The sequence below is a fragment of the Photobacterium frigidiphilum genome, from assembly GCF_003025615.1.
GTDB classification, from domain to species: domain Bacteria; phylum Pseudomonadota; class Gammaproteobacteria; order Enterobacterales; family Vibrionaceae; genus Photobacterium; species Photobacterium frigidiphilum.
In genome coordinates this window covers 57672-173014 of record NZ_PYMJ01000005.1, presented here as the reverse complement: position 1 = coordinate 173014, position 115343 = coordinate 57672, and the positions used below count along the sequence as shown (strand labels likewise).

The 115343-nt window shown below is 43.1% G+C and carries 116 protein-coding genes and 1 pseudogene (2 of these 117 cut by a window edge); 52 read left to right on the top strand and 65 right to left on the bottom strand.

Going from position 1 to position 115343, the window contains the following annotated elements:
- Window positions 1-476, top strand: the 3' portion of a protein-coding gene (locus tag C9J12_RS07050; RefSeq protein WP_041393835.1) for a 1,4-dihydroxy-2-naphthoate polyprenyltransferase. It extends 430 nt beyond the left edge of the window; the window shows 476 of its 906 coding nt (coding positions 431-906); the start codon falls outside the window, past its left edge; its stop codon occupies window positions 474-476.
- A gap of 145 nt (window positions 477-621) precedes the next feature.
- Complete coding sequence (rraA, locus tag C9J12_RS07045; protein WP_107242071.1) at window positions 622-1107, top strand: ribonuclease E activity regulator RraA; 486 nt, start codon at window positions 622-624, stop codon at window positions 1105-1107.
- Between the two features lie 61 nt (window positions 1108-1168).
- Here the strand turns inward: rraA and zapB are convergent, their stop codons facing one another.
- Complete coding sequence (zapB, locus tag C9J12_RS07040) at window positions 1169-1411, bottom strand: cell division protein ZapB (protein WP_041393834.1); 243 nt, start codon at window positions 1409-1411, stop codon at window positions 1169-1171.
- A 912-nt stretch (window positions 1412-2323) separates the two neighbouring features.
- On the opposite strand from zapB, the gene C9J12_RS07035 reads away from it, so the two are divergent.
- The 6 genes from C9J12_RS07035 (at window position 2324) to C9J12_RS07010 (ending at window position 8124) form a co-directional block, all read left to right on the top strand.
- Window positions 2324-3175, top strand: a complete 852-nt coding sequence (locus C9J12_RS07035; RefSeq protein WP_041394618.1) for an MIP/aquaporin family protein — start codon at window positions 2324-2326, stop codon at window positions 3173-3175.
- A gap of 41 nt (window positions 3176-3216) precedes the next feature.
- The gene (glpK, locus tag C9J12_RS07030; RefSeq protein WP_107242070.1) at window positions 3217-4743 is read left to right on the top strand and encodes a glycerol kinase GlpK; all 1527 of its coding nucleotides are present in this window, start codon (window positions 3217-3219) and stop codon (window positions 4741-4743) included.
- Window positions 4744-4992: 249 nt separating this feature from the next.
- Window positions 4993-6000: a class II fructose-bisphosphatase gene (gene glpX, locus C9J12_RS07025; RefSeq protein ID WP_107242069.1), complete on the top strand. Its 1008-nt coding sequence runs from the start codon at window positions 4993-4995 to the stop codon at window positions 5998-6000.
- Window positions 6001-6214: 214 nt separating this feature from the next.
- Entirely contained in the window at window positions 6215-6835 is a 621-nt protein-coding gene (locus C9J12_RS07020) for a helix-turn-helix transcriptional regulator (RefSeq protein ID WP_107242068.1), read from the top strand.
- Between the two features lie 17 nt (window positions 6836-6852).
- Entirely contained in the window at window positions 6853-7611 is a 759-nt protein-coding gene (locus C9J12_RS07015; protein ID WP_107242067.1) for a ferredoxin--NADP reductase, read from the top strand.
- A 186-nt stretch (window positions 7612-7797) separates the two neighbouring features.
- Window positions 7798-8124 carry a DUF3135 domain-containing protein gene (locus C9J12_RS07010; RefSeq protein ID WP_107242066.1) on the top strand — a complete coding sequence of 109 codons (327 nt, stop codon included), beginning with the start codon at window positions 7798-7800 and terminating at the stop codon, window positions 8122-8124.
- On the opposite strand, the gene C9J12_RS07005 is transcribed toward C9J12_RS07010, so the two are convergent.
- Window positions 8121-8468 carry a 5-carboxymethyl-2-hydroxymuconate Delta-isomerase gene (locus C9J12_RS07005; RefSeq protein WP_107242065.1) on the bottom strand — a complete coding sequence of 116 codons (348 nt, stop codon included), beginning with the start codon at window positions 8466-8468 and terminating at the stop codon, window positions 8121-8123. The two genes, C9J12_RS07010 and C9J12_RS07005, sit on opposite strands and share 4 nt — an antisense overlap.
- Before the next feature lie 349 nt (window positions 8469-8817).
- Between C9J12_RS07005 and tpiA the strand changes: the two genes are divergently transcribed.
- Window positions 8818-9588 (top strand): triose-phosphate isomerase, encoded by a 771-nt coding sequence (gene tpiA / locus C9J12_RS07000; protein ID WP_107242064.1) that lies wholly within the window; start codon window positions 8818-8820, stop codon window positions 9586-9588.
- A gap of 201 nt (window positions 9589-9789) precedes the next feature.
- Here the strand turns inward: tpiA and pfkA are convergent, their stop codons facing one another.
- Together pfkA and C9J12_RS06990 are read right to left on the bottom strand one after the other, a co-directional pair.
- A complete protein-coding gene (gene pfkA, locus C9J12_RS06995; protein ID WP_107242063.1) occupies window positions 9790-10752 on the bottom strand; it encodes a 6-phosphofructokinase in 963 nt (320 codons plus the stop codon).
- A gap of 384 nt (window positions 10753-11136) precedes the next feature.
- The gene (locus C9J12_RS06990) at window positions 11137-11619 is read right to left on the bottom strand and encodes a CpxP family protein (protein ID WP_107242062.1); all 483 of its coding nucleotides are present in this window, start codon (window positions 11617-11619) and stop codon (window positions 11137-11139) included.
- 202 nt (window positions 11620-11821) lie between these two features.
- Here C9J12_RS06990 and C9J12_RS06985 point away from each other — a divergent pair, with 202 nt between their 5' ends.
- The 3 genes from C9J12_RS06985 (at window position 11822) to C9J12_RS06975 (ending at window position 14435) form a co-directional block, all read left to right on the top strand.
- Window positions 11822-12517, top strand: a complete 696-nt coding sequence (locus C9J12_RS06985) for a response regulator (RefSeq protein WP_107242061.1) — start codon at window positions 11822-11824, stop codon at window positions 12515-12517.
- Complete coding sequence (cpxA, locus tag C9J12_RS06980) at window positions 12517-13884, top strand: envelope stress sensor histidine kinase CpxA (protein ID WP_107242060.1); 1368 nt, start codon at window positions 12517-12519, stop codon at window positions 13882-13884. Before C9J12_RS06985 ends, cpxA begins: the two co-directional genes overlap by 1 nt.
- Before the next feature lie 86 nt (window positions 13885-13970).
- The gene (locus C9J12_RS06975; protein WP_107242059.1) at window positions 13971-14435 is read left to right on the top strand and encodes a tRNA (cytidine(34)-2'-O)-methyltransferase; all 465 of its coding nucleotides are present in this window, start codon (window positions 13971-13973) and stop codon (window positions 14433-14435) included.
- A 98-nt stretch (window positions 14436-14533) separates the two neighbouring features.
- Here the strand turns inward: C9J12_RS06975 and cysE are convergent, their stop codons facing one another.
- The 4 genes from cysE to C9J12_RS06955 form a co-directional block, all read right to left on the bottom strand.
- Window positions 14534-15355, bottom strand: a complete 822-nt coding sequence (gene cysE / locus C9J12_RS06970; RefSeq protein WP_107242058.1) for a serine O-acetyltransferase — start codon at window positions 15353-15355, stop codon at window positions 14534-14536.
- A gap of 213 nt (window positions 15356-15568) precedes the next feature.
- Window positions 15569-16585: an NAD(P)H-dependent glycerol-3-phosphate dehydrogenase gene (gene gpsA / locus C9J12_RS06965; protein WP_107242057.1), complete on the bottom strand. Its 1017-nt coding sequence runs from the start codon at window positions 16583-16585 to the stop codon at window positions 15569-15571.
- Window positions 16586-16601: 16 nt separating this feature from the next.
- Window positions 16602-17075 carry a protein-export chaperone SecB gene (gene secB, locus C9J12_RS06960; protein ID WP_006233187.1) on the bottom strand — a complete coding sequence of 158 codons (474 nt, stop codon included), beginning with the start codon at window positions 17073-17075 and terminating at the stop codon, window positions 16602-16604.
- Window positions 17076-17191: 116 nt separating this feature from the next.
- Window positions 17192-17632 (bottom strand): rhodanese-like domain-containing protein, encoded by a 441-nt coding sequence (locus tag C9J12_RS06955; RefSeq protein WP_011217040.1) that lies wholly within the window; start codon window positions 17630-17632, stop codon window positions 17192-17194.
- A 425-nt stretch (window positions 17633-18057) separates the two neighbouring features.
- Between C9J12_RS06955 and gpmM the strand changes: the two genes are divergently transcribed.
- From gpmM to C9J12_RS06940, 3 genes are all read left to right on the top strand, one after another.
- Window positions 18058-19599 (top strand): 2,3-bisphosphoglycerate-independent phosphoglycerate mutase, encoded by a 1542-nt coding sequence (gene gpmM / locus C9J12_RS06950; RefSeq protein ID WP_107242056.1) that lies wholly within the window; start codon window positions 18058-18060, stop codon window positions 19597-19599.
- Between the two features lie 17 nt (window positions 19600-19616).
- Complete coding sequence (locus tag C9J12_RS06945) at window positions 19617-20780, top strand: peptidoglycan DD-metalloendopeptidase family protein (RefSeq protein ID WP_170111731.1); 1164 nt, start codon at window positions 19617-19619, stop codon at window positions 20778-20780.
- Window positions 20781-20875: 95 nt separating this feature from the next.
- Entirely contained in the window at window positions 20876-21601 is a 726-nt protein-coding gene (locus C9J12_RS06940) for a divergent polysaccharide deacetylase family protein (protein WP_107242054.1), read from the top strand.
- 78 nt (window positions 21602-21679) lie between these two features.
- On the opposite strand, the gene C9J12_RS06935 is transcribed toward C9J12_RS06940, so the two are convergent.
- The gene (locus tag C9J12_RS06935) at window positions 21680-22327 is read right to left on the bottom strand and encodes a TetR/AcrR family transcriptional regulator (RefSeq protein ID WP_011217036.1); all 648 of its coding nucleotides are present in this window, start codon (window positions 22325-22327) and stop codon (window positions 21680-21682) included.
- A gap of 117 nt (window positions 22328-22444) precedes the next feature.
- Between C9J12_RS06935 and rfaD the strand changes: the two genes are divergently transcribed.
- The 6 genes from rfaD to C9J12_RS06905 are packed head-to-tail and all read left to right on the top strand — an operon-like array spanning window position 22445 to window position 28152.
- Window positions 22445-23389, top strand: coding sequence for an ADP-glyceromanno-heptose 6-epimerase (gene rfaD / locus C9J12_RS06930; protein WP_107242053.1), 945 nt, complete (start codon window positions 22445-22447; stop codon window positions 23387-23389).
- A gap of 16 nt (window positions 23390-23405) precedes the next feature.
- Window positions 23406-24359, top strand: a complete 954-nt coding sequence (lpxM, locus tag C9J12_RS06925) for a lauroyl-Kdo(2)-lipid IV(A) myristoyltransferase (protein ID WP_107242052.1) — start codon at window positions 23406-23408, stop codon at window positions 24357-24359.
- Window position 24360: 1 nt separating this feature from the next.
- Entirely contained in the window at window positions 24361-25542 is a 1182-nt protein-coding gene (locus C9J12_RS06920; RefSeq protein WP_107242051.1) for an O-antigen ligase family protein, read from the top strand.
- Between the two features lies 1 nt (window position 25543).
- A complete protein-coding gene (locus tag C9J12_RS06915) occupies window positions 25544-26293 on the top strand; it encodes a glycosyltransferase family 25 protein (RefSeq protein ID WP_107242050.1) in 750 nt (249 codons plus the stop codon).
- Between the two features lie 4 nt (window positions 26294-26297).
- A complete protein-coding gene (locus C9J12_RS06910) occupies window positions 26298-27380 on the top strand; it encodes a glycosyltransferase family 4 protein (protein WP_107242049.1) in 1083 nt (360 codons plus the stop codon).
- A gap of 28 nt (window positions 27381-27408) precedes the next feature.
- Window positions 27409-28152 (top strand): glycosyltransferase family 25 protein, encoded by a 744-nt coding sequence (locus C9J12_RS06905; protein WP_107242048.1) that lies wholly within the window; start codon window positions 27409-27411, stop codon window positions 28150-28152.
- Window positions 28153-28185: 33 nt separating this feature from the next.
- On the opposite strand, the gene C9J12_RS06900 is transcribed toward C9J12_RS06905, so the two are convergent.
- The 3 genes from C9J12_RS06900 to C9J12_RS06890 all read right to left on the bottom strand — a co-directional run bounded on the left by C9J12_RS06900 (window position 28186) and on the right by C9J12_RS06890 (window position 31136).
- Window positions 28186-28953: a glycosyltransferase family 2 protein gene (locus C9J12_RS06900; protein WP_107242047.1), complete on the bottom strand. Its 768-nt coding sequence runs from the start codon at window positions 28951-28953 to the stop codon at window positions 28186-28188.
- A gap of 21 nt (window positions 28954-28974) precedes the next feature.
- Window positions 28975-29910 (bottom strand): capsular polysaccharide synthesis protein, encoded by a 936-nt coding sequence (locus tag C9J12_RS06895; RefSeq protein WP_107242046.1) that lies wholly within the window; start codon window positions 29908-29910, stop codon window positions 28975-28977.
- Window positions 29911-30080: 170 nt separating this feature from the next.
- Window positions 30081-31136 (bottom strand): CDP-glycerol glycerophosphotransferase family protein, encoded by a 1056-nt coding sequence (locus C9J12_RS06890; RefSeq protein WP_107242045.1) that lies wholly within the window; start codon window positions 31134-31136, stop codon window positions 30081-30083.
- A 174-nt stretch (window positions 31137-31310) separates the two neighbouring features.
- Between C9J12_RS06890 and waaA the strand changes: the two genes are divergently transcribed.
- On the top strand, window positions 31311-32600 hold the full coding sequence (gene waaA, locus C9J12_RS06885; RefSeq protein ID WP_107242044.1) for a lipid IV(A) 3-deoxy-D-manno-octulosonic acid transferase: 1290 nt from the start codon (window positions 31311-31313) through the stop codon (window positions 32598-32600).
- Here waaA and C9J12_RS06880 read toward each other — a convergent pair.
- On the bottom strand, window positions 32579-33289 hold the full coding sequence (locus tag C9J12_RS06880) for a 3-deoxy-D-manno-octulosonic acid kinase (protein ID WP_107242043.1): 711 nt from the start codon (window positions 33287-33289) through the stop codon (window positions 32579-32581). The genes waaA and C9J12_RS06880 overlap by 22 nt on opposite strands.
- A gap of 92 nt (window positions 33290-33381) precedes the next feature.
- On the opposite strand from C9J12_RS06880, the gene C9J12_RS06875 reads away from it, so the two are divergent.
- Window positions 33382-34434, top strand: a complete 1053-nt coding sequence (locus C9J12_RS06875) for a glycosyltransferase family 9 protein (RefSeq protein WP_107242042.1) — start codon at window positions 33382-33384, stop codon at window positions 34432-34434.
- Window positions 34435-34460: 26 nt separating this feature from the next.
- On the top strand, window positions 34461-34946 hold the full coding sequence (coaD, locus tag C9J12_RS06870; protein ID WP_107242041.1) for a pantetheine-phosphate adenylyltransferase: 486 nt from the start codon (window positions 34461-34463) through the stop codon (window positions 34944-34946).
- 69 nt (window positions 34947-35015) lie between these two features.
- Here coaD and C9J12_RS06865 read toward each other — a convergent pair whose 3' ends face one another.
- The 6 genes from C9J12_RS06865 to radC form a co-directional block, all read right to left on the bottom strand.
- Window positions 35016-36020, bottom strand: a complete 1005-nt coding sequence (locus C9J12_RS06865; RefSeq protein WP_107242040.1) for an NAD-dependent epimerase — start codon at window positions 36018-36020, stop codon at window positions 35016-35018.
- 144 nt (window positions 36021-36164) lie between these two features.
- Entirely contained in the window at window positions 36165-36974 is an 810-nt protein-coding gene (gene mutM, locus C9J12_RS06860) for a bifunctional DNA-formamidopyrimidine glycosylase/DNA-(apurinic or apyrimidinic site) lyase (RefSeq protein WP_107242039.1), read from the bottom strand.
- Window positions 36975-37049: 75 nt separating this feature from the next.
- Complete coding sequence (locus C9J12_RS06855; protein ID WP_107242038.1) at window positions 37050-37541, bottom strand: hypothetical protein; 492 nt, start codon at window positions 37539-37541, stop codon at window positions 37050-37052.
- Window positions 37542-37739: 198 nt separating this feature from the next.
- Window positions 37740-37907 carry a 50S ribosomal protein L33 gene (gene rpmG / locus C9J12_RS06850; protein WP_002535344.1) on the bottom strand — a complete coding sequence of 56 codons (168 nt, stop codon included), beginning with the start codon at window positions 37905-37907 and terminating at the stop codon, window positions 37740-37742.
- Between the two features lie 14 nt (window positions 37908-37921).
- Window positions 37922-38158: a 50S ribosomal protein L28 gene (rpmB, locus tag C9J12_RS06845; protein ID WP_045031821.1), complete on the bottom strand. Its 237-nt coding sequence runs from the start codon at window positions 38156-38158 to the stop codon at window positions 37922-37924.
- A 172-nt stretch (window positions 38159-38330) separates the two neighbouring features.
- On the bottom strand, window positions 38331-39005 hold the full coding sequence (radC, locus tag C9J12_RS06840) for a RadC family protein (RefSeq protein WP_107242037.1): 675 nt from the start codon (window positions 39003-39005) through the stop codon (window positions 38331-38333).
- Between the two features lie 264 nt (window positions 39006-39269).
- On the opposite strand from radC, the gene coaBC reads away from it, so the two are divergent.
- Together coaBC and slmA are read left to right on the top strand one after the other, a co-directional pair.
- Window positions 39270-40493 (top strand): bifunctional phosphopantothenoylcysteine decarboxylase/phosphopantothenate--cysteine ligase CoaBC, encoded by a 1224-nt coding sequence (gene coaBC / locus C9J12_RS06835; protein ID WP_107242151.1) that lies wholly within the window; start codon window positions 39270-39272, stop codon window positions 40491-40493.
- 262 nt (window positions 40494-40755) lie between these two features.
- The gene (slmA, locus tag C9J12_RS06830) at window positions 40756-41346 is read left to right on the top strand and encodes a nucleoid occlusion factor SlmA (RefSeq protein WP_107242036.1); all 591 of its coding nucleotides are present in this window, start codon (window positions 40756-40758) and stop codon (window positions 41344-41346) included.
- Window positions 41347-41497: 151 nt separating this feature from the next.
- Here slmA and pyrE read toward each other — a convergent pair whose 3' ends face one another.
- On the bottom strand, window positions 41498-42139 hold the full coding sequence (pyrE, locus tag C9J12_RS06825) for an orotate phosphoribosyltransferase (protein WP_107242035.1): 642 nt from the start codon (window positions 42137-42139) through the stop codon (window positions 41498-41500).
- Between the two features lie 390 nt (window positions 42140-42529).
- A complete protein-coding gene (rph, locus tag C9J12_RS06820; protein WP_107242034.1) occupies window positions 42530-43246 on the bottom strand; it encodes a ribonuclease PH in 717 nt (238 codons plus the stop codon).
- A gap of 256 nt (window positions 43247-43502) precedes the next feature.
- On the opposite strand from rph, the gene C9J12_RS06815 reads away from it, so the two are divergent.
- Window positions 43503-44366 (top strand): YicC/YloC family endoribonuclease, encoded by an 864-nt coding sequence (locus tag C9J12_RS06815; protein ID WP_107242033.1) that lies wholly within the window; start codon window positions 43503-43505, stop codon window positions 44364-44366.
- A 348-nt stretch (window positions 44367-44714) separates the two neighbouring features.
- Here C9J12_RS06815 and C9J12_RS30630 read toward each other — a convergent pair whose 3' ends face one another.
- Window positions 44715-44861, bottom strand: a complete 147-nt coding sequence (locus C9J12_RS30630) for a hypothetical protein (protein WP_170111730.1) — start codon at window positions 44859-44861, stop codon at window positions 44715-44717.
- Between C9J12_RS30630 and C9J12_RS31065 the strand changes: the two are divergent.
- Both C9J12_RS31065 and C9J12_RS31060 read left to right on the top strand, forming a co-directional pair.
- Window positions 44802-45474 (top strand): annotated as a pseudogene (locus tag C9J12_RS31065) (DDE-type integrase/transposase/recombinase); the annotation flags it as partial. The gene C9J12_RS30630 and the pseudogene C9J12_RS31065 sit on opposite strands and share 60 nt — an antisense overlap.
- A complete protein-coding gene (locus C9J12_RS31060; RefSeq protein ID WP_227876295.1) occupies window positions 45440-45688 on the top strand; it encodes a hypothetical protein in 249 nt (82 codons plus the stop codon). The pseudogene C9J12_RS31065 and the gene C9J12_RS31060, both read left to right, overlap by 35 nt.
- A 392-nt stretch (window positions 45689-46080) precedes the next feature.
- On the opposite strand, the gene C9J12_RS06800 is transcribed toward C9J12_RS31060, so the two are convergent.
- The 7 genes from C9J12_RS06800 to C9J12_RS06770 all read right to left on the bottom strand — a co-directional run bounded on the left by C9J12_RS06800 (window position 46081) and on the right by C9J12_RS06770 (window position 53459).
- On the bottom strand, window positions 46081-47256 hold the full coding sequence (locus C9J12_RS06800; protein WP_107242032.1) for a PP_RS20740 family protein: 1176 nt from the start codon (window positions 47254-47256) through the stop codon (window positions 46081-46083).
- Window positions 47257-47259: 3 nt separating this feature from the next.
- Complete coding sequence (locus tag C9J12_RS06795) at window positions 47260-49245, bottom strand: ATP-binding protein (RefSeq protein WP_227876294.1); 1986 nt, start codon at window positions 49243-49245, stop codon at window positions 47260-47262.
- A 15-nt stretch (window positions 49246-49260) separates the two neighbouring features.
- Entirely contained in the window at window positions 49261-50508 is a 1248-nt protein-coding gene (locus tag C9J12_RS06790) for a DNA cytosine methyltransferase (protein ID WP_107242030.1), read from the bottom strand.
- A 134-nt stretch (window positions 50509-50642) separates the two neighbouring features.
- Entirely contained in the window at window positions 50643-50798 is a 156-nt protein-coding gene (locus tag C9J12_RS31055) for a hypothetical protein (RefSeq protein ID WP_227876293.1), read from the bottom strand.
- Window positions 50799-50805: 7 nt separating this feature from the next.
- Window positions 50806-51813, bottom strand: a complete 1008-nt coding sequence (locus C9J12_RS06780; RefSeq protein ID WP_107242029.1) for a YecA family protein — start codon at window positions 51811-51813, stop codon at window positions 50806-50808.
- Window positions 51814-51853: 40 nt separating this feature from the next.
- Window positions 51854-53179 carry a type II toxin-antitoxin system HipA family toxin gene (locus tag C9J12_RS06775; RefSeq protein ID WP_107242028.1) on the bottom strand — a complete coding sequence of 442 codons (1326 nt, stop codon included), beginning with the start codon at window positions 53177-53179 and terminating at the stop codon, window positions 51854-51856.
- Complete coding sequence (locus C9J12_RS06770) at window positions 53169-53459, bottom strand: helix-turn-helix domain-containing protein (RefSeq protein WP_011217009.1); 291 nt, start codon at window positions 53457-53459, stop codon at window positions 53169-53171. Before C9J12_RS06770 ends, C9J12_RS06775 begins: the two co-directional genes overlap by 11 nt.
- A gap of 388 nt (window positions 53460-53847) precedes the next feature.
- Between C9J12_RS06770 and gmk the strand changes: the two genes are divergently transcribed.
- From gmk to C9J12_RS06740, 6 genes are all read left to right on the top strand, one after another.
- On the top strand, window positions 53848-54474 hold the full coding sequence (gmk, locus tag C9J12_RS06765) for a guanylate kinase (RefSeq protein ID WP_006233311.1): 627 nt from the start codon (window positions 53848-53850) through the stop codon (window positions 54472-54474).
- A 49-nt stretch (window positions 54475-54523) separates the two neighbouring features.
- Window positions 54524-54808 carry a DNA-directed RNA polymerase subunit omega gene (gene rpoZ / locus C9J12_RS06760; protein ID WP_011217007.1) on the top strand — a complete coding sequence of 95 codons (285 nt, stop codon included), beginning with the start codon at window positions 54524-54526 and terminating at the stop codon, window positions 54806-54808.
- Between the two features lie 18 nt (window positions 54809-54826).
- A complete protein-coding gene (gene spoT, locus C9J12_RS06755; protein ID WP_107242027.1) occupies window positions 54827-56938 on the top strand; it encodes a bifunctional GTP diphosphokinase/guanosine-3',5'-bis pyrophosphate 3'-pyrophosphohydrolase in 2112 nt (703 codons plus the stop codon).
- A 111-nt stretch (window positions 56939-57049) separates the two neighbouring features.
- Entirely contained in the window at window positions 57050-57754 is a 705-nt protein-coding gene (gene trmH, locus C9J12_RS06750; protein ID WP_107242026.1) for a tRNA (guanosine(18)-2'-O)-methyltransferase TrmH, read from the top strand.
- 24 nt (window positions 57755-57778) lie between these two features.
- Entirely contained in the window at window positions 57779-59872 is a 2094-nt protein-coding gene (gene recG, locus C9J12_RS06745) for an ATP-dependent DNA helicase RecG (RefSeq protein WP_107242025.1), read from the top strand.
- 434 nt (window positions 59873-60306) lie between these two features.
- On the top strand, window positions 60307-61686 hold the full coding sequence (locus tag C9J12_RS06740) for a uracil-xanthine permease family protein (RefSeq protein WP_107242024.1): 1380 nt from the start codon (window positions 60307-60309) through the stop codon (window positions 61684-61686).
- Between the two features lie 75 nt (window positions 61687-61761).
- Here the strand turns inward: C9J12_RS06740 and envZ are convergent, their stop codons facing one another.
- Both envZ and ompR read right to left on the bottom strand, forming a co-directional pair.
- Entirely contained in the window at window positions 61762-63093 is a 1332-nt protein-coding gene (gene envZ, locus C9J12_RS06735) for a two-component system sensor histidine kinase EnvZ (protein WP_107242023.1), read from the bottom strand.
- Window positions 63094-63096: 3 nt separating this feature from the next.
- Window positions 63097-63816, bottom strand: coding sequence for an osmolarity response regulator transcription factor OmpR (gene ompR, locus C9J12_RS06730; RefSeq protein ID WP_006233304.1), 720 nt, complete (start codon window positions 63814-63816; stop codon window positions 63097-63099).
- 296 nt (window positions 63817-64112) lie between these two features.
- On the opposite strand from ompR, the gene greB reads away from it, so the two are divergent.
- Window positions 64113-64583, top strand: coding sequence for a transcription elongation factor GreB (greB, locus tag C9J12_RS06725; RefSeq protein WP_107242022.1), 471 nt, complete (start codon window positions 64113-64115; stop codon window positions 64581-64583).
- Between the two features lie 139 nt (window positions 64584-64722).
- On the opposite strand, the gene C9J12_RS06720 is transcribed toward greB, so the two are convergent.
- Window positions 64723-65625, bottom strand: coding sequence for a LysR family transcriptional regulator (locus C9J12_RS06720; RefSeq protein WP_107242021.1), 903 nt, complete (start codon window positions 65623-65625; stop codon window positions 64723-64725).
- Between the two features lie 167 nt (window positions 65626-65792).
- Between C9J12_RS06720 and C9J12_RS06715 the strand changes: the two genes are divergently transcribed.
- The 7 genes from C9J12_RS06715 to C9J12_RS06685 all read left to right on the top strand — a co-directional run bounded on the left by C9J12_RS06715 (window position 65793) and on the right by C9J12_RS06685 (window position 75465).
- Window positions 65793-66185 (top strand): RidA family protein, encoded by a 393-nt coding sequence (locus C9J12_RS06715; RefSeq protein WP_107242020.1) that lies wholly within the window; start codon window positions 65793-65795, stop codon window positions 66183-66185.
- Between the two features lie 95 nt (window positions 66186-66280).
- On the top strand, window positions 66281-67729 hold the full coding sequence (locus C9J12_RS06710; protein ID WP_107242019.1) for an aldehyde dehydrogenase family protein: 1449 nt from the start codon (window positions 66281-66283) through the stop codon (window positions 67727-67729).
- Window positions 67730-67739: 10 nt separating this feature from the next.
- Window positions 67740-68729 (top strand): membrane dipeptidase, encoded by a 990-nt coding sequence (locus C9J12_RS06705; RefSeq protein ID WP_107242018.1) that lies wholly within the window; start codon window positions 67740-67742, stop codon window positions 68727-68729.
- A gap of 95 nt (window positions 68730-68824) precedes the next feature.
- Entirely contained in the window at window positions 68825-70387 is a 1563-nt protein-coding gene (locus tag C9J12_RS06700; RefSeq protein ID WP_107242017.1) for a BCCT family transporter, read from the top strand.
- 95 nt (window positions 70388-70482) lie between these two features.
- Window positions 70483-72183, top strand: coding sequence for a hypothetical protein (locus C9J12_RS06695; protein ID WP_107242016.1), 1701 nt, complete (start codon window positions 70483-70485; stop codon window positions 72181-72183).
- On the top strand, window positions 72180-72917 hold the full coding sequence (locus C9J12_RS06690; RefSeq protein ID WP_107242015.1) for a DUF3726 domain-containing protein: 738 nt from the start codon (window positions 72180-72182) through the stop codon (window positions 72915-72917). Before C9J12_RS06695 ends, C9J12_RS06690 begins: the two co-directional genes overlap by 4 nt.
- Window positions 72918-73110: 193 nt before the next feature.
- Window positions 73111-75465 carry a Tex family protein gene (locus C9J12_RS06685; protein ID WP_107242014.1) on the top strand — a complete coding sequence of 785 codons (2355 nt, stop codon included), beginning with the start codon at window positions 73111-73113 and terminating at the stop codon, window positions 75463-75465.
- A gap of 112 nt (window positions 75466-75577) precedes the next feature.
- Here C9J12_RS06685 and C9J12_RS06680 read toward each other — a convergent pair whose 3' ends face one another.
- From C9J12_RS06680 to bioH, 3 genes are all read right to left on the bottom strand, one after another.
- A complete protein-coding gene (locus C9J12_RS06680; protein WP_107242013.1) occupies window positions 75578-76042 on the bottom strand; it encodes an ATP-dependent Lon protease in 465 nt (154 codons plus the stop codon).
- A gap of 76 nt (window positions 76043-76118) precedes the next feature.
- Window positions 76119-76499, bottom strand: a complete 381-nt coding sequence (locus C9J12_RS06675; protein WP_107242012.1) for a hypothetical protein — start codon at window positions 76497-76499, stop codon at window positions 76119-76121.
- Window positions 76500-76605: 106 nt separating this feature from the next.
- On the bottom strand, window positions 76606-77370 hold the full coding sequence (bioH, locus tag C9J12_RS06670) for a pimeloyl-ACP methyl ester esterase BioH (RefSeq protein WP_107242011.1): 765 nt from the start codon (window positions 77368-77370) through the stop codon (window positions 76606-76608).
- A gap of 59 nt (window positions 77371-77429) precedes the next feature.
- Here bioH and C9J12_RS06665 point away from each other — a divergent pair, with 59 nt between their 5' ends.
- Both C9J12_RS06665 and nfuA read left to right on the top strand, forming a co-directional pair.
- Window positions 77430-78143, top strand: a complete 714-nt coding sequence (locus tag C9J12_RS06665; RefSeq protein ID WP_107242010.1) for a ComF family protein — start codon at window positions 77430-77432, stop codon at window positions 78141-78143.
- 117 nt (window positions 78144-78260) lie between these two features.
- Window positions 78261-78845, top strand: coding sequence for a Fe-S biogenesis protein NfuA (gene nfuA, locus C9J12_RS06660; RefSeq protein WP_193944647.1), 585 nt, complete (start codon window positions 78261-78263; stop codon window positions 78843-78845).
- Window positions 78846-78989: 144 nt separating this feature from the next.
- Here nfuA and C9J12_RS06655 read toward each other — a convergent pair whose 3' ends face one another.
- The 6 genes from C9J12_RS06655 to C9J12_RS06630 all read right to left on the bottom strand — a co-directional run bounded on the left by C9J12_RS06655 (window position 78990) and on the right by C9J12_RS06630 (window position 84276).
- A complete protein-coding gene (locus C9J12_RS06655; protein WP_407675673.1) occupies window positions 78990-79337 on the bottom strand; it encodes a 3D domain-containing protein in 348 nt (115 codons plus the stop codon).
- A gap of 140 nt (window positions 79338-79477) precedes the next feature.
- Window positions 79478-80827, bottom strand: coding sequence for an MATE family efflux transporter DinF (gene dinF / locus C9J12_RS06650; protein WP_107242007.1), 1350 nt, complete (start codon window positions 80825-80827; stop codon window positions 79478-79480).
- A gap of 97 nt (window positions 80828-80924) precedes the next feature.
- Entirely contained in the window at window positions 80925-81875 is a 951-nt protein-coding gene (gene cyoE, locus C9J12_RS06645) for a heme o synthase (RefSeq protein WP_107242006.1), read from the bottom strand.
- On the bottom strand, window positions 81868-82929 hold the full coding sequence (locus tag C9J12_RS06640) for a COX15/CtaA family protein (RefSeq protein ID WP_107242005.1): 1062 nt from the start codon (window positions 82927-82929) through the stop codon (window positions 81868-81870). Before C9J12_RS06640 ends, cyoE begins: the two co-directional genes overlap by 8 nt.
- A 57-nt stretch (window positions 82930-82986) precedes the next feature.
- A complete protein-coding gene (locus C9J12_RS06635) occupies window positions 82987-83550 on the bottom strand; it encodes a cytochrome oxidase (protein WP_107242004.1) in 564 nt (187 codons plus the stop codon).
- A gap of 33 nt (window positions 83551-83583) precedes the next feature.
- The gene (locus C9J12_RS06630; RefSeq protein WP_107242003.1) at window positions 83584-84276 is read right to left on the bottom strand and encodes an SURF1 family protein; all 693 of its coding nucleotides are present in this window, start codon (window positions 84274-84276) and stop codon (window positions 83584-83586) included.
- A 26-nt stretch (window positions 84277-84302) separates the two neighbouring features.
- Here C9J12_RS06630 and C9J12_RS06625 point away from each other — a divergent pair, with 26 nt between their 5' ends.
- Window positions 84303-84524 (top strand): DUF2909 domain-containing protein, encoded by a 222-nt coding sequence (locus tag C9J12_RS06625; protein WP_107242002.1) that lies wholly within the window; start codon window positions 84303-84305, stop codon window positions 84522-84524.
- 66 nt (window positions 84525-84590) lie between these two features.
- Here C9J12_RS06625 and C9J12_RS06620 read toward each other — a convergent pair whose 3' ends face one another.
- The 6 genes from C9J12_RS06620 to lexA all read right to left on the bottom strand — a co-directional run bounded on the left by C9J12_RS06620 (window position 84591) and on the right by lexA (window position 90779).
- Entirely contained in the window at window positions 84591-85508 is a 918-nt protein-coding gene (locus C9J12_RS06620; RefSeq protein ID WP_107242001.1) for a cytochrome c oxidase subunit 3, read from the bottom strand.
- Window positions 85509-85527: 19 nt separating this feature from the next.
- Entirely contained in the window at window positions 85528-86118 is a 591-nt protein-coding gene (locus C9J12_RS06615; RefSeq protein WP_107242000.1) for a cytochrome c oxidase assembly protein, read from the bottom strand.
- Window positions 86119-86173: 55 nt separating this feature from the next.
- Window positions 86174-87838: a cytochrome c oxidase subunit I gene (gene ctaD / locus C9J12_RS06610; RefSeq protein WP_107241999.1), complete on the bottom strand. Its 1665-nt coding sequence runs from the start codon at window positions 87836-87838 to the stop codon at window positions 86174-86176.
- 14 nt (window positions 87839-87852) lie between these two features.
- A complete protein-coding gene (coxB, locus tag C9J12_RS06605) occupies window positions 87853-89001 on the bottom strand; it encodes a cytochrome c oxidase subunit II (protein WP_107241998.1) in 1149 nt (382 codons plus the stop codon).
- Window positions 89002-89252: 251 nt separating this feature from the next.
- Window positions 89253-90050: a class I SAM-dependent methyltransferase gene (locus C9J12_RS06600; protein WP_107241997.1), complete on the bottom strand. Its 798-nt coding sequence runs from the start codon at window positions 90048-90050 to the stop codon at window positions 89253-89255.
- A 111-nt stretch (window positions 90051-90161) separates the two neighbouring features.
- Complete coding sequence (lexA, locus tag C9J12_RS06595; protein WP_107241996.1) at window positions 90162-90779, bottom strand: transcriptional repressor LexA; 618 nt, start codon at window positions 90777-90779, stop codon at window positions 90162-90164.
- 335 nt (window positions 90780-91114) lie between these two features.
- Between lexA and plsB the strand changes: the two genes are divergently transcribed.
- Window positions 91115-93544, top strand: a complete 2430-nt coding sequence (gene plsB / locus C9J12_RS06590) for a glycerol-3-phosphate 1-O-acyltransferase PlsB (RefSeq protein ID WP_107241995.1) — start codon at window positions 91115-91117, stop codon at window positions 93542-93544.
- 524 nt (window positions 93545-94068) lie between these two features.
- On the opposite strand, the gene ubiA is transcribed toward plsB, so the two are convergent.
- Both ubiA and C9J12_RS06580 read right to left on the bottom strand, forming a co-directional pair.
- On the bottom strand, window positions 94069-94932 hold the full coding sequence (gene ubiA / locus C9J12_RS06585; RefSeq protein ID WP_107241994.1) for a 4-hydroxybenzoate octaprenyltransferase: 864 nt from the start codon (window positions 94930-94932) through the stop codon (window positions 94069-94071).
- A complete protein-coding gene (locus C9J12_RS06580; RefSeq protein WP_107241993.1) occupies window positions 94926-95468 on the bottom strand; it encodes a chorismate--pyruvate lyase family protein in 543 nt (180 codons plus the stop codon). Before C9J12_RS06580 ends, ubiA begins: the two co-directional genes overlap by 7 nt.
- Before the next feature lie 168 nt (window positions 95469-95636).
- Between C9J12_RS06580 and C9J12_RS06575 the strand changes: the two genes are divergently transcribed.
- Entirely contained in the window at window positions 95637-96053 is a 417-nt protein-coding gene (locus tag C9J12_RS06575; protein WP_011216978.1) for a flagellar basal body-associated protein FliL, read from the top strand.
- Window positions 96054-96184: 131 nt separating this feature from the next.
- On the opposite strand, the gene glpD is transcribed toward C9J12_RS06575, so the two are convergent.
- From glpD to ftsY, 9 genes are all read right to left on the bottom strand, one after another.
- Window positions 96185-97723 (bottom strand): glycerol-3-phosphate dehydrogenase, encoded by a 1539-nt coding sequence (gene glpD / locus C9J12_RS06570; RefSeq protein ID WP_107241991.1) that lies wholly within the window; start codon window positions 97721-97723, stop codon window positions 96185-96187.
- A 266-nt stretch (window positions 97724-97989) separates the two neighbouring features.
- A complete protein-coding gene (locus C9J12_RS06565) occupies window positions 97990-98769 on the bottom strand; it encodes a DeoR/GlpR family transcriptional regulator (RefSeq protein ID WP_107241990.1) in 780 nt (259 codons plus the stop codon).
- Between the two features lie 97 nt (window positions 98770-98866).
- Window positions 98867-100237: a glycerol-3-phosphate transporter gene (gene glpT / locus C9J12_RS06560; RefSeq protein WP_107241989.1), complete on the bottom strand. Its 1371-nt coding sequence runs from the start codon at window positions 100235-100237 to the stop codon at window positions 98867-98869.
- A 342-nt stretch (window positions 100238-100579) separates the two neighbouring features.
- Entirely contained in the window at window positions 100580-101422 is an 843-nt protein-coding gene (gene glpG / locus C9J12_RS06555) for a rhomboid family intramembrane serine protease GlpG (protein ID WP_107241988.1), read from the bottom strand.
- A gap of 41 nt (window positions 101423-101463) precedes the next feature.
- Window positions 101464-101796 carry a thiosulfate sulfurtransferase GlpE gene (gene glpE, locus C9J12_RS06550; RefSeq protein WP_107241987.1) on the bottom strand — a complete coding sequence of 111 codons (333 nt, stop codon included), beginning with the start codon at window positions 101794-101796 and terminating at the stop codon, window positions 101464-101466.
- A gap of 620 nt (window positions 101797-102416) precedes the next feature.
- Complete coding sequence (rpoH, locus tag C9J12_RS06540; RefSeq protein WP_107241985.1) at window positions 102417-103277, bottom strand: RNA polymerase sigma factor RpoH; 861 nt, start codon at window positions 103275-103277, stop codon at window positions 102417-102419.
- 143 nt (window positions 103278-103420) lie between these two features.
- A complete protein-coding gene (gene ftsX / locus C9J12_RS06535; protein WP_107241984.1) occupies window positions 103421-104347 on the bottom strand; it encodes a permease-like cell division protein FtsX in 927 nt (308 codons plus the stop codon).
- Complete coding sequence (gene ftsE / locus C9J12_RS06530) at window positions 104337-105005, bottom strand: cell division ATP-binding protein FtsE (RefSeq protein WP_006233266.1); 669 nt, start codon at window positions 105003-105005, stop codon at window positions 104337-104339. Before ftsE ends, ftsX begins: the two co-directional genes overlap by 11 nt.
- 3 nt (window positions 105006-105008) lie before the next feature.
- Window positions 105009-106325, bottom strand: a complete 1317-nt coding sequence (gene ftsY / locus C9J12_RS06525; RefSeq protein WP_107241983.1) for a signal recognition particle-docking protein FtsY — start codon at window positions 106323-106325, stop codon at window positions 105009-105011.
- Between the two features lie 84 nt (window positions 106326-106409).
- Here ftsY and rsmD point away from each other — a divergent pair, with 84 nt between their 5' ends.
- Both rsmD and C9J12_RS06515 read left to right on the top strand, forming a co-directional pair.
- Complete coding sequence (gene rsmD, locus C9J12_RS06520; RefSeq protein WP_107241982.1) at window positions 106410-107015, top strand: 16S rRNA (guanine(966)-N(2))-methyltransferase RsmD; 606 nt, start codon at window positions 106410-106412, stop codon at window positions 107013-107015.
- Window positions 107012-107278, top strand: a complete 267-nt coding sequence (locus C9J12_RS06515) for a DUF1145 domain-containing protein (RefSeq protein ID WP_107241981.1) — start codon at window positions 107012-107014, stop codon at window positions 107276-107278. Before rsmD ends, C9J12_RS06515 begins: the two co-directional genes overlap by 4 nt.
- A gap of 105 nt (window positions 107279-107383) precedes the next feature.
- Here C9J12_RS06515 and C9J12_RS06510 read toward each other — a convergent pair whose 3' ends face one another.
- The 5 genes from C9J12_RS06510 to C9J12_RS06485 form a co-directional block, all read right to left on the bottom strand.
- A complete protein-coding gene (locus tag C9J12_RS06510) occupies window positions 107384-107977 on the bottom strand; it encodes a YhgN family NAAT transporter (RefSeq protein ID WP_107241980.1) in 594 nt (197 codons plus the stop codon).
- Between the two features lie 165 nt (window positions 107978-108142).
- Entirely contained in the window at window positions 108143-108385 is a 243-nt protein-coding gene (locus tag C9J12_RS06505; protein ID WP_011216966.1) for a YecH family metal-binding protein, read from the bottom strand.
- A 121-nt stretch (window positions 108386-108506) separates the two neighbouring features.
- Window positions 108507-108818, bottom strand: a complete 312-nt coding sequence (locus tag C9J12_RS06500; protein ID WP_107241979.1) for a putative signal transducing protein — start codon at window positions 108816-108818, stop codon at window positions 108507-108509.
- Between the two features lie 111 nt (window positions 108819-108929).
- On the bottom strand, window positions 108930-109553 hold the full coding sequence (locus tag C9J12_RS06495) for a lysoplasmalogenase (RefSeq protein ID WP_107241978.1): 624 nt from the start codon (window positions 109551-109553) through the stop codon (window positions 108930-108932).
- A 1279-nt stretch (window positions 109554-110832) separates the two neighbouring features.
- The gene (locus C9J12_RS06485) at window positions 110833-111198 is read right to left on the bottom strand and encodes a DUF4145 domain-containing protein (protein ID WP_107241977.1); all 366 of its coding nucleotides are present in this window, start codon (window positions 111196-111198) and stop codon (window positions 110833-110835) included.
- A 355-nt stretch (window positions 111199-111553) separates the two neighbouring features.
- Between C9J12_RS06485 and C9J12_RS06480 the strand changes: the two genes are divergently transcribed.
- The gene (locus C9J12_RS06480) at window positions 111554-111886 is read left to right on the top strand and encodes a DUF2500 domain-containing protein (RefSeq protein ID WP_107241976.1); all 333 of its coding nucleotides are present in this window, start codon (window positions 111554-111556) and stop codon (window positions 111884-111886) included.
- 82 nt (window positions 111887-111968) lie between these two features.
- Here C9J12_RS06480 and C9J12_RS06475 read toward each other — a convergent pair whose 3' ends face one another.
- On the bottom strand, window positions 111969-112973 hold the full coding sequence (locus C9J12_RS06475; RefSeq protein WP_107241975.1) for an acyltransferase: 1005 nt from the start codon (window positions 112971-112973) through the stop codon (window positions 111969-111971).
- Window positions 112974-113128: 155 nt separating this feature from the next.
- The gene (locus C9J12_RS06470; protein ID WP_107241974.1) at window positions 113129-113851 is read right to left on the bottom strand and encodes an SDR family oxidoreductase; all 723 of its coding nucleotides are present in this window, start codon (window positions 113849-113851) and stop codon (window positions 113129-113131) included.
- Between the two features lie 525 nt (window positions 113852-114376).
- On the opposite strand from C9J12_RS06470, the gene C9J12_RS06465 reads away from it, so the two are divergent.
- On the top strand, window positions 114377-115343 hold the 5' portion of the coding sequence (locus C9J12_RS06465; RefSeq protein WP_107241973.1) for an AbgT family transporter. Its footprint extends 632 nt past the window's final position; the window shows 967 of its 1599 coding nt (coding positions 1-967); it begins with the start codon at window positions 114377-114379; its stop codon lies off the right edge, out of view.

Genomic DNA, 115343 nt, shown 5'->3' with positions numbered 1-115343 from the left:
CCTATGGCTACCGTGGTTTGGGCGATATATCAGTACTTACATTCTTTGGTTGGCTTGGCGTAGCAGGAACCTATTATCTGCAAGCTGGGCAAATTGACTCTATCATCATGTTGCCTGCAACGGCCTGTGGTTTACTTGCTGTTGGGGTGTTAAATATTAACAACCTACGTGACATTGATAATGACCGTGCCTGTGGCAAGCTTACGCTAGCAGTACGCATGGGGCCTGATTGGGGGCGTAAATATCACCTATTTTTACTGACTGGCAGTATTGTTTGCCTTGCGCTCTTTGCAGGGTTAGAACTTCGCTCACCGTTTGGTTGGTTATTTATTTTAAGTGCGCCTTTGTTATTTCAACATGGGAAACAGGTTTTTCAATCAACAGATGGAGCCGCGCTTCGTCCTATGATGGCAACCATGGTGAAGTGCGCACTTCTGACTAATTTGTTATTTGCCGCAGGCGTTATACTGGCTTAAAACGTTTAACCTCAGTTGCATCGGTTAACGAGCTGGTTATAATTTCAACAAGCGAATTACTTTCGAGCATAGGGCTTATCGATAAGCACCTGAAAGTATTGAAATGACAGCACCCGTTTCTTTTACTACGAGAAGAAGTTAGCGTATGGAATATAACACGTCCGAACTATGTGACATTTATCTGGATCAGGTTGATGTGATTGAGCCAATGTTCAATTCTTATGGTGGTCGCAGTTCCTTCGGTGGACAAATTACTACGGTAAAATGTTTCGAAGATAATGCGTTACTTCGAACGGTATTACAGCAGCCCGGTGTCGGTCGCGTATTGCTTGTTGATGGTGGCGGCTCACTACGTCGAGCGCTCATTGATGCTGACATTGCTCTGATGGCAACAGAGAATGAGTGGGAAGGTTTAATCGTCTACGGTAGTGTGCGCAATGTCGATGACTTAGATGAACTCGAGATTGGTATTCAAGCGATAGCGTCAATACCTGTAGGAGCGGATCAGCAAGGTGTAGGCGATGTTGATATTGCCGTAAACTTTGGTGGCGTGACGTTTTTACCAGAAGATCATATTTACGCTGACAACACAGGGGTTATTCTGTCGCCAGAACCACTCGATATCGAATAATCGAACTGGTGTAATAACCCACAGTGCTAATAAAGAAACAGAGCCATCGGCTCTGTTTTTTTTATTCTACGTGATCCATCTTGCCTAACAAAGTGCGAACACGTTCTTGCCACGCTTGATGATCATTTTGTAATTTATCATTATCTTGTGCAAGCGTTTCACGGTTTGAGCGTAACTCATTTGCTTCAGCCGTTAAACTTTCGTTTGTTTCTTTTAATTCTTCAATTTCCATCTGAAGCAACGAAATTGTATCAACAGCCATTTGTACTTTGGCTTCTAGCTTTTCCAGCATTTCTAATGACATATTGTTCACCTGATATAAGCCCGTATCTCTCTTAAACCGTTAAGGGAGTAATACGAGCATGGTTAAATTCGTTTATAAATCTATTCTAACGAGGCAGCCGCTCTCTGGCATCCACTATTCCACCAGTTAGCGGTAAATGGATAAATTTCACACAGTATTGTTGAAAATTTTGCAAATAAAAAGAGCTGAGCTCTTATTTTAAAAGGTTTCGCGCCACTTTAGCCTTTGCGACCAGTACATCTTACAAGACAACTATTTTGCCCGCTACGCAATATAACTCGGTTATGAACGTAATGCCTATTTACGATTACCCAATAAACTTGGATTAATGCCTAATAAGCACACTTAGCCACAGTATTGTTTGACAGCGTCATCGGTAATCTAACTATTAAATCAACACGCTAGAACAGAAGTGACATATTTTCAGGATTTTGAACTCATCGGACCAAAACGAAAGTTGATTGCCATGCAAATCAACTAACCTCTTGGTCTTAAAAGAAAACAACGTTAAATTAATGTAAATGCTTAAAAGTGCGATCTAACTCTATTTTCATGCAGCATTCACATGCTAATTTTCATCTTGATCGTATCTCTCTTGGAGTTATCCAAGAATTCGCCACCTTGGCGCACCCGACCTCTCTTACGGTCGGGTTTTTCCTTTATATCAGCATGTTAACTGAAAATTATCATTTCACAGAATGAAACTGGAGTCATATATCTCTAATGTGTGCGTTCAATCATAAAAAAGCAAACGCTTGCCTTTATGAGCGAAATTATACAAATTATATGCTCGAACGCACATTATCAACTCAAAGATATGTTAATAATATTCGAGTGATGTAAATTGACGCTCGAATAAAAAATATAAAAATACCCCTACGACATATCCATTATCAACAAGAGGACTGAATGATGACTAACTCGAAACAACACACGTTACTTGGCGAGTGTATTGCTGAGTTTATAGGTACCGGATTACTGATTTTTTTTGGTGTGGGCTGTGTAGCTGCACTCGTACTGACTGGCGCTGAATTTGGTCAGTGGGAAATAAGTATCATGTGGGGCTTAGGTGTGGCGATTGCAATTTATTGTACCGCTGGTGTCTCTGGTGCACACATAAACCCTGCAGTAACGATTGCCTTAGCCTTATTCCACGGCTTTGATAAACGCAAAGTTGCCCCTTATATTGTCGCTCAAATGCTCGGTGCATTTTGTTCAGCGGCATTAATTTACGCTTTATACGCCAACCTATTTACTGACTATGAAGCAGCTCAACAAATTGTACGAGGCTCTGAAGCTAGCCTTGCCACTGCAGGTATCTTCTCTACCTACCCTCACCCTGCACTTTCTTTTGGTGGTGCCTTTGCAGTTGAATTTGTTATTACAGCAGTACTAATGTTTGCAATTCTAGCGATTGGCGACGAAAAAAATGGTGCTCCACGTGGTGCTATGGGTCCTCTTTTAATCGGTATTTTAATTGCCGTTATTGGTGGTTCTTTAGGTCCACTAACGGGTTTCGCAATGAATCCAGCACGTGATTTCGGTCCTAAATTCTTCGCTTTCTTAGCTGGATGGGGCGATATGGCTCTGACTGGTGGTAAAGATATTCCTTACATGATTGTGCCACTTTTAGCGCCTATCTGCGGTGCTGCATTTGGCGGATGGCTATACCCTAAAGCTATCGCACTTTACCTACCAGGCAACAAATGTACAATTCCAAACCAGTGCGAAGGTACTGACGAGCAAGATACGGCAAAAGCTTAATTACTTCTCTACCCTATAATTAGAACTAAAGGACATTCATCATGACTACTGAGCAAAAATATATTGTTGCACTTGATCAAGGTACAACCAGTTCTCGTGCCGTCATACTGGATCACGATGCGAATATCATTTGTTCGTCACAACGCGAGTTTACTCAAATTTACCCGAAAGCGGGTTGGGTAGAGCATGATCCACTAGAGATTTACGCGACTCAAAGTTCAACATTAGTAGAAGTATTGGCTAAAGCAGGCATCCGATCTGACGAAATTGCGGGTATTGGTATTACCAACCAACGTGAAACTACCATTGTTTGGAATAAGAACACTGGTAAGCCCGTTTATAATGCGATTGTTTGGCAATGTCGTCGTACCGCTAGCATTTGTGAAGAATTAAAAGCGCAAGGCTTAGAAGAATACATCCGTGAAAACACCGGCCTTGTGGTTGACCCGTACTTCTCTGGTACCAAGGTTAAGTGGATTCTCGACAATGTTGAAGGTGCTCGTGAAGAAGCTGAAGCTGGCAACCTATTATTCGGTACTGTTGATACCTGGCTAATCTGGAAGATGACTCAGGGACGTACATTCGTTACTGATTACACTAACGCATCACGTACCATGCTATTTAATATTAATACACTGCAGTGGGACGAGAAATTACTTAAAGCGCTGGATATTCCACTATCTATGATGGCAGAAGTAAAAGCGTCATCAGAAGTTTACGGTAAAACCAACATTGGTGGTAAAGGCGGCACACGTATCCCTATTTGTGGTATTGCTGGTGATCAGCAGGCTGCACTCTTCGGTCAGATGTGTGTGGAAGCTGGTCAAGCGAAGAACACCTATGGTACAGGCTGTTTCTTACTGATGAACACAGGTAAAGAAAAAGTCACGTCTCAAAATGGCCTTTTAACAACACTTGCTTGTGGTCCTAAAGGTGAAGTTGCTTATGCACTGGAAGGGGCGGTCTTCATGGGTGGTGCATCTATTCAGTGGCTTCGTGATGAAGTGAAATTACTGGGTGATGCAAAAGATTCAGAATACTTTGCAGAGAAAGTGGGCAGTTCAAATGGCGTCTACGTTGTGCCTGCCTTTACTGGCCTTGGTGCCCCATATTGGGACCCGTATGCGCGTGGTGCCATCGTTGGTTTAACCCGTGGTGTTAATTCTAACCACATCATCCGTGCAACACTTGAAAGTGTGGCTTACCAAACCCGTGATGTTCTTGATGCAATGCAAGCAGATTCTGGGATCAAGCTTGCGACATTGCGCGTTGATGGTGGTGCAGTAGCCAATAACTTCTTAATGCAATTCCAATCAGATGTATTGGATACGCAAGTATTCCGTCCTGTCGTAACAGAAGTAACAGCATTGGGTGCTGCTTACCTTGCTGGTTTAGCTATCGGGTTCTGGGACAGCATTGATGAACTTCAAGATAAAGCAAAGCTTGATCGTCAATTCATCCCTTGCGCGAATGATAAGAAGCGTGACCGTCGCTACCGCGGCTGGCAGCGTGCAGTAGAATGCGCGAAAGGTTGGGCTATCGATGAAGAAGACGAAGACGACGAATAATCACGCTGATTAATCTTTAAAAGTCTCGTTAATAAAGGTCTGCAAATTGCAGACCTTTTTATTGCCTAATTTTTAACATCCCCATTTTATTCTTTACATCAATATTCTTTATTCTTGCCTTTTGGGCTAAAAATACGATGATTTTGCTGTTTTTGAATAAACGCAAACGTTTCACTGCGAGCTATGATAAAATCCGCGCCAGTTGAACACCCATACATTAACTCACTGATTTCTATTTCTGGAGTAACCATGAAACGCGATTTAGCAATGGCATTTTCTCGTGTAACTGAAGGCGCAGCACTTGCTGGCTACAAATGGCTTGGCCGTGGTGACAAAATTGCAGCCGATAATGCAGCTGTAGAGGTGATGCGTACCCTTCTTAATCAAACTGAAATTGAAGGTGAAATTGTTATTGGTGAAGGCGAGATCGATGAAGCACCTATGCTTTTCATCGGTGAAAAAGTCGGTCTAGGTGGCGATGCCGTTGATATTGCCGTTGACCCAATCGAAGGAACGCGCATGACAGCAATGGGACAAAACAATGCCCTTGCTGTTCTGGCTGCTGGTGAAAAAGGCTCGTTCCTGAAAGCCCCAGATATGTACATGGAAAAATTGGTTGTTGGCCCGGAAGCGAAAGGTTGCATCAACCTAGATCTACCACTCGCAACAAACCTCGAAAACATTGCAAAAGCACTTGGTAAAACACTGGATAGCCTAGTCGTTACAACATTGGCAAAACCGCGCCATGATGGTGTTATTGCAGAAATGCAAACTATGGGCGTACGTGTCTTTGCATTCCCTGACGGCGATGTAGCGGCATCTATCTTAACCTGTATGCCAGACAGCGAAGTAGACGTAATGTACTGCATCGGTGGCGCACCAGAAGGTGTGGTATCAGCCGCTGCAATTCGTGCTCTTGGCGGTGATATGCACGCTCGTCTTCTACCTCGCCATGAAGTAAAAGAAGATAACGAAAATAACCGTCGCCTAGGTCAAACCGAAATTGACCGCTGTAAAGAAATGGGTATCGAAACTAACGTGTTATTACGCATGGAAGACATGGCGAAAAGCGACAATGTTATTTTTGCCGGTACCGGTATCACGAAAGGTGATCTACTTGAAGGCATTACCCGTAAAGGTAATATCGCGACCACTGAAACACTATTGATTCGTGGTAAGTGCCGTACCATTCGCCGTATTAAGTCAACGCACTACCTTGACCGTAAAGACGAATCAATCAAAAACCATATCGTTTAAATTGAACTCGCTTTAATAGATTCCAATAAAAAGACGTACTTCTGTACGTCTTTTTTTATCCTACTAAACACGCCTACCCCTTTAATATTTCCATACAATATTTCTATCTATCAGCAATTAATGCTGAACTGCTCTATTCTTATTATGTAAAGTCGTTGCTTTATATACTTGGCTAGTTACATAATAGTCATAACTAAGGAAGAAGCAGGCCGTTATGAAAACCATCGATAAAATTCTTTACCACATGAAGCGTAAAGGCCCTGTGACAGCAAAAATATTGTCACAAGAATTTAGCCTCACCACCATGGGGGTACGTCAACACCTGCAAGGGCTTGAAGATGAAGGGTTAGTGGATTTTCATGATGTGAAAGTCAAAGTAGGCAGACCAACGCGACATTGGAGTTTAACGCCTCAAGCACATAGTCGCTTTGCCGATCGTCATGGCGATCTCATTATTCAAATGCTTGATTCTGTCGAAGACATTTTTGGCAGCGTTGGTTTAAATCAAATCATCGAACGACGAGAGAATCAAACCTTTGAACAATACCAATACGCGATGGCAAATAGCTCAACTTTAAAAGAAAAATTGGAAATACTGACTACACTGAGGGAACAAGAAGGCTATATGGCTGAGTTGCAGCAAAATGGTGATGAATTCATATTATTAGAAAATCACTGTCCAATTTGTCATGCTGCAAAACGCTGCCCTTCATTATGTAAGTCTGAGCTTTCTGTATTCAGACGCCTTTTAGGGAACAATTGCTCCATAGAAAGACACGAACACATTATTGCCGGAGAGAGGCGTTGCGCTTATCGAATACATAATTCTGAATAAAGAATTGGGAGAAAATTATGGCTGACTGGATTCCTGCGGAAGTTGTTACTAATCGTCACTGGAACAATGACCTTTTTAGTTTAACTTTACGCGCTAATATTGAACCATTTAAAGCAGGACAATTTACCAAACTCGGTTTAGAAATTGACGGTAAAATGATCCAGCGAGCCTACTCCTTCGTTAATCCTCCCAGTGAAGCCCTTGTTGAAATATATGCCACCCGTGTGGCTGATGGCTTGCTTTCGCCTCGCCTTCACGCCCTACAAGCAGGCGATACGGTATATGTATCTGCTCGTGCAAATGGCTATTTCACTCTAAATGAAGTACCCGAGAGTGAGCATTTGTGGATGCTTGCCACAGGTACGGCAATTGGTCCTTATCTTTCTATCTTATTAAATTCAGATACCAGCGCGAATAGCGTTTGGAAACGCTACCGTAAAGTCGTGCTTATCCATGCCGTGCGCTTTGCGTCTGATCTTAGCTATCAAGCTGAAATAAACACACTAAAAGAAAGGCATCCCGATCAGTTCATCGTGCAACCTTTTGTCAGTCGAGAACCCGCAATGCTCAGTTTGCCGGGGCGCATACCTCAAGCCATTGCTGATGGGATGTTAGAGCGCCATGTCGGCCTACCTCTGAACCCGACTACAAGCCAAATCATGTTGTGTGGCAATCCTGAAATGGTCAAAGATACGAAAGCGGCCCTTGAAGCCAAAGGGTTTGAGAAAAACCTACGCCGTAAACCAGGACAAATTACCATGGAGCATTATTGGTAGTAGTACCTGTCACTTATTGATGATAAATCGTTTTTTATCTCGCCACTGTCTCACCTAATGTCTCAAAAACAAGTCAGTCTAGGGTTTACTAGACTGACTACGCTTATCTAAATCACTTCACTCTTTTTATTACCCTGCTGATTAAAGCGAGGTCATAAAAAGATGGCACAGATAGAGGGCGTTGCAATGCAAACATTACCATCTTTTGACGAATTAAAAGCCATGGCAGAGAACGCACCGCATGAACTTGAAGCCTTGCGACAAAGCATGAGTGAAGAGATTATCGAACAATCTAGCCAATCAATGCAGCCTCGCTTACGTGCGCAAATGAACCACATTAACCACGTTATCGCACGTGGTAAAAACCCGAACCACATCAATATTCTTTTAATGGCAGAGTTACAACAACAACTAAAGCGCTTTGCCCTAGCGTTAAATGACCCACAAGCTTTAACTGAACATACTGCAGAAGTAAAAGCGTTTACACGCCCAGCCCATCAATCTGAGAGTTAGAAACTAACCTTTAGAAAACTATCGACATCCATATCGCGCACATCGACTGTTAAACTATTAATTTCGCAAGCATGTGACTCTAATACACTTAATAGGCTTCGCGATAATTCACGTTTTTTCTCAGGTGTTCGCCCTGACAGTAAACTCAGATTGAGATGAATAAACGTTTTACGATCACCATCTTCGCCAACGAACCAATTATGGCAAGGGTAAGAACGGGATTTAACCGATTCAGGTTCAAACAAACCACTCTCTAATAAAGCTTGATGGAGATCTTCCAGTAAGTCTCTAATATTCACACGCTCTGCTACTGGGTCAGAATACTCCATGACCAAATTAGGCATAACGACTCCTCCATGATATGACCTTTAATTTCAGCTCATAATTTACCCGATCTCATCGCAAGAGGCTAAACTATTGGCTGAAAATTCAACCAAAGATCACTCTCTTTTTAAGTCGTAATCGATTAGGCACATACAAATGCTAATTTCATCAATTCACTAACAATTACGAACCGATCACAAATCGATTTGGATTTATTCAGAAATAATTCCGTTTTAGAGTTCACTTTTCCCCCTGAAAAAGGTACAACGAGCTCATTAATGATTTTAGACAGTAAAAATATCACCTTACACTGTTATATTTTTACTCAATTACTTTAGTTAATTTACATCAATGATTTGGAGAAAAACTATGCGTCATCCTGTAGTTATGGGTAACTGGAAACTAAACGGCAGCAAAGAAATGGTTGTTAATCTACTAAACGGTCTTAACGCTGAACTTGAAGGCGTAACAGGCGTTGACGTAGCAGTTGCTCCACCAGCACTTTTCATCGATCTTGCAGAGCATACGCTTACTGAAGCTGGCAGCGCGATCATCCTAGGTGCTCAAAACTCTGACCTAAACAACAGCGGTGCATTCACTGGCGACATGTCTCCAGCAATGCTTAAAGAGTTCGGCGCATCTCACATCATCATCGGTCACTCTGAGCGTCGTGAATACCACAACGAATCAGACGAGTTTGTTGCTAAGAAATTCGCATTCCTAAAAGAAAACGGCCTAACACCTGTTCTTTGTATCGGTGAATCTGACGCGCAAAACGAAGCTGGCGAAACAATGACAGTTTGTGCTCGTCAACTTGACGCTGTTATCAATACTCAAGGTGTTGAAGCTCTTGAAGGCGCTATCATCGCTTACGAACCAATCTGGGCTATCGGTACTGGTAAAGCAGCTACAGCAGAAGATGCACAACGCATCCACGCTCAAATCCGTGCTCACATTGCTGAGAAATCTGAAGAAGTTGCTAAGAATGTTGTTATTCAATACGGCGGTTCTGTTAAGCCAGAAAACGCAGCAGCATACTTCGCACAACCAGACATCGATGGTGCTCTAGTTGGCGGCGCAGCACTTGACGCGAAAAGCTTTGCCGCTATCGCTAAAGCAGCAGCTGAAGCAAAAGCGTAATTTCTATTTTTAGAATAACGTGAGAAAAGGTCAACTTCGGTTGGCCTTTTTTGTTTCTATGTCGATATTAACGTTCAATTCTCCAGCCATTCCACTCAGTGCTTTCGTTATCCCCGCTAAATAACAGATATAAAAAAACCGACACGATGGTCGGCTTTTATTACAACAACATAGTTACTGTTTAAAACAATACATGTCGATTTAGAACAATTTGTCTGCTAGATCGTAAAGATCTTTACGAACAGGGCGCTTCATGTTCTCAATGGCGTCAATGATATCGTGGTGAACCATCTTCTCATTCTGAACACCAACACAACGACCGCCTTCACCTTGTACAAGCAACTCAACCGCGTAAGCGCCCATACGTGATGCAAGAATACGGTCAAATGCCGTCGGCTGACCACCTCGTTGAATATGACCCAGCACAGTCGCACGTGTTTCACGGCCGGTTTCATCTTCGATGTATTTTGCTAGTTCATTCGCATCTGTCATCAGCTCTGTAAGCGCCACAATCGCGTGCTTTTTGCCTTTGTAGATACCTTCTTTAATTTTTGCGATCAGCTCTTCTTTATGAAGACCAGTTTCTGGCGTAATGATGTACTCACAACCACCTGCAATTGCTGACATTAAAGTAAGATCACCACAATGGCGGCCCATCACTTCAACGATAGAAATACGCTGGTGAGAAGAAGACGTATCACGAAGACGGTCAATCGCATCAATAACCGTATTTAAAGCAGTAAGGTAACCAATCGTGTAATCAGTACCAGCTACATCATTATCAATCGTGCCTGGAATACCGATACATGGGTAGCCCATCTCAGTTAGCTTCTTAGCACCCATGTATGAACCGTCACCACCGATAACAACAAGTGCATCGATACCGTGCATCTTCAAGTTTTGAATCGCCTGAGCACGAACCTTTTCGTCTTTGAACTCAGGAAAACGTGCAGAACCAAGGAACGTACCGCCCCTGTTAATCACGTCTGATACACTTGTGCGACTTAGTTTTTCGATACGGTTCTGATGAAGGCCTTGGTAGCCGTCATATATACCGTAAACTTCTAGACCGTCTGATAACGCGGCACGTACAACACCGCGAACCGCTGCATTCATACCAGGTGCGTCACCACCACTGGTCAAAACACCAATCTTCTTAATCATGGTTACCCTCTGACTTTGGGAATTGAAAATTCAAATCCGGAACGAGTTACCGAGGTTCCCCCTCTCGGTACCATAAGTGGAGCTGTCCAACTTATGCTCGTATAAACTGTAACTTTCCTACATATGTAGGAGTATTACAATTTTGATAAAATTTTTTGTTGATTCATATCACGATCACTTCTGACTCATGCGTTCAGGTGTCGTTAATTCAACATCTAATACCCCGCAGTATAGCTGTTTTGTGACGAAAATTAATAACAAAAAAGACGGTTCATGACAATTTACTCTAACAAAACTGCATAATTAGCCAGAATAAAACCCAAATATCAGATAACAAAAAGCCGCAAACTAAGTTACGGCTTCGATGAATAACAGGGGGAACATTTATTTTTGACGATCAGCCATACGTGCTTGGCATTTCTCAGCACGCTCAGCCTGAAGAGTTTGGTATTGCGTCTTCTGCTCTGGCGTTAAGATATTAAGCATTTCATGACGCTTTTCAAGCATTACCACACGTCTTTCAACTTGAGCCGTTGACATCTGCTGGGCTAAATCACGCACTGCATTTTCATCAAAATCGCTAGCAAGCACTAATTCTTGCATCTTATCGTGGTTTGCTCTCATTTCTGTGTACTTTTCAAGGCGCTTACTTTTCATTTCATCACGATTCATTTCACGCATTGATTTCATTTGTTCTTTTTGCGCATCAGTCAGATCTAATTGACTAAACACTTTACGACCATCTTGCATACCACAACCACCCTTTCCACCGTGATGATTGCCACCGCCGAATGCAAGTGCCGACGCCGAGCCAAGAGCCATAGGAAGTGCAATTGCGATTACTAATGCTTTCTTAAATGAGGTCATGTTGTTTCTCCAAGTATCCGTTGTTGGTGTATGGAGTAATCTTACTCTGCGCAAGGTAAAGCGCTGTCTATTGAACGTAAAACTGCGTAAAGCATGCACATATAAACTTGGCTCTATGAAGTAGATTAGAGATACTTATCTATATCGAACTTATGATGCACATATCGCCGTCATATAACGGCATCTATTTAAGGCTTTAATTATGGCAAAGATTCTTTTAGTTGATGACGACATCGAACTGACCTCTTTATTAACCGATATCTTAGAGATGGAAGGCTTTGATATTGTCGAGGCAAACAATGGCATTGAAGGCTTAGAAAAAATAGATGCCAGTATCGACTTGATTTTACTTGATGTCATGATGCCAAAAATGAACGGCACTCAGATGTTACGAAAACTAAGAGAGAGCTTTGCCACGCCAGTATTGATGCTAACGGCAAAAGGTGAGGAAATTGACAGAGTAATTGGTTTAGAGCTGGGTGCCGATGACTACTTACCCAAACCATTCAGTGATCGGGAACTGCTCGCTCGCATACGCGCCATTTTACGCCGAACTCAACTAACAGAAAATAACCTGCGCACTAACGAGCCGGAATGCCTGTCTTATCAAGACATCGATATTTACCCAGGCCGCCAAGAAGTCTTTTGCCTTGGTGAGTCTATCGAGATGACAGGCACTGAGCTCGCGTTATTAAGTTACCTGATTCAGCATCCCGGTAAAATTATTGCGAAAAATGAACTCAGTATGGAAGTGTTAGGTAAACGTCTGGCTCAATTTGATCGCGCTATTGATATGCACGTATCTAATTTACGAAAGAAATTACCAGAACGCGTAGACGGTAAACCACGCATCAAAACCCTACGCGGCAAAGGCTACTTATTGGTTGAGGAACTATAATGCGATTCCCACGGTTTTCTAGTTTATATGGCAGAATTTTTGCGATTTTTTGGCTAACGCTGCTCGTAGTGGTAGTCACTCTCGTACTGCTTCCTAACCTTGATCCGCGGGCGCAACATACGATTCCAGTACAACATTTAAAACGCCTGCAAGATTCTGCTCAAGATATTTCAGAACGTATCAGTAACGAGCGAGGATCGTTAAAACAAAAACTTAAACGCTATACCGATCGGGATAATCATAAAGGTATCCAGCTGTACTTTACCACTGAAGACGGTGAAATTATTTCCCCTCACGGACGAAATAAGGCGTTACGCAATTTTATTACGGTTGCCGATGATCCACAAAATCCAAGGCAGAAACTTTATGGTCGCTGGATGATGGCTGGGCCATTAAAAGTCACCGATCAACAGCAAACTACGTTGATGTATATCGGGCGAATATGGCGTGAAACGCCCCCTTTCTTCATTAAAATACTCGATAAGCCCTTCCAACTATTTCTTGTTACTATGTTAGTCAGTACCCCTTTTCTTTTATGGTTAGCTTGGGTCGTTAGCTTACCGGCTCGTCGACTACAACGAGCAGCAGAGCGAGTCGCGACAGGGCATTTTGAAGCCGACCCTAAACTTGAAACCGGCCCTCGTGAATTTAAACAAGCCGGTGCCAGCTTCAATCAAATGGTGTTGGCAATCAATCAAATGATTAGCGGCCAGCAACGCTTATTATCAGACATATCACATGAGTTACGTTCCCCTCTAACCCGTTTACGCATGGCAAATGCACTAGCAAAACGTAAGCAAGGTGAGAGTAAAGAACTAACACGAATTGATACCGAAGCTGAGCGATTAGAAAAAATGATTAGCGAGCTGTTGGAATTATCACGCATGCAAGTCAATAGTCACGAGCAACTAGAAAACTCTGATGCACACAGTCTTTGGTATGAAATGCTAGAAGATGCCCGTTTTGAAGCCGAGCAAAATAATAAGTCATTAACCTATAATGAGCTAAAAGAATGGTCAATTAACGGTAATCCTAATTTACTCATCAGCGCATTAGAAAACGTGATCCGCAATGCTATCAAATATGGTAACAATACAATAACACTGCATTTTTCAGTTAAAGAAAAGCAGCTCACTATTGTGATTGATGATAACGGTGAAGGCGTTCCTGATGATGAACTCGACGATATCTTTCGTCCATTTTACCGAGTATCAACCGCAAGAGATCGCAGCAGTGGTGGTACAGGTTTAGGGCTTGCGATTACAGAAAGTGCGATTCGCCAACATAGTGGGGAAATTCATGCGAGCAAGAGCCCCATTGGTGGTCTTAGGATCACTATTCAAATACCGTTAAGTCAGTCTTATTAAGTAAAAGGAATGGTATAAGCATTTGCTTGTTGAAGGTGTGCTTGTCACAATAACCGCCACCTTTCTGTAATGTATTTTCTAAACCTATGTTTGATATTGCCCTTTACGAACCTGAAATCGCCCCTAACACGGGCAATATAATCCGTTTATGTGCCAACTGCGGCGCCAATCTGCACCTTATAGAACCACTAGGGTTTGATTTAGAAGAGAAGAAACTGCGTCGAGCAGGGTTGGATTATCACGATTTGGCTCACGTATACCGCCATAAAGACTTCGCGGCCTTTAAAGAGGCAATGGCTGGACGTCGCTTATTTGCCTGTACGACCAAGACAACGAACTACCATACTAATGCGCAATTTGCGGAAGGTGATGTACTCATTTTTGGTCCTGAAACTCGAGGATTACCAGCTGACTTTATTGAAAGTTTGCCATTAGAACAACGCTTACGTATACCGATGCACCCAGACAGCCGCAGCCTGAACTTATCGAATGCTGCAGCCATTATTGGTTATGAAGCATGGCGTCAACTCGGCTTTAAAGGATCAATCTAGCCTCATTATCTCACCAGACAATAAGGTTAAGCATATAAAACGAGAAGCAAATAATCGCTTCTCGTTTTTGTATACACTACGGCAGAGTAGTGTTGGTGTTAAATGCCATCACCAGCAATAAAGGTTTGCGTACTCCCGTTAAATTGCTGATCCATATCCATAGCAGGCATATCGCTACTAGGACGACCCACCACTTTAGCGGGCACACCAGCCACTGTGGTATGAGGGGGAACGGGATTTAATACCACCGAGCAAGAGCCAATTTTCGCCCCCACACCGACTTCAATATTACCCAGAACTTTCGCACCCGCTCCTATCATCACACCCTCTCGAATTTTAGGGTGACGATCGCCGCCAACTTTACCAGTACCACCTAAGGTAACATCTTGTAAAATAGAGACATCATTTTCAATCACGGCCGTTTCACCGATAACTATACCTGTTGCATGGTCAAACATAATACCTTGCCCAATAACCGCAGCAGGATGGACATCAACTTGGCATGTTACTGAAATTTGATTCTGCAGGTATACCGCTAATGCAACGCGTTTTTGCTTCCATAGCCAGTTCGCAACGCGATAGCCTTGTAAAGCATGATAACCTTTTAGATACAACAGAGGGATAGAGTACATTTCTACCGCAGGATCGCGCTCAACAACCGCTTTAATATCACAAGCAGCAGACTCAGTGATCATACAATCGGCCGCAAAGGCTTCTTCAACCACTTCACGTACAGCCATTGCAGGCATCGATGGTGTCGCCAATTTATTAGCCAAAATATAACTCAGCGCGGCGGCTAAGTTGTCATGCTTGATAATCGTCGCATGATAAAAACTGGCTAACATAGGCTCTTGTTCTGACTGCGCTCTCGCTTCTAGCTTGATTGCTTGCCAGACCTCGTTCTGTTGGCATTCCCTCACATCACCCTCGGTTTATCTATGTTAGTAATGGCTATACCCAAGTTACCTCAAGATGCTCGTTTCAGCGAGAATTGGGTATATTGTCTTATAACTTTAACTTGCTCAGAAAAAAAAACAACGTGCGCTTTTCAGCTTACGTTGTTTTTAATAGAACTATTTCGACTATGTTAGTCGCCACCCTCATGAAAATGAGGCTAACAACACCATAATCGACTACTCATATTTTTTATCACGCGCTAATAAGTCTTTCGCGGCTTCTCTTGCATCTTTACCCTGATATAACACCTGATAAATTTGCTCTGAAATAGGCATTTCAACACCATAGCGCTGAGCAAGCGCCCAGACTTCTTTGGTATTACGGTAACCTTCGACAACCTGACCGATATCTATCTGCGCCTGATCAACCGATTTACCCTGCCCTAACGCTAAACCAAAACGACGGTTACGTGATTGGTTATCTGTACATGTTAGTACTAGATCACCTAAACCTGCCATGCCCATGAATGTTTCTTTTTGAGCACCTAATGCAGCACCAAGACGACACATTTCAGCAAGACCACGTGTAATCAATGCAGTTCGTGCATTGGCACCAAAACCGATACCATCAGACATACCAGCACCAATCGCAATCACGTTTTTCACTGCGCCACCCAATTGCATACCAATAAAATCACTATTGCTGTATACACGGAATGTTTTACTGCAATGAATTTTCTCTTGAAGGTCTTCAACAAACGCCTCATCAGGAGAAGAAACAGCAATGGCTGTAGGCATACCCGCCGCTAGCTCTTTCGCAAATGTTGGACCAGATAATACAGCTAAAGGCACCTCGGTGCCCACAGCTTCAACGGCCACTTCTTTTAATAAGCGGCCCGTTTCAGGTTCCAAACCTTTCGTAGCCCAACAGATACGTGAGTCTTCACGTAAAAATGGCTTCACATCGCTTAATACCAAACCAAAGACATGACTCGGTACTACCACCAATAAATCACGGCTTGCCTGTACGGCCATTTCTAAATCCGCAGAAAGAATCAGCGACTCAGGAAAAGTAACGCCAGGCAAAAAGGCTTCATTGGCACGGTCAATTTCAAGCTGAGCAATATGTTCTGCATCATGTCCCCAAAGGATGACATTTGCACCATTACGCGCTAACGAAATTGCCAGCGAGGTACCATAAGAGCCGGCACCTAACACTGTCATTGTGATCGCATTATTTACGTTTTGATTCATAGTGACTTATCGCTTATTACGCTTCTTCAGTGCTTTCAGTGTTTGCTTCAGCTTGGTTCTGTAGGTAATTCATGAACAAAGCATCAAAGTTAACAGGAGCAAGGTTAAGCTGTGGGAAGGTACCTTTAACCACTAGGCTTGAAATAGTTTCACGCGCATATGGGAATAGGATATTCGGGCTGAATGCACCCAGGCAATGTGCAAGCTGTGGTGCTTCCATGCCAGAAACCGTGAAGATACCACCTTGCTGAACTTCACAAAGGAAAGCTGTTTCTTCTGCATTTTTCACAGTCACTGTTAGGCGTAAGATAACTTCGTAAACACCTTCACCCAGCTCACGGCTTTGAGTATCAAGATCCAACTTCACATCTGGGTTCCATTCTTTCTGGAACATATCAGGTGAGTTAGGCGCTTCAAAAGAAACATCCTTAAGGAATACACGCTGGATCTGGAAATTTTGTTGTGCTTCGTTATTTGCTACTTCAGCCATCTTTTTAGTCCTTTTATTCTTTCTATCCCATCACATGAGATAATTCATACATTCGCAAGTGTGATGATAATCATCACACTTTACATAAATTCTCGCTGCTCATGAAATGGCGACAATTACTTCTTACTTTTACTGCGTACAAGAGGTAATTTTGCTTCATTCCAAGAAATCAGACCATCTTTCAAGACATTGACGTTTTCAAAACCCGCTTTTTTCAATAAATTTGCGCTGTCTTGTGCTGTCTGACCTGTCTTACATACCACAATGATTGGGGTAGTTTTATACTTTTCAAGTTCAGTGATGTTTTGTTCTTTAATTTGGCTTGGTAAAGTGTGAAGTGCGTTAGAAATATGTCCCTGACGGTATTCATCACGAGTACGAATATCAAGAAACACACCGTTTTCACGATTCACTAATATTGTCGCTTCATTGGGATTCACTGTTGTGTAACCCGCTGTTTTTTGCTTTACAATCGACGCAATAATTGCGACAACCAAACCAACCCAAACAAGGGCTAAAATAGGATTACCCGTAACAAACTCTATATATTGCTGCATGACTTCCGCTCTATTTACCTAATTGGCACAATGTACCTAATATTAAGACTAATCACGCCTTAAAAAGGAATCTGAGTATACCTCCGTCAACTGCCTTGTACAGTAACAGTCAACAATTCCGCGCACTGGCTCACTCGTTGTTAAATGAACGCAGCATGCACAGTATAAGAGGTAAACAAGCTCTCACCAATCAATGAAATAGAAAAAAACTGTGACCAAGGGCTTACACTCAGAGCAATAAATACATATATTTTGTTAGTAACATAACAATCCATTGACCGTATACTTTGATCTCAACCTACCGTTTATCGGGTAAACTGTAGTAAAATTACAATCAATCTATACCTATTGCCTTAAACATCTATCTTTATTTCAGATGCTTAAGGCAATGTTTATAAGAATTCATCAATTATGAGGGACAGTTAATGTCTGCTAAAAAGCCACTTGCTTTAGTGATCCTAGATGGTTGGGGTTACCGCGAAGATAATTCAGATAACGCAATCGCTAACGCGAATACACCCGTTATGGACAGCTTGATTGCTAATGAAGCAAACACACTAATTTCTGCATCAGGCCTTGATGTGGGCTTACCTGATGGTCAAATGGGTAACTCTGAAGTTGGCCATACCAACATTGGTGCGGGTCGTGTTGTTTATCAAGACCTGACTCGTATTACTAAATCTATCGCAGACGGCGACTTCTTCGAAAATGAAGCACTGACAACTGCAATGGATAAAGCAATCAACGCAGGTAAAGCCGTTCACATCATGGGCTTGATGTCTCCAGGTGGCGTTCACAGCCATGAAGATCACATCGCAGCCGCTATTGAAATGGCAGCTAAACGCGGTGCAGAGAAAATTTACCTACACTGCTTCCTTGATGGCCGTGATACTCCGCCACGTAGTGCACAAAACTCTTTAGAGCGTTTCGATGCATTATTTGCACAATTAGGCAAAGGTCGTACAGCATCTTTGGTTGGTCGTTACTACGCAATGGATCGTGATAACAACTGGGATCGCGTAGAAGTAGCCTATAACCTACTTTCTGCCGCTAAAGCGGAATTCACTGTTGATTCTGCAGTTGCAGGCCTAACTGATGCATATTCTCGTGAAGAAAATGATGAGTTCGTAAAAGCCACTGAGATCCGCGCTGAAGGTCAAGAGTCTGCTGCAATGGTTGACGGCGATACCGTTATCTTCATGAACTACCGTGCTGACCGAGCTCGTGAAATTACGCGTGCATTTGAAGCTGACTTCACCAGTTTTGCTCGTACACAAACGCCAGTTTTAGCTGAATTTGTGATGCTTACACGATACGCAGCAAACATTAAGTTACCTGCAGCCTACCCACCAGCAACCCTAGAAAACACACTTGGCGAATGGTTGTCGAAGAAAGGTAAAAAGCAGTTACGTATTTCTGAAACCGAAAAATACGCGCACGTAACCTTCTTCTTTAACGGTGGCGTAGAAGACGAATTTGACGGCGAAACACGTTCATTAGTGGCATCGCCAAAAGTTGCTACGTATGACTTACAACCTGAAATGAGCGCACCAGAACTAACAGAAAAGTTAGTCGCAGCAATTAAAAGCGGTGAATTCGATACGATCATCTGTAACTACCCTAACGGCGATATGGTTGGTCACACTGGTGTTTACGGTGCCGCGGTACAAGCATGTGAAGCGTTAGATGGTTGCATTGGTCAAGTTGTTGAAGCAATCAAATCTGTCGATGGTCAACTATTGATCACAGCAGACCACGGTAATGCTGAAATGATGATCAACCCAGAAACAGGTGGCGTACATACTGCACACACAAACTTACCTGTTCCTCTTATTTATGTTGGTGATAAATCGCTAACTCTAAAAGATAACGGTAAGCTTTCTGACCTAGCACCAACCATGCTTTCATTATCAGATATCGAAATCCCTGCAGAGATGACTGGTCAGGTACTGTTTGATCTGAAATAATCAGTCCCATGCGGGATATGATCAAACACCTCAACCAAACTATCCACGCCAGTGCATTATGCACTGGCGTTTTCTTATGCCTGTCATTTTCAGCATCGAGCGTAGCCTCAGGGCAAAATCAACTCGATGGGGTAAAACAGGAAATTTCACGTCAGCAAAATCAATTAGACAACCGTCAACAGACATTCAATTCGCTACAGAAAGAACTTAAGCAACAAGAGCTTGGTATTTCACAGACAGCCAAAAAAATTCATCTGGCGGATAATAAGCTCTCTACGTTGAAAACCTCCATTACCCAGCTTGAACGCGAACAACAGAAGCTTGAACAATTACAGCTGGGGCAGCAAGAAATGCTGAAAGAATTACTCAATGCGCAATATCGACAAGGTAAAAATAGTCAGCTGTCGAACTTATTAAGCGGCGAACAAAGTAATGAACTAGATCGTATGACGATCTATGCCGAACGCTTAAGTCAAGCGCGCAGCCAAGCACTCAGTCAATTAGCAGCGACCGATACAGAATTACAGCTTAAATACCATCAACTAAAACAACAGCGCGAACAACAGCAAATTGTATTGGCGCAGTTAAAAACAGAAAAAAGTGCGCTTGAATCAAAGCAAACCACACGTAAGAAAACCCTGAAAAACATTAAAGGGCAGATCAGCTCAAGCAACCAATATATCAATGAATTGCAGAGCAATGAAAAACGTCTGGTTACCGAGATAGCAAAAGCCAAGGCCGTAGCAGAAGCAGCAGCTAAAGCCGCGGCAAACAAAGCACCGATGGATGGTTTGGCGAGACACAAAAGAAAATTACCTTGGCCCGTCAAAGGCTCTGTCTTGCATTCATACGGTACGAATCAGCAAGGTGAACTGCGCTGGAAAGGGATGGTTATCGCACAATCATCAGGCAGCCAAGTGAAGTCCATTTATTCTGGTAAAGTGGTTTTTGCCGATTGGCTGCGTGGTTACGGGCTTATGATGGTAATCGATCACGGTAAAGGTGACATGAGCTTCTATGGTTACAATCAAACACTGCTGAAAAAAGTCGGCGATAATGTGCGCGCTAGTGAGCCGATTGCACTGGTTGGTGACAGTGGTGGTCAAGAACGCTCCGCCTTGTACTTTGAGATCCGCCGTAAAGGGGCGCCGACCAATCCTAAGTCGTGGCTAAAAAAATAAAATAAAACGGGCTACTTATCGGGCTAGACTCAAACAGTCAGCCCGACATGATTTCGATATTCACTTCAAGGAAGAAGGCTATCAGACAATCTACTATGCGAAGGAACGTAATCAAAACAGCATCACTGATTCTACTTCTGTTTACATCAATCAGTATTCACGCCGCTCAATTAGCGATTATTATCGATGATTTAGGCTATCAGGCAATGCCTGAATTACTGTCAAAACTTCCCCCAGAAGTTACCATATCCATTTTACCAAATACGCCGTACGATTTGACTGTCGCAGCACAAGCAAAAAAACAACAAAGAGAAACATTGCTCCATATGCCCATGGAACCGGAGCATTTAGCCCCACTCGAAGTTAACACCCTAACCTCTACGATGTCACAACAGACCTTACAACACACCTTACGCCAAGCACTAACCCGAGTCCCAGATGCGATTGCTATCAATAATCACATGGGGAGCGCCCTCAGCCAAAATATACAAGCGATGGGCTGGATAATGGCAGAACTCAAACAACATAATCTTTATTATCTCGACAGCCGTACTACAGCTAAATCCATCGCACAACAACAAGCCACTAGTCATAGCGTATTGTCATTGCGCCGCCATATTTTTCTCGACCATTATCAAACTAAAGAATTTGTCACAAAGCAGTTAACGAGTGCAATAAAACGGGCGAAGAAATACGGCTATGCAATAGCAATTGGGCACCCTCATCCAATTACACTGTCCACTCTGAATGAATTACTTCCAGGCTTAACGAAAGAAGATATTACCTTGGTGCGGCTGTCGACGCTTTTTGCGGAGATTTGAACTGTCATAACGAAAAAAATCAAGATGGGACCACAACCATGCATCCCATATTCATTACTCTTGTCGCCAGAATAAGTGCTAGGTTAAATCGTGTTGTACTTGCTCACTGTAATGTAATTCAAGTTGCTTAACCCTTTCTCTGCCTTTCACTGTCGTTAGCGGTCGAACAATACTCAAAACCTGAAGCACGCCTTGATAAATCACAGTTTTGGTGATTTTAGCACCGGGCACTTGAGTGGTTTGGTAGAAAATCCAACTGGAAGCAACCAATTTCAGGGTATTCGCGAGACTGAGTAACTCACCGTCATCAAGATCAAGTAGCTCACTCGATTTAAAGCTATTCATCAACAATACTATGTTGGTATGCAGCTGTTCTTGTGCTTGCAAATACTTACATTGAAGCGCTTGATCTCGGCTTAAAATATCGGGTAAATTGGCATAAAAGAAACGGTAACGCCACATCAACATAAACACAGCATCAAGATAAACCAATAAGCTTTCAGCCGTTGCATCAAATTCAGCTTTTGGCTGAAAACGAGTACTTATATCTCGGGCGTACTCATCAAAAATACAATGTATAATCTCTTCCTTATTGCGGAAGTGATAATATAGATTGCCAGGGCTAATGCTCAAATGAGCAGCAATGTGGTTCGTCGTAATATTGGGCTCACCACTCTCATTAAAGAGTTCAAGGGCGGCCTGAATAATTCTATCGCGGGTCTTCATTCGATCTCACTTCTTTCGCCCATTAGCAATCACATGATATTATCATAAGTCATGACACATATTTACAACAGTGACTATATGCCGCTGTTACCAACGCATTCAATATCAGGATGGATCATGATTATTGTAACTGGTGGTGCCGGCATGATCGGCAGTAACATCGTCAAAACCTTAAATGAGCAAGGTCATAACGACATTTTAGTCGTTGATCACTTAAAAGACGGCACTAAATTCGCCAATCTTGTTGATTTAGATATTGCCGATTACATGGATAGAGATGATTTTATCACCCAAATCATGGCAGGTGATGACTTTGGACCTATCGAAGCCATTTTCCACGAAGGCGCTTGTTCAGCGACGACGGAGTGGGATGGCAAATACATGATGCTAAACAACTATGAATATTCGAAAGAATTACTGCATTTTTGTTTAGAACGCCAGATCCCATTTTTATATGCCTCTTCAGCAGCCACATATGGCGGTCGTGACCATGATTTCATTGAAGAAAAGCAATATGAAGGCGCACTCAACGTTTACGGTTATTCAAAGCAGCAATTCGACAACTATGTCCGGCGTATTTGGTTAGACGCCGAAGAACGTGGCGAGAAACTGTCTCAGATCACAGGTTTCCGTTACTTCAACGTGTATGGTCCTCGTGAACAACACAAAGGCAGTATGGCCTCTGTCGCATTCCATCTACACACTCAAATTACTGAAGGCAAAAACCCCAAGTTATTTGAAGGCTCAAATATTTTCAAACGAGATTTTGTCTATGTGGGTGACGTTTGCAAAATGAATCTATGGTTCTTAGGCAAGAGCATTTCAGGGATTTTTAACTGCGGAACCGGTAATGCGGAATCATTCCAAGCCGTTGCTGATGCAGTCATCAAACATCACTGCAAAGGCGAAGTAGAAATCGTCCCTTTCCCTGCACATTTAGAAGGTCGTTACCAAAAATATACACAAGCAGATCTCACGAAAGTACGTGCTGCTGGCTATAATGTGCCATTTAAATCAGTTGCCGAAGGTGTCGCTGAGTACATGGCTATATTAAATAAATAGATCGCGAAGAAGCTCAATGAAAGATCACTACGATAAACAAGCATATAACCCTGAATTCAAATGGGGATTTTTACACCCCAAATATTGGGGTACTTGGCTAGCCGTAATGCTAGCATCACTGCTTTGCCTGCTACCACACACTTTCAGACGTGCTATTGCCACTCTGTTTGCCAATCAATCCATTAAGTTAAAAAATAAATCAAACCGCCGTGCTCGCGTTAACCTTGAGATGTGTTTTCCAGAAAAAACACACGAGGAGCGCGAAGAAATGTTGCGACAAAGCACCATTACAGCGGGCACCTTTCTAATGGGGTTTGCCTCGTTATCTGTTCGCAATAAACAGTGGCTAGAAAATAATACGCTGGTTCGCGGTGAAGAACATTTAACATCACTGACAGATCAAAACCAAAGTGTTATTTTATTAGTTCCTCACACTTGGGCCATTGATATTCCCGCCGTACTGCTTGCGTCCCGTGGGCTCCCCGTTTCAGCAATGGCCAAGAAACAAAAAAATCAGGTATCTGATTGGTTAATGCACAAACAACGCGTGCAATACGGTGGTCGAATTTACGAACGTGATGGAGGTATCAAGCCTTTCATTAAATCGATTCGCGAAGGCTACCTTGGTTATTACCTGCCCGATGAAGATTTAGGCCCAGAGCACAGTGTATTTGTTGATTTCTTTGGCACCACCAAAGCCACAATGGCAGGCTTAGGCCGTTTGTCAAAACTGAGCCGCGCCAAGATTGTCCCTCTGTTTTCTATGTACAACAGTGCAACCGGAAAATACGAACTCGATTTTTACCCTGCACTACCATTCCCTACTGGCAGTGAAGAGAGCGATGCTCGTATGATGAATCAATGCATTGAACAATACGTTACGGAACGTCCAGAACAATATATGTGGATTTTACGTTTATTAAAAACTCGCCCTGAGGGCGGGAAGAATCCATATCAGAGCAACAACTAATATGAATAAAGCAAATATTTTTAAATTACTGATGTTATTGCCCTATATCTGGCTTTCTACCGGGTTGTTAGTGCTGCGTAATAGCGACAAAACAATGATCATCATGATGGTGATCGCCATAATCGCCACCCTAATTCATCGCGGATTGGCTCCAATTAAAGAAAACCTTAGAAATGACAAAACCTTATGGTTGCTGTTAGTTATTACTGGGTACGCATTATTTTCTTACTATTACCACGGCGGTAGCTCGCGAGAAATTCGCGCCTTGATTGGCGCCTCCTTGTTTTTAATTTGCTTCCCAAGAGAGCTGTTAACCCAAAAAGTATTATTAGGTTTAACACTTCTAGGATCGTCTTTATGTCTAGCATATGCATGCTACTATAATTTATACCTTAACGTTGGTCGTAGTAATTGGCCTATCAATGCTATCCCTTTCGCAACCATGTGTGCAGTATTTGGTGTGCTGGCTATTGCACAGTTATCAAGAACATCATCATTAAGCGTGAGATTACAAGCAATCTTAGCACTCACGTTGAGCCTCACAGGCGTCATATTCACAGAAACACGTGGTATTTGGCTCGGTTTTACCATCACCGCGGCCATCATTCTTTTGCTCAAAGTCAAAAATAAAGGCATCAACTGGAAGTATGCCACTATTGGGCTTACCGCGTTTCTAAGTATCGGTTTCATGGCTAAACCACAACTAGAACAACGTATTGAACAAACCCAAGCAGAAGTAAATGCAATCACATCTGGTAACTTAAATACCTCTATCGGTTTACGTTTTCAAATGTGGAAACTGGCACCTGATATGCTACAAGATAACTACATCTTAGGGTTAGGGGATAGGCATGCATTACGATTCGATGAACTTTACAAGCTAGGCTTTATTTCAAAAGAACTATTTAACTTTAAGCCCGCACATTACCATAATCAATACTTAGACAAATTGATTAAAAATGGGGTGTTCGGTTTATTGCTCTTTTTAGTCTTGATTATTGTTCCAATAACACAAGTAAAATACGTTTCCACGAATAGAAAATACAAAATAATTGGCATAGTTAGCTTGTTCGCCATAGCTTCATTGACTGATGTGCCATTCAACCATGGGCAGACATTATCAATGTATTTATTACTCATTTGTGGTTTGATAAACTACAACGACAAAGAGAAGAGTTTGTAGAATGAGCTGCGATATTTATGTAATTAATTTAGCGTCTTCGCTCGACAGAAAAAATAATATCCAAGCCCAACTCACCAAGCTTGGCTTACAACCTCACTTTTTTTCTGCAATTAATGGTCATACTGAACAACACCCTCTTTTTAGTATGTATGACGATAAATTGAGTAAAAAATACAGAGAAAAATCACTCAGTAAAGGTCAGATAGGTTGCTACGCCAGTCACTACCTTATGTGGCAAAAATGTGTAGATCTCGATCACCCTCTTATCATCATTGAAGATGATGCACTAATACACTCAGAACCATTCCTAGAGTTCATCGAAAAAACATCTACACTAGATAAAAAATATGAATGCATTCGCCTCTTTTCTAATAAAAGAAAAAACTATTGTTCTGAGGTAGAACAACAATTTAGCTCTACATCCATTTGTAAATTCAACAAAGGACACATGAGTGCAACAGGTTATTTTTTAACACCTAACGGTGCGAAGAAGCTACTTCAACATTCTCAGCGTTGGTACATGGCAGTAGATATTTACATGGATCGTTTTTGGGTAAACGAAGTTGAATGTTTTGGTACCATTCCCGCCTGCCTAACCAATGACCCTATTTTTGATTCAGATATAGGATATGGTAAAAAACCACCTCGTAAACTATTCGCACGTTTAAAGCGAGAATGGTTCAGCGTTAAAGAACTACTGCGTCGCGAAACCCATAATTTCAAATATAAAATGAACCATAAAGTGAAGTAATCAGATGAAAATACTCATTGCCAGCTCTTACAAACACGCCTGGAACAGCGTTCGCCCTGAGGCAGAGATGTTCATCGAAATGGTCAAGCAAGGTCATCAAGTCACCGTCGTGACCCAAGGTGACGCAGATTATGTCGCGCGCTTTCGAGATAATGGGGTAAAGGTCATTGATTGCTATCCAACAAAGAAAATTTGCCCTACGACGATCAAAACGATCCATCACGAATTGAAAGACGGGGATTATGATATTTGCTATGGTTTCAACTCAAAAACCATCCCAAATGCCGCTTTCGCCTGCATTGGTACAAAAGCCAAAATGGTCACCTATCGTGGTACAACGGGAGGGCTATATCGTCATGATCCAAGTGCCTATTTAACCCACCTTCACCCAAAAGTCAGTGGTATCGTCTGTGTGTCCAATGCTGTTCGTGATGATGTTCGCCAACGTGTGTGGCAATTTAAGGAAAACGTAACCACGATATACAAGGGTCACCAACTTGATTGGTACAAAGTCGAACCCACTAAACGTGGAGACTTCGGTTTAGGCGAAGATACGATTGTCGCGGTATGTGCCGCTCATGTTCGCCCAAGCAAAGGCATATCCGTTCTGATTGAAGCGACTCACCACATTAATAACCCGAATTTTCATTTGTTATTAGTTGGCAGTGGTTTTGAACCCCATTTAGATCAAATAAAACAAAGCCCGATGTCTTCGCGTATTCATGTTGTCGGTCACCGCCAAGACGTGCCATCAATCATGGCCATGGCAGATTTTCAGGTACAACCGTCAATTAGCGGTGAAGGGCTTCCTCGCACAATCATTGAAGCTATGGCAAATGGCACAACATCAGTGGTTACTACAACAGGGGGTTCCCCTGAACTCGTCGATGACGGCGTCTCCGGTTACGTCGTTCCAACAGGAGATGCAACAGCCTTCGCCGAAGCAATGAATAAACTGATCAGTGATAGAAAAAAAATTCACACCTTTAGTCTTGCGGCCAAACAAAAACTCAATAAAGAATTCAATGCAACGCAAACTGTTGAAAAACATATTCATTTTTTCTCATCATTATTAGTTAACGATTAACTTAAATAATCAATTTTCAAGGGATAATATGAAAATTTTTGTATTAAGCTTATTAAATAGTGTAGAACGACGAGAAAAAGTATCTACGTTATTAAAAGAACATAAGCTTAATTTTGAATTTATTGATGGAATTGATGGGCGAAAAGCTGATCCTCACCTTTTAGCTTTATATAATGAGCGAGAGTTCATCTATAATTATGGGCGCAAAGCCGTACTGGGTGAGCTAGGGTGTTACGCGAGTCACATGCTAGCATGGAAAAAATGCATAGAACTCAATGAATCTATCGTTATTTTTGAAGACGACTTTCGCCTAAAAGAGGGGGCAGTTCAAGCACTCGACGAATGTGAAAAACTTATTGATGATTATCATTTCATTCGCTTAGAAGATGGTAACAAAAAACCTCAATATAAAGTTAAGTCAACCAATGGAATGACCCTTTTCAATTATTTTAAAGTCCCTCAATGCGCGACTTGCTATGCGATATCTCCGATAGCCGCAAAGAAACTGTTAAATAATAGTGAACATATCTCTTTGCCTGTCGATGTTTTCATACGTAATGTTTGGATGCATCAACAACCCATATACAGTCTTGAACCATTTCATGTCACTGTGGGTACTGACACTTCAATAATAGGTAAACGAAAAAGAAAGCAAAAAAAGAGTCTTGTCACTCGACTCATGTGTATCAGTTATAAGATACGAAGTATCATCTTCAATCTATGTACTCAAGGGCTTTTCTTTCTACAGAATAAACGTAAAAAACTGCGATAACCTTATATATGAAAAGTGCTATCGCAGCATTGCTTAACTTCGTCCTTTTTCCAACAACCACAAACCCACATACTTGTTGAAGTTCACTTGAGCGTAGGTCATCGCCATGATGAAGCCTACGCTGCCGTCCATGAAGCCGCGGCGTAAAATGTAAATATGGAAAAAAGTCCAAATAGCCCTTAGCAAAGCTAATCCCAACCCGTGCGAACGCTTACCTTTACGGTGATATTTTTGCGCCCCTAGCCAAGCATATTGCGAAGACTTATCTAAACCATGCCCATAATCACGATGAGTATAATGCAGTAATAACCCCGAAAGAGATCCGATACTACCTTCAACCGGGATTACCGTTTCATGTACTTCATCTAGGGTATAACGTGAGCCCTCACGTTTGAATAAACGCAAAACTGAACGTGCGCTGCGACCATATTTCAAGGTTTTACCATAGAGAGTAACCCCCCAAGGCAATTTGTAAGCCGTCGGTTCAATTACGTCCTGATCAAGAAGTGCCACTAGCGCCTGCTGCATATCAGCATCTAGTGCTTCATCGGCATCTATCGATAGCACCCAATCACATGTGGCTTTATCCAGCGCACGCTGTTTTTGCTTACCAAATCCTGGCCAATCAGTAATCGACACATTGTCGGTATATTCTTGGCAGATCGTCACTGTTTCATCCGTAGAACCGCTATCCAGCACTATAATTTCATCAGCAATAGTAGCCACTGACTGTAAACACGCTACCACACGGTCCGCTTCATTTTTTGTAATTAATATGACCGATAACGAATGCTTTCCCACTATCAACCGACTCCTATACTTCTATTTAAGATACTCAACTATATGCTTGTTTCGTTGTTGATATAATACTTGAGTAATATATTTACTTCGGTATGTTTGCTTAGAAACAACACTTTCACAAAAGATTGAGAAATCATCATCAAGCTCAGCATAATGATTATCCATTTCGGTAATTGTTTGCCAAACATTTTGATGCTGCTCTTTCTTTACCACCTCATTAAATAAATAAAACATCCAAAAATAAGGCGTACAGTATTTTTTTTCTAAAAACGATAATAAAGAGAACCCACTATTACTGTAGTGGATCAAACCTGTATTTTTCGCTAACAAACGAGTAGATTTCAACCCTCTCACATCGAGATTTACATCTCGTTTCTTAGTCAAATAACAAAGACTCTCCTGTAACAAATCTTGAATAATTGGGTGGCCTTTATATGCAGCTATAAACCAAGAAACTAGTTGCCGATCATCTGATGATTTTTCCCGAAAACAAAAAAATCCCGTTGATGATATATCTAACCATTCAGTTAATGACCTTTTACAAAATGTTGTTGCATCAGCCCACACCCCACCAAAACGACTGAGTAAATACAGTCTTAACAAATCACTTTTTCCAGCGGAACCAAGATCGATAGTTACTGCGTTAAATACAGCAAAAAAGTCAAATCCAAGGTAGGATTGAATATTATTATTATCAAGTAAAATAACTTGATAATCAGGATTATACTTAACCCATGTTTGATAACTTAGCTTAACAAGATCCGGAGCACTATCTAGCCCAGAGTCCCAAAACATCCAAACAACTTTATTTTCCCCGTCAGAAATAACTGGCTCCGATAATAACGATAACGCTAGCTGGGCACCTTGAATTTCTTCCGACGTTAAGTGCACTCTCCGCTTAAACCGACATTTAATAACTCTCAGATACTCTTTCATTTCACGATGCCAGAATGCCATAACCTATACCTCAATAGCCCAACGTTTAGTACACCTAAATTTTAAAATTACCGTGAGTAATCTACACTTTACCCGACCTCATAATGATGCAAGTAATCATTCAGTTAAATCACGGTCAGCTTCATTTTTGGTAATCAAGATGATGAATAAAGTGTGCTTTCTCATTGTGTTTACCACTTCCAATAATGCATTTTTTTGCGCATTTTTAAATTACGAAACAGGTTTGCTGGTTTTGTATTTTGCCAACCCGCCGCTAACATCTCAGTCACCACCGCTAAAACACGTTGCGAAGATTGCCCATCTAAATAAGGCGTAATATTCGGTCCATATTGTTTAATCGCCGATAGTAGTTCATCACTAGGCGCTAATGCTTGCTCTATAGCACCAGCTAATGCATCCGGTGTTGTAATATTGATAAAACAGGCTTGTGGTTCACGGTTATTTACTGTCACTACCGGCTTATTGAGCAATAAAAATTCTTGAAAAATTGAAGAGTTATCACACACCATTACATCTGCACGATGTAATAATTCAATCACTTTATCGTTATCAAAGAAAGTAAGATTCTCACTCTCTAACTGACGGTATTTCTCAGCTGTTTGCGGGTCGATTTTGGGATGTAAAGTTACAAGCCAGTGCCAGCATTTATCTTGGCTGAGTGCTTTAATTTCATCATACACAGAGGCGGCACACGACAAGCTGGGGGTAAATGTGGAAGCAAACAGAATTTGAGGACGAGCAAACGTCTCGGTTTGTTTGTAATTCAACAAACTATCGAGTTTAATCCATCCCGTTTCTTTCACCTGAAAATAACCACGTTCTTCGGCGAGAGGTTGCAGCATCTTGGTACGTCCATGACCTTCAGTACAAAACAGATCAAACATGCCGCGCTCTGGGTATTCATTACCTCGCTTACTTTCATTTAACCCATGAAAGACTTCAACTTTTAATCCAGGAATAAAAGAAGGCACGCGATCACCCGGTACAAATACCGCATGTGGTTGGTAGTCAACCGCCGCTTTCACTGATGCACAGCATGTTTCATTCAGAGCCAAAAAAGATGCCGATACATCATCACCCACCAATAACCATTGCACTTGATGACCAGCAGCGATAGCAGCAGCTTGAAGAGGACGAAGGATAGCAAAAGAGTAATTTTGCTCGACATAAAGCAGAAATCGATATGATCCGCCGTCAGCCGAACCACCTGCTGTGGATGATTGCATTCCTTAAAAACCCTAACAAAAATGAATAATTTCAGTTCGCAATTTTAGCGCATTACTAGCCAGTTATCAGAAAAAATCTTATCAAGGTGATCACACCTTCAACAATAGGCTATCAGTAATTTAAGGTTCTCGTTTACAATCATCAATTCCGACTCATCACGCTTAGGTAACTGTGTGTTCATTCGTTGCTTATATACCTTATTACTCGCCTTGGCTTCGCCATTTCTCCTTTTTGGTTTGTACAAAAAAAAAGAAGGAAAGCCTTCGTTTGGCTCACGCTGGAAAGAACATTTTGGCTTTACCCCGCCATTAACAACCAAAGCGGATCAATCACCAATTTGGATACATGCAGTCTCTGTAGGTGAATCCATTGCTGCTATTCCAGTGATAAAGGCACTTAAGCTGCAATACCCAAACACACCAATAGTAGTTACCACCACCACCAGCACAGGTGCAGAACAAGTTTCAAAACTGGGGGGCTTGGTAGAACACCGCTACATGCCGTTAGATTTCGCATGGTGTGTACGAGGCTTTTTAAAAAACATTCAGCCCTCAGTCATGTTAATCATGGAGACTGAGCTGTGGCCCAACACCCTCGCGACCGTCCATAAGAACAAGATACCAGTAATGGTGATGAACGCCCGCTTATCAGCCCGTTCCGCTGCTCGTTATCAACAATTCCAACCTGTGTTTAATTTACTGGCTAAGCACCTCGATCATGTATTGTGCCTTCACTCCGATGATGCAGAGCGCTTCAAACAATTAGGGCTACCAACCGAACGCGTATCTGTGACTGGTTCGATAAAGTACGACATTGAAATAGCCGATACCATCGTGCAACAAGCCAATACTTTACGCGACTCGATAGGTATACAGCGACCAGTATGGGTTGCCGCCAGCACCCACAAAGGGGAAGATGAACACGTTTTAGCGGCTTTTCAATCAGTACTCAATACCAAACCAGATAGCCTATTGATCTTGGTACCTCGCCACCCAGAACGTTTTAACGATGTGGAACAATTGTGCACCCAAAATGGCTTTGAGTGTGTTCGTCGTACACAAACTAAACCTATCACCGCAAGTACACAGGTGTATTTGGCTGATACGATGGGAGAGATGCTAGTTATGTTGGGGGCTGCCGACATTACATTTATGGGAGGAAGCTTGATCGGCAACGCTGTCGGGGGCCACAACTTATTGGAGCCAGCGGCATTAAGTAAACCCGCGATTACGGGGCCTAGTTACTACAATTTCACCGATATAACGGAGCAACTGCGCCAAGCAGAAGCGGTGTGGGTATGTGAAGATAGTCAAATGCTAGCGCAACAGCTTATTCAGTTATTCGATCACCCCGAGCAGAAAGCGACAATGGGGAAAGCAGCCTTGGCCGTGGTCAAACAAAACCAAGGCGCTGTAAATAAAACAGTATCAGCTATCGTGGATCAATTATCAGGCAGCTCATAGCCCTGACACAGTACTTGCCAGCTTGCGGCAGAGAAATGAATGTTACGCTTGCCTTGCTCTTTGATGAAAGAGCGATGTAAGCGTGACAAATTCTTCGCCTTCCACGCTTCGCCCTCTTGCGTATAGCATTTATCAAAATCGATCAGCCACACCAATTCACGACTATCCACCAAAATATTGTGCGCGTTAAGATCGGTATGGCACACCTGTAAATCATGCATCTTACGAACCGTGCGCCCAATGGCACACCACACATGATCAGGTAGCATTGCTTGTTGCAACAAAGCCACTAAATCCTGAGCACTCTCAATCTTTTCGACCAGTAAATCTGCTCGGTATACCAGCCCATGACGTGTTGCTCGTGCAGCTACCGGGCGAGGCACATTCACCCCCCCAGCGGCAAGTGTCGACAGTAACGCCACTTCTTCAGCACAACGGGTTTTTTCCCACCCCGTGAACACATAGGCATCTTCAATCAATTTACCGAACAACCCACCACGGCGATAATGTCGTAATGCCATAGGTAACGTTTCACCTTGAACAAACCACGTTGTACCACGCCCTTGCGCCGAACCAATCACTCTTCCTTGCTGCTGCCAAAAAGACGCATCAAAACATGCTTTTGGGTCTTCTTGTAATAAGTTCGGATCAAACCAAATGCGCTGGTTATCAAAACACAATTCTTCCACGGTAAAACTCCTGATAGATTAGGCGCCATCATTTTACAATCCCCTGAATGAACTGCATAATTACTTCTTCAATTTATTCTTGGGTATCAGCCATGGCACTATTTTCTTCTCCTCCAAAATCGCTATGTATTCTACGACTATCTGCGATCGGAGATGTTTGCCATGCTATCGCTGTTGTGCAAGCCATCCAACAGCACTGGCCAGACACGGACATCACATGGGTCACTGGAAAAATAGAAACTCAACTCATTGGTAATTTACCCGGCATCAAGGTTGTTACCTTCGATAAGAAAGCGGGTTTAAAAGGCATGCAGGCAGTGTGGAGTGCATTAAAAGGACAAAAGTTCGATGCATTACTGCATATGCAAGCCGCAATACGTGCTAGTGCATTATCTTTAGGCATAAAAGCGAAGTACCGTGTTGGTTTTAGCCGTAATCGCACAAAAGAAGGTCAATGGCTTTTCACTAATAAGCATCTTCCTAATACTGACTCATTTCATGTTTTAGATAACTTTGCCGATTTTGCACGTTATATTGGTGTGCCGTTTACCACACCAAGTTGGAATATCCCTCTTACAGATGAAGATATTCAATTTGCCAAACATTATACGGCAAATAAAAAGACCTTACTCATCTCGCCTGCCGCAAGTAAAGATGAACGCAATTGGCTTACAGAACGCTACGCCGACATCGCAGACTATGCCAACCAACAAGGGATGCAAGTGCTGTTGTGCGGCTCTCCTGCCCCTAGAGAAATAAATCTAGGCAAAAGCATTGAGCAACATTGCCAACACCCCGTCGTAAACCTAATTGGCCAAACAAACCTAAAACAATTAACGGCGCTATTGGGGCAAGCTGATGTCGTTTTAGCTCCGGATACGGGACCAGCACATCTCGCGACAACACAGGGCACACCAGTGATCGGCCTCTATGCGCACAGTAACCCAAAAAGAACGGGGCCTTACAATAGTCTTGATATTGTCGCAAGCGTTTACGAACAACATGTTGAAGAACAGCAAGGTAAACCAGTTAATGATTTACCTTGGGGTACTCGCGTAAAGGGAACGGATTTAATGCAAGACATTAGTATCGAGCACGTTAAAAAGATCCTAGCAGGCTTACTCTCAACAGCAACGCAACGTTAACGTATTTAATTGACTGGAAGATGAAAATGACAACACGTGTAATTTACCCAGGTACTTTTGATCCAATCACTAACGGTCACCTCGATTTGATTGAGCGTGCGGCAGCAATGTTCGATCATGTGGTTGTTGGTATTGCAGCAAGTCCCAGCAAGAAACCCTTATTTGATTTGCAAGAGCGTGTTGCGCTAACACAAGCCATCACCAAACACTTACCGAATGTCGAAATTGTTGGCTTCTCGGGTCTACTCGTTGATTTTGCGAAAGAGTCTAATGCAGACATATTGGTGCGTGGGTTACGTGCAGTATCTGACTTTGAATATGAATTCCAGCTCGCAAATATGAACCGCCGTTTAATGCCAGAGCTAGAAACCGTCTTTTTAACGCCTTCAGAAGAAAATTCGTTTATTTCGTCAACCATCGTTAAAGAAGTCGCGTTACATAAAGGCGATGTTAGCCAGTTTGTTGATTTGCGAATTACTGGTGCACTGAATGCTAAGTTACATACTAAGTAACTAAAAATGATACCAATTAAGAAAGGAGCCTAAGGCTCCTTTTTTTATATCTGAATATAATCTAGCTGATTAGCACTTGTAGAATACACGATACCAATCAACGAACGCTTTCACGCCCTCTTTCACTTTCACTGCAGGCTGATAATTGATCGTCTTGAATAGGTCTTCAGTATCAGCATAGGTCGCATATACATCCCCAGGCTGCATTGGCATGAAGTTTTTCTTCGCTTCAATACCTAGTGCATCTTCAAGCGCTTCAATATAATCCATCAATTTTACAGGGCTACCATGACCAATGTTATACACTTTATAAGGTGCAGAGCTTGTTGCAGGCGAGCCTGCTTCAACGGTCCAGTCAGGGTTCTTCTGTGGGATCACATCTTGAATACGCATGATACCTTCGACAATATCATCGATATAGGTAAAATCACGGCGCATATCACCGTTGTTGTACACATCAATTTGCTCACCATCGACAATCGCTTTAGTGAACTTAAACAGCGCCATATCAGGACGCCCCCAGGGACCATAGACGGTAAAGAAACGCAGCCCAGTGGTTGGAACATCGTATAAATGTGAATACGTGTGTGCCATCAGTTCATTCGATTTTTTTGTCGCAGCATAAAGAGAAATCGGATGATCGACGCTATCACTGGTATTGAATGGCATTTTTTGATTCAGACCGTAAACCGAACTCGATGAAGCATACACCAAGTGTTTTACCTTGTTATGGCGGCAGCCTTCAAGAATCGCGAGGTGCCCAACCAGGTTACTATCAGCATAAGCCATTGGGTTATCTATTGAATAACGCACGCCCGCTTGCGCCGCCAAATGAATAACACGGTCAAACTGCTGATCAGCAAATAACGCAGCCATACCGTCACGATCGGCCAGATCTAATTCTACGAATGTAAATTTGTCATGCTCCGCACGATCAAGGCGTGCGTGTTTTAATGAGACATCGTAGTAATCATTCAGATTATCGATACCAATGACTTCATGACCTTGGGCGCAAAGGCGCTCAGAGACAGCACTACCGATAAAACCAGCAGCACCAGTTACTAAATATTTCATATAAACGCTTCTTACCCAAACAGAAATCTAACTGTTACAAATTCAACAATGAATGGATCATAGCACTGCACGTGCTTGTACGGTATGGCATCTTCCGATAAATACCATCAATAATGTTGAGGCCCAGGTTAAACCTAATTGATCCTACTTCTGGCACTCACTGCAAAACACACTGGCTCGCTGACCAATTTTCATTTCACTTAACGGATTATCACAGCGGGGACAGGGCTTTCCGCCTTTACCGTAGACTTGCAGCTCCTGAGCAAAGTAACCGGGTTTGCCGTCTGCATTTTTGAAGTCTTTCAACGTCGTTCCGCCTTGTTCAATCGCAAACGCGAGTACCGATTTAATTTCATCAACAAACAACGCGATTTTTTCAGGTGATATTTCACCAGCAGCGCGTTTCGGATGGATACCCGCACTAAATAACGACTCATTCGCGTAAATATTCCCGACGCCCACCACCACTTTATTATCCATGATGAACTGCTTTATTGCCGTGCGCTTACCCTTCGCCCTCTCTTGTAAGTATTCAGCGGTAAAATCATTGCTAAGCGGCTCAGGGCCGAGTTGACTCAATACTTTATGGTCAAGGTCAGGCAATTCCCATAACCACGCTCCAAAGCGACGAGGGTCGTTATAACGTAGCACCTCACCACTCGATAGCACTAAATCAACATGGTCATGCTTTTCTGGCGGAATGGAAGCAAGTAAAATTCGCAAACTCCCCGACATACCAAGGTGCACGATGGCATACCCCACATCGGTATGTAACAGTAGATATTTAGCTCGACGAGTCACCTTTCGAATCACCTGCCCTTCTATTTGCTGAATTTCCTCAGGGATCGGCCAGCGTAATTTAGGATTCCGGACAATAATTTTAGTCACGGTTTGACCAACCACATGCGGAGTGATCCCCATACGGCTTACTTCAACTTCCGGTAATTCAGGCATTATGTCTCTCGTCTATTGTGAGCGGAGGCTGGCACCTTCATGAACATTGTCGTCTTCATGAACATTGGCATCGCATTAAAGAGGAAAAAGATAAGCTTCCTCTACAGATATAGCGATCCAACTACCCTGCCAGCTCTTTAACAACCAGAACTGCGGCTGTTGATATACCGTCACCCGTATCGGTTCTTCGGCTGATTGTAACCAGATTTCAACCGTACGGGGTGACGTAAGCTGGCTTTTTAACTTCACCATCATGTCATCATTCACTGGCGTACCAGCAATAGACTGCCAATGATCAACCCATACTTGAGGCTCTGTATTGATACTCGGTACTGATACCCAGATACCCTCTTTCTTCATAATTTGATGATGAGGTAAGACTAATTGAGAAATAGTCGCTTTAGCGGGTAATAAAGAATGCAAAATGGGCGACGCTACTTCAGCAGGTGACGCTTCATCAGACGACGCTAAGCGGGCTTTAATTAGATCGGGCAGCTGTATCATAGCAATGAAGATAACAACCGCGACTATGATGACATTATTCCAGCCACGTCGTGACAATCTCATTGGGCTTTTCCTTGCGTATGTCTTGTCGTAATAACAATTAGTATAGCGTCGAGTGTTAACGACTTGAATCATAACACTAAAGGAATAAGGTCAATTTCGCGAGGAAATAAATAATTTTGGTAGGTAATATTGGAGGCAAATTTTAGGTATAAAAAAACCCAGTCTAAACTGGGTTTTTATCAAAGAATGTCAAATCAATTACTTGATTTTAGCTTCTTTGTACATAACGTGCTGGCGAACTACTGGATCAAATTTCTTGATCTCAAATTTGCCTGGCATGTTACGCTTGTTCTTATCTGTAGTGTAGAAGTGGCCTGTACCAGCTGATGATACTAGACGGATCTTCTCACGAATGCCTTTAGCCATTGTTCAAATTCCTCTTAAACGTTCTCGCCGCGGACACGCATCTCTGCAAGAACGATATCAATACCTTTCTTGTCGATGATACGCATACCTTTAGCGGTAAGACGTAGTTTAACGAAGCGTTTTTCGCTTTCTACCCAGAAACGATGAGTTTGCAGGTTCGGCAGAAAACGACGCTTGGTGGCATTACGTGCGTGTGAACGGTTGTTACCCGTTACAGGACGCTTGCCAGTTACTTGGCATACTCGGGACATTACTGTCTTCTCCAAATCGTTTCAGCTCGATATCTACTATGATTAATTCAATGTGAAAAAGCTTTTCACATATAATCATAGCTATCAAAGGTCGCGCATTATACTAAGTCAAAACCAGTTGCTCAAGTCCCGAGCGACCCTTTCTCATCTTTTTTATCAAAATTAGCTTATTTTATAGCCAACCTTGTTCGGAAAAAGAGACAATATCTCCATCACCTACAATAAAATGATCTAGTACACGAATATCGACTAAAGCCAGCGCATCGCTGATTGTTCGTGTAATTCGGAGGTCTGACTGACTAGGTTCAGCTACGCCTGACGGGTGATTATGCGCTAAAATAAGAGCGGCTGCATTAAATTCCAACGATCTTTTTACAATTTCTCTTGGATAAACCGCGGCAGAATTTATTGTTCCCTCAAATAAAACTTCTCCAGCAATCACCCGATGTTGATTATCAAGAAATAAAACGTAAAAAACTTCACGATGCCGATCGCGTAATAATTGGCTCAAATAATGCCGAGTATGCTGTGGGCTGGTCAGCACATCTCCTTCCTTCAGTGTTTCTTCCAAATGTCGCTGGCTCATTTCTATTATGGCTTGCAGTTGAGCATATTTGGCTGGCCCCAAACCTTTGTGCAAACAAAAGAGTGTTTGATCTGCGGCAAATAACGCTCTAAGCGATCCAAACTCTGCCAATAAATGGGTGGCAAGCTCAACCGCATTCATTCCTTTAATGCCAGTTCGTAAAAAGATCGCTAATAATTCCGCATCGGATAATGCTTTTGCGCCACGTGTTAGCAGCTTTTCCCGTGGACGAGATTCTTCAGGTAATAACTTTAATGACATGCATCCCCCTTTTGGTTGTCCTTTTAAATGAGGGGGTTTTCTCTGCCTGTTCAATTTATCTTGTGGGTTATGGGAATGCCTTCGCACTTTCTATCGAGGCTTACATAATGGGCAATCACCTTTCCCCGCGCCTTCACACTTATGACCAGAAGTGTGTTCCCGATGAATCCATAGCCCTTTAGTGATATCGTATTTAGTATATGAGCAAGGTTTTTTGGGTTTGGATCGCGTTGATTTAGACGCAATATGGATTTGGGTAAAACAATGCAAACACTGGCAGGAAAGAAAATACTTCTTGGTATTAGCGGCGGTATTGCCGCTTATAAATGTGCAGAATTGACACGTCGTTTAATCGAGCGCGGCGCCGAAGTACAGATAGTAATGACCAAAGCGGCAAAAGAATTCATTACACCACTCACAATGCAGGCCGTTTCTGGTAGGCCCGTATCAGACAGCTTATTAGATCCTGCTGCTGAAATGTCGATGGGGCATATCGAGCTGGCAAAATGGGCTGACTTAATTTTATTAGCTCCAGCCACCGCTGATCTTATCGCCCGAATCAGTGCGGGCATGGGGAATGATCTACTCAGTACATTATGTTTGGCAACAGACTCCCCCATTGCCGTATCACCAGCAATGAATCAACAGATGTACCTCAATGTAGCGACACAGGAAAACATTGCGACACTGCAACGCCGTGGCTTCCATATTTGGGGACCAGCCAGTGGTGAGCAAGCTTGTGGAGATGTAGGGCCAGGTCGTATGTTAGAGCCAATGCAATTGGTACACTTAGCGGAAGATTTCTTTCAACCCGCCGATCTAACCAACCTCAGTGTTGTTATTACTGCCGGTCCAACCCAAGAAGCCATTGATCCGGTGCGCTACCTTACCAATCGTAGTTCTGGAAAAATGGGGTTCGCGATCGCGGAAGCAGCCGCTAAACGCGGTGCAAACGTTACGCTCATCAGTGGACCAGTGAGCCTTACGACACCTGTTGGGGTGAATCGTATCGATGTAGCAAGTGCTGAACAGATGCATCAAGCAGCAATCGCACAGGCGACTGAGCACGACATTTTCATTGCCTGTGCTGCGGTGGCAGATTTTCGTCCTGTTGCGGTCGCAGAGCACAAAATGAAGAAGAAGTCAGATGAAGATGAGATGGTACTAAGGCTGGTGAAAAATCCAGATATCGTCGCAAGCGTTGCCGCTCTATCAGTGCAACGTCCCTTTACTGTTGGGTTTGCCGCAGAAACGCAAGACGTAGAGCAATATGCCCGCAGTAAACTGGCTCGCAAGCATTTAGATTTAATCTGCGCCAATGATGTGTCTCAGCAAGGGCAAGGATTTAACAGTGAAAACAATGCACTGCACTTATTCTGGTCAAGCGGCAATAAAGCCCTGCCGTTATCATCAAAAAATGCACTGGGACAACAGTTAATCACAGAAATTGTCGCGCTGTATAAAGAGAGCAAGCATAAAAGGAATTAAGCTTAAATTTTTGACTCGCGCGTAGGTAGCGAATTTTCTTTACCGGTATGCATTCAAAGTAGTATTGCCAACACCTTAATCTGACTAGCAATTAAACGAAATAGACCAAATATAAAGCGTAGGCCTTAAGCTTACGCTTTTTTTGTCGATAAATAGATCAGTATCGACAGCTTGCGCTTTTCACAACGCAACTGCATCGCTAAGATAGACGGGTTTCAAACTGCAGCTATATGCAGTCATTTTTGAAAAGGAACGGTTATTCATGGCTGGCAACAAAAAAAACAATCGCCGCGAAGAGATCCTTCAAGCATTAGCACAAATGCTTGAATCAACTCAGGGCAGCCAACGTATTACAACAGCAAAACTGGCGGCACAAGTCGGTGTTTCAGAGGCGGCACTGTACCGTCACTTTCCGAGTAAAGCCCGTATGTTTGAAGGCTTGATTGAGTTTATTGAAGATTCAATTTCTACCCGTATCAACCGTATCCTTGATGATGAAAAAGATACCATGAACCGTCTACGCATGGTGCTTCAGCTTATTCTGGTCTTTGCAGAACGTAACCCAGGCTTAACACGCATCATGACAGGTCATGCTCTGATGTTTGAACAAGACCGTCTACAATCGCGTATTAATCAGCTGTTTGAACGCATTGAAACCCAAATTCGTCAGGTATTACGTGAGCGAAAATTACGGGAAGGGAAAGGCTTTCCTGTTGATGAAAGCATACTTGCTGCACAATTGCTTGGTCAGGTTGAAGGCAGTTTGAACCGCTATGTGCGTTCTAACTTCAAATATAAACCTACCGAGAACTTTGATAACTACTGGCAACTATTAAGTGCTCAGCTAGGTTAGAAACAGTTACGAGTAACGAGATCCTAGTTACTCGATTCTCGAGATAAAAAAGCGAGAGGTTAATACCTCTCGCTTTTTTTGGAGCCTAGATCCATAGGCGTCTCTTACTTAAACGTTCTTCCTAGAATCTAGGTTCTCGTATCTTATATTCTTATACACCGTACTCTGCACGGTACGACTTCACGGCTGCTAAGTGTGTATCCATGCCGTCTTGTTCAGACAAATACGTCACAACATCACCCAGTGATACAATCGAAATAACTGCGCAACCAAAATCACGCTCAACTTCTTGAATTGCAGATAGCTCGCCTTTGCCTTTCTCTTGACGGTCAATGGCCACTAACACGCCCGCAAGATCAGCACCATTCGCTTTAATAATTTCCATTGATTCGCGAATTGCAGTACCTGCCGTAATCACATCATCAACCAACATGATACGACCTTCAAGCTCGCTACCAACTAAGCTACCACCTTCACCATGTGTCTTCGCTTCTTTGCGATTAAAGCAATATGGCGTATCGATATCATGGTGATCAGCCAGTGCAACCGCTGTTGTTGTCGCAATTGGAATACCTTTATACGCAGGGCCAAATAGCACATCGTAATCAATACCGGCATCAACCAAAGCTTCAGCGTAAAAACGGCCTAGGCGCGCTAAATCACGACCTGTATTAAACAAACCGGCATTAAAAAAATACGGGCTAATACGGCCAGATTTCAGTGTGAACTCACCAAACTTCAAAACACCTTTTTCTAGGGCAAATTCGATGAACTGACGCTGATATGCTTTCATTGTAATTCCTTAATATTGATAAATAGGTGATATACCCAAGCTACCTCAAGATGCAGGATTCAGAGTGATCTCAGCGTATCTAATTCAAGGAAAATGTGTGTAGGAATGGCATTCCCTTTCAAACACATTTGACACAGAAGTAGATACGCTGAATCACTCCCGAAGGGCGAGTTTTGTTGGGCTCTATGCGGTGTTACTTATTTTCAACTTAGAACGACTAGGTCTATAAATAAGTGCCTTGCCTAGAGTCCAACAAATTCTCGCTGAAACGAGCACCTTGAGGTAACTTGGGTATACGTCTTACGCGCTACATCTATCGAATGTAGTCAAAAGGACACCATTCCACAAAATGCAGACAAAAAAAAGCGACTCAATCGAGTCGCTTAATAATTAACTTTCTAATGCCTGTTTCTGCATTATGACGATATCGGCAATGCCGTCTTTCGCCAGAGCCAGCATGGCCAGTAATTCTTCGTGGCTAAACGCCTCGCCTTCTGCTGTCCCTTGAATCTCGATCATCTTACCTTCTTCGGTCATGACCACGTTCATATCGGTTTCAGCCGCTGAATCTTCAAGATACTCAAGATCGCAAATGGCTTCGCCTTTATAGATACCCACCGACACAGCAGCAACCATGCCTTTAATTGGGCTCTTTTTCAGAGTGCCTTTCTCAATCATTGAGTTGACGGCATCAACCAAAGCAACCATTGCACCGGTAATAGAAGCAGTACGAGTGCCACCATCGGCTTGGATTACATCACAATCAACGGTGATCATTTGTTCACCCAACGCTTCCAAATCAACCGCAGCACGAAGGCTACGTGCAATTAAGCGTTGAATTTCCATCGTACGGCCGCCTTGCTTACCGCTTGATGCTTCACGACGGTTACGAGTATGAGTCGCGCGAGGCAGCATGCCATATTCTGCAGTAACCCAACCTTGTCCTTTGCCTTTTAACCAGCGAGGTACATTTTCTTCCACACTTGCTGTACAGATTACTTTTGTATCGCCGAACTCGACTAATACTGAACCTTCAGCGTGTGCTGTGAAATTACGAGTGATCGTAATAGGGCGTACTTGACTAGTGCTTCTTCCGCTTGGACGCATCGGGGGTTTACCTTTCGCTGGGCTACATTAACCGGCGATTATAGCCAGTTCTCACTCGCAGTGCACGTTAAACCCGACCGCGAACCGACCCCATAATATCAAGTGCACGTTGCGCTTCATTTCTTTTATAAGTAATGGTGAGTATAATCACCGTAACCTTGTAACTACGCGCCTATTCTTTCTATTACGCTTCCTGCTCGATAGCAGTAATCCTAATAAGTAGTTACATTCCATCTATATAAAGGGCCATCAGCCAATGATTCATAGCATGACCGCTTATGCTCGTCGCGAAGTTAAAGGCGATTGGGGCACTGCCGTTTGGGAAATTCGTTCAGTTAACCAACGTTACCTAGAAACGTACCTTCGTATGCCAGAACAATTCCGTAGTTTAGAACCTGTACTACGTGAGCGTTTTCGTAAGCGCCTAGCTCGCGGTAAAGTTGAATGTAACCTGCGTTTTGAAGCGAACCAAGCAGCAAGCAGCGAACTCACCATCAATGAAGAATTAGCGAAGCAAGTCATTAAAGCCGCTAAGTGGGTAAAAGACACGGCTGGTGAAGGCAATATTGGTCCTTTTCAGGTATTGAACTGGCCTGGTGTAATGGAAGCTCCAGAACAAGATTTGGATGCGATCAATAAAGATTTGTTAGTTGGTTTTGATGAAGCAGTTACTGACTTTATTGCCGCACGTGCCAGCGAAGGCGAAAACATGAAGGAATTGATTGTTCAACGCCTTGATGCCATTACTGCTGAAGCAACCAACGTACGCACACAAATGCCTGAAATTATTAAATGGCAACGTGAACGTCTAACCAGCCGCTTTGAAGATGCAAAAGTGGAGCTGGATGCTGGCCGAATTGAGCAAGAACTGATCATGATGGCACAAAAAAGTGATGTCGCTGAAGAGCTAGATCGCCTAGATTCGCATGTGAAAGAAACACAAAAAATCATGAAGAAAGGAGGCGCATGTGGCCGTCGTCTTGATTTCATGATGCAAGAATTTAACCGCGAATCAAATACGCTAGCATCAAAATCAATTACGACAGAAATCACAGCATCTGCTGTTGAATTAAAAGTGTTGATTGAGCAAATGCGCGAGCAGATCCAAAATATCGAATAAGATTTGAGTTAGTATTTTACTGAACTTAAATCATTAAAATACAATAACTTACCAAAGTTAGCCTTCTGCTATCGTAGTATAAAACCTACCTTTAACCATCTCATGATAGTTAAAGGTAGGTATAGTAGACTTACTCTAGCAGTATAAGTCTGATTAAGACTGGTGGCGGTAAAACACAACACCATGCTGATGGTGAAGGCTTGTAACTTGTAGTTCCTGCATCTGGGTACAGCGAGCTGGATGCTTCGCTTTACATCCAATAAAAAGCGCCATGAAATGACGTTAGGCAAAGTACAAGACCTTTCCTTATCTAACCCGCAACCAAGATGAAGCAATTTCGTGGATGACTTAGATCCCCAACTCGCCAAACAACGTGCCGAAGAAGTTGCCATCAAAACCGTTGATGATCTCTTTACTGATTGACATATAGGCAATGTAAAACGACTCAAGCAGAGCCATAGTGTTAGCATTATTTTTGAAGTCTTTAATATCCACCGCAGTAGCTATAAATATTGACGAAATCGGAATCAAAAAATAGATGCTGAATATGTTCAATTATGTAGTGAAGTCAAAACTGCTTACATAATCAGTAAAGGCTCCGCAGGTGCTAGAACGATATCAATTAGGACGGCAATAGGTTTTCCTCTTAGCTGTTATCGTGCTAATAACGTAATGAAGAAAACCTATTGGTATTGGTTGGGTAATGTCATTATCGCCTGATACACAACTGACAGGTAAAGCATTATCAATGGCTGTTGAGCTACATGAATACTCTAAAAATATCTTGTTCCATAGTGATCAAGGTAGTCATTATACAAGCATCAAGTATCGGCAATTACTTTGGCGCAATCAAATAGAACAAAGTATAAGTCGACGTGATAATTGTTGGGATACTGAGCCCTATGGAACGCTTCTTTCGAAGCTTAAAGACCGAGTGGGTACCAAAAACAGGATATGAACATTTTGCTGATGCTAAGAAAGATATAGCTCAATATATTATTGGTTATTACAGCAAGATTAGACCGCACCAATATAATGGTGGTTTAACACAAATGAATCAGGGCAATTATTTAATGAAAGCTCTAAAGAACAGGCCAGTTTTCCTTGACCACTACAATAACGGCACACTTGGAACCATCTCATCAATAACTCAACTAGACGGTGATGTGCGGCTATCAGTCATGCTAGATGATAAGCGACCAATTTCTTCCTTAGCGTCAGAATACAGCGATCAAATTGGTCTAAATCTCTGTCACGCTTATGCGTTAACTATCTTTAGCTCGCAAGGTACAACCGTTGATCGCAACACCTTTACTCTCTAGGCACAGCGAGAAGCCTATGTTTCCCTCAGCCGCCATAAAGATAAATCACACATCTACGTCAATGAAGCTGAAATAAATGAGCGAATAAGGTCGTATGATGATTGTATTGAACCCAGTAACGATTTAAGACAAGCGGCATTGGCAGAGTTAATGAAGCAAGATCGTCATGCGTCTTTGGCTATTGAATGTATGGAAAAACGAGAACATCAAATTGCATTAAATGAGTCAACTTCATCAAGGAAATATTAACTTCAGAACTAAATTTAAAATCAGTTCTATAATGCTAGGCCATGCGTTCCAAATAGAAATATCGCTTATACTTGTAATAATTCAGAAATTAGACATCCAATCAGAGTGAAAGGATGTCTATGGGTTATGAATTACACAACAAATCAAAACTCATATCCGTGATGATCAGTCATGAACTCTTTGTAAGTCGAAGTGTCATATCCACATCGGCTAAGCCAGCTAATCATCTCGTCAGCATAAGTATTCAGGACCGTTTTATCCTGTTCAAGGATATAGTCAACATCAGAAGTTTTTGATAATTTATCTAACGCCGGACTTGCTATGGTACCAAAGTCAATATCATTGATTTCTGGTATATTTTCTCCAGCCAGACCTAAACAGTCTGGAATAACAGTTTCTTCCTTTTCAAAACAAAACACAAATGAATGCATATCAGCATCACGTTCAAACAGATCAACTGAATATTTCATACTACTTTTCAAAGTGACATTGAAATTTCTTAACGCTGCTTCTTTTAATATCCATAGAACCAAGCATATTTGTAATATCTGATTAATTAAACATTTATCTTCAACACCGTTAATATCTGAATTATCTGATTCATCTGAAAAATATGTATAAACCTCAGAGAAACATTCTTCAATTTTACATTTTAATTGTTCGGTACCAAGAGATTCATTTATTATCGTTTCAAATTTAGCAACAATAGAGTCAGTTGTGCTATCTTTATTAAGTCTTGTGGTAATACAAAGTAACCACGGTAAACCAACGACCTTTTGCATTTGATAATCAAGCAAATTATACATTGACATCAATGTATTATAAGACATGACATTATTGCAAAAATCTAAATTAATAAAATGATATTCGCCGAAATTCTTTACTCTTATCCAAGCATCAGAGTTTCGTTTCATTAAGTCTTCAAAATTAAACTTCTCAATTTTTGACTTACCTTCAATTCTTTCATTATCTAGAATTTTTGACAATTCACCTTCAGCTTTAGCAAAGTCAGTACTACTATTTATAAAACCATGAAAACCCAACCTTTTACTACCACTTCTTCTACTATTTATCATACCTTCATAGATATAATTGATATCAAGTAGATCTCCGCCTGGCAATCCAAAATAGTTCATAGAATCAATATTGTTATATTTACTACTTCCCATAAGTCTTTTAAATTGTTCTAACCATTGTTTATCTCTAATAAACTGCTTTCTTGGCTTATGCCAAGGCTTAAATTCTTTAGATAGAGGCTGAGTGATTGAACCAAAAACTTCATCATCAATTAGAGAGTCGTCAGAATCAAATAAGTTCATGTTCTAGCCCTCCAACTGTAGTATTTCAATCAAATCTATCACCAACAACTCTTGCCTTTCCACCGTTAGGTTTTCCAACAGATTATATGAGTCTAAGATTTGAAGTATCGCCTCTGATTTATTGATTATTTTCTTTTGTTTGATCTTATTTCTTTTTATAGGCTCGAATACTCTCTCAATTCTATCCTGTGATACGACAAAACTATCTACTGAATTTTCTACTTTACAAACAGTTGCCTCTTCTTCTTGCTCACCAAATACAATTAGATTAGATCTTTCATGCGGATCTTTTTGGTTAAAAACGTAACTTTTGGATACAATTTCATCTAACGCTTTTGAAAAGTCATCTTCATGAAAATTTTCAATTTCTTTCTTTTTCTCTCTCTTTATTTGCTTATATCTATTTACTACTTGTCTGATAGCACTATGTAGCCATCTCATAACTATCTGATAATGAGGGTGAGCTATATTAAAAGATTCACGATCAATGTTTAATGCTGAATCTAGACCTTTATGCACAAAGATTTCAATTGTAAGTTGACTTTTTATAGTATGTTCAGCTACCTGATGCTTCATAAATGTTTCATCAAACATAATACCTGAAGCGTCATTAATTCGAATTAATGAACCATTATGATCTCTTGGGCTAACTTTTGGTGTCCACAGCACATATGCTTCAAATTCCAAATCACCCGCTGAGTCTTCCAATGCCATATTGGATAAATTCGTCTGATACTTACCAATAAACAGTATTGGCTTTTTAATCATAGCTTTTGACTCAGGTAAGTTTGTAAACCTAAGCGGCCTAAATAATTTTATACCATCAACTAAGACATTAAATTCAGATTTTTCTATCTGGGCGGAAAAACCAAACTTATCTCCTAACTTATCCTCTTCATCCAACAACTCATTAGCATCATTTACCTGACCTTTTTTCCTATTATTAATTACGTATATGTCAGATATATCTTTTTTAGTTAGATTAAAAGGGTGCTTTTCTACATAGGGTAAAGGAATTGATAGGCCAAGAGTCCACAACATATTAAGATAGTTATCTAATACTAAATTTAATTTAGGACTAACTGCATTTTTTGTTTTATCCAAAATCCCTTCATACAGTTTTTTAAATCTATCTTCAGATGAAGTACTATCGGTCCAAGGTAGTTCGGGAGCTCTCGCCATTTCTTGTTGATAAACACCCGTTCCATCAGAATCCGTTTCTAGATAACCAACATGAAAATCAGGAAGTATCGCTTTAGAAGAATCTAGAATATCATCTACTTCTTCATCTAATTCAGTTTCATTCTCTGTTTGCCCCCAAATATCGACACTGCGCAATTGATCTTTCGCACTTCTTTTAATATTGCTCAATATGATATCTGTACCGTGAGCATTAATATTTTCAGTTTTTTCTGTCCAAATATCAACATTACCCGTTTGAAAGCTTTTTCCCCGTTCATCATCTGATTTTTTTTCTATGTTTTCTTCAGAGTAATTAAACAGTGAAACTTTCGCCCTTGAATAAAAAGGGTCTCCTTTTTGTTTAGTTATAATTTCAAAATCTCTAGTCAACTGAGCAACACTGAAAAGGCCAATACCAATTTTACCGATCAGCTTTCTCTTTTTATTTAGACTTAAAGAAGGATCATGCTCATCTGTTACTTTTAATTCTTGTCCTTTTATCGTTCTCTTTGCACTACCACCGATATGTCGAATCATATTAACTAAAGTATCAATGGACATACCGTTTCCATCATCTCTAATAGTCATAGAATTAAAGCGCGGTACATCTGTACTAACGTAGACATTCTCAGCATCAGCGTCGTAAGCGTTAGAAATTAGTTCTCTTATAGCTGAACCAGGTAGCCGATAAATACCATCAGTAACTCTCGCCAAAACCTTATCATCAGTTTCAAGCTTCGTTGTTTCACGGCTACCGCTTTTTATTTTGTTAATTAGCTCTACTTCTAATTCATTATCATTAGTCATTTTATATCCAGCCAACTACTTTATATTGAAAATTAATTTTCCAAGCGCCTCACCTAAAAGAGGAGGTACAGCATTCCCAATTTGGGTATATCTTGGGCATTCCTGAGTTCTTCTTTCCCCACCCGTCGTATACTTACCCAGAATATCAAAATTATCAGGAAATGATTGAATTCTAGCCATCTCTCTTACAGTAAGTATTCTTGGCTCAGAATAGTGCAGTAGGTCGTCAGGTAAAGTCGTTAATGTTTTGGATGGCTCGTTAGCGTTAAGTACAGTTATTGCTTGTTTCTTCGTTCCAATCTCCAAACGCATCGCATCATTCAAACTCACACCTGGTTTGCAGATCTGCTGAATTCTATTGAACTTCTCTATAGTTGTGTCTTTGTGACGTGCAAGTCGAAGACTATTGGGTTTATTTTTACCAGCATTTTTTCTTATAACTCGAAGGTACTTTGATGGTTTCTTTGGTTGGATGTAGTTGATTTGTTTAAACCCACTAACTTCACTTCCTGAGTGATAAACCAATCCATTTGTCTGGACTAATAAATCACCAATAGCATCACTGACCTTTACAGGACGCAATGGGAGCTTTTTATCAATCAAAAATTCTCTTTTTGTATCTGCTAATACTTCGAAGGGGTTTCTAAAATCTTTGCCGACAAACTCTTTTCGGACTCCGATCATAATGAATCGAGTTCTTTTCTGAGGAACACCAAAATCTGCACTACATAGAAAGTCTGTAAATACTTTGTAGCCAAGTTTTTCAAGCTTAGCTTTTACGATCATCGAATGAGGTTTTCTAGCCTTCTTACCTTCAGCTGGTTTGAAAGAGGCGTTAAATCCACGAACATTTTCTAATAGAAGATACTTAGGTGAGATAATTTCAACCATTTTTATGTATTCTTCTGATAGCTTGTTACGAGGATCTTTAGCATTTCGTCGACCAGCTAAAGAGAACCCCTGACATGGAGGCCCTCCAGCAATTAGGTCTACTTTACCTTTTAGCGCAGATAATTGTTCAGAGTATTTTTCAAGTAAGTCCTGAATAGTAGTTTCTTGTTTTGGTAACCAATCTGGCCAATTAAAATGAGCATGAACCCCATCAATCAGATTATGTTTAAAAGTAGAAAATGCCATTGAATCTTTTTCTACAGCAAATAGACCCTCCCAACCTGCATTACCAAGGCCTAGCGATAGTCCACCACACCCTGAGAAAAGGTCAATATAAGTGCCTTTTTTATGTAGCTCCAACTTATTTGACATTTACAAAAATACTCTTAAATTTTAATTGCATATAGATACTAATATTTTAAAGTAATTCTGGCAAAAGACCAGGACTAAAAGCTTTGCGCTTTGTGAGTTAGCATTGAATAAATTTTTAGATTCGTCAAAAAAACCTACAGGTAAACCAAGAAAATTAACTTGCAACACGTCATGGTGACACACATATTGATTAACATTTTAAACACCAAAAAATCAATAACAGGCTGATGTGCATCATAGTCTTCAATTAGCACTTCCATCGTATCTAAAAGCTCTTGATATTCGCTCATGCTGCACCTATTGAATCTCAATATTGAATTGAAAAGTTTGTTTCAGCAATGTCTGCATCTCTGCCTTTCTCGGCACATGATCTTCGGCAAAAAATCGTTTTGGATCAACCGTCACAAACCCCCAAAACTGTAGAAATCGTTCAATAAAGCGCGATTCAATCAAAGTACTCAGTAACTGGCTTGGCGATAAGCGTTCTTCGGATGAACAATCGAGCAGTAAATCAGGAAATGCTGTGGCCACTTCTTCAATCAATTGATCAACACTGGCATGAGTTTGCAAACGCCAAAGCATAAAGAGCCAAAAGGTTCTTAGATCAATATCGTGCTCCCATCCGTCTAGGTAGCCCCAATTGTATTGACTGGTTGCAGCTTCAAGCATGAGGTTGAAAAAAGCATGAACACCATGGCTTTGATACTGCTTTTGCGCAGATTTTTTCACATGATAACGACCACTTCGACGATAAATAATGCCAGCAATTTCCGCCAAGATACGGGTATAGTGCAGCGCATTAAATTTATCTTCGTTGTTGCCGGAAAATTCACTTATGCTGATATTCGTTTGATGTCGAGAGACAGCAAACTCGGGCAATACATCACTGGCTTGCTTAACCAGTTTTGTGGGCAAGTTGCCTTTACTGGTCGCCTTAAACGAACCGCCATTCTGCATGGCTTCGTCCAAAATGAGCACTAAATAGCGCATTACAGGGCTAGTAGATAAATCATCTGTCGTGCTTATTGTGACCCAATCCAATTCATTGAATGACGCATACAACCAATTAGCCATTTGTGTTGGCGAGAGGCCACAAAAATCCGTATTCGGCCGATTATTACATTCATTCATTTTGTGCTGCGTAACTACATTTAACTCCTCCAAAGTTAAATCAGGGTTCATCGCAACGATTTGCTCGAAATCATCGAACACCTCTGCATGCTGTTTTGAAACACTGTTCATGCAACAACGTTTGTACTTGTTCCCACTACCACACGGGCAAGGTTCATTTCGGCATGGCTTCATATTTTATCTACTCGCATATTTATCTTAACTCTACGTCACCTCAAACAAGAAGAGCCGCGTTTTCTTGCTTTCGTTGAGCTAGTGTTTTCTCTATCGCTAACAAGGTTGTCTTGCTGATCCCTTGTTGCTGTGCAAGGTGCGTAAACTGGCTAAGCGCCTCAACGACTTCATGGATGCAATGCCGCGCCTCTTGCCAAGTAGCAAAACCCGCACTGGCAGCCAGCTTTTGCATCGCCTTAAGCGGTGGCGCTTTTCCGTACCCGCCAAAGGCCGTTGCATGTTCATTAAAAGGATGAGGGCTATAAGTCACATCATAAAAAGGAGCTGGCTGCCACTGACCATCATCAGTCTGTAAAAAAGCCCAGTTTTTACTGTGATCATCTTGGTTGGCGGCAAATAAATTAAATATAGCGCGACGAAATTGTAGTTGCCCAGCAGCAGGTGACATACATAATTGGCGACTGGCCTTAATTAAATCGACATAATCCAGACTTGGGCTACGAAAATCGGCATCTAATAGGCCACAAGCACTGTGCATATGTAAGCGGCCGGCGCTGTTCAAACTCGGAATATAATCAAAGCGTTTTACTGCAAGCCAAGCCATCGCGCCGCTGCTTTGTGGTGCGCTAATAAGTTGCCAGTTGGGCGGTTGGCATTTTGCTTGTTCCGCCATCTGTAAATAAACCGCTTCACACAGGCCCTCTTCATGGCCAAGCGCGAGGTTCTTAGAGGTAAACTTGACCAGCCAAGCTTCATCATCAGGCATAGCAAAGGTACGGCAATGGTTAGCATCCCCAGCGGGCATATAGATCTGTGCTTTTGGCCGAGCACCACCAGAGCTCCCTACGGCAACCAAGGTCGCCAGTACCTGTTGGGTGCTACCGCCTAAGTCATCCGTCTCTTTATAGTCAAGCACGGATTGATCAAATAAAGTTTGTGCTTCCAACCCTAGCGTTGCTAGGTCAATATCAGAGCGTTCATCTAACGAGAATTCCGATACGGGCGTAAAGGATAAGGCGCCCATTCCCTGGAGCCCAACAAAAGCCAGCCGATCCATCGCGGTTAGCTGTGCTGGCAGAATTCCCTGCTGACGAAACACGCGATCTTGTAACAGTAATCCCCAACCATCGGGAAGGCTATCGCCAAAAACACCATGAATACCCTGATGCGGTTGTCTGGGCGCAGGCTGTAGTCGATCGTCAGCTTGCAGAGTAAAAGGTGATAAATTACCAAACTTCCCGATATATTTTTCATCGTACTGGAAGAAAACCCCTTGTCGGTTTTGAGCCAACACGCCCACCGGGACAACCTCACCCGTTGCGAGAGTACGCTGAACACTCAGCTTCTGAATCGGTTTAAAACTCATCTTTCAGCACCTCTTCTATACTGGTCGGTAAAGCTGAGCGAGCAGAGCTTGCTTGTGTCAGTTGATAGAGCCGATCAAGTGAGTCCAACGACTGCCACAGTAGCAGTAGCTGGCGAAATGAAATTTGCCCAGTAAGTTCAAACTTTTTGATGGTTGAAGCGGGCACACAACTGCGCTTGGCAAGCGCTTCACGCGACAGCTTCGCCTCTTTACGCAAACCACGCAGATGAGTAGCAAAAGCCTGGCTAACATCGGTATCATCTAAAAGTGAAAAACGCATATAAAGCCAAAAAAAAGACACAGTAATGTCTATTATAGCCCAAACTATCGATTAATGGACACAGCAGGGCCCAAACATATAGAGCAAACACTAACCTGCCTAGCTAAAAACGTTGAAAACTGGTATTTTGTCGTAGGCAACAGCACTTTGCTTCCGGTAACAGGCAGTAGTAATACTGCCTTTTACGGTTCATCATCACACTCTTTAGCGTTAAAATTCAAAATACGAATAGTCTGAGATTAGCCATAAATCCATCTAGGCTTAAGTTGACGGCTTATAAAGTCGCATTAACCGTATAAAAGATGAAATTTCCAGCAATCAGATAATTTCAATTTTGCGCAATTCGTGATAATCTGCGCGCCCTTCTAGCACTGAGTGAAAATAGGCAATGAGCAAAGGTACTCTATACATCGTGTCGGCACCAAGTGGCGCTGGTAAATCAAGTTTGATTAATGCGTTGCTTGAAACTAATCCGACCTATGACATGAAAGTATCCGTTTCCCACACGACTCGCGGTATGCGACCTGGTGAAGAAAATGGTGTTCATTACAATTTTATTAGTGTTGAAGAGTTCACAGAACTAACCGAACAAGAGTCATTCCTTGAACATGCTGAAGTATTTGGTAATTATTACGGTACATCACGCCCTTGGATTGAAGACCAGCTGAACAAAGGTATTGATGTCTTTTTAGATATTGATTGGCAGGGTGCGCGTCAAATCCGCATACAAATGCCAGCGGCGAAAAGCCTCTTCATTTTACCACCTTCAAAAGAAGAATTAGAGCGTCGTTTAAATGCTCGTGGTCAAGACAGTGAAGCCATAATTGCACGTCGTATGCAAGAAGCTCGTTCTGAAATTTCTCATTACAACGAATATGACTATGTTATCGTGAATGATGATTTCGATGCTGCGTTAATGGACTTTAAAGCCATTATTCGTGCAGAACGATTGAAGCAAGACAAGCAAACTGCTAAATATAACAGTATGCTAAATGCTCTACTGGCAGAACAGTAAGTATTTATATACAATTTTCTTTCTCATTATATAACCACTGGAGTCCTCCATGGCACGCGTAACCGTTCAAGACGCTGTTGATAAAATTGGCAACCGTTTCGACCTGATCCAAATTGCTTCACGCCGTGCGCGTCAATTGCAAACGGGCGGCAAGGATCCATTGGTACCAGAAGAAAACGACAAATACACAGTGATCGCACTTCGTGAAATCGAAGAAGGCCTAATCACTAAAGATATCCTAGATGCTCGCGAGCGTCAGGAACTGCAAGAGCAAGAAGCAGCAGAACTAGCTGCTGTTAGTGCAATTGCAGGCGACCACCACCACCACCGTTAATTCAGGGAACCGGGCGAATTGTATCTATTTGATAGCCTGAAAGAAGTCGCAATCGAATACCTGCCAGAGTCTCAAATTGAGGCTCTTCGGCAGGCGTATCTCGTTGCGCGTGATGCCCATGAAGGGCAAACCCGCTCAAGCGGTGAACCTTATATTATCCACCCTATTGCTGTTGCCCGCATTCTTGCGGAAATGCGCCTCGATCAAGAGACGCTCATGGCAGCCTTACTCCACGACGTTATCGAAGATACCGAAGTCACGAAAGAAGACCTTGCAAGTCGCTTTGGTGATACCGTAGCCGAACTCGTCGATGGTGTTTCAAAGCTGGATAAACTTAAGTTTCGTGACCGCAAAGAAGCTCAGGCCGAGAACTTCCGTAAAATGATCATGGCGATGGCTCATGACATTCGCGTTATTCTTATCAAGCTCGCTGACCGTACGCATAACATGCGCACGTTGGGTGCTTTACGCCCAGATAAGCGTCGCCGAATTGCCCGCGAAACCTTAGAAATATTTTCTCCCCTCGCTCACCGTTTAGGTATCCATAACATCAAAACAGAACTCGAAGAGTTAGGCTTTGAAGCGTTATACCCAAATCGTTATCGCGTTCTTAAAGGGGTTGTTGCTGCTGCGCGTGGTAACAGAAAAGAAATGATCAATAAGATTCACGCTGAAATCGAGGGACGTCTCGAAGATGCGGGGATCGAAGGCAAAGTCTTAGGCCGCGAAAAGAATCTTTACTCCATCTATAACAAGATGAAAAACAAAGAACAGCGATTCCATTCTATTATGGATATTTACGCTTTCCGGGTTTTAGTTAAAGATTTAGATACTTGTTATCGAGTATTAGGGCAAGTACATAACTTGTACAAGCCGCGCCCAAGCCGCATGAAAGACTACATTGCCATCCCTAAAGGCAATGGTTACCAGTCATTACATACTTCATTAGTTGGCCCTCACGGTGTACCTGTCGAAGTACAAATTCGTACTGACGATATGGACCAGATGGCTGACAAAGGTGTTGCTGCTCATTGGTCTTACAAGAAAAATGGCGAAAGCTCTGGCACAACCGCTCAGGTTAAAGCACAGCGCTGGATGCAAAGTTTACTTGAGCTTCAACAAAGTGCCGGTAGTTCATTCGAATTCATTGAAAACGTTAAATCTGATCTGTTCCCAGATGAAATTTACGTCTTCACGCCAAAAGGCAGAATCGTTGAATTGCCTGTAGGTGCAACGGCCGTTGACTTCGCGTATGCAGTACACACTGACGTAGGTAATGCCTGTGTCGGTTCGCGCGTTAATCGTCAACCTTATCCATTAAGCAAGCCACTGAAAAACGGTCAGACCGTTGATATTATCAGTGCGCCCGGTGCTCGCCCTAATGCAGCATGGCTTAATTATGTAGTGACAGCACGTGCACGTACGAAGATCCGTCAGGTTCTTAAAACCATGCGCCGTGAAGAGTCCATTACATTGGGTAAACGCCTAATCAACCATGCACTTGGTGAACTGAATATTGATCAAGTTGATTCAACTCGCCTACAACAACTACTGACCGATCAGCGTCTAGAAACATCAGATGATTTGCTGGTTGAAATTGGTTTAGGTGAGTTAATGAGCATTGTTGTAGCACGTCGCTTACTTGGTAATACTGAAGATAGCCATTCTACAGATGCTAATACGGGTCGTCGGATGCCGATTCGTGGCGCCGATGGTATTTTAATGACCTTCGCCAATTGTTGTCACCCACTGCCGGGCGATGCAATTATGGCGCATGTTAGCCCAGGTAAAGGCTTGGTTATCCACCGCGAAGAATGCTCTAACATTCGTGGCTACCAGCGTGAACCTGATAAATATATGCCTGTTGAATGGAGTGAAGACTTCGAACATGAATTTGTAACCACCTTAAAAGTGGATATGCAAAATCACCAAGGTGCACTGGCTGATTTAACCAATACCATTGCAGCAACGGGTTCTAATATTCAAGGTTTGGCGACAGAAGAAAAAGATGGCCGTTTATATACCATCACTGTTCGTCTCACGACTAAGAGCCGTATTCATTTGGCCAAGATTATGCGACATATTCGTGTGATGCCAAATGTTGTACGTGTGGCACGACAAAAGAACTAATCAGCAGACATGAAATAATGAGAATACTATACACTCATATTTCATCTCTCTAAGATAAAACAGACGCCCGTTTACGGGCGTTTTCTTTATGGTTTAGATAAAAAAGATATTATGACTCCTGATCGTTACCAACGTATTCATTCAGTACTCGCCACTCGCCAACCAGATTTAACGGTTTGCATGGAAGAAGTACATAAACCTAATAATGTTTCTGCCATTATCCGCACCGCTGATGCTGTGGGTATTCATAAAGTGCATGCTGTTTGGCCCAAAGAAAATATGCGAGTACTGAGTAATACGTCAGCCGGAGCGCGTAACTGGGTTGAACTCGATACCCACGACAATATGGTCGATGCCATTACGCACCTAAAAGCGCAAGGTATGCAGGTATTAGCAACTAACTTGTCAGATACGGCAATTGATTTTCGTGATGTGGATTACACCAAGCCGACGGCAATTATCTTAGGCGGTGAAAAAAATGGGATCACCGCTGAAGCATTAGCGATGGCCGATCAAGATATCATCATCCCTATGGTTGGCATGGTACAGTCTTTGAATGTATCGGTAGCAAGTGCCTTAATCTTGTATGAAGCACAACGCCAGCGTCAAAATGCAGGGATGTACGAACGCGAAAAAACTTTATTGCCAGATGAGGTGGTTCATCGCATTCTATTTGAACGCGGTCACCCTGTATTGGCAAAAGTTGCTCGCCGAAAAGGGCTACCTTATCCACCGCTTGATGATGAAGGTCAGATTGTGGCTGATGATAATTGGTGGGCGACCATGCAGGCTATCGAACCTAAAAAGAACAAATAAAAGAATAAAGGATCAACATAAGCAATGAGCGGACAATTATTAGAAACCATCGCCCTGACAGAGTTGTCTGGCGTTGGCGCTAAAATGGCAGAGAAACTCGAAAAAGTCGGTCTAACGTCGGTTCAAGATCTGCTTTTTCACCTGCCCCTCCGCTATGAAGACCGTACTCGTATCTGGCCAATTGCTCAGGCGATGCCCGGTCAACACATTGCTGTTCAAGGCGAAGTGCTCAATAGCAGCATTACGTTTGGAAAACGTCGTATGCTAACGGTCCGCATTGCCGACGATAGTGGCTCTGCAACATTACGCTTCTTCAATTTCAATGCGGCAATGCAAAATAGCCTAGCTGAAGGTAAACAAGTTAAAGCGTTTGGCGAAATTAAACGCGGTAAATTTGGGCTGGAAATCATCCACCCCGATTACTCGGTGTTTGCAGAATCAGCATCACTCACTGGTGAAGAAACACTGACGCCAGTTTACCCAACCACGGAAGGACTACGCCAGCTCACTCTGCGAAATCTGACCGACCAAGCACTGAGTTTACTCGACAAAGCTGCCGTTACTGAGTTACTGCCTGAAGGCTTATACGACCGACAAATGACCATGGCACAGGCGCTGCACGTAATGCACCGTCCCACCCCAGATGTCTCTCTCGATCAACTCGAAGCCGGTAAACATCCAGCACAGCACCGATTAATTCTCGAAGAGTTGTTAGCCCAAAACTTATCGATGTTGGCCGTTCGCAGTAAAAGCCAGCAACATAGTGCGTGGCCATTAGCAGCATGTAATAACCCAGCAGATAGCCTGAAAGGAAAATTACTGGCGAGTTTACCGTTCAGCCCAACCAACGCCCAACAACGTGTGGTGGCAGACATTGAAGCTGACCTTATAAAACCGTTACCCATGATGCGCTTAGTACAAGGTGACGTAGGCTCAGGCAAAACATTGGTTGCCGCACTCGCTGCCTTACGTGCGATTCAACATGGTTTTCAAGTCGCCCTAATGGCGCCAACAGAACTGCTGGCTGAACAACACGTCCAAAACTTTGCCCAATGGCTAAACCCAATGGACATTCAAGTCGGTTGGATGGCCGGAAAACTCAAAGGCAAAGCCCGCGAAACAGAGTTAGCCCGCATTGAAAGTGGCGAAGCTAAAATGGTGGTCGGTACACATGCCTTATTTCAAGACCATGTCACCTTCAAAAATTTAGCGTTAGTCATTATTGATGAACAACACCGCTTTGGGGTACATCAACGTTTAGAGCTACGAGAAAAAGGGGCAAATGAAGGGCGTTATCCGCACCAGCTCATCATGACCGCAACCCCTATTCCACGCACGCTGGCGATGACGGCTTATGCCGATCTTGAAACCTCGGTCATTGATGAGTTACCACCAGGCCGTACACCCGTTCAAACTGTCGCACTACCCGATTCTCGCCGCGCTGCCATCGTAGAGCGTATTCGTTCAGCTTGTCAAAATGAAGGACGTCAAGCCTATTGGGTGTGTACCCTTATCGATGAATCTGAAGTATTAGAAGCCCAAGCGGCATCTGATACCGCCGATGAGCTGACCGCCCAACTGCCCGAATTAAACGTGGGATTAGTGCACGGTCGAATGAAAGCAGCAGAAAAACAAGAGATTATGCGCCGCTTTAAAGCCAGAGAGTTGCAGCTATTGGTCGCAACAACGGTGATTGAAGTCGGGGTAGATGTACCGAACGCTAGCTTAATGGTGATTGAAAACCCTGAACGCTTAGGGTTGGCCCAGCTCCACCAGCTACGTGGTCGGGTTGGTCGAGGCAAAGTGGCGAGTCACTGTGTTTTGCTATACCACGCGCCATTATCAAAAACCGCGCAGAAACGGTTGGGCGTATTACGCGATAGTAGTGATGGTTTTGTTATTGCTCAGCGCGACCTCGAAATCCGAGGGCCAGGAGAACTGCTTGGCACCAAACAAACCGGTATTGCTGACTTTAAAATTGCCGATCTGGTACGAGACCAACACTTGATCCCACAGGTACAGAAACTGGCACGCTACATTCACCAGCAATACCCTAACAATGCCAAAGCCATTGTACAGCGCTGGTTAGGACAACGAGAAAATTACTCAAACGCCTAATGCACTCAGTCATTTCTCTCACTCATACAAGGCAGCGTTCTAATCAATTAGCGCAGCCTTGTTGAAAAACCATCACGAAAGCATGTAAACATTATGTTATTCCGCTCGCTTTATGCCTCTTACTGCTTTTCTATTCCTCACTGTGATCTCGGCACACCTGTAAAAATCTCGCCTCTAGCCCATTAGCTACTTTTTTAGCTTACTGATGCTGTTTTATCGTGAAAGAAAAATAAATCATCAACAAACAAAGCAAACGTTTGCTATTTACGGCAAGATAATTACAATAGCGCACAAATTTCACCCACTTTCACTTCTCCTTGTGTTCGTTTGGATCTGAGTAACAGCAATCACAGAACTATCCAGCATTCACGTATCAATGCCCATTCAGCGCATTCGATCGGGATTAAGAAGTAAGCTTAAGGAATAAAACTGCCATGACCCGCCAGCATTGCGACATTGAAATACCACGAAATTCAGATCTCATTTACCGTTTAGAAGATCGACCGCCGCTACCACAAACACTGTTTGCGGCCACTCAGCACTTACTGGCTATGTTTGTTGCTGTGATCACACCGTCGTTGATTATCTGCCAGGCATTGGGTTTACCTGCAAGCGATACCAATACCATCGTTAGCATGTCTTTATTCGCTTCTGGTATTGCTTCATTTATCCAAATTCGTACATTTGGCCCTATTGGCTCGGGTTTACTGTCTATTCAAGGTACCAGTTTCAACTTCTTAGGCCCTATTATTGGGGCAGGCTTAGCCCTAAAGGCTGGTGGCGCGGATGTTCCGACGATGATGGCTGCCATCTTTGGTACCATTTTGGTGGCTTCATTAACCGAAGTGTTCATCTCTCGCGTACTGCAACACGCACAACGTATTATCACCCCGCTAGTATCAGGTATCGTTGTCACCCTGATCGGTCTAACCCTGATCCAGATCGGTCTAACATCAGTGGGTGGTGGTTATGCCGCGATTAACGACGGCAGCTTTGGTAGCCTTGAAAACTTAATGCTTGCAGGTACAGTATTAGGTTTCATTGTTTTATTAAACCGCGTCAAGAATCCTTACCTACGCGTTTCATCGATTGTGATCGCCATGGCGGCAGGAACGGTATTGGCTTGGTTCACGGGTATGCTCAATCCCCCTCAAGAAACGCAACATGCCTTCATGGCGATTCCAATGCCGATGCAATATGGCCTGGGCTTTGATTGGGGACTGCTTATTCCGCTAGTGATCGTTTTTGCGATTACATCACTTGAGGCAATTGGAGATATCACCGCAACATCAGAAACCTCTGAACAACCTGTTGCTGGCCCTCTTTATTTGAAGCGTATTAAAGGCGGCGTATTAGCCGATGGCATTAACTCAGCCATGGCATCCGTATTAAATAGCTTCCCTAATTCAACCTTCAGCCAAAATAACGGCATCATTCAGTTAACAGGTGTAGCGAGTCGTTATATCGGATATTTCGTTGCAGGCATGCTGGTGCTGTTAGGTTTATTTCCTGGGGTTGCAAACCTTGTTCAGTTAATTCCAGAGCCTGTACTGGGCGGTGCAACGATTGTGATGTTCGGTACAATCGCCGCTTCTGGCATTCGTATTATTTCGCGCTGCGATCTAGACCGTCGTGCCATTCTTATTATGGCGTTGTCTTTCTCTATGGGGCTGGGCATTGCTCAGAAACCTGAAATTCTGCAATTTATGCCAGATTGGGTGAAAGGTATTTTATCGTCAGGCATGGCAGCTGGTGGTATCACTGCAATTATCCTGAATCTTGTACTTCCTGAAGAGAAGAAAAACGCAGACTAAGCCTTATAGACTGGCAATCGACATATAAAAAAACGCGCATAATGCGCGTTTTTTTATTCTACTTACCTTTTGATTTTACTTAACCAAAGGCAAGGTGATCTGGACTTTCAAACCACCGTCACGACGATTAGTCACGGTAATCACCCCATCGTGTTGGTCGATAATCCGTTTTACTATTGCTAAACCTAACCCGGTACCTTCAGCATCACTGCCACGAGCAGAATCACCACGGGTTAAAGGTTGGAACATACGAGAGACCTGATCTTCTTGGATCCCAGGCCCATTATCTTCCACACAATACCATGCTAATTTTCGATCTGCGGATGTACCACTTGAAATTTTAACCCAGCCATTGCCATAGCGAAGGGCATTCACCACTAAATTAGCAACACAGCGTTTCATCGCGACAGCATTCGCCTCAATGCGTCCCGGAGTATCACTCAACCCGAGTTCAACTTCGTTCTCGTACCCGCCTTCACTCTCTGCGACTTCTTGTAACAAGTCATTCAGATCAATAATTTCCATTGCTGGCTTTTTGGTTGATTTAAGATAGTCCATAAACTGACTAATGATCTCATTACACTCTTCTGTGTCTTTGGTCATGCCATCGGCTAAATAACTGTCTTCTGGCGACATCATTTCAGTGGCTAAGCGAATACGGGTTAACGGTGTGCGTAAATCATGGCTAACGCCCGCCAATAATAAAGCACGATCATCTTCAAGCTGTTTAATCCCTTCAGCCATCTGGTTAAAGGCCTTGGTTACCGCGCGGACCTCTGACGCCCCTTGTTCAGGTAAAATAGGAGGGATCTCGCCACGAGCAACTAATAATGCAGCCCGCTCTAACTCAACCAACGGTCTGTTTTGCATCCGAATAAATAACCAGCCCCCCGCAATCACCATAAAGGCAATAATCAGGCTATAACGAAACAGCGGTGAGAAGTCTTCTTCTTGCAGTTCCGATAATGGGATCCGCATAAGGTAACCAGGCATCGCATCACATTTCATCCACAACACATAACTTTCAGCACCCAGCACTAAACGTACTTCCGTTTTAGCATCAAGTTCCTCAGACATTTCTTCACTGAGATACTCGATTTCTGTGGCACTGTTATATTCTTTAAGATCAGGGTCATCGATTGAATGCAATGTCACGCCAAGTTGAGCCAGCAACTGGCGACGCACTGGCTGTTCGAGGTGGAAAATTTCACCGTCATCGAGATCCAGATCCAGATCCTCTTGCAACATCAAGCGCACTTCATACGCAATAATACGATTAAATTGCTGCAAGCTAGGAAGAAGGGCGTAATTAAGCACGGTCAAATACGAGAAAATCTGACTTGCTATAAGCAAGCCAGATAATAGAACAAGCGTACGGGTAAATGTACTGCGGGGAGAAATTCGCATGGTTTACTTCTCGTTGCCATCGGGAACGAAGACGTAACCTAAACCCCATACTGTTTGAATATAACGAGGGCGACTTGGATCTTCTTCAACCATTCGGCGTAAACGAGAGATCTGCACATCAATAGAACGTTCCATCGCAGAATATTCACGACCACGCGCCATATTCATTAATTTATCACGCGACATAGGTTCACGTGAATTGGTCACTAACGCTTTTAATACCGCAAATTCGCCAGAGGTTAGCGGCATAGGCTCTTCCCCACGGAACATCTCGCGCGTACCTAGATTCAAACGGAATTCACCAAACTCAACGATTTTGCTATCAATACTTGGGGCACCAGGTGCTTCAATCGTCTGGCGGCGTAACACGGCACGAATACGAGCCAGTAGTTCACGCGGATTAAACGGTTTTGGCAAATAATCATCTGCGCCAACTTCTAACCCCACAATACGATCAACTTCATCGCCTTTTGCGGTTAGCATTAAAATCGGTAGCACACTATTGGCATTACGTAAGCGACGACAAATAGATAAGCCATCTTCACCTGGTAGCATTAAATCTAGCACCATTAAGTGGAATGTTTCACGGGATAACAAGCGGTCCATTTGCTCGCCGTTTGCGACGCTACGTACTTGGAAACCTTGTTCCGACAAGTAACGTTCTAATAATGCGCGTAAACGCATGTCGTCATCAACAACCAGAATTTTATAATTTTCCTGCATATCTCACCTTACCTGCATCGATCGTGTTATCGAGTTGTGTGCGTATCTTACTCGAGTCAACCTGACAGAAGCTTAATTTCGCCGCTAAATGTAACCGTAAATTGTAACTGGGTATGTCTGTTTATTGCTCATCAATGCTTTTTACATACGTTTAGCACATATGGCCACAAATGAAACAGTACCTAAGTTACCTTAAAGGATAGAAAATTTCTAAATCGCTATCCATACTATGAACCAGAATGTAAAAATTATCTAAATCAATCTGCGAAATACTCGATGAAGGTACAGGACGAACCATGAAAACCAATTTAATTACCCGTGAAGGTTATGACAAACTCAAAAAAGAGCTCGATTTCCTTTGGCGAGAAGAACGTCCAGAGATAACCAAGAAAGTCACTTGGGCTGCAAGCCTAGGTGACCGTAGTGAAAATGCTGACTATCAATACAATAAAAAGCGCCTACGGGAAATCGACCGCCGAGTACGTTATTTACGAAAACGGCTTGAAATCGTCAAAGTCGTCGATTACTCCCCTCAGCAAGATGGCAAAGTATTTTTTGGCGCATTTGTTGAAATTGAAAATGAAGAAGCCGAGCAGAAAGCATTCCGTATCGTTGGTCCAGATGAAATCTATGGCAGGAATGACTACATTTCGATTGATTCCCCAATGGCACGCGCGTTATTAAAGAAAGAGATAGATGAAGAGTTTGAAGTGGTGACCCCCCAGGGCAAGAAGCTGTGGTTTGTAAATACGATTCGCTATGCGTAATTAGAACCAACAACAATCGGATAAACCTCACAAAACCAACATTATCGAAACCACCAGAACAGCACTGCCCGATGTAATCATTGAGCAGGCTGATAGTTAGCACAGTATGAGGTTTTTCTTGATGTCACATCACACCACTTTACTTACCTTCACTCTTTAACTCTTGCTGGCACATTAGCTCTTGCTGACATAAGGTAAAAAAAGCATGTGCTTGGGGTGAAATATGGCGATCTAACAATCGAAAAATGCCAATTTCCCGCTCAACAACGGGGTCAATCAATGGGATCCACACTAATGTTTTCACATCGGTCGGAAAAGCGAGTTTAGGCAAGGTGGTAATACCGATACCCAACTCTAGTACTGAAAATAATGAGGTAATATTTTCAACCGAATACAAGGCACTTTCTGCCAATACCCGTGCGGGGGTCGGCGCCAATAATGTGCAGGTGCCATTTTTTATAAACGGATAGGCTTCAAGCTGCTGCCACGCCAGTCCATTTTTAAACGCTGCTAGCGGATGGTCAGATAAACACACCACACCTAATGGGTCTGAAATTAAAGGCGTAAAATCAATACGGCTATCATTAATATGCAAGCAGTTCCCCAGTGCAAGGTCAACCTCGCCAGCTAGCAACCGCAGCTCAACACCAGCCGCATTATCATCAATTAACGACACTTCCACCTGTGGGTGACATGCCGTAAAAGCCGCTAATACTTTCGGGATCAGCTTAGCCGCAACGGAAGGAACACTGCCAATACGCACTTGTCCTAATTGCCCAACCGCTGCCGCACTCAGATCACACGTCAAACTCTGATAATGATTTAAGAACTGCCGGATCTTGGGCAAACATATTTCGCCAAACGGAGTGAGCTTCACTTTATGCCCCGCTTCAAACAAGGTCTGCCCCAGAATTTTCTCGAGTTCTTTCACTGCCGTCGATAAGGCAGCTTGGGATCGGTTTGCCTTGCTGGATGCAGCACGAAATCCCCCTTCATCCACTACCAGTACAAAATATTTTAACTGCTGCAGCTTAATATCCATTTCTCTACGTATCCTTTATCACCCGTTTGTGAGTAGCCGAGCTTCATCCTCCTTCTATTGATAAATAAAACTTATCAATTGTCAAAAATAAAGCGTTAGATTTATCACTATTTTTTGTGCATGATTTAACCACATTGAAACATATACGCAACATAACGGAATGACCTATGCCAGCCCAACTAGCCAAAACACCTGTAAAAACAGAGCTCTTCGCATCTAAAGCACCCTTAGAGTGGGCTGTCGTGAATAACGGCACATTGTATACAGCGCAAATCCCAATTGATCAGCAAGGTGTCGTTGTTGAAGGTGGTATCGAGGCGCAAACACGCCAAACCATGAATAACCTGGTTCATACCCTTGAATGCGCAGGCGTTTCTACCGATGCGGTATTACAAGTACTGATCTATGTTACCGACCGCAGCTATCTTGCGACCGTCAACCAAGTCTACGCAGAATACTTCAACGCCCCTTTCCCTAACCGTGCAGCCGTTGTTGTAGCAGGTTTAGCGCGTGAAGAAATGCTGGTTGAGCTCGTGGTTTACGCTGCCGTCGACTCATAAATAGCCTTCGCGGCATTAACGCGAAGCAGCAAGAACATTACGCAAAACGTAAAGAATCGCCCTAATTAAATTACGCCACATAACAAGGATTTCTCATGACATTTGAAGCTGAAAAAGCCCTCTACATTGCTGGTGAATGGCAATCAGGTATCTCTACTGTAGCCAACATCAACCCTTCAGATATCTCTCAGCAATTAGGTAATTTTGCACAAGCAAGCCAACAGCAAGTGCAGCAAGCGATTGATGCGGCTAAAACAGCGCAGCCTGAATGGGAAAAAACCCCGTTAGAGCACAAGCAAAAAGTATTGCAAGCAATCGGTGATGAGCTTATTACCCGTTGTGATGAATTAGGCTCCTTGCTCTCAAGCGAAGAGGGCAAACCGTTTGCCGAAGGCCGTGGTGAAATATTCCGTGCAGGTCAATTCTTCCAGTACTATGCGGCTGAAGTACTGCGCCAAATGGGCGATCTCGCCCAATCGACTCGCCCAGGGGTATCGGTAGAAGTGAGCCGCGAAGCCGTCGGCGTTGTCGCGATCATCTCTCCTTGGAATTTCCCAACCGCAACGGCAGCATGGAAAATTGCCCCTGCGCTGGCCTTTGGTAACAGTGTGATCTGGAAGCCAGCCAACCTTACTCCAGCAAGTGCTGTTGCATTAACTGAAATCATTCATCGCCAAGGTTTACCTGCCGGTACATTTAACTTGGTACTAGGCAGCGGTTCTGAAGTCGGTAATACCCTAATTAATTCAGACCAGATTAATGCCGTTAGCTTCACAGGTTCAGTCGATACAGGCCGGAAAGTCGCTATCGCAACAGCACCTAACTTTGTTCGTTGTCAGTTAGAAATGGGCAGTAAAAATGCCTTGGTCATCGCTGATGATGCCGATATTCATACTGCTGTTGAAGCCACGATTATGGGTTCATTTTCGGGTGCAGGTCAGAAATGTACCGCTTCTTCTCGCTTAGTCGTACTCAATAGCATTCATGATGCGTACGTTGATGCCTTAATCAAACGCATGAGCACATTAAAGATTGGTCACGCCCTGCAAGATGGCGTGTTCATGGGGCCAGTTGTGGATGACAAACAACTCGCATCAAACATGTCATGGATAGATAAAGCTCGAGGTCACGGTGCTGAGTTAGCCTTTGGTGGCGAGCAGCTTAACCTAGAACACGAAGGTTACTACATGTCACCGACCTTGTTCTTGAATACGAAAAACGGTTGGGATGTAAACCAAGAAGAAGTCTTCGCTCCGATGGCGAGTGTCATTCGCGTCAACGATCTCGAGGAAGCAATTGCCACAGTCAACGATACACGCTTTGGCTTAACAGGCGGCATCATCACGCAAAGCCTGCGCACCAGCGCATTGTTCAAGCAACAAGCACAAACAGGCTGTGTCATGGTGAACCTACCAACAGCAGGAACGGATTATCACGTGCCGTTTGGTGGCCGTAAACAATCAAGCTTTGGCCCTCGTGAACAAGGTCAGTACGCAAAAGAGTTCTACACCATTGTGAAAACCGCGTACCAGCGCCCTTACTAAGGAACGTCTTATGTATCAGGATCGTATCATTATTGATGGTTTGCAGTATTGCAATTGGGATCGCGCGTATTTTGAAACACTGAAAGCGAGCGGCATTACCGCTGTTCATGCCACGGTGGTTTACCACGAAACAGCACGCGAAACCTTAACGCGCTTTGCAGAATGGAATCTTCGTTTTGAGCACAACAGTGATCTCATTATGCCGATTATGAGCATGGAAGATGTCACCACAGCCAAAGCAACCGGGCGAGTCGGTATTTTCCTTGGTGCGCAAAACTGCTCACCGATTGATGATGAAATAGGCCTGATCAGTGTGATGCGCCAACAAGGGTTGCTGATCATGCAGCTGACTTATAACAACCAGAGTCTACTGGCGACAGGATGTTATGAGCAAGAAGATGCAGGTGTGACGCGTTTTGGTAAACAAGCGATTGCCGAGATGAATCGAGTGGGAATGATTGTGGATATGTCTCACAGTGCTGAACGCTCAACGCTAGAAGCTATCGACATATCTTCTCGCCCGATTTGTATCAGCCATGCAAACCCGAATTTTGCGCACCCAGCGTTACGAAATAAATCGAATGAAGTTATTCAATCATTAGCCAATCGCGGCGGTTTGATTGGATTTAGTTTGTACCCGTTTCACTTACCCAATAGCAGCCAATGTACCTTAGAAACATTTTGCCAAATGGTCGCAGATAGCGCCGAATTAATTGGCGTAGATCATCTCGCTATCGGCAGTGATTTATGCCTGAACCAACCACAAGAAGTGCTGGAGTGGATGCGAAATGGTCGTTGGTCGAAAGCCATGGACTACGGTGAGGGCTCGTCAAGTAATTCAGGCTGGCCTGATGCACTTCCGTGGTTTTGTGACAGCAAGGGAATGGAAAACATTTACCACGGCTTGATACAACAAGGCTTTAGCGAAACTGAAAGCAGCCAAGTCATGGGAGGAAACTGGTTCAACTTCTTACAGGATGGCTTAACACCAGTCAGCTAAACTCAATCATGGCCTGCGCATAATAATTGCCTTAAGCAGGCCTATAGCAAACATTTTGTCCAAGCAATACCAATAACGACGCCTGGAGATACACAATGTCCGACTTCACCAATGCTGTAAAAGCTGAACATATTCCAACACCACAATCGACAGCCGAAAAACTCGGGCTCGATAACCCCGCCTTATGGATGAGCGGTGGGTTTATTGCCCTTTTTGTCATGCTTGCATTGTACGACAATGCTTTACTCTCAGAGTTAGTCAATACTGGCTTTTCTTGGTCGGTGACAATTTTTGGTCCTTATTGGCAAGTATTATTATTACTTACTTTTTTGATCAGCCTCGTTTTAGCCGTAGGCCATACCGGACACGTTCGCTTAGGCGCGCTTGATAAGCCTGAAATAGATGGTTTCCGTTGGATGGCGATCATCCTATGTACCCTGCTTGCAGGAGGCGGAGTATTCTGGGCTGCCGCCGAGCCTATCGCTCACTATATGAGCCCGCCACCATTGTTCGGGGCACAAGAAAGCCCTCAACAAAATGCAATTAATGCCTTATCACAATCATTTATGCACTGGGGATTCCTCGCATGGGCCATTCTTGGCAGCTTAACCTCAATTGTATTAATGCATCTGCACTACGATAAAGGATTACCACTGCAGCCGCGTACTTTGCTCTACCCCATTCTAGGTAAACGTGCATTAACAGGTTTAACCGGTGCAATGATTGATGCTTGTTGCATTGTTGCTGTCGCCGCGGGAACAATCGGCCCAATCGGGTTCCTAGGGTTACAAATCAGCTTTGCATTAAATGCGCTATTTGATATTCCAGATGGCTTTACCACCCAATTTATCGTGATCCTTTGTGCGATTGCGATTTATACCTTATCAGCCTTAAGCGGTCTGAATCGCGGGATTCAAATTCTGAGTCGCTATAACATCATTTTAGCGGTTGGTTTAATGGCCTACATCATGATTGTTGGCCCTACAAATTTCATTGTAAATAGTTACATTCAAGGTGTCGGCAGCATGATCGACAACTTCATTCCGATGGCAACCTACCGCGGTGATGAAGGTTGGCTAAGCTGGTGGACAGTATTCTTCTGGGGCTGGTTCATCGGTTATGGCCCTATGATGGCGATCTTTATTGCCCGTATTTCGCGTGGTCGTACTATCCGTCAATTAGTGATGGCGGTGAGTGTCATCGCGCCGATTATTACTTGCTTCTGGTTTACAGTCGTCGGTGGTTCTGGCGTTGCATTTGAAATGGCCGATCCAGGTTCCGTCAGTAAAGCTTTCGAAGGTTTCAACCTTCCTGCCGCCCTACTCGCCATTACTCAACAACTGCCGTTCCCATTAATTGTCTCGATTCTATTTCTTATTCTTACGACGATCTTCATTGTCACAACTGGCGACTCAATGACCTACACCATCAGTGTGGTGGTCAGTGGCGACACCGAGCCAAATGCTGCTATTCGTATATTTTGGGGAGTGATGATGGGAGTAACAGCACTCATCCTAATCTCCTTAGGCTCAGGTGGCGTCTCGGCATTGCAGTCTTTTATCGTCATCACTGCAGTCCCCGTTTCTCTTATCTTGTTGCCATCGCTGTGGAATGCCCCAAAAATGGCAAGGGAGATGGCAAAGGAACAAGGTTTATAACGCGCAACTTATCTACTTAGGTCGGGCAGTGAACCTTGCTGCCTTTATCAATAATGAGTGACTAAAACTCAAATAATAGAATCATGGTGAGCAATATGGATGCACATCGTTGTACTGGAACCCAATCACAGTTACGCCACCCAGATACGGTAATGGCGCCAGAACGATTGGGAGCAATGCATCAGAGTCGTATCAGTTTTGTACGTAGTTTGATCCGTCGTATGGCTAATCAGAAATGGGCTGTATCTCAAGTTCAATGGGATATTTCCGAACAAGGGTTTGGGGTGGCGGTATACCGCTTAGAGACGCCAAACCATCACTACCATTTAGTGGTGTTTTCTGATGCTATTGCCGATGAAGACCGTAACGACCGCGTGATCGCTGAAAAGTGGGATGTAACGTTTGCACTGGTACAGGGTGATATTGATAAAGCATTTTTAAGCCAGTTACAAAACAATGTGCCACTCCAAGAAGCAGGCCGTAACTCAAGCCAAGTATTGGTGCTTGCTCGCGCCAATAAAAGTGTGCGGGTCTTTGATCATTTAGTCTCCTCGCTGGCTGAAGGGCAACAACCTGACTCACAAGTCTTAGCTGATGTTGGCTATATCCTGCGCACCACGGCGGTGTATGGTAACGGTAAATTTGGCATTGCTGATTTTGAGATTTTAGACGAAAACCCAGATTTCAATCTCTCTTTCAGCGCTCAAATGTGCGCAGTCTATATGTTGCGCCAATTCAGTCTTGATTGGGTGCACTTCTTAGCGAAACAGAAAGGTGGTACTAAAGCCGCTCAGCTGGCTCGTCCATTACAGCGTTATTTAGGCGTAGGTAATGCAACAGGGCTTGGCATGGCACCTTACCTAATTCGTCATCCGCGTATTGTCGATCAATGGTTGTCAGAACGCGAAAAAGCCCTTGCAGCAGTATCTGCATGCACTATTACGCCTGTTGCCAACAACACTATTTCTCCATTATTGCACCGTGCCATTGCGCACCTTTCGCAAGTTGTCACCATTAACGAACATCAACAAAAATTGAACGCAGAAGCGATCAGTGACATTCACAATATCATGGCTAAAATCACTGCAGCTCAACAAAAGAAGTGGCTATGGAAACAGCTAATTGAAGATAACCAGCAATACTGTAACGAAGCCCAAGAAATAACTATTTCGTGCATCATGGAGCTGTATCCAGAATTAGTTGATAGTCACGAAAACAGCATGAATGCCGATGAAACACTGGCATTGGCCCCCGGAATTACCGTTCAAAAACTGACGGAAGTATTGAAAGAACGCTACCGCTGGGCACTAGATATCGACTTTTCCTCTGCCGAAAATAGCTATTGGTTTTGGTACCGCTCTGAAGACAAAGAAGAACCAAGAATGGGGATTCGTGGTGAAGAACCCGGTGATGATCGTGAGTTAGCCCTCGATATCGCGCGTCAGGTTTATCGTTTACATGCTGCATTGGCTGCCGTAGAACCATCGCAAACCTTGGCTGAGTTTCTGCTACATCAGCCACAATATCGTTCTATTGCCCGTCGCGCATGGACTCTCGGGCATTGCCCGATGGGTGATATTCAAATGAATGTCTTAAACCAACATGCCTTACCAATGCACCTATTACGTTGCAAGTTAGCGATGTTTGGCGCCACAAAGTTTGACCCTCGATCAGATCGTTGGGTGCGAGTCACCTTCTTCCAAGGGGCTCCTTTAACTGACGAAATTCACGACCAAGAGTGGTTATTCCCACTATTGCCCACAAACACTGAATCAACACCGGAGGCACAAGCATGATGCAAGTATCACATAACGAATTGGTCGTACTCAGTGCCAAAGCCTTCGATGGATTGCACCGACATTGTGGTGAATCAGACATGATCGCCAATATGGTGGCTGATTTAGAAATGGCCGGGCTAAATGGTGTCCAACATTTTGTGAATGCCCTCGCCTTCATGAAAAATGAAAACGATGGCCCTGTACAGGTTGATGCTTTTACAGGCTCGCAGCTGACGGCGAATCTGCACGGGTGCAGTATCTTATGCCACTTACCGACCTTATTGGATTACACCATTGAAAAGCTGGTCGACAAGCCCACAATTACCTTACACATTGAGCAATGCCATAATCGCTGGCTAGCCTTTGGTGAGCTGGTCAAACTGGCTGGTAAAGGCCTATCGGTAAAAGCGCAGTGGTATAACGGTAGTGATCCTAAACATGTGGTGTATGTACTGAATGCGGGGTACATCTTGCCTGATATTTACCTCTCAACGGCTGATCCGACAATGAATAAGCACTCTTTGACGATAGAAATCAGCAAAACGCCTATTCCACAACCGACAGTGACAGAGCACCATCAGCACATTTCATCTGCCAGCCTCGCCGCTGCAAAACAGCATGCTTGGCAACATGGTGTGACGGTGAAGAAATCTGACTGGCTCAAGATCAAGCAAACGGCGGGGGGCATTTTAGTTGAATCCAGTGATGCTTCACGCCTTGGCGCAGGTGAATCTCATCTGCCCTGTGCATAACACCGCAGTACTGTTGATTTTAAAGCCTAACGAATAAAAACAAACCAGCCTGCCAGCAAGATTAATCGTTTGCTGGCTTTTTCTTACCGAGAAGCTGGGCACTGACACACTCTTAACATGCCATACCTTGTCACCACCAGAATCCTCCGTAGAATACAGTGCATAGTTTATGGCAACCAAGAGATACCAACGGATGAGCAACTCTATCAATCAGATGATTGCCAGCGAACTGAATGTTCGCCTTGAGCAAGTTACAGCCGCAGTCACTCTGTTAGATGACGGTAATACGGTTCCTTTTATTTCGCGTTACCGTAAAGAAGTCACCAACGGGCTGGATGATACTCAGCTACGTAATCTGGAATCCCGCCTAGGGTACTTGCGTGAAATGGATGATCGCCGCAAGACCATCCTTAAAGCAATTACCGAGCAAGGAAAACTAACCCCACAATTGGAAGCTGAGATTAATTCGGCTGACAGCAAAACACGCTTAGAAGATCTGTACCTGCCTTATAAACAAAAGCGCCGCACCAAAGGACAGATCGCGATAGAAGCCGGTTTAGAACCGCTTGCCGATACACTGTGGCAGCAACCAACTAACGATCCAGAAGCAACAGCGGCTCAATATATCAATGCAGACAAAAACATTGCTGATACCAAAGCGGCACTCGATGGCGCGCGTGCCATCTTAATGGAGCGTTTTGCTGAAGATGCCGCCCTGCTGCATAAGATCCGCCATCAGCTGCAAACCAATGCCGAGTTCACCTCGCGCATGGTGGCAGGCAAAGAACAAGAAGGCGCGAAGTTTAAAGATTATTTCGAGCATAATGAACGACTCAAAAACGTACCATCACACCGTGCGCTCGCCATGTTCCGTGGTCGTAATGAAGGCTTCCTGCAACTGTCTTTAAACGCAGATCCTAATCAAGAAGAAGGCGTACGCGGCTCTTACTGTGAAATCATTATTGCTGATCATTATGGCGTCAAACTCGGTACACAACCCGCCGATGCATGGCGTAAGCAAGTCATTAGCTGGGCATGGCGCATTAAAATATTAATGCACATGGAAACCGAACTAATGAGTGCATTGCGTGAAAAAGCCGAAGACGGTGCTATGCAGGTCTTTGCTGACAACCTGAGTGATTTGCTGATGGCGGCACCAGCAGGTCCACGTACCACATTGGCACTCGACCCAGGTTTACGTACAGGCTGTAAAGTTGCGGTGATCGATACCACGGGTAAATTAGTCGATATCGCCACCATTTACCCACACCAGCCACAGCGTCAAGTTGCACAATCTGAGGCAGCAGTTTTAGCCTTATTAAACAAACACCAAGTCAACTTAATTGCTATCGGTAACGGAACTGCTTCACGTGAAACAGATGCCTTTGTTGCCAAGATCTTAAAAGACAACAACCTCAAAATTCAAAGTGTCATGGTCAGCGAAGCAGGCGCATCGGTTTATTCGGCCTCTGAGCTTGCAGCCAATGAATTCCCTGATCTGGATGTAACGATCCGTGGTGCCGTCTCAATTGGTCGCCGCCTACAAGATCCGTTGGCAGAACTGGTGAAAATTGATCCTAAAGCCATTGGTGTCGGTCAATATCAGCATGATGTAAGCCAAAGCATGTTGGCTAAACGTCTTGATGCTGTCGTGGAAGACTGTGTAAACGGCGTGGGTGTAGATGTAAATACGGCATCAGCAGCCCTACTAACACGAGTGGCAGGCTTAACCAAAACCATGGCGCAGAATGTGGTTGACTATCGTGATGAGCACGGCCGTTTCGAAAGCCGTACTACCTTGAAAAAAGTCGCACGTTTGGGGCCAAAAGCTTTTGAACAGTGTGCGGGTTTCTTACGAATCATGAATGGTAAAAACCCACTCGATAGCTCGGCGGTTCACCCTGAATCGTATGCTGTAGTGAAAACCATTGCCGCGAATAACAGCAAAGCGATGGATGCCATCATTGGTAACACAGAATTTTTACGTAGCCTAAATGCTGCTGACTATACTGATGAAAAGTTTGGCCTACCAACGGTTACCGATATTATCAGCGAGCTTGATAAGCCCGGTCGCGATCCGCGTCCTGAATTCAAAACGGCCACGTTTGCTGAAGGTGTTAACGAAGTAAAAGACTTAATACCAGGTATGATTCTAGAAGGTGTTATTACCAACGTGACTAACTTTGGTGCCTTCGTTGATGTCGGTGTTCACCAAGATGGTTTGGTACATATTTCCGCGCTATCAGATAAATTCATCTCTGACCCACGTGAAGTCGTTAAAGCCGGTGATGTGGTGAAGGTCAAAGTGATGGAAGTGGACTTGCAACGTAAACGTATTGCCATGTCGATGCGCATGAGCGACGAACCGGGACAAGAAAAACTCGCTCGTAAGCCACAGCAAAACCAAGCACGCAGCACTGCAAACCATAATGCACAGAGTAATAATCGAGGTAGTAGTAATAACCCAAAGAGTAACCAAGGTAATAACTCAGCAGGCGGAGCTATGGGTGGTGCGTTTGCCGCGGCATTTGCCAAAGCGAAGAAATAAACCCATATAAGCCTTAACAATAAGAAGAGAGTCAGTATGAAAATACTGGCTTTTTTATTGCGTAATCAAGATGCAGTAAAGAGATTGGTCAAAAGGCTATAAAGTAAATGGCTTACAGTACCACTAAGTATTCAGTCGGCGGATTAGGCACCGTCGCTTGTGCATAACGGTGAGCCACGACCCCTTTTGTCCGTTCGTTATTACTGATTTGCTCAAGCTGATCCAGTATTTCTCGCGGCAGTTTAATGTGCATTGAATAACCGAGTTCGGTCACTGGCGCCATGTAGCTATCGGCAGATAGGGCTTTTACTAACAGTTCAAATTCATCTTGATAGCCATACTGTTTTTCAATGGTCTCAGGCAGCTCACTGTAATCTGGGTGCTCACTCGGATCCCATGCTGGCTTTTTAAACTGTTTTTCTTCGCTGCTTAGCGGCTTTTCACGGGGAGACTCTGCCGCTTGAGTAGGAGGAACAATTTTTTCACGCACACGGTTATCCCGCGCAGCCTGTTCGGTTGGCGGATTAACAGAGGGAGCAACAATCGGCGCTCCAGCATTGGCTGGCGAAAAAATCATACTGTGGTATTACCATATCCTTGTAAAACGCGATCGCTATATATCAAGATCATGAGTATATACCTAAGCGAGCGGTTTAGGCGATGGCAAGTAATACCGTTGCTACAGTTCCTATCGCCGAAAGTACTTGTCCCGCAGTATAAAAATCATCGGAGTTGGTTTTTACTTCATCAGGATGATCCATCCCCAATGCACCATAAGCAAAAGATTCTGCGACACTGCTGTCTTCTTCTACCGTGCCATCTACATTTTTTTTAGCTTGTGTTTGTGTATCCGCTTCAGCGGCCAACTTACGTTTTGCATCATCAGAGATACTCACTGTTGTACCCGCAGCTTTACTCACACTGGCATTATCAGCCTGTGATTTTTCGGCATCCGTTTTTACCCCCCCCGCAGTTGAGGTTTGTAATGTTGCCGGAGAATACGTTGAACTATTCCCTACACTTCCTATTGTCATATGGCCTCTCGTAAATAGAGTAACTCCATTAAAATCCCTATCGGCAAAACAATCAAAAAGTTTAACTTTTAATCACCAATTCCCTATACACACGACATAATCAGCCTTATTTGATGAAATCTTTCAGCGTTTGCACGAACTCCTCTGGGTGAGAAATAAAGGGTGCATGCGACGCTGCGGCAAAGATCTGCCGACAAGACTGAGGCGCTAATTGGTCCATATCTTTCGCCACTTTAGCGGGAACCAAAACATCTAACCGCCCATATAAGCGTAACCATGGTTGGGTTATACCACCTAACTGTGCGCGTAAATCAACATCAGCCAGTAATCTGAGCCCTATTGATAAAGCTTCAGGATTAGGCTGTGGCCGTGATAACACCGCTTGCTTTAGCAATTTGATATCTTGTCTTGCTGTTGGGCTACCCATTGCTTGTAGCGCTAGAAATCGCTCGACGGTCAATTGAAAGTCATCACCGAGTTGACGTCGAAAATCATCTAAGACCTGAGGCTGAATGCCTCGCCATGTGCCTTCAGCTGCAAAACGTGGTGAACTTGCTACTGTAACTAAACGAGTAACACGCTCTGGTGCCAGTAAAGCCGCTTGTGTTGCCACTAAACCGCCCAATGACCAACCTAACCACGTTGCAGATATTGGTGATTTATCAAGCAACAGTTGTGCCATTTCTTCAATACTATCGGCAGAGATATCATGACTGTGACCGTAACCCGGCATATCAACCCAGTGCACGCGATAAAAAGGAGTCAGTAATGGCAATAATTGCTGCCACACCGCGCCATTCATTCCCCAACCATGAATGAGAACCAGATCCGAACCTTGCCCTTCAGTTTGCCAATGTAGCGCCGTTGTCATTTACACTTCCTTTTTTAAATCACATTGTCGAAAACACTTACCTTATAAGGATGGCAAGGATGTTATCCGTTTCATCGCTAAGATCAATGGTTCTTAAATTCAATCAGCATCGATGGATCAACCAGCAATGTCAGCTATGCCAATTGCCCCTGTCGAACAATGAGTCGATATGGTGTCGACATTGCATCGCCCATTTCCCTCAACCACCATACTGCGCAAGGTGCGGTACCACCACCGTCAACCCTGTAGCACAATGCGGGCAGTGTTTACGTTCGCCTCCGCCGTGGCATCGTCTCTATCGATTAGGCGAGTACGATTTCCCACTCAAACAGATTATCCATCAACTTAAATTCAACGGTAAATTTTGGTTAGCCAAACCACTGGCTGATCAATTCGTCTTATCGATTGACCAACCCGCTCCTTTGATTTTACCTGTGCCGTTACATGCAACAAGGCGCTTTAATCGTGGTTTCAATCAAAGTGCACATTTAGCGTGGGCAATCGCCGAGACCACAAATAGCCAATGTATCGCCGATGGCTTCAAACGCCAACGCTATACCAAGGTGCAAAAACAACTCACTAAAAACGAACGGAAGAAAAATGTTCACCAAGCCTTTATACTTAAGATAAAGTCGTTACCCAAGCATGTCGCGATTGTCGATGATGTTGTGACAACGGGTAGCACGGTTGCCGAACTCACCCGTTTGCTCCTGAATAACGGTGTTGAGCGGGTTGATGTCTACTGTATTTGCTATACGCCCTCAATTAAATGATCGTGAAAGTCAGCAAAATTGGTGACGAAAACATGGTTACGAAGATTAAGGGGTGATAGAAAGTACGTCTAAGAGTAGAATAGATTAAATCTTACTAAATAGGTCAGGTATTACGTCGTGTCTATGATCACTATTACTGAAAGCGCTCAGCAGCACTTCGGCAAGCTTCTTGCCCAGCAGCCTGAGGGTACAAATATCCGTGTCTTCGTGGTAAACCCAGGTACTCAAAATGCTGAGTGTGGTGTGTCTTATTGTCCACCAGAAGCGGTTGAAGCGAGCGATACTAAAATCGAGTTAGCGCTATTTGATGCTTACCTTGATGAACTAAGTCTGCCTTTCTTGGATGATGCTGAAATCGATTTTGTTACCGACAAAATGGGCTCACAGCTAACCCTTAAAGCGCCTAACGCTAAAGTACGTAAAGTGTCTGACGACGCAACGCTAATGGAGCGCGTTGATTACGCAATCCAGACTCAAGTTAACCCACAGTTAGCGGGTCATGGCGGTAACGTATCTCTAGCTGAAATCACTGAAGACGGCGTCGCAATCCTCCAGTTTGGTGGTGGTTGTAACGGTTGTTCAATGGTTGATGTGACGTTGAAAGAAGGTATCGAAAAAGAACTTCTTGCTCAGTTCGCAGGTGAACTGACAGGTGTTCGTGATATCACTGAACACGCACGTGGCGAGCACTCGTACTACTAAGTTAAGTTCCCTTTAACGTAGTCGCGAGAGAATAACGACAAAAAGTCCTTATTCCTGCTACAAAAAAAAGCCGCATTAAGCGGCTTTTTTTATTATTCAGCGGTCAGTAAATCAATCTAATCTACTGTGACCCAACATCATTATTTAGATTAAGGTGATGGTGACATTACGACGTCCCCAATTCTTGGCTGCTTGAATATCTTTACCCATATAGATATCAATTTTACGCGTCCAACGCTTATTCATTTTATCCATAACGGTATATTCACCCGGCAAGCCTGAAATCTTCACTTTAGCGCCGTGAGTCAGCCCCATACCTAGAAGATCACGCGATACTGCAATCACCTTCATTCCTGGTTTTAATCTATCGCCCCAAGCCGCAATGGATGGATTAGCGTTGGTTTGTGCTCTTACTGAGTTATATGCCGTCGCTGTTACTTTAAGGTTCTTTACACTACTTGCCAGTGCATTTGTTCCCCAGCCTAATGACATTACCGCCAGTAAAAACACCCAAATCGTTCGTTTCATTGATATCACCTGTTTAACAATTGTGCACATTTTAAACAGATCAATAACTAAATGAATAGCATTTTTTGTTGTAAAAAGAATCAATATCAGTTGAATATTTCTAACTAATTGTTTGCACTCGCCGGAGACAGAAAAATATTTTTTTGCCATTGGTAAGAAAATATTACAGCCAACCCAATTCCACGCATTGCCATAAATCCTAACATGGCTGCCCACAGGGCATGATTGCCGTAACTATTAAGCATCCACCAAATGGCAAAGAAAAAACACATCGCAATAAACATACTGTTGCGCATTTCTTTGCCGCGCGTTGCCCCTATAAAAATACCATCCAGTAAAAAACACCACATCGCGACTAAAGGGAATGCTGCTAACCAAGGTAAAAAGCGCATTGCTTCTTGCTGAACTGCCGGAATATTAGAAATCAGCCCTATAATTTCTCGACCAAAGACACTGAATGTAAATGTTAGCACCAAGGAAATTATCACACTCCAAAACGTTGTTCCCACTAAATAGCGGCTAAGTTCATCACGATTTTTCGCCCCAACTGCTTTACCAACCAGTGCTTCCATCGCATAGGCAAAGCCATCCATTGCGTAAGAGACCAACATCAAAAAGCTCATTAATACGGCATTCGCCGCCACCACGTTGTCGCCTAACGTCGCCCCTTGAAAAGTCATAAACACAAAGGTCAGCTGTAAACATAAGCTGCGTAAAAAGATATCGCGGTTTAGCTTCAATAAACGCCCCATGCCATGACGTACACTGCCTAATTTTTCACGTATGGCAGGTAACGAATGGGCAATCCACTGACGAGATACAAACCATAAGCCCAGTAACATGCCACTGTAATCGGCAATAACAGAAGCGACAGCGGCCCCTTGCACTTTCCAACCAAAACCAAGAACAAACAAAACATCCAAGCCGATATTGACTAGGTTCGTCACAATCAATAACCACATGGGTGATTTGGCGTTTTGAGTCCCGAGCAACCAGCCCATAATCACAAAGTTTGCCAAAGCAGCTGGCGCACCCCAAATACGGATTGAAAAATACTGCTCTGCGTACATTTTCACTTCTGCACTGGCAGTGCTGAAATGGAAAATCAAAGTGGCAACTGGCTGATGAAACACAATAAGTAACAATGCCAACAACCAAGCTAATGCCATTCCCTGCACAAATGTACCGGCTTGTGCTTCTTTATCATGGGCACCGTACGCTTGCGCACAAATACCCGTTGTTGCCATCCGCAAAAAGCCAAGCAACCAAAACGTCATGTTAATCATGGTGCCGCCCACAGCAACACCCCCTAAATACCACGCATGATCGAGATGACCAATCACAGCAGCATCAACCAGCCCAAGCAAAGGCACGGTAATGTTGGACAACACCATAGGAATGGCTAACGCAAAAACTTGGAAATGGAGCGACTTGTCTCTTAATGCTGCTAGCACTGTGAACCTCAAACGGATAACGGTAGGGATTTGCTTAAAATAGCAGCACAGTGTAGCGAGTTGTTGCCAATGACAACAGCCATCAGCAGCAGATAAATCAGAACATCAAAGACGTTATCCAATGATCGCCAAGTAAGACCACGAACAGGGCTAACAAATGCCAAATTGAATACTTAAAGGTGGCCCAGGCATGCCCCTTTGAATCTGCAAACTTCAACTTCAATGCATAGCCGATAAACCCTAGATTCAATAAGCTACTCCCCACTAAATAGACACCACCGCTCATTCCCGTTAGCCAAGGTAATAGACCAACGATAAACAACATAACGGTGTATAACAGCACCATGGTTTTCGTAAATTCAATGCCATGGGTAACAGGTAACATAGGAATACCCGCTTTGGCATAGTCATCACGACGATGGATAGCAAGTGCCCAAAAATGAGGTGGCGTCCAGGTAAAAACCAACATGACCAATAACAAGGCGTGAGGATCTAACTGCCCGGTTACCGCTGTCCAACCGAGCAATGGTGGCGCAGCACCAGCAATACCGCCGATGACAATATTTTGCGGTGTCGCATGCTTTAACCACACGGTATAAACCACCGCATACCCCACTAAACTGGCCATGGTTAACCAAGCCGTTAGTGCATTCAATTCAAGCAAGATAACAAAACCCGCCACCATTAACGTAGAAGCAAACACAACGGCTTTCCACGTTTCAATGCGCCCTTTCGCTAATGGCCGGTTATAGGTTCGCGCCATCTGAGTATCAAAGCGGCGATCTAAAACATGATTAAAAGCGGCCGCGGCCGCTGATTGAAAACCAATACCGATCAAACCCAAGATAACCGCTTTTGCCGGGGGAACACCCGGTACCGCTAAACACATACCAACCAGTGCGGTCAGCAACAACATGGCCACCACTTTGGGCTTCGTCATCGTGAGATAATCGCGCCATACACTTGGCTGGGAAGTGCTTCTTGTTGTCGCATTTTCGGCTACCGTTGATGTTAGCGGTGCATTACCTAACGCTTGTGATTTAGCCATGATTTCTGCCCTCCCGTGCAAATAGATGCGATCCTTGCAGAGTTTGTTGCCCGCAATAGATACGATAATTGGTTGCAACAATACTCAATAATAAAACGACACCCATTACGTTATGCCCCACAGCGACCAGCAAAGGTAAGCTCGCCACAATATTCGTGATCCCTAAACTCACTTGCACAATTAACGCAGCAGTGAGGGTGAGTCCATATTTTCGTAACCCAGCGGTACGTAGCAAAAAACCAATCAATAATATTAATATTGCCGTGGTCACCATCGCTCCTATTCGATGAGCAACATGAATCGATACACGTTGATGATAGTTAAGCACCCCATATTGATAGCTATCATGAACAGGTTGAATCGGTTCAAATGCCGTTGGGTCAAAATTACCTTGCCAATCACCTTCACACACAGGCAATTGAGTACACGTCACTGCGGCATAATTCGCAGCTGTCCACCCGCCCAACGCAATCTGACCCATCACCACAAATAACGCACCCAATGCTAATACTTTTAAATAACTTGAAGATGACCGCGGTGAATGCAACATTGAAGAAAAAATAGAGGTAGATTTACGATCTTGTTGCCGGACTCTCAGTACCAATAGCAATAATAAAGAAGCAGTGGTAAAGCCGCCTAATAAATGCCCCATCACCACAATAGGCATCAGTGCCATGGTGACCGTCCACATACCAAGCAAGGCCTGAAAAATAACAGTGACTAACAATAAAGCAGGCAATAATTTGGGGGCGTATTTGCGTCGCCAAGCCAGCACATTAATCAGTAAAATTAATATGCCTAAACTACCTGCAAAGTAACGATGCACCATTTCATTCCATGCTTTTTCAACCTCTAGCGGCGCAGAGGGGAAAATTTGTTGTGCGGCCAATTGCTGTTCAGTGCTTTGGGGGACCGAAATAAAACCGTAACAGCCAGGCCAATCTGGACAGCCTAAGCCAGCTTCAGTCAAACGGGTATAAGCGCCTAAGGCGATAACACAAAGAGAAAGAAGAAAAGTAAAATAGATAAGAGATTTAAAGCTAAATAATTGCATCGGCTCCATTCCTTGTGCCTATCAAATCGACCTACTTTGGTATCTATATACTGGGATTTAACCGATTCTCGAGAGCTTTAATAGCCGTTTAAGATCACGTAAAACATCTTTTCCCTGCGCTAGAATCTCAGCCTGCCCTGTTACCAAAGGATACGCCATCATGACGTTACCCAATGGGTCAGCGATATAGATCGCATTCATACCAAATTCCAGTGTTTTTATTTGTGAAACAACCTGCTGAGAAATGGCGATGAGTTCCAACCCATTCATTTGTTCTTCATTAATTATTTTTTCATCAACAACTTTACCATTTCGTTGCAAACCATCAGTAATCAACACCACACTGTTTACGCGATCTTTATAGGCCCCTATCGCTTGTGGTACTTGGCGTAAATTAAATAATGCACCCTCACATTTTTCATCACACGATTCAGGTAACAAATACACTAATTGCCACGTCTCTGGCTCACTTAACCATTCTGCGGTGAGTGGTGACGCTAATAGCTGCCCGCGATTCGTCACACCACCTTGATACCAATTTAAGTCTAGTACGGTTTTTGCCAATAAAAACGGCAAAACAAAGACACCGAGTAATAACAGCAACATCCTATTTTTTTTCATTTAACATCCCTTTATAGCGGTATCTCGAAAATATCATTCCTGACGGTGACCCGTGCTTGGTAGTTTTAACCACCAGAACGCTAAACCTGACACAGCGATAGCTAACAAAAACCATTGCAATGCATAGGCGTAATGTTTTTGTGGCCCCATTACCACGGGGGTCCATGTTTGCTGTAAAGCGACAGGGCTGTCAGGCTCAATTTGTAATATCCACGGCTGGAGGGGCAGATTCATAACCGTTGATAATTCATCCATATGTAGATTTTGAACCCTTAACGGCCAATCAAAATCCAGTGACTCAGCTGACAGCTCAATAAGTTGTGACGGCTTTGCAATAATGCCTGTAATTTTAAGCTCGCCATGGTGCTCAGGCAGTACTGGTAATTGCTCACGATATTGCGGAGCTGCAATCCAACCGAGGTTCACTAAAAACCACCCATCATCCACCGCAAAAGGATAGAGCAAGTGATAACCAGGGCGACCTCGATACAGTTGATTATCAAGTAACACGGCTTTGCTATGTTCAAACTTGCCATGAAGGGTTAACCCATACCAACGGGGGTCAGCAGGTAAGCTGGCAAGGCTGTAGTAAACCTGTTCGCTGCGACGTTCTAAGGCAATATTCAATGCTTCTTTTTCTTGCGCACGCGACATTTGCCACAGACCCAACTTGACCAATGTCGTCATTACCGCCAAAGTAAAAAGTATGAAACCAATCCTTCGCATACTTACCTTTCACCCTTGGAGACGCCATGCTCATTAAAGCCACCATCGTCTGCCTATTAATATTTATTGTGCTGAACCTATTTCGAGCATTGCCAATGATGCTTAAGAGCAAGGCTGAGCCATTATCATCCAATAAACCGATGTCGCACTTCCTTGGCCGTCGTCTTCTTCTGTCCGTTTTTATCTTTGCCCTATTATTACTGGCAATAACCACGGGGATTATTGAACCGAACCCTCGCCCCTATTAATTAATGAGCCGATAATTAATGAGCCGAATTTAATTGCCAACAAGTAAATCTTAGCTGCAACACTTGCTATAAAATATAGACGAAAATAAATAAGCACAGCCAAACCACATCGACAAAGTGCCAATACCAAGCGCCTGCTTGAAAAGCAAAATGCTGATGCGGCGTAAAGTGTCCTTTTAAAATACGGCACCACACCACGAATAGCATGATCGTACCTAAGGTGACATGCAGCCCGTGAAAACCAGTGAGCAAGAAAAATGTATTGCCATACACCCCAGAATCGAGTGTTAAGTCCATTTCTTGATAAGCATGGATATATTCCACGCCTTGCAAGTAAACAAACAAACTGCCAAGCAGAACGGTTAACAACAAGAATAAGGTCAGCCGTTTACGGTTGTTTGTCTCTAAGGCCGTATGCGCAATATGCACCGTGACAGATGAAACTAATAAAATCATGGTGTTGTATAAAGGCAAACCGATAGGCCCCATAGCTTGAGTTTCGCTGCCGTCGGGGGTTTTAATCAATGGCCAGTGTGCGACAAATTCTGGCCACAGCACTAAATTCGTCATTTCATTATTCCCAGCCCCACCCAACCAAGGCACTGAAATCATGCGGGCATAAAATAGCACGCCAAAAAAGGCAAAGAAAAACATCACTTCAGAGAAAATAAACCAACTCATACCTTGGCGAAATGAACGATCCATCTGTGAACTATACAAGCCCCCCATCGATTCTTGAATCACATCTCGAAACCAACCCGTCAGCATAAAAAGAATTAAACCAACACCGGTCAGTAAAATCCACGGTCCTTGTCCATTGAACAAATCACCGACCGTTGCACCAGCCCCTAACGCGATCAGAAATAAAGCAATAGCCCCGACAATCGGCCATATGCTGGCATCAGGTACATAATAATGTTCATGGGGTTTATTCGCTGATTGCTCAGGAAGAGACGATTCATGTTCACTGTAAGGATTAGACATCTTTACAACCTCTTTTTTTTCATTGCGTTAGCGCTGTGCCCGCAGGCTGTGCGTTATATAAGGTATAAGCCAAAGTTAATGTGTTTATATCTTCTGGTAGGTCAGGATCGATATAGAACACTAAGGGCAACTCTGCCGATTCCCCTGCCTCTAAAGGCTGATGGTTAAAGCAAAAGCATTCGATCTTATTAAAATAACGAGCAGCTAAACCTGGAGAAACCGACGGCACAGCCTGCCCTATTGATGCGGTCGCGGTCAGGTTACGAGCAGCATATTTTATGGTTTTCGTTTCACCCGGATTCACCACAATACGGGTAATTTGCGGTTCAAATGTCCACTGCATCCCCGGACTGATATAAGCCACAAACTCCACCGTCACCTCACGTTCACTGACAATACGCTGGCTCTGTTCCGTTGGCGTATTTGCCGTTTTACCGTTAATTCCCGTGAGATCACAAAACACGTCATAGAGCGGCACTAAAGCAAAAGCGAAGCCAAACATGGCGACAGACATCAATATTAAAGACCAAAAAGACCGCTTTTTACGCTGCTGTTTTACATCTAGCTCTGTACTGGATTTCTGCTCTGCTTTCTTTTCTGAGCTACTCATAACGTATCCCTGCGAAGTTCACCAACAGATTAAATCAATGAAGCGAATAATAGGGCTAATCAATTTTGGGTGGTGTTGAAAATGTATGATGAGGTGCAGGTGAAGCGACCGTCCACTCCAACCCTTCAGCCCCTTCCCATGGTTTTGCTGCTGCTGGCTCACCACCACGAATACACTTAATCACGACCGCCAAGAAAATCAGTTGAGATAAACCAAACATAAAACCGCCAATACTGACTACCGCATTCACATCGGCGAATTGCAGGGCATAATCAGGGATTCGACGTGGCATACCCGCAAGCCCAAGAAAATGCATAGGGAAGAATAGAATGTTCACCGATACGACAGAGCACCAAAAGTGCCATTTAGCCAGCCGTTCATCGAACATATATCCCGTCCATTTAGGCATCCAATAATACGCCGCAGCCATGATGGAGAAGATGGCACCCGACACCAGAACGTAATGGAAATGAGCAACCACAAAGTAAGTATCGTGATATTGAAAGTCAGCAGGGGTAATGGCCAGCATCAGCCCAGAGAATCCGCCTATGGTGAACAAGACAATAAAGGCGATAGCAAATAACATCGGCACTTCAAAGGTCAACGAGCCTCGCCACATTGTCGCCACCCAATTAAAGACTTTCACCCCAGTAGGCACCGAGATCAACATGGTGCAATACATAAAGAACAGTTCAGCCGCCACGGGCATACCTGTAGTAAACATGTGGTGTGCCCACACCAGAAAACTTAACCCGGCAATCGACGCGGTTGCATACACCATTGAGCTATAGCCAAAGAGTTTTTTACGCGAAAAGGCAGGAATAATGGCCGAAATAATACCGAAACTCGGCAAAATCATGATGTAGACTTCGGGATGACCAAAGAACCAGAAGATATGCTGGAACATCACCGGATCGCCGCCACCCGCCGCATTAAAGAAACTCGTCCCGAAATATTTATCAGTCAGTATCATGGTTACGGCACCCGCCAATACGGGCATAACGGCAATTAATAAGAAAGCAGTGATCAGCCACGTCCATACGAACAAAGGCATTTTCATGTAAGTCATACCCGGAGCTCGTAAGTTAATAATGGTCACAATCACATTGATCGCCCCCATAATTGAACTTATCCCCATGATATGAATAGAAAAAACAAATAACCCCGTACTAGCAGGACTATACATGGTCGACAGTGGTGCGTAGAACGTCCAACCAAAATTAGGACCGCCCCCTTCCATAAACAGCGATGATAGCAACAACGTAAATGCAAACGGTAGAATCCAGAAGCTCCAGTTATTCATTCTTGGTAACGCCATATCTGGCGCACCAATCATCATTGGAATCATCCAGTTAGCCAGCCCAGTAAAAGCCGGCATTACAGCACCAAAGACCATGATCAAGCCATGGACAGTGGTCATTTGATTAAAGAAGTTGGGTTCAACTAATTGTAATCCGGGCTGAAATAGTTCAGCTCGAATTACCATTGCCATCGCTCCGCCAGTTAAAAACATGGCAAAACTGAAGATTAAATATAACGAACCAATATCTTTATGATTGGTCGTAAACAGCCAGCGTTTAAAACCGGTAGGTTGATGATGGTGTTGTGAATGTTGATCATCTGAAAAACCGTTCTTTAACGAGCCGTCTTCTAAGATACTGCTGTTTGAGTTGCTGTCTTCAACGTCAGTTTTAACTTCTTCTCGTAACATATCCGTCATTGTCTGTTGCTCCCTTAAAGCTCTTTGCCGTTGAGCACAGCCTGCACTTCTGCAGCTTGTATGGTTTCACCCGTATCGTTACCCCACGCATTTCGCTCATAGGTAATAACAGCGGCTAATTCTTTCAGGCTTAACTGAGGCCCGAATGCCTGCATTGCTGTCCCTTTTTTGCCATGAACAACGATACTGATATGCTCTAATTTCTTAGCCGGATCAATCGAAATACCTTGCCCAGCTAACGCTGGGAATGCCCCTGGAATACCAGCACCCGTTGGTTGATGACACATAGAGCAGCGCGCGAGATAGGTTTTTTCACCCAACGCCATGAGCTCTTCCATCGGCATTTGCATTGACAATAAACGTTGCTCTTCTTCATACGCTGCTTGCTGAGTGGCTTTGGTTGTTTTTAGCCAAGAATCATAATCACTCTGAGATTTGGCAATCACCACTATGGGCATAAAGCCGTGGTCTTTCCCACACAGCTCGGCACACTGCCCACGGTAAATACCGGGCTTATCGATACGTGTCCAGGCCTCATTAATGAAACCAGGGTTAGCATCTTTTTTAACCGCAAACGCAGGTACCCACCAAGAATGAATTACATCTTGAGAGGTAATAAGAAACCGGATTTTTTTGCCAATAGGCACAACTAGAGGGCGATCAACTTCAAGTAAGTAGTTTTCACGTTTATCTCGTTCGTTCTTAATTTGCGCAGAAGAGGTTGCCAATAGTGAGTAAAAATCGACATCTTCGTTGAAGTAGTTGTAATGCCACTTCCATTGAGAGCCTGTTACTTGAATGGTGATATCCGATTCTGACGTGTCTTCCATTGCTAACAGGGTTGTTGTAGCAGGAATGGCCATGGCAATAAGGATAACGAAAGGAATGATGGTCCAGAGTATTTCGACTTTGGTGCTTTCATGAAACGAGGCAGCGACCGCACCACGCGATTTCCGATGATGGATAATGGCCCAAAACATGATGCCAAAAACAATAATACCAATGACCACACAAATATAAAAAATGGTCATGTGTAGGTCATAGACTTGTTGGCTAACCCGGGTAACCCCTTGGGTCATGTTTAACGGCATACTTTTCGTTTCGGCAGCCACAGGCAATGCCAAAATACTTAACAATAATACGCTGATCAGTCGACGAATCATCTCCCTGACCTCTCCTTTTGTCATCCTGACATTCATCAAGAACTGTTCAATGAAAACACTAACTTATAGCGAAAATCAGCCCGTTCACGCGTAACACTCAAACGATGATTAACACTTTGTTTACATTTAACTTAGGACAAAACAGAAGAAATGAGCAAAGAATTACTAATAAAAAATTAATCCGGCATGAACGTAGAAAAAATAGATACTAAATCAGTAACAAAAGGAAATATGACGCTAAAAGTCACGATCTAGAAGCGAATGTGCACCAATACTGGGGTAACTCGGTATTTCAAACTTGGCATTCTTGCGATCCAACGCTGCCAAGATCGCCAACGCGGACAATCATGATCTAGCGGACTATAGCGACTGATTAATTCAGCCCATGGCAACCAATTCAATACTTGCTGTGCTGGGTCTTTAAACCCGTGACTATATTGTTCAGCCCCCATCTTTTTAGCTAATGCAGAATCACAACGATCACCTGCCAGAACTAAACAGGCTTCAATTTGACTAAAGTGGCAGCCAATACGCTGAATAAAAGTGGCTAACTCTTGGCTTTCACATTTCAATAGTGCTTGATCGCACAACAATAAAACGGGGGTATTTTTCTGAGTCGGTAGTGACGCTAGCCATGATAAATCGGTAACGGAGCCACGTTGCATGGTATACCGATCACTGCGATGAAAAAGCCTCTCACGCCATAAAAGATTCTCATCGGTATCTAATTCAAACCAACGACAACGGCCGTTATCTAAACGATAAAAACGGGTATCAAGCCCCGCCCCAACATTGATAATAAAACCATTGGGATGACGGCGAAGAAATTTCAAGACTTGTTTATCACACTGTAAGGTAAGCGTGGCATGCAGTAATTGACGTTCAGAAACATTGCCAGCCAGACAATCAGGAACAAGATGGCACTGGCTACACGCAGCAGCGGCGATGGGATCATAAATAAGTCCATCATCAGCCAAACTTTCTCGGCTTCTAAGCCATAACGGCTGCAGCAATTCAGAAGGTATGCGATATCGAGAGGAATTAACCATTATCATCTCCATGTGATATGAATTAGATGATAATGACTATCATTAAGTTTTGCAAAGTATTCTCGATACTAATGCAAAACATAATGATTAATTAACATTTACAAGGATCGATTACATCCAGTCAGCAGTACGAATAACACCAACAGCAATGCCTTCAATCGTCAATTGCTGATGAGTAAGATCAACAACAATCGGAGCAAAATCTTCATTTTCAGCATGCAACAAAACTTGCGAGCCTTGTTTATCAAGACGCTTTACTGTTACATCATCATCAACACGAGCAACAACCACTTGCCCATTATGAACATCTTGGGTTTTATGCACAGCAAGTAAATCGCCATCCATAATACCGATGTCTTTCATACTCATGCCATTTACACGCAATAAAAAATCAGCGCGCGGCTTAAATAAGGTTGGATCAACTTCATAATGCGTTTCAACATGCTCTTGAGCCAAAATAGGTTCACCAGCAGCAACACGACCAATTAATGGTAAGCCTTTTGCCTCAACTTCATCATGGAGTAACACACGAATACCTCGTGATGCACCCGGCACAATTTCAATTACTTCTTTACGTGCCAAAGCTTTTAAATGTTCTTCGGCAGCATTCGCTGAACGGAACCCCAATTCACGAGCGATCTCAGCACGTGTTGGCGGCATCCCACTATCTTCGATTTTTGCTTTGATCAAATCAAAGACTTCTTGTTGGCGCGGCGTTAACGGCTTCATGATTCACCCTGTTTGTTTATACAGTCTACTGTGAGTATATCCAGTGTTTACAGGCTTGAAAAGTTAATTGTTCACGAAAAGACCAATCCGTATAGAAAGCACAACGATTTAATACAGTAAAAGCGTTCAAATTAACGCAAATATTTAATTAATTACTGTGATTAGATCGTTAAAATTAGCCATGCTCAAACAAAGATTATCAATGAAATAATAAATAGAATAAAAGATTATTCAAAATCATAATTTGATATCAATATCTCGCATTTTCGCTGCATGAAAGCAGCCATTTTCTGCTATCCTTGCCACGCATTAAGAATTCGAGGCTAGTAAAAGATATGTCAAGTTGGCAGAAAATCTATCAAAAATTATTGAATTTGCCGCTTTCCGTGTTGGTTAAGACCAATTCAATTCCATCCGATCCCGTTACAGATTTAGAGTTAGATATCGAACGACCAATCGTTTATATCTTACCTTTCCGTTCAAATACGGATCTGATGACACTGCGTAGCAGCACCCAAGAACTAGGTCTACCCGACCCACTGACACCACTTGAAATTGGTGGTCAAAAATTCTCGCGGTATGTTTTCGTAGCAAACGGTCCAAGTATTTTTGGTACCGATCGAGAATTACCGAAAGAATCACTTCAGTTATTCACCAGTTTACTTGAGCAGCATAAGCAAGATTCTGAGCTCGATATTCAGCTCATTCCTGCCTCTATTTTATGGGGACGAAAGCCAGGTAAAGAAAGCCACAGAGGGCCAGTACTGCGCCCACTCAATGGTCCTGAGAAATTTACCGCTATTTTGGGTCATGGACGTGATTGTTTGGTACGTTTAAGCACGCCTGTATCATTGCGTTATATGGCAGATAATCACGGCACTGATGACGCAATCGCGCAAAAATTAGCACGTGTGGCAAAGATTCATTTCTCTCGCCAACAAATTGCGGCTTCAGGCCCACGCTTACCCGATCGCCAAGCCTTATTCAAACGCTTACTGGCATCTAAAGCTATCGAAAAAGTGGTTCGTGAAGAAGCTGAAAGCCGTGATGTGCCGGTAGAAAAAGTCCGTAAAGAAGCCATCGACATGATGGAAGAAATTGCGGCTAACTTCTCTTATTCACTGATTAAAAACGCCGAACGTTTTCTCGGTTGGTTGTGGAATAAACTCTATCAAGGGCTGAATATTCACAACGCTCAGCGAGTACGCAAGTTGGCACAAGATGGTCACGAAATCGTGTATGTTCCGTGTCACCGTAGCCACATGGATTATCTACTTTTATCTTATGTTTTGTATAAAGAAGGCTTAGTACCACCACACATTGCTGCGGGTATTAACCTGAACTTCTTCCCTGCTGGACCGATTTTCCGCCGTGGTGGTGGCTTCTTCATACGCCGTAGTTTTAAAGGTAACCGCCTATATTCAACGGTTTTTCGTGAATACCTAGCAGAGCTTTTTGCGAAAGGCTATTCCGTCGAATACTTCAGTGAAGGTGGTCGTTCACGTACCGGACGTTTACTACCTGCGAAAACAGGTATGCTTTCAATGACAATTCAAGCGATGTTACGAGGCTTAAATCGCCCTGTTACATTGGTACCGGTCTATATCGGTTATGAACACGTTATGGAAGTGGCCACTTACGCAAAAGAGCTACAAGGTAAGCGCAAAGAAAAAGAAAATCTGGGTCAAATTTTACGTACATTACGTAAATTGCGTAATTTTGGGCAAGGTTATGTGAATTTCGGCGAGCCAATTCCGCTGAATCAATACCTCAATGATAACGTGCCAACATGGCATGATGACATTGACCCAATCGAACCACAAAAACCAAGCTGGCTAAATCCCGTGGTGAACGATCTTGCCGTTAAAATGATGACACACATTAATGATGCCGCTGCGACCAATGCCCTCACATTGTGTGCATTAGCATTATTATCATCTCGTCAGCGTGCACTTAGCCGTGAAGAACTTGAACAGCAGATTGATAGTTACCTGCAAATTCTGCGTAACGCATCATATTCATCACAATGTACGATGCCAGACGAAGATGCAAAAACCTTGGTCGAACACGCACTAGAAATGGACAAGTTCATTGTAGAGCGTGATGGTTTAGGTGAGGTTATTTCGCTTGATCGTCAACAATCTATTTTGATGACTTACTACCGTAATAACATTATTCACTTGTTTGCGTTGCCGTCTTTAATTGCACACATCATCGTTCAGCATCAAAGCTTATCCAAAGATAAGCTTTATGAACAAGTGCAGTTACTGTATCCATTCTTAAAAGCTGAGTTATTCTTACGCTTTGAGAAAGATGAACTGAATGCTGTTATTGACTCCATCATTAGTGAGCTGGTTCGTCAGCGTTTACTATTAAGTGATGGTGACACTATCTCGATGAATAATGCCCGTATTGGACCGCTACAGTTGTTAGCCCGTACGATCACTGAAACGTTGCAACGCTATACCATCACCTTAACGCTACTGCATGCAGATCCTCAAATGATGAAGAGTGATTTAGAACAGCAAAGCCAAATGATGGCACAACGTTTAAGTCGCTTACACGGGATTAATGCACCAGAATTTTTCGACAAAGGTGTCTTCGCGATATTAGTGAAAACGCTACGCAAAGAAGGTTACCTCAATGATGAATGTCATGCGGTGTCTCGCCAAGTAGAAAACCTTGCCGATCAATTAACGGCATTGGTTTCACCTGAAGTGAAATTAACCATTCAAGCGGTAATGAATCGCGATGAAAAAGCGTAATTCAATTCACTGTTAATACGCTGAGATACACCTTTAAACGAAAAGCTGGCATTGCCAGCTTTTTTCTTACCTGCGATTTCTCTTAAGCATTTTATAAGCTTTTGGGTTATGGGGTTCCTAGTCGTCCTAAACATGTACATCAGCCCTGACAACGTACTAGCGACTAGCTGGCAACCGCCGTATTCATTACGATACGTCTAAAAACGCAAGCTTTTAGGTTACTGGTATATAAAACCTCTAAAGCTGTACCATTTTATTGGTCTCGCTAAAAACCAGCCTACACCCCAGAACTGATAGGCTTCAGCTAAGTTAATGATTCATTAAAGCAATGCCCGTTTAATAACAAGAAATAGACGTTTCTTAGTTTGATGGTGTTTTTTAATTAAAAAGCTGTACAGCCACTGTAACAATGACGATTTACACAAATCACAAACAATAAAAAAGCACCTATAGGTGCTTTTTTATAATGTATATCTAAGTAACTTCAAAAGGCTTTGCGCATACAGGCCGCTCAATATCGTTATTTATTGCATCATCACACTAATGGCGATACCTAAAAATATCAGCATGCCAACATAGTTATTATTTAAAAATGCTTTAAAACACGGTTCACGTTCACGACTTCCAATCAGTCGTTGCTGATACACAAACAAGCCTGACGCCATTAATAAGAACCAATAATAAACTTGATGTAAATCGAGGCTATGTCCAATCAAAATCATGATCACTAAAGTGCTTAACTGCAATACACCAATAATAATCTTATCAAAGCGACCAAATAAAATAGCGGCGGATTTGATGCCAACTTTTAAATCGTCATCACGATCGACCATGGCATACTGAGTATCGTAAGCAATCGTCCACAATATATTGGCGGTAAATAATAACCATGCAACAACAGGTAACTCACCCGCTTGTGCGGCGTATGCCATTGGAATTGACCAGCCAAATGCCATACCAAGTACCAGCTGCGGTAAATGGGTATAACGCTTCATAAATGGATAAGCGGCAGCCAATGCTAGCCCAACCACAGAGAGCATAATCGTTAAGTTATTCATGGTCAGTACTAATAAAAACGACACTAATACCAATAGGCCGAATAATCCGAGCGCTTCACGTTCCGACACCTTGCCCGATGGCATTGGTCGTTTAGCTGTGCGTTTTACATGGCCATCAAAATTACGGTCAGCAAAATCATTAATCACACAGCCAGCCGCGCGCATAAAAACAACGCCAAGCACGAAAACCACCAGCACATGTGTATTGGGTAAACCATCTGCGGCTAAAAACAGTGCCCACAACGTTGGCCATAACAAAAGTAAACTACCAATAGGGCGATCAAATCGTGCCAGCTGACAAAATGCTTTCGCCTTAGTCATTGCTAACATTGTCTCTCCTTTGAATAAACTGGGGCTTGTGCCAAAAATAATTCAGCAACCAGCAACGGTTTGTTATTTATCCATAAACGTGAACGGCGAGCCCATAGTGGCTGTGCTTGTGTTCCTGTATTCGCAACTTCCAATGCATCACGACGCGCACTACGATCGGTAAATACCCGAAAGCCTAATGGCATCTCACCCAATTGTTCAAGATCACTCTCTTGCCCAGTAAGGGTGGATAGCGGAATTAAAGTACGAGCAAATACCCACGGTTGTCCGTCTCCCATCAAAACAACTTTACGCAATAGACAATCAACATCACCGATCAACTCACGTTCATCAGCCGATAGCATCGTACTATCGATTTTCTTCTGCTCAATGAGCGACACGGTAAATTCATCGCAATGACGCTGAAGTCGGCGTGATAATGAATTAGGTTCAAGCAACCAATGCCCAAACGCTGTGCCTTCTATCGCGAGTGAAAGGGGTGTTTCCCACTGCGCATTATCCAATAATGGTTTATACAACTGCTTGAATTTCGACATCTTTCCAATTCGTTCGCTACAAGCTTATGATTAAAATAGCTTGGTAGAATGCGGTTAATTTATTACCATGATGATCTGCTATTGTAGCAAGCCGTAACGAGTAGGAATATCGTTACGGTCGAAAGATAGCAATTCATTGCGACAAATTCAGATAAACCCATGAGTGTAATGATGAAATCGACAATCTTTGGCTTCACCCTTTTTTTGGCTAGTTTTCTAGCTACCCAGTATGTTGCAGCAGCAGATGTACCCCTGTCGCAGCCTAATTATTCTTATTACACCTTAACCCCCGACATAACGACCAACTACGTTACTCAGGGTAAAAAACTTGGCTATTTGCGGTTACAAATCGATTTAATGGTATCTGATCCCAGCTTAATCAAACAGGTGGAGCATCATACGCCATTAATTCGTGATGCCATTATCAACATCATTGGTCAACAGCCAGAAGCAAAAGTGAAATCATTGGCGGGGCGTGAAGAAATTCGGCAAGCCTGCCTAGCCAAAGTGAATGAACTGCTGATCACAGAGACCCGACAAAAACTGGTAACAGAGTTATTGTTTACGAAGTATCTGTACCAATAACCGCTGATAGTCGTTATAAAATTTATGACCGGCAATAAAAAAAGGCGCTCAATGAGCGCCTTTTACATATCTATTTTTTATTTATCAAGCAGCAAGCACATAACCTTAGCCAGCTTTAACCCATCTATCGCTTATGCCGCGACATTCGCTTCTAATTTTTTAGCCGCAATAGATAGTGCTTTATCCGTAATGTACTGTGCCACCGCTGCGATTTGCTCATCATTTAGATACAAACCTAATTTACTACGACGCCACAATGCATCGATTTCATTTTGCGCAAATTCTTGCTCAATCATGTAATCGAGTTCGCGAGCATAAAGGCCTTCACCAAAGTGCTGCCCCATATCGACTTCACCATTGACTCCCTCTAACAATCTCACCGCTCGGTTACCGTAGTTCGTTGCCATACGCTCACACGTAAAGGCAGATAACCATGCATGCTGCTGTTGCAGCTTCTTGGCCAGCTGTGGGATGCTAAAGTTCGCTTCACCACCCGGCAAATACGAATCAGCGGTCCAACTTGGGCCCATGTTGGAGAAGAAAGGCGATAGCTTAGTCATCGCAGCCTCAGCAAGCTTACGGTATGTGGTTAGCTTGCCCCCGAAAATCGATAATAAAGGGGCGTTATTCGCTTGCTGTTCAAGCTCCAAGGTGTAATCACGGGTAATTGCTTGGGGTGAGTCTGATTCGTCATCACATAGCGGACGAACGCCACTGTAGGTCCATACCACATCAGTACGATCCAGCTTTTTCACAAAATTGGTGTTGTAAGCTTTTAATAAGTAGTCGATCTCGTTGTCATCAATTGCCACATTACGAGGATCACCATTGTATTCAACATCTGTCGTACCAATAATCGAAAAACGATCTAAATAAGGAATAACGAAAACAATTCGATTATCTTCATTTTGCAAAATATACGCTTGCGGTTCATCGTGTGCACGTGGCACGACAATGTGTGAACCTTTAATTAAGCGAATATTGCGCGGAGACACTTCTTCCATGCTGTTATCGAAGAACGCTTTCACCCAAGGGCCAGCCGCATTCACCAGCGCACGTGATTTACGTACAAATATTTCGTTCGTTTGGACATCGCGAATGGTCACCAGCCAAAATTCACCGTCACGTACCGCTTTTTCAACTCGGCAACGATTACGCACATCACCGCCTTTTTCAGCCACTTCCATTACATTTAAAAGTACCAAACGCGCATCATCTACCCAGCAATCTGAGTATTCGAACCCTTTGGTTATTTCTGGAATTAATACTGAATTTTGACCAAATTTAAGACCATGACTTGCAGGTAATGTCGTGCGTTTACCCAAGTTATCATACATAAATAAGCCAGCACGGATCATCCAAGCCGGACGAAGGTGTGGGCGGTGAGGCAAACGAAAACGCATAGGGCGCGCAATATGAGGAATTTTTTTCAATAGCACTTCACGCTCTGCCAGTGCTTCGCCAACTAAACGGAATTCATAGTGCTCAAGATAACGAAGACCACCATGGATAAGCTTCGAACTCGCAGAAGAAGTAGCAGAAGCAAAATCATCAGCTTCATATAAACCGACAGTCAAACCTCGTCCAGCAGCATCAGCGGCAATACCTGCGCCATTAATACCACCACCTACTACAATTAGATCCAAAATCTGCGTGTTTTCTGCCGTCATGCCATCCACCTATCCCATAATATGCTTGATTTTGATAATTCGAAACCAACGCGAACATCAAAATGTTCGTTTTGATTCGATATCGAGCATCATAACTGACAATTAACTCAAGATCATCATTATTATTTGCGATTTGTTATAAAAATATGACCAATTCGTCAAATAATACCCATAAAAAACGGACTGCCATTGCTGGCAGTCCGTCCATGAAAGCTGAACGACACAATTTCGTATCGATTATCTCTTTTCGTTATCGCTTTTTATGATCAATCTGGAGCGTTGTTTTGACCAACCACTTCCATATGGATTTCATGCTCAGTAATCAGCTTCGCTAACGCTTCAGGGGGATGTTCGTCGGTAAACAGCATATCAATTTGGCTAATATCACCCAGATTCACCATCGCATTACGACCAAATTTAGTATGATCGGCACCCAGCATCACGCAGCGACTGTTTTCGATAATCGCCTGTTTCACGCGTACTTCATGGTAATCAAAATCAAGCAATGAGCCATCAAGATCAATACCACTGATCCCCATGATGCCGAAATCTAACCGGAACTGGGAAATGAAATCGAGGGTTGCTTCCCCCACAATACCACCGTCGCGGTTACGTACTTCACCACCCGCTAAGATAACGCGAAAATCATCTTTCCCCGTTAATACACTGGCGACATTCAAGTTATTCGTCACGATACGTAAATCGTTATGATTAAGCAGCGCACGGGCTACAGCTTCAGGCGTTGTACCAATATCAATAAACAGCGTGGCCCCATCGGGAATATGCTCAGCCATGGCTTCTGCAATGCGGTCTTTTTCAACCAGCTGCATGACTTTACGCGTGTTGTAAGACGTATTAACGGAACTGGATGGAATGGTTGCTCCGCCGTGATGACGACGAATCTTATTTTCGGCGGCGAGCTCATTCAGATCTCGTCGGATTGTTTGAGGACTCACGTTAAAACGTTCAACCAGGTCATCAGTACTGACATAGCCCTGAGTTTTAACGATGTCGATAATTTCTTGATGTCGTTTGCTTTGCTTCACTGCTAACGCTGCTCCTGGTTACAACAAGGCTCCGCGAATGCGGAGCCTTAACATATTACCTACAGCGGTAGAAAGATGCCAATGATGGCGATCTTAATCATGCATTTTGTTGTGCGCGCTCAATGGCACGTTTCTCATGCTCTTTGTTTTCACCCATCAATGCCAACACGAGGAAGAAGATAGACAAACCACAGGCTGAAGTCAGCACCATGAAGCCACCATCCCAACCAAAGTGGTCAACGGTATAGCCTAATACGATATTTGCTACTACCGCACCACCAAGGTATCCAAACAGACCTGTAAGGCCAGCTGCCGTACCCGCCGCTTTCTTAGGTGCTAGCTCTAACGCATACAGACCAATAAGCATTACCGGGCCATAAATAAGGAAGCCGATAGAAACCAGTGCTGCCATATCAATCATTGGGTTACCCGGAGGATTAAACCAGTAAACCAATACCGCAATCGTTACAAGTGACATAAATAAGATGCCTGCAGGTGCACGGCGACCTTTAAAGAATTTATCTGACATCCAACCACACAATAATGTGCCTGGAATACCCGCCCACTCATAAAGGAAATATGCCCAAGATGACTTATCTACTGAGAAGTCTTTCACTTCACTTAAGTACACAGGGGCCCAATCAAGTACGCCATAACGAATCAAGTAAACAAATGCGTTTGCAATGGCGATAAACCACAATAATTTGTTGTTAAATACATACTTGAAGAAGATTTCCTTGCCGGTCATCTCTTTTTCATGTGATTCATCGTAGTTATCTGGGTAATCGTTTTTGTATTCTTCAATGGCAGGCAAACCACAAGATTGCGGTGTATCACGCATGGTGATTAATGTGAAAGCTGCAACCAACAACGCGAAGAATGCAGGTACATAAAATGCCGTACGCCAATCATCGTTAAATGCCCATAAACCCAATAAGAACATTGGACCGATTAAACCGCCACCTACGTTATGCGCGACGTTCCAAACCGAGACTAATTCACCACGTTCTTTGCGTGACCACCAGTGCACCATTGTTCGGCCACAAGCTGGCCATCCCATGCCCTGGAACCAACCGTTCAGGAACAATAAGATAAACATGGCACTAATACTGCTTGTTGCCCAAGGCATAAAGCCAAAGCACAACATCACTAACGCCGACATGGTCAAACCTGCCGCCATAAAATAGCGCGGATTAGAACGGTCTGACACACTCCCCATTAAGAACTTGGATAAACCATAAGCAATAGAAACAGCAGCCAAAGCAACACCTAAGTCACCACGGCTATAGCCATATTCTTCAATCAAGAAAGGCATGGCCAAACTGAAGTTTTTACGGACTAGATAATACCCGGCATAGCCAAAGAAAATACCCATAAAGAGTTGCCAACGTAGACGTTTATAGACAGGATCTATTTGTCCACCAGACAGTTGCGCAGTATGAACCGCGGGTTTAAAGATGCCAAACATAAGGTGTTCCTTTAAAAGTTATTGTTATTTTAGCAAGGACGATTTTTAAACAGAGTACTGTTGTCACGATATTGCTTTTAACAAATTGTTGCTTCAGCGATGGATTTTTGCGCGAACGCAAGCTATAAACGAGCAAAACAATCGATTTCGCTCAATTAGCGCGGATTATTACGCGAATGAAAAGATAAAGATGTGAAAACAATCATAAACGAAGATTTATTTTTCAAAAATGAGACATCTTGCCTTAAAAAGCAGACAAATAAATAGAAGTGCTTTTGAAATCAGAGACTAATGCCATTCGCAACAGGAAATGGAATGACATTAATCTTTAGAGGAAGGGGATTATTGGTGGTTCGACTTTCCAAATTTCGCATCAACCAGTGCGATTAAACACCCACTGATCAAGCCAAATAAATGTGCCATGTTCGCTATCGACATTCCCATCGGCTCAGCAAATCCAATCACCAGCCATGCCAACATAAAACCGACATACGCTTTTGGCATGGTAAGATCCCGTTTAGGTGCTAACCAACCCATCCACCAGATGTAGCCCATTAGGGCGTAAACAACCCCAGATAAACCACCAAAATTAGGACCATGAAGCCAAAATTGAGCAAACCCTGATACCAACGCTGATATCAAAAAGACTTGAACCAGTTTTGCACTGCCGCTATGTCGCTCTAATTGCCCGCCGAGGATCCACCACCACAAGCAGTTAAAAATAATATGTAAGGCAGAAAAGTGAATCAAAGCGTGTGAGAAAAATCGCCACACTTGCCACTGATCGCCATCCATAAATGGGAAATGGAATAGATCAAAAATCGGCTGCTGTAGACCGAAGAACCACAATACATAAATCGCGATAACCACCACCATAACCGATAAGCTAAACGGTCCTGCCTGTGATTTAATCATCCCCATTAAACTCGGGCTACGATAATTGAATTTTGCCGTACGGCTTTCAGCTACATCCCAAGATGCGGCTTGATACTTAGATTCATTCGGGTTACTCAAAAAAGTATTGAGTTCAGACTCTGCTTCAACCTGATGTTGGATATCAACTAACCAGATGGCAAAAACACCTTCAGGTTCAGATGCTAAAGACAGTGTAATACCACGCGACGCCATATAATCGATAAACGCTTGCGCCTGACGAGGATTATGGAATCCAGCTAATCGATGCATCTTTTACTCCGACAAAGTATCAGATCGGCAATTAGTTACCATTAACCGATCTGTTGAATAATTGGTAAAGCCTGACGACGCCAAGCTTCAAAGCCACCATCCAAACTATACACCGCTTCAAACCCTTGGTTAATCAAATATTGCGCAGCACCTTGGCTGCTAATGCCGTGATAGCACATCACAATCACAGGTTGTTCAAAATCAACCTGATTCATTAATTCAACCATGGTGTCATTCGTCAGATGATAAGCATTTTCAGGATGTGCTAGCCCAAATGATTGAGGGTCACGAATATCCACTAACACTGCCGGTGAATCCTCTTGTTGCAATAAGCTATATGCTTGATCAACTGAAATATGTTCGAACTGTTCCATTGTCAGCCTCTTGGTTCTGATAGTCGATATCGATCTTCCCCATTATCAAAGTGTGACGATCCTCCGTTTTAGGATCCCGCCGATAACATGAATAAGGAAATATCCTTGTTACGTATTGTACCTTACTCAGTTACTCACAACCTTGCACAGAATGTAGGGGCTTATCCACACTATAAAGTTTACCGCTATGGTAGGTGTCACGGGGCTTTAAAAAAACAGAAGTGTTACCTTGCAACCAAGACGAACAAAAAACAACCAGCTGTGGAAAAGCCTGTGGATTGCGTTGATAATGTGTTTTCAGATAAAAGGATCCACTACATGTAGTGAGGATCCGATCATAAGCTGTGCATAACTAGCTATATAGCCCACAGGTATATTCACAAACGTGAGTTACATCTCAAAAACATCCCCAAAGATATCCCAACCGGAATAGCACCGTTTATCAGCATAATTTGATGATACTTCAAGGTGAAAGCACCAACAGATCGATAAATTCAATGCGTTAGAAAAAGTTACGCACCGAATTTTAGCCACAAAAAAACCGACTATGATAAGTCGGTTTTTATTTTACGGCTTGTGGATAGCTTATAACGATCTAGATCATCGTCATCACGTCGATCCTAGTAAAAATCGCCTACTGCTTCTTTCAGCTTCTTCATGGCGTTTTTCTCAAGCTGGCGAACCCTTTCGGCAGATATACCGTAGTGATTAGCTAAATCTTGTAAGGTCGTCTTTTCATCATCTAACCAACGAGATCGCACAATGTGCTGACTGCGCTCATCCAATCCTGCTAATGCATTAGATAGACGGTTGTTAGTATGGTTTTCCCAGTTATTTTCTTCATAACTTAAAGCAACATCAGAAGCTTTATCTTCAAGGAAATAGACAGGAGCAGTGTAGCCTGCATCACGATCATCATCTTCATTTGGCAGTTCAAATGCGGGATCTTGTGCTGCTAAACGTGATTCCATCTCGCGTACTTCAGATGGATTAACACCCAGCTGTTCTGCAACCATTTCAACTTCTGCGTTGTTAAACCAACCCAGACGTTTTTTTGACTTACGTAGATTAAAGAATAGTTTACGCTGCGCTTTGGTTGTCGCAACTTTCACGATACGCCAGTTGCGTAAAACATATTCATGTATTTCAGCTTTAATCCAGTGTACAGCGAAAGACACCAAGCGAACCCCTACTTCAGGGTTAAAGCGTTTTACCGCTTTCATCAAGCCGATGTTGCCTTCCTGTATTAGGTCGGCTATTGGTAAGCCATAACCGGAATAGCCACGAGCAACGTGTACAACAAAGCGCATATGTGACATTACCAAGCCTTTCGCAGCTTCAATATCGCCATCATAATGCAGACGTTCAGCTAACTCTTTTTCTTGCTCTGCGGTAAGCATTGGGTGTCTATTGACTGTCTGGATATAACTATCCAAGCTACCAGCAGAAATTAGAGCCATTGAAGACATCTCTTTTGCCATTCAAAAAAACCTCGTGTGTTTTTTATACCAATATAACGTTATCTGAACACCTATAACGTTATCTGAACCTGTAATAATGCCAAGAAAATAGGTCGCTTTGCAAGCGAGCCGCGTAATTTACACCATTTTCTAACAAAAAAATGTCAGATAGGTTCAATTTCTTTCAAATGACGCCCCGCAGAGAAGCGAGCAGCAAGCAATCCAAGGAAGGCCGCAGTCATCATTAAAATCAGGCTTTCATCCCAACTTAAACCCACTAAACGAAAATTACTGTCGTATAACATCGCGAGTTTTTCAACCGCACCGTCAAGAAGTATAGTCACTATTGTCGTAAGCACCCACGCAATAACAGCTCCAATTAAGCCGTACCAAACACCTACATATAAGTAAGGTCGCAGAATAAAGCTATCTGTCGCCCCCACCATCTTCATCACTTGAATTCTATCTTTCTGATTCAACACTTGAAGACGTAGGGTGTTACCCACAATTAAAAAGACCGCAAACAGCATTAACCCAGACATCAGTAACGCCAAGGTAACAGAGAGATCCTGAATTGCAGCTAACCGCTGTAGCCAGTCACTGTCTAATCGCACTTCATCAACCGTAGGCCCGGTGCGAATTTTAGTGGCGAGTTGTGCTGCTTGTTCATTATTTTGCCAATCAGGTGCTGGGCGCACAATAATGACCGCAGGTAATGGATTCTCATCCAGTAAACTGAGTGCTTGCTCAAAACCTGCATGCTCTCTGAAATCTTCAAGACCTTGGTCTGGTGAAACATAGGTTACCGCTTCGATTTCAGGCCACGACTGTAACTGCTCAGAAAAATCAGCGCCGACTTGCTCTGAAGCATTATTATCTAAATACAACGTAAGTTGTGTCGGGTTTTGCCAAGCCTGCGCCACCAAGGTGACGTTTTTCGCTAATAAATAAAACGTTGAAGGTAACGTTAAAGCAAACGCTAAGACCGCGAGTGTTAAAATATTACCTAACGGACGCTTAAAGAGATCATTCAGAGCTTCAAAACACTGCTGTTTATGAATCGTAAAAAAGCCAGTTTGTTTACGCGCCACGAGCAAGCTCCCTTAAATGTCCTTGGTGCAAATCTAATCGACGATAATTATGTGTCGATAATAACGACGTATCGTGTGTCGCCATCAATACACATACCCCAACGCGATTAAACTCTTCAAATAAACGCATCACCTGTTGTGATAATTCGGCATCTAAATTACCCGTAGGTTCATCTGCTAATAGCAACATGGGCTTGTTAACCACAGCCCGAGCAATGCCGACTCGTTGCTGTTCACCGCCGGATAATTGAATCGGTAAACAACGCGCTTTATCAAGCAGCCCCACTTTATCCAGGGCTGCTGATACACGACGTTTCACATCATTTTCAGACACTTGCTCTACCCGTAAAGGTAAGGCAACGTTATCGTAGACACTGCTGTCCATCAATAATTTGTGGTCTTGAAAAATGATACCAATATTACGACGTAAAAATGGTATCTGCTTATTGTCGATACGTGTTGTTTCGTGACCATTAAAAAAGATATGACCATCACTTGGTCGCTCTATGGCACAAATCAATTTCAGCAGGGTACTTTTACCTGCTCCAGAATGACCAGTTAAAAAAGCCATATCTGCTGACCGCAGATGAAAATCTACTTTTTGTAGCGCTTGGCTACCGCCACGATAGGCTTTACTTACCTGCTGAAATCGAATCACACGTTATTCCTCGTCACTAAATAGTGCTTCAATAAACTCATCTGCTACAAAAGGACGCAAGTCATCAATACCCTCACCAATGCCGATATAGCGAATAGGGATACTGAATTGATCTGCGATGGCAAAGATCACACCACCTTTTGCCGTTCCATCAAGCTTAGAGATCGTAATACCTGATACTGGTGCCACTTCACTAAACAATTTAGCCTGACTGATCGCATTTTGACCAGTACCCGCATCAACGGTAAGCATAATTTCATGCGGTGCAGCAGGGTCAACCTTCTTCATTACGCGTACAATTTTGCGTAATTCTTCCATTAGGTGACCTTTGTTCTGCAATCGACCCGCAGTATCAGCAATAACCACATCAACGTTACGTGCTTTTGCTGATTCTATCGCATCAAAAATCACAGACGCACTATCGGCACCAGTATGCTGAGCCACAACAGGTACGCCATTACGCTCACCCCAGACTTGAAGCTGCTCAACAGCTGCTGCACGGAATGTATCACCCGCCGCCAACATGACAGATTTACCTTCACTCTGGAATTGCTTCGCTAGCTTACCAATCGTTGTGGTTTTACCCACACCATTAACACCCACCATTAAAATAACAAATGGCTTTTGGGTGGTATCAACAATCAGCGGCTGCTCAACAGTTGACAGCATGTCGGCCAATTCTTCTTTGAGTAAACCATAGAGTGCTTCACCGTCTTTAAGTTCTTTACGGTTGGCTTTGTCTGTCAGGTTCTCGATAATTTTTAATGTAGTATCCATCCCAACATCGGCAATAAGAAGTTGCTCTTCTAGCTCTTCAAATAATTCATCATCGATTTTTTTACCGCTGAAAAGACCAAAGAAACCTGAACCAAAATTGGTTTTGGTTTTCTTTAGGCCACGCATTAATCGAGCAAAAAATCCGTCAGATTGAGGTTTTTCTTGCTCGTGAATGATCACTTCAGCCGCTTTTGCTGCTTGTGCTTCAGCTTCTGCCTTGGCTGCAGCCTCTGCTTCTTCCGCTTTTATCACAGCTAAAGCTTCTGCTTCTTCTGCCGCTTTCGCTACAGCAAGTGCTTCTGCCTCTTCTTCGGCCTTGGCAATTGCGAGTGCCTCAGCTTCTTCATCGGCTTTCACTTGTGCAAGTGCATCAGCTTCTTGCTGAGCTAAAGCCTCTTTATTCTCCTTATCGTCTGTTGATTGCAGTGAATCAACATCCACCTCATTTGTTTGATTTTCTATCGTTTGTTCGGTTTGCTCGGTCTTCTCTTCAGATCCAAAACCCAGCCACGAAAATAATCCGCGTTTCTTTTTCTCTGCCATTGGCAAATCCTAGCCCTTGATTGGTACAATTTGCAGTCTAAAAACAGGTGTATACTATCATTTTCTAAACGGTCAAAAAAATCTATGACGAGACACAAGCAGCAAACAGGCCGAAATATGCCAAATAATCGCCGAGATGGGTTCGTTAGAATCATCAGTGGGCAGTGGCGCGGACGTAAATTACCGGTCCACGACGTTGAAGGTTTAAGACCCACCACTGATCGCGTAAAGGAAACTGTTTTCAACTGGTTAGCTCAAGACATTTATCAAGCTAAATGCCTTGATCTGTTTACTGGTAGTGGTGGTTTAAGTTTTGAAGCTTTGTCTCGTGGTGCCGAAAGCATCACTATGCTTGAATTAGACAAAAAAGCCGCAAATCAACTACAACAGAATTTAACGACTATTGGTGCCACCAATGCCAACGTTCTAAACACCGATAGTCTAAAATATTTAGCGCAAACAGGCACGCCCCATGATTTGGTGTTTATCGATCCGCCCTTTCGTAAAGATTTGATACAAAATATTATCGATCTATTGGAAGCCAACAACTGGCTCACTCCCCATGCAATGATTTATATTGAAGCGGAGAAAGAACTGGGTGAGATCGTAACGCCTTCACACTGGCGTTTACATCGTGAAAAGATAGCAGGCCAAGTCTGTTATCGTCTATTTGAAAGAGAGAAAGTATGAAAGCACTCATTGCATTAGCTAAAGCCGCTATCGGTTTTGTTTGGCTAATACTGATTATTAATATTTTCTCCCCGTTTCCGGGTGTTGCAGCGATGGCACTCTACATCATGGCAGGATTCCTCTTCATGATGCATGGTTTGCAAATGCTCATTTTTATCGGCGCATTTGGCGATAAGATTAATATGTCAAAATGGGAAATGTGGTCAATTTTAATTTTCGGGGTTTTTGCACTGCTCGATATCCGTCGTAAACACATGATGTAAAAAAATGGGCAAGCATCGAATACCGATACTTGCCCATTTCACAATTAGCTGATTTTACAGATTCCAACTCAATGCAAACCCGTCATGACTACAAGCCCGCCATAACTACAAACCAATAGATAAATAGGCGCGTATACCATCTAAGAACATCTGCACTGCAATCATCACCAGTAATAATCCCATTAGCCTTTCAACCGCTTTTAAGCCCTTCTCGCCTAATAAACGGTTAAAAACTTCGTGGAACATCAATATCACAAACGATGCACCCCAAGCCAACAAGAGTGCTAGCACCCAATCCCACATCCGAGTTGGATCTTGATTCGACAATAACAATAAAGAAGCCAACACTGACGGCCCAGCAATCATCGGGATCGCCATCGGCACTAAAAATGGCTCTTCACCTGCCGCTAACCCTGTTACTCCACCGGGTTGTGGAAAGATCATTTTTATCGCGATCAAAAACAGTATGATGCCACCAGAGATACTGACTGTTTCTGTCGAGACATGTAAAAATGACAACATCTGTTTGCCGCCAAATAAAAACAGCAACAGAATGATCAGTGCAAAGCACAGTTCACGTACCATAATAATACGGCGACGTTTCGGCTCGATATGTCGCAGGATCGACAACATTACCGGCAAATTACCCAGCGGATCCATGATTAAAAATAACATGACCGCTGCAGACATTATTTCCACAGGGTAAACCTCAATCAGAGATAAATCGTAAGATTATTTCGAAGTAGATACATAATCAGCTGAACAGCTGAATAAGAAAGGCGGAGTATAACAAATGAACAAAAAGGTGACGATAAAAAACATCACCTTATTTACGATATAACCGTTCTATTTTTCAAGCCGTCATTAATGGCTACACATACGCTCACGGTTCGCTGTAATCATGTCACCCTGAAGTACCACTTTCTGACGATCGAGCAAAAATGACAACAACGCATCAAATGTTAAGTCTTGTTGGCTACAAGTATAAAAGCGTACACCTTCACCATATTCTGCTTCAACAGCATGCTTAAGTGAAGCAAGGGTGTATTCTGCATCTTCTGCAAGCAACAAATTAAGTACCGTATGGGCGTGAATTGATTGGTTCATGATTACACTCTTTACGTTATGGGTATTGAACTATTAAACCATGCTAATTTTTTTTTGATTTGATGCAAAACAATTAAGTGCATTTAAAGTACATGTTATGATTTGGCTTCTATCTATACTATTACGGCTTTTCACACCCACACTGCCAACATATTTCAAACTGACCTTCATTTGTCTCATTACACTGCGTACAGATCCAATCACGGTATTCAGCCTGTTCATAATCTTGCAGTAGGCGACCCGCCTGAGCAATACACTCTGGTTCAACCCATAAGCCGACTTCAACGGCATTTGCAGGTAATTCCCCCACAGCTGAACCTAAACTCTCGCCAGTAAGCCTAACAGCAATACATGCACTCTCCAGCATCCCTTTTAAACTGTGTGCTTCTAGGTTATTGGCCGCACTGTACACTTGAATCCATTGCGTCGACATTGATTGCTCCTTTTATTTACCTCAATAGACCGAGCATTGAGTATTCTTCTTTCTTTTATTTTAGATATAAAAAAACCGCTGATAACAGCGGTTTAATAAAAGCAAGACGATTTATAGCAATAATGAAGCAACAAACAATGATTGTGCCAAAAAGTATGTACCCATTATGACACTGACAGAATGCTTGAAAGAGCCACGGAAGTGCTCAATCGCTAATAAAATATCAGACACCACAAAAATCAGCGCACCAACAAGTGCCAATAGCCCAACGGTCGATTGAGCCGTTAACCAAAACTCACCCGCCGCCCACGCCATTTGAGTGATCATCGCGATATAAACCGCAACAGGTAGGATTAAACGCCCTAAAGACGGCAGCAATAACAAAAAGACAATAACCCCCCCAGCAAATAACATCGCGGGTAACCACCACACGATACTGCCAGAAAGCTGACTCCAGAAAGCCGCCGAGTAAACGACATGGGCCAATAAGAAGCTGATGAGCCCCTGAACAAAACGCTTTTGGGGCTGCATTAGCAACACATCCCCAATGATAGAGAATAACAAACCAACAAAAATGGCTTGTTGATAGAAACTGCCTAGCCCTGTTTGCCAAGCAATAATCAGTAACAACACCATGGTAAATGGCTTGAATAAGTAAAACTGCCATTTGGGCCCATGATAAGCCGCATTAATATGTAATAAACCCGATAGAGAGATGGCTAACCAAACCCACATAGCATCACCGATATAGTTATAAGCCAAGACAGTGTAGAAACCCAACCGCAATTGTCTAGCGTAATACCTTCATAACTAGACCCCGCTAGAAAAACCATTATGAATTTTAGCTATATCTACCTTTAGCTGCATATTTAAACCTCTGACATTATGTAGACCCGACATACTCATCGAACAAGTAAACTATGCCTTTAATCAACCTAATATCTGGATAACTCACCAAAATAAGCCTTGGTATTCTCCTCGCCTGACATTCTTCATCATTTGGTATGACTTCCAATGAAAAACCAGCCTTAAATCGCTTTACATAAACAATAACAACAATAACAACAAACAATCAAAATCAATCACTTAAAAGCATAACGACCAATATAAACACCAAAACCCAAGCCAAGCTTACCAAACATGCCTCATCGTTTTATACCATGCCATTAAATTCAACAACCTGAAATAAAACAGTGGTTTATTGCGTGTTTTATATAATACAAATCTAATTATGCCATCTTTACAAAATACCAACCCGTCTAAAAGATACCTAGCCACCTCCAGCCCAATAATGATCCAATAAATAAATAGTTAATTTTGTCATGACGAAAAGCAATATTAATGGATACCACATTAGCATTTAAAATCAACAGGTTACATGAAAACTCAGCAGCAAAAAAACAAATCGTTCAAATTAAGAACACACTAAAAAATACAGTTTATAGGAGCCAAAGTGGATAATTAACTCCAGTTAAAACCCTCTTTTAATGCAAAAAGTCAACTTTGGCTTGCCTAAGCACCAAAAAAGATGCTATTCTCTTTATCAAGATGAATACAGCAGCTAACCAAGGAGACCTACTATGTTCACTTCTTCTCAAAAACAAGGACTTGTGATGATCGCAATAGTAATGGGCCTGATGACACTGCCTGTAATCTATTAAGTTCAAAAAAATTCCATAAAAATGGCGCCTTTCGGCGCCATTTTTGTTTCTACTGCTCATCCATATCACATTCCAATCATTCCTCTTCTGAATGATGCTATTTAAGCTGCAACGAAGGGAAATTAACTCTTAAAACCGATACCTGTTTGTTCATGATGCAGAGCAACGATATTGTTAAATCAACGTCTTGACTGCAAATCCATCAATTCTCACTGACATACGCATCTTGACGTAATACCCTTCAGGATAAATCCGTAGTCAGCATTTTTGGGTAAGAAAAATGAATATAACGATAAAAAAAGGCTCTGTTGAATAACAGGGCCTTCAGAATGAGATCGTGATATCGGTGCACCCTAAAGTGCTAGCTTAATGTGATGCCAATGGACTGAATAAAACCATATTGCGAGGGCTGTAAAACCGAATACGAGAAATACTGCTACCCCCCATATAAAACGTCCACTTCGCGGGGTAAGCTCTTTTTCACATAACTTGCATGCAGCTAAAAACCCTTTTTTGTCATCAAGTTGATAACCATCTTCGTGAACCGTTTTATTACGAACCGATGCGATAAAGCGTAACTTAGGCACAATTTCATGCGGTAAACGTTCTTCACTACTGCTAATTAACTGATGCAGTCCTTTTCCTTCAGCGTGATAATGCTGACGTAATAAATGCTCAATACGTCGAGTTCGCGTTACCACCATTTCAATATTAGCCATAAGCAGCCTCTCTTCCTGTTCTCTCTACCTTACAGCGACTTAAATTCCATTCAAAGCATCGTGACACTGATTTACATTAGATTTTAGCTTAGCCTTCAAAAAATTAATTTCACTAGGTAGAAAGTCATCTGATTATTCAATATTTTCCGTTACTGGTCAGCTTGATAAAAGCTCACCGTGAAACAGAGCGCATTAAATATACGTCTGGATCCAATTTTCAGATATTCATACATCAAAAGGTGCTTTCAGATCACTATTTCCTCGTCTTCTGATATTTACTACTGTTCTACTCAACAATAATGGTGGCTCTATCACCTGTATCCACACATTTATTTGACTATCAAGGAGGTGAGTTATGCCGATATGGATTGTTTTCGTCATTATCACGCTACTGGTTTTTTCAGTTCTTTATTATGTTCGCTTTTATCGCCGGCATGTCATCGGTGAAAATGCCGTTGAACAAACCCTTAATGTGACGATTCTCGACAAACAAAGCTCTCCAATCATTGGTGCAAAAGTCGGAGAAGATAACGAAGAATATTGGATTTATGTTCAACCAACCGCTGGCGGGCCCAAACGAGAATTCATGGTAGGCATTCATTACTACCATGCACTAAACTCTGGCGATCAAGGCACGATGACGTATAAAGGCAGAGACTTTTTACATTTCGCCTTACAACGAGATTAAGCCGTCATCTATCGACTAATACAATGATGGTAACGCAGTACAAATCACCCTCGCGTTATCATCATTGCGCTTTGCTTTATGACTACGGGACCAACCATGCCGTTTTAGGGCTTTTGGCCAACAACCAGCTGGATACTAAGGCCAAACCGCCACAAATGAACGTCCAAAATGGAATCATGATTATTGGGTGAGTAAAATACAGATCAAACGCCCGAACAGGCCATAAAAAAATAGGATGCAGCAAATACACCCCTAGGCTGTATTTACTGATAAACGCAAATTTCGACTGCCAAAAATTCCCCATATTCTCGCCATAACGCTGACATACAGCAAATATCATCGCGGCAATGATCACGGTATTCAGCGTTTTATACGACATCCATCGACCCACCGTATATTCACCCAACGCCAAGCTCTTGCTCACGACCATGTAGTCGGTGAGTAATAATGCCGCGATACCCAAGGGGAATAATAGTATCAGCGGTGGCCAGCGATACTGAAACAAACAATAGCCGATCAATAGATAACCACTGTAGAGCACCAACTCCTGACTCCATGGACCATCAATTTTAAAGAGGAATAGCGTGGTCAGTGTTAGCCAAAGGCACGTCATACCAATCACTGTACTTTGTTCATACTTACGAACAAATATTTGAAACAGAGGAATAATAAAATAGAGCGGAATAAAGTAGTAGAAAAAGCCGAGGTGATAATATGTTTCGTGAACAGGTAAAGCTTTCAATGTATCGAGTGCCACTGCGCTATCAAATCCGGCGAGGGTAAAACCCGACAACCCAGCATAGAAGATAGACCACACAATAAAAGGTAAGAGCACTTTACCCAAACGCCGTCTGACATAATATTTGGTATCGAATTCACGCTTATCACTCAGCATTAATGCACCAGTGATCATAATGAAAATAGGCACAGCCCAACGGCTAAAACTGTTAAACGTTATTGCTGTAATCCACTCCCCGTTCGGGATAATACCCAGTTCGTCACGATACGGACCCAGCACATGAATAACCACAACCGCCACCGCAGCCAAACACCGCAATATATCGAAATACCAAACTTTTTGCCTCACCCTACCTGCTCCTTGTATTCAGTCATAAAGTGAAACACGCGCAATCAAAGCGGCGTGTTTCGACTTTCTTGTTTGAATATAGCAGTCAGTAAAAGTAAGTACCTGAACTTACTCTTACAATTTGGTACAGCTAACACAAAATTAACATGGCTAAATTATGGTTGTTGGCGGGTTGCTGCTAGAACAATCTCACGGATACACAGGTTTTGTGGTTGTTGGTACGCATAGCTGATTGCATTCGCAATATCTGAAGGGGCAATCACCCCTCCCATGCCTTCTTTCCATTCTTCATAGCCATCTTTAATGTCGTTACTTGTCGTATGGCTAAGAAGCTCAGTTTCTACAGCGCCAGGAGCAATCGTGATGAAACGTACATTGTCATCAGCCACTTCTTCACGGATATTTTCAGTGATCGCATGAACCGCAAACTTAGTACCACAATATGCGGCATGGCTTGGGAATGTTTTGCGACCAGCAACAGAGCTAATGTTGATCACAGTACCGTGTTGACGTGTTTTCATATCTGCTAGTACGACATGGATACCGTTTAGTAGACCCATTACGTTCACATCGAACATAGTTTTCCATTCTGCGGGATCTTGGTCATGCGCTAAACCCAGTAACATCACGCCTGCATTGTTAACTAAGCAATCAACAGGGCCAAACTGTGCTTCAGCTTCTTTTACCGCAGCAGCAAATGCTGCTGCATCGGTCACATCAACTTTACGGCACATTGCATTGGGTAAATTCAGAGCCTCAAGACGTTCAACTCGGCGTGCCAACAGTAATAAAGGATGACCTTCTGCTGATAATTTACGAGCGGTTGCTTCACCAATACCAGAACTTGCACCAGTAATAACAATTAGAGACTTAGACATAGATAAACCCTTTCATAAATATAAGAAGATATTTCATCGCTATCACTGCTAGGTGATGTTGATGCGGTAAATATAGATGTTTTATCTCTAACTGAAAAATATCATTTTCTTCTGATTATCATCAAAAAAAACTATGGATAGAACATTCGATACGTACTAAATCAGCTATTTTTTTTCAAAAAAACCATTTGAAACATCGTTTTAATGCTTGATGTCTCATTTTGTCATATCAAATATCCACATAAATAATAAGCCATACTGTATTCGTAGCCATCCGTTATAGGACAAAGAGTTAACTGGCGCAGGAGGGGCACTCAAACGCATATGCCCACCGAATAACTTACTGCGGAATAATATTAACACCGCGACATCTGACTATAAATTTAACGCTATCCAGACAAAAAACCAACAATTGAAACATTTAGAAACAAATATGCCTTTGTTTATAGCATTAACAATGGCGTAACCTTCCGCACCAGAGAAGAAGTACCCATTGATGGGATTAAAACGATAACGGAGGGAGTGATGCACTCATCAGCTTCACAACAAGCACCGCAACAACAGAAGAAAACGGTATTTACCCGGTTTCTTGATACCGTAGAATTTCTCGGTAACCTTTTACCTCACCCAATTACTCTTTTTGCACTTTTTTGTGTGGCGATTTTAGTCGCATCTGGTATTGCCGGCTATTTTGGCGTTGCTGTTATCGACCCTCGTCCAGAAGGCGCAGCAGGACGTGCAGCTGATGGCATGATTCATGTCATTAGTTTATTTAACGCAGAAGGCTTACAGCTTATTGTTGCTAACCTTGTGAGTAACTTCACTGGTTTTGCACCATTAGGTACGGTACTCGTCGCCATGCTGGGTGTTGCGATTGCAGAATACTCAGGCCTACTATCTGCCGCTATGCGTGGCCTGGTGATGGGTGCATCTCGTCGCATGGTAACGCTGGTGGTGGTATTTGCGGGTATTATTTCGAATACCGCATCAGAGCTTGGCTACGTGGTTCTGATCCCTCTTGCAGCAATGCTATTCCACTCATTAGGTCGTCACCCTCTTGCGGGTTTAGCAGCGGCATTTGCGGGTGTATCGGGCGGTTATAGTGCCAACCTATTACTAGGTACGGTTGACCCACTGCTTTCGGGTATCACTGAAACCGCAGCACAAATGATCGATCCGAACTACCTTGTTGGCCCTGAAGCTAACTGGTACTTCATGTTTGCATCAACATTTGCAATCACTATCATGGGCGCATTTGTTACCGAAAAAATTGTTGAGCCGAAACTAGGTAAATACAACATAGAGGAGGCAAGTGAAGACCTTGGTGGCGATAAAATGGGTCTGCTTACCGATCTTGAAAAGAAAGGTCTTAAGCTTGCTGGTCTGGCTGCTCTTGTTGTATCGGTACTGTTAGCAATGACTATCGTTCCAGCAGATGGCATTCTTCGCCATCCTGATACAGGCTTGGTATCAGGCTCTCCGTTCCTTCGCG

Bases quoted from the DNA above. Each gene is read 5' to 3' on its own strand.
- rraA (WP_107242071.1), top strand. From the start codon at position 622: ATGGAATATAACACGTCCGAACTATGTGACATTTATCTGGATCAGGTT.
- zapB (WP_041393834.1), bottom strand. From the start codon at position 1,411: ATGTCATTAGAAATGCTGGAAAAGCTAGAAGCCAAAGTACAAATGGCT.
- C9J12_RS07035 (WP_041394618.1), top strand. From the start codon at position 2,324: ATGACTAACTCGAAACAACACACGTTACTTGGCGAGTGTATTGCTGAG.
- glpK (WP_107242070.1), top strand. From the start codon at position 3,217: ATGACTACTGAGCAAAAATATATTGTTGCACTTGATCAAGGTACAACC.
- glpX (WP_107242069.1), top strand. From the start codon at position 4,993: ATGAAACGCGATTTAGCAATGGCATTTTCTCGTGTAACTGAAGGCGCA.
- C9J12_RS07020 (WP_107242068.1), top strand. From the start codon at position 6,215: ATGAAAACCATCGATAAAATTCTTTACCACATGAAGCGTAAAGGCCCT.
- C9J12_RS07015 (WP_107242067.1), top strand. From the start codon at position 6,853: ATGGCTGACTGGATTCCTGCGGAAGTTGTTACTAATCGTCACTGGAAC.
- C9J12_RS07010 (WP_107242066.1), top strand. From the start codon at position 7,798: ATGCAAACATTACCATCTTTTGACGAATTAAAAGCCATGGCAGAGAAC.
- C9J12_RS07005 (WP_107242065.1), bottom strand. From the start codon at position 8,468: ATGCCTAATTTGGTCATGGAGTATTCTGACCCAGTAGCAGAGCGTGTG.
- tpiA (WP_107242064.1), top strand. From the start codon at position 8,818: ATGCGTCATCCTGTAGTTATGGGTAACTGGAAACTAAACGGCAGCAAA.
- pfkA (WP_107242063.1), bottom strand. From the start codon at position 10,752: ATGATTAAGAAGATTGGTGTTTTGACCAGTGGTGGTGACGCACCTGGT.
- C9J12_RS06990 (WP_107242062.1), bottom strand. From the start codon at position 11,619: ATGACCTCATTTAAGAAAGCATTAGTAATCGCAATTGCACTTCCTATG.
- C9J12_RS06985 (WP_107242061.1), top strand. From the start codon at position 11,822: ATGGCAAAGATTCTTTTAGTTGATGACGACATCGAACTGACCTCTTTA.
- cpxA (WP_107242060.1), top strand. From the start codon at position 12,517: ATGCGATTCCCACGGTTTTCTAGTTTATATGGCAGAATTTTTGCGATT.
- C9J12_RS06975 (WP_107242059.1), top strand. From the start codon at position 13,971: ATGTTTGATATTGCCCTTTACGAACCTGAAATCGCCCCTAACACGGGC.
- gpsA (WP_107242057.1), bottom strand. From the start codon at position 16,585: ATGAATCAAAACGTAAATAATGCGATCACAATGACAGTGTTAGGTGCC.
- secB (WP_006233187.1), bottom strand. From the start codon at position 17,075: ATGGCTGAAGTAGCAAATAACGAAGCACAACAAAATTTCCAGATCCAG.
- C9J12_RS06955 (WP_011217040.1), bottom strand. From the start codon at position 17,632: ATGCAGCAATATATAGAGTTTGTTACGGGTAATCCTATTTTAGCCCTT.
- gpmM (WP_107242056.1), top strand. From the start codon at position 18,058: ATGTCTGCTAAAAAGCCACTTGCTTTAGTGATCCTAGATGGTTGGGGT.
- C9J12_RS06945 (WP_170111731.1), top strand. From the start codon at position 19,617: ATGATCAAACACCTCAACCAAACTATCCACGCCAGTGCATTATGCACT.
- C9J12_RS06940 (WP_107242054.1), top strand. From the start codon at position 20,876: ATGCGAAGGAACGTAATCAAAACAGCATCACTGATTCTACTTCTGTTT.
- C9J12_RS06935 (WP_011217036.1), bottom strand. From the start codon at position 22,327: ATGAAGACCCGCGATAGAATTATTCAGGCCGCCCTTGAACTCTTTAAT.
- rfaD (WP_107242053.1), top strand. From the start codon at position 22,445: ATGATTATTGTAACTGGTGGTGCCGGCATGATCGGCAGTAACATCGTC.
- lpxM (WP_107242052.1), top strand. From the start codon at position 23,406: ATGAAAGATCACTACGATAAACAAGCATATAACCCTGAATTCAAATGG.
- C9J12_RS06920 (WP_107242051.1), top strand. From the start codon at position 24,361: ATGAATAAAGCAAATATTTTTAAATTACTGATGTTATTGCCCTATATC.
- C9J12_RS06915 (WP_107242050.1), top strand. From the start codon at position 25,544: ATGAGCTGCGATATTTATGTAATTAATTTAGCGTCTTCGCTCGACAGA.
- C9J12_RS06910 (WP_107242049.1), top strand. From the start codon at position 26,298: ATGAAAATACTCATTGCCAGCTCTTACAAACACGCCTGGAACAGCGTT.
- C9J12_RS06905 (WP_107242048.1), top strand. From the start codon at position 27,409: ATGAAAATTTTTGTATTAAGCTTATTAAATAGTGTAGAACGACGAGAA.
- C9J12_RS06895 (WP_107242046.1), bottom strand. From the start codon at position 29,910: ATGGCATTCTGGCATCGTGAAATGAAAGAGTATCTGAGAGTTATTAAA.
- C9J12_RS06890 (WP_107242045.1), bottom strand. From the start codon at position 31,136: ATGCAATCATCCACAGCAGGTGGTTCGGCTGACGGCGGATCATATCGA.
- C9J12_RS06875 (WP_107242042.1), top strand. From the start codon at position 33,382: ATGGCACTATTTTCTTCTCCTCCAAAATCGCTATGTATTCTACGACTA.
- coaD (WP_107242041.1), top strand. From the start codon at position 34,461: ATGACAACACGTGTAATTTACCCAGGTACTTTTGATCCAATCACTAAC.
- C9J12_RS06865 (WP_107242040.1), bottom strand. From the start codon at position 36,020: ATGAAATATTTAGTAACTGGTGCTGCTGGTTTTATCGGTAGTGCTGTC.
- mutM (WP_107242039.1), bottom strand. From the start codon at position 36,974: ATGCCTGAATTACCGGAAGTTGAAGTAAGCCGTATGGGGATCACTCCG.
- C9J12_RS06855 (WP_107242038.1), bottom strand. From the start codon at position 37,541: ATGAGATTGTCACGACGTGGCTGGAATAATGTCATCATAGTCGCGGTT.
- rpmG (WP_002535344.1), bottom strand. From the start codon at position 37,907: ATGGCTAAAGGCATTCGTGAGAAGATCCGTCTAGTATCATCAGCTGGT.
- rpmB (WP_045031821.1), bottom strand. From the start codon at position 38,158: ATGTCCCGAGTATGCCAAGTAACTGGCAAGCGTCCTGTAACGGGTAAC.
- radC (WP_107242037.1), bottom strand. From the start codon at position 39,005: ATGTCATTAAAGTTATTACCTGAAGAATCTCGTCCACGGGAAAAGCTG.
- coaBC (WP_107242151.1), top strand. From the start codon at position 39,270: ATGCAAACACTGGCAGGAAAGAAAATACTTCTTGGTATTAGCGGCGGT.
- slmA (WP_107242036.1), top strand. From the start codon at position 40,756: ATGGCTGGCAACAAAAAAAACAATCGCCGCGAAGAGATCCTTCAAGCA.
- pyrE (WP_107242035.1), bottom strand. From the start codon at position 42,139: ATGAAAGCATATCAGCGTCAGTTCATCGAATTTGCCCTAGAAAAAGGT.
- rph (WP_107242034.1), bottom strand. From the start codon at position 43,246: ATGCGTCCAAGCGGAAGAAGCACTAGTCAAGTACGCCCTATTACGATC.
- C9J12_RS06815 (WP_107242033.1), top strand. From the start codon at position 43,503: ATGATTCATAGCATGACCGCTTATGCTCGTCGCGAAGTTAAAGGCGAT.
- C9J12_RS31060 (WP_227876295.1), top strand. From the start codon at position 45,440: ATGAAAGCTCTAAAGAACAGGCCAGTTTTCCTTGACCACTACAATAAC.
- C9J12_RS06800 (WP_107242032.1), bottom strand. From the start codon at position 47,256: ATGAACTTATTTGATTCTGACGACTCTCTAATTGATGATGAAGTTTTT.
- C9J12_RS06795 (WP_227876294.1), bottom strand. From the start codon at position 49,245: ATGACTAATGATAATGAATTAGAAGTAGAGCTAATTAACAAAATAAAA.
- C9J12_RS06790 (WP_107242030.1), bottom strand. From the start codon at position 50,508: ATGTCAAATAAGTTGGAGCTACATAAAAAAGGCACTTATATTGACCTT.
- C9J12_RS31055 (WP_227876293.1), bottom strand. From the start codon at position 50,798: ATGAGCGAATATCAAGAGCTTTTAGATACGATGGAAGTGCTAATTGAA.
- C9J12_RS06780 (WP_107242029.1), bottom strand. From the start codon at position 51,813: ATGAAGCCATGCCGAAATGAACCTTGCCCGTGTGGTAGTGGGAACAAG.
- C9J12_RS06775 (WP_107242028.1), bottom strand. From the start codon at position 53,179: ATGAGTTTTAAACCGATTCAGAAGCTGAGTGTTCAGCGTACTCTCGCA.
- C9J12_RS06770 (WP_011217009.1), bottom strand. From the start codon at position 53,459: ATGCGTTTTTCACTTTTAGATGATACCGATGTTAGCCAGGCTTTTGCT.
- gmk (WP_006233311.1), top strand. From the start codon at position 53,848: ATGAGCAAAGGTACTCTATACATCGTGTCGGCACCAAGTGGCGCTGGT.
- rpoZ (WP_011217007.1), top strand. From the start codon at position 54,524: ATGGCACGCGTAACCGTTCAAGACGCTGTTGATAAAATTGGCAACCGT.
- trmH (WP_107242026.1), top strand. From the start codon at position 57,050: ATGACTCCTGATCGTTACCAACGTATTCATTCAGTACTCGCCACTCGC.
- recG (WP_107242025.1), top strand. From the start codon at position 57,779: ATGAGCGGACAATTATTAGAAACCATCGCCCTGACAGAGTTGTCTGGC.
- C9J12_RS06740 (WP_107242024.1), top strand. From the start codon at position 60,307: ATGACCCGCCAGCATTGCGACATTGAAATACCACGAAATTCAGATCTC.
- envZ (WP_107242023.1), bottom strand. From the start codon at position 63,093: ATGCGAATTTCTCCCCGCAGTACATTTACCCGTACGCTTGTTCTATTA.
- ompR (WP_006233304.1), bottom strand. From the start codon at position 63,816: ATGCAGGAAAATTATAAAATTCTGGTTGTTGATGACGACATGCGTTTA.
- greB (WP_107242022.1), top strand. From the start codon at position 64,113: ATGAAAACCAATTTAATTACCCGTGAAGGTTATGACAAACTCAAAAAA.
- C9J12_RS06720 (WP_107242021.1), bottom strand. From the start codon at position 65,625: ATGGATATTAAGCTGCAGCAGTTAAAATATTTTGTACTGGTAGTGGAT.
- C9J12_RS06715 (WP_107242020.1), top strand. From the start codon at position 65,793: ATGCCAGCCCAACTAGCCAAAACACCTGTAAAAACAGAGCTCTTCGCA.
- C9J12_RS06710 (WP_107242019.1), top strand. From the start codon at position 66,281: ATGACATTTGAAGCTGAAAAAGCCCTCTACATTGCTGGTGAATGGCAA.
- C9J12_RS06705 (WP_107242018.1), top strand. From the start codon at position 67,740: ATGTATCAGGATCGTATCATTATTGATGGTTTGCAGTATTGCAATTGG.
- C9J12_RS06700 (WP_107242017.1), top strand. From the start codon at position 68,825: ATGTCCGACTTCACCAATGCTGTAAAAGCTGAACATATTCCAACACCA.
- C9J12_RS06695 (WP_107242016.1), top strand. From the start codon at position 70,483: ATGGATGCACATCGTTGTACTGGAACCCAATCACAGTTACGCCACCCA.
- C9J12_RS06690 (WP_107242015.1), top strand. From the start codon at position 72,180: ATGATGCAAGTATCACATAACGAATTGGTCGTACTCAGTGCCAAAGCC.
- C9J12_RS06685 (WP_107242014.1), top strand. From the start codon at position 73,111: ATGAGCAACTCTATCAATCAGATGATTGCCAGCGAACTGAATGTTCGC.
- C9J12_RS06680 (WP_107242013.1), bottom strand. From the start codon at position 76,042: ATGATTTTTTCGCCAGCCAATGCTGGAGCGCCGATTGTTGCTCCCTCT.
- C9J12_RS06675 (WP_107242012.1), bottom strand. From the start codon at position 76,499: ATGACAATAGGAAGTGTAGGGAATAGTTCAACGTATTCTCCGGCAACA.
- bioH (WP_107242011.1), bottom strand. From the start codon at position 77,370: ATGACAACGGCGCTACATTGGCAAACTGAAGGGCAAGGTTCGGATCTG.
- C9J12_RS06665 (WP_107242010.1), top strand. From the start codon at position 77,430: ATGTTATCCGTTTCATCGCTAAGATCAATGGTTCTTAAATTCAATCAG.
- C9J12_RS06655 (WP_407675673.1), bottom strand. From the start codon at position 79,337: ATGTCATTAGGCTGGGGAACAAATGCACTGGCAAGTAGTGTAAAGAAC.
- cyoE (WP_107242006.1), bottom strand. From the start codon at position 81,875: ATGGCTAAATCACAAGCGTTAGGTAATGCACCGCTAACATCAACGGTA.
- C9J12_RS06640 (WP_107242005.1), bottom strand. From the start codon at position 82,929: ATGCAATTATTTAGCTTTAAATCTCTTATCTATTTTACTTTTCTTCTT.
- C9J12_RS06635 (WP_107242004.1), bottom strand. From the start codon at position 83,550: ATGAAAAAAAATAGGATGTTGCTGTTATTACTCGGTGTCTTTGTTTTG.
- C9J12_RS06630 (WP_107242003.1), bottom strand. From the start codon at position 84,276: ATGCGAAGGATTGGTTTCATACTTTTTACTTTGGCGGTAATGACGACA.
- C9J12_RS06625 (WP_107242002.1), top strand. From the start codon at position 84,303: ATGCTCATTAAAGCCACCATCGTCTGCCTATTAATATTTATTGTGCTG.
- C9J12_RS06620 (WP_107242001.1), bottom strand. From the start codon at position 85,508: ATGTCTAATCCTTACAGTGAACATGAATCGTCTCTTCCTGAGCAATCA.
- C9J12_RS06615 (WP_107242000.1), bottom strand. From the start codon at position 86,118: ATGAGTAGCTCAGAAAAGAAAGCAGAGCAGAAATCCAGTACAGAGCTA.
- ctaD (WP_107241999.1), bottom strand. From the start codon at position 87,838: ATGACGGATATGTTACGAGAAGAAGTTAAAACTGACGTTGAAGACAGC.
- coxB (WP_107241998.1), bottom strand. From the start codon at position 89,001: ATGATTCGTCGACTGATCAGCGTATTATTGTTAAGTATTTTGGCATTG.
- C9J12_RS06600 (WP_107241997.1), bottom strand. From the start codon at position 90,050: ATGGTTAATTCCTCTCGATATCGCATACCTTCTGAATTGCTGCAGCCG.
- lexA (WP_107241996.1), bottom strand. From the start codon at position 90,779: ATGAAGCCGTTAACGCCGCGCCAACAAGAAGTCTTTGATTTGATCAAA.
- plsB (WP_107241995.1), top strand. From the start codon at position 91,115: ATGTCAAGTTGGCAGAAAATCTATCAAAAATTATTGAATTTGCCGCTT.
- ubiA (WP_107241994.1), bottom strand. From the start codon at position 94,932: ATGTTAGCAATGACTAAGGCGAAAGCATTTTGTCAGCTGGCACGATTT.
- C9J12_RS06580 (WP_107241993.1), bottom strand. From the start codon at position 95,468: ATGTCGAAATTCAAGCAGTTGTATAAACCATTATTGGATAATGCGCAG.
- C9J12_RS06575 (WP_011216978.1), top strand. From the start codon at position 95,637: ATGATGAAATCGACAATCTTTGGCTTCACCCTTTTTTTGGCTAGTTTT.
- glpD (WP_107241991.1), bottom strand. From the start codon at position 97,723: ATGACGGCAGAAAACACGCAGATTTTGGATCTAATTGTAGTAGGTGGT.
- glpT (WP_107241989.1), bottom strand. From the start codon at position 100,237: ATGTTTGGCATCTTTAAACCCGCGGTTCATACTGCGCAACTGTCTGGT.
- glpG (WP_107241988.1), bottom strand. From the start codon at position 101,422: ATGCATCGATTAGCTGGATTCCATAATCCTCGTCAGGCGCAAGCGTTT.
- glpE (WP_107241987.1), bottom strand. From the start codon at position 101,796: ATGGAACAGTTCGAACATATTTCAGTTGATCAAGCATATAGCTTATTG.
- rpoH (WP_107241985.1), bottom strand. From the start codon at position 103,277: ATGGCAAAAGAGATGTCTTCAATGGCTCTAATTTCTGCTGGTAGCTTG.
- ftsY (WP_107241983.1), bottom strand. From the start codon at position 106,325: ATGGCAGAGAAAAAGAAACGCGGATTATTTTCGTGGCTGGGTTTTGGA.
- rsmD (WP_107241982.1), top strand. From the start codon at position 106,410: ATGACGAGACACAAGCAGCAAACAGGCCGAAATATGCCAAATAATCGC.
- C9J12_RS06515 (WP_107241981.1), top strand. From the start codon at position 107,012: ATGAAAGCACTCATTGCATTAGCTAAAGCCGCTATCGGTTTTGTTTGG.
- C9J12_RS06505 (WP_011216966.1), bottom strand. From the start codon at position 108,385: ATGAACCAATCAATTCACGCCCATACGGTACTTAATTTGTTGCTTGCA.
- C9J12_RS06500 (WP_107241979.1), bottom strand. From the start codon at position 108,818: ATGTCGACGCAATGGATTCAAGTGTACAGTGCGGCCAATAACCTAGAA.
- C9J12_RS06495 (WP_107241978.1), bottom strand. From the start codon at position 109,553: ATGTGGGTTTGGTTAGCCATCTCTCTATCGGGTTTATTACATATTAAT.
- C9J12_RS06485 (WP_107241977.1), bottom strand. From the start codon at position 111,198: ATGGCTAATATTGAAATGGTGGTAACGCGAACTCGACGTATTGAGCAT.
- C9J12_RS06480 (WP_107241976.1), top strand. From the start codon at position 111,554: ATGCCGATATGGATTGTTTTCGTCATTATCACGCTACTGGTTTTTTCA.
- C9J12_RS06470 (WP_107241974.1), bottom strand. From the start codon at position 113,851: ATGTCTAAGTCTCTAATTGTTATTACTGGTGCAAGTTCTGGTATTGGT.